This is a genomic window from Streptomyces lomondensis (assembly GCF_014651035.1).
Taxonomy (GTDB): domain Bacteria; phylum Actinomycetota; class Actinomycetes; order Streptomycetales; family Streptomycetaceae; genus Streptomyces; species Streptomyces lomondensis.
The window spans coordinates 630,913-742,725 of the sequence record NZ_BMWC01000003.1; the positions used below are offsets into that span (position 1 = coordinate 630,913).

Here is a 111,813-nt window from a genome sequence, read left to right on the forward strand (position 1 = left end):
CGGTTCGCTCCTAAAGACCTCGGTATCGGTGCTGCCGGTGCTGCCCACCAGCGTGCCCCCGTCGACCATCCTGACGTGCCGCTCCTTCGTCCGCACGCGCGGGTCGTACGACGTCGCGCAGGCAGATACGCGCCAGAGCCCCCGGGGCACTCAGCCGATGTACGCGTCCCCGCGCACGTCGCACCCGAGCACCGCCTGGCGTACGCGGTGCACCGCCGTGGCGCACGTCGCGCAACAGGGGCCTCATACCGGCCACTTGGGCAACCGGGCGGCCGATAGCCGCCTTGTCCTGGCCGGTTCGCAGCGCTTACTTTTGCCCCTCCTGACGCATGTCTAGGGGGGGCAATCGATGGCCGTACGCGGCCGGCACCGCCGGTATCAGCCGAACAGGATCAACCGGGCCTCACTCACCGTCACCGCGGGCGGCGCGGGCATGGCGCTCCCGTTCATGGGCGCCGGCACCGCCCAGGCGGCGGACGTGGCCACCTGGAACAAGGTCGCCGCCTGCGAGTCCAGCAACAACTGGAGCATCAACACCGGCAACGGGTTCTACGGCGGGCTCCAGTTCACCCAGTCCACCTGGGAGGCGTACGGCGGCCGGGCCTACGCGGCGCGCGCGGACCTGGCCACCAAGGACCAGCAGATCGCCGTCGCGGAGAAGGTGCTCGACGGGCAGGGCCCGGCCGCCTGGCCGGTCTGCTCGGTCCGGGCCGGACTGACCCGGGGCGGCGGCGAGCCCGACATCCGGCCGGCCTCCGCGAGCACGAAGCAGAAGGACGAGAAGCAGAAGGACCAGAAGAAGAAGACCTCCATCGAGGACGTCCGGCCGCAGTCCACGCCGCAGTCCCGGGCGGGCAGCGCCGAGATGTACACCGTGGTTCGCGGCGACACCCTCTCCGGCATCGCGGCCGACGAGGACGTCCGGGGCGGCTGGCGGGGTCTGTACGCCGCCAACCGCGCGACCATAGGGGGCGATCCCGACCTGATCGTGCCCGGCCAGCGGCTCGCGCTGAGCGGCGAGGGCGCCACGAAGACGCGTCCCGCTCACCAGCCGTCCCCGTCGGCCGAGCCGTCGGCGAAGAAGCCCGCGGCGAAGAAGCCGTCCACGAAGAAGCCGTCACAGGACCGCGCCGGGGAGCGCGCCAGGGAGCGGACGAAGGACCAGAAGGAGGAGCGGGCCGCACGGTCCACGACCACCCGGCAGGGCCTCGTCGCCCCGGTCAGCGCCTCCCTGGGGACGCCGTACCGCAAGGCGGGCTCCGCCTGGTCGCAGGGCTACCACACCGGCGTCGACTTCCCCGTGCCCACGGGCACGTCCGTCAAGTCGGTCGCGGGGGGCACCGTCGTCACCGCGGGGTGGGGCGGCTCGTTCGGCTACCAGGTCGTGATCCGGCACGGCGACGGCCGCTACAGCCAGTACGCCCACCTGTCGGCGATCTCCGTACGGGACGGGCAGACGGTGAGCGCCGGGCAGCGCATCGGCCGCTCCGGCTCCACCGGCAACAGCTCGGGCCCGCATCTGCACTTCGAGGTGCGGACGGGGCCCGGTTTCGGCACGGACGTCGACCCGGTGGCGTATCTGAGGGCCGGCGGCGTCAGGATCTGATGCGGGTGCGGTGCCGGTCCAGCGTGGGCATCGGGACGTACGGGATGCCGTAGAACGGCACGTAGGAGAGCGGGCGTTGGTCGTCGGCGGACACCGACGGCTCCCCGCTCTCGTACGCGACGTCCGGTACGGCTACGAGGACTTCCTCGACGAGCAGTGACCCACCACCGGGCACGGCCTCGGCCCCGGCACCCATGCTCTCGGGCAGGCCGTCCACGACCGACGTCGGACTGCCCACCGCCTCGGCGACCCCGCCCGCACGCCCGAGCAGAGCACCGACCGGCTCGGCCAGGGCACCCACGGGCTCGGCCAGACCACCCACCGGCCGGGTCGGGGCATCCACCGGCTGGGGGAGAGCACCGACCGGCCCGGGCAGCCCGGCCCCCGCGCGCTCCGGCTGGGCGTGCGTCAGCCGCTCCGTCGTCAGGAGGATCAGACCGCCCGCCGCCACCACACCGCAGCCCAGGGCGAGCACCGTGCCCGTCGTGCCGTAGCGGAAGGTTTCCTCGAACATCGTGATGCCGACCGCGGCCGCCACCACCGGGTTCACGACCGTCAGCGTGGCCAGCGGGGCCGCGAGGCCGGCGCCCCGGTAGGCGGCCTGCGACAGCAGCATGCCGGCCGTGGCCAGGACGCCGATCACGGCGAGGGACGGCACGTCCGCCGCCGTGACGCCGCCGGTCCAGTCGACCGCGACCGTCTTGGTGAACACCGAGGACATGCCGAACGCGATACCGGAGGCGGTCGCCAGCAGCGTGCTGCGGACCGCCGGGTGCCGGTGCGCGGCCCGGGCGGCGACCATCAGTGCCACGACCACACCGGCGGTGACGAGGGCGACGGCCACCCGCTCGGTCGCGTTCAGCGACTGCGCGTCGGACGCGGCGACCAGGGACAGCAGACCGGCGAGCCCCACCGTCGCCATGATCGCGCCCCGCCAGGCCGTGGCACCCGCCTTGCGGCCGACGAACAGCGCGGCCATCGGCAGGGCCACCACGATGGTCAGCGCGCCGAGCGGCTGCACCAGGCTGAGCGGTCCGTAGGCCAGCGCCACCACGTGCAGCAGACCGCCGAGGCCGTTGAGCGCGACCGCCGCCCACCAGCCCGGCCGGCGCAGCGGCGCGTACTGCTCGCCCGGCGAGGACTCCGCCACCCGCTCCTGCACGATCGCCCCGCCCGCGTAGGCGACCGCGGAGACGAGGGACAGCAGGACGGACAACGCGAGGGCGCTCATCGGCTGCTCCTCTGCGTCAGGCGGGGGCGCTCGGCCCGGCGCGGCGAAAGGTCGGCTTTCATGACCAACACCCTGCCGTGTCCAGGTCTTCCCGTCGTCGTCCCTGAGCACTCATTGGGTCCTACTGCCGATGGAGTACGAGGGGAACCCCGTCATCCCCAGGGTGGGCGGCGCCGGTCGGGGGTCACCGGGTCGCGTCCCCTAGGGGCCTTGGTACTACTGCTCTTCGTGGACCTCGACCCCGGCCTTGCCTCGCTCCGCCCGCTCGGCGGCTTCTTCGTGCTGCACACGGAAGGAGCTTCGGGAGGTGCTTCTGAAGGTGCTTCGGAAGGAGCTCCGGCCAGGCCTCTTCCCACTCTCGCACAGGCCTACACGAACCCGGCACCGGATGTATCCAGAAATCCCCTGATTTTCCGTGTCCGCAAGGTCGCGACCGCCCTGCGCGCCCCGGAGTTGCGCGTCGCCGCGTCCGTGACCCACCAGGGGCTCGCGGCCCGCCTCTGGTCGGTGGCGCTCGGCTGCGCCGCGCTCCACGGCGCCATCCCCGACCTCGACGCCGGGCTGCTGCGCTGGGACGCCGACGGCAGCGCCCCCGACGACCTGTGGCTGACGGACGTACGGCCGCTCCCCGGGGACGCGCCGACCGTCGCGGACGCCGTCCTGCACGGCCACCTCGTACCGCTGGCGACGGCCCTGCGCGCCCACTACCGCCTCGCCCCGGGCCTGCTGCGGGGCAACGCCGCCTCCGCGCTGGCGGGCGCCGCCCGGGAACTCGACCGTTGGGCGCACCGGCACGGCCGTACGGACGTCGCCGCCCGGGCCCGCTCCCTGGCCGCGGAACTCCTCGCGCATCCCCTGCTCGACGGCGCCGGGACCCTCACCGGCACGGCCTTCCGGCGCCGCAGCTGCTGCCTGTACTACCGAGTGCCCGGAGGGGGTGTCTGCGGCGACTGTTGCTTCACACGACCACCTCGCTCTTCCCCACGCGCCTCATCTGGGTGACCATGAAAGGGAACGGCCGCTGAGAGCAGGGAGTTGCGGGTGCGCGTCGGACTGCTGACCCGGGAGTACCCGCCGGATGTGTACGGCGGCGCAGGCGTCCATGTGGAATTCCTCGCCCGGGAGCTGAGACCCCTGGTCGACCTGGACGTGCACTGCTGGGGCGAGGGCCGCGCCGACGGCGTGCTGCGCCATCGCCCCTGGTCCGCGCTCGACGGCGCCAACGACGCGCTGCGCACCTTCTCCGTCGACCTGGCGATGGCCGCCGCCCTCGAAGGCCGCGAGCTGGTCCACTCCCACACCTGGTACGCCAACCTCGGCGGTCACCTCGCGAAGATGCTGTACGGCATCCCGCACGTGATGACCGCCCACTCCCTGGAGCCCCTGCGCCCCTGGAAGGCCGAGCAGCTCGGCGGCGGCTACGAGCTGTCGAGCTGGGCCGAACGCACCGCGATCGAGGCCGCCGACGCGGTGATCGCCGTCTCGGGCGCCATGCGCGAGGACATCCTCGGCTGCTACCCGGCGCTGGACCCGGAGAAGGTCCACGTCGTGCACAACGGCATCGACACCGGCCTGTACCGGCCCGACCACGGCACGGACGCCCTGGACCGGATCGGCCTCGACCGCTCCCGTCCGTACGTGCTGTTCGTCGGCCGGATCACCCGGCAGAAGGGCGTGCCGCACCTGCTGCGCGCGGTGCGGGACATCGACCCGGCCGCGCAGGTCGTGCTGTGCGCGGGCGCGCCCGACACGCCGGAGATCGACCGGGAGTTCCGGGAGCTGTTCACGGAGCTGAGCGAGGTCCGCGACGGAGTGTTCTGGATCCCGAAGATGCTGCCGCGTCCGGAGGTGATCCAGCTCCTCACGCACGCCGCCCTGTTCGTCTGCCCCTCGGTGTACGAGCCGCTCGGCATCGTGAACCTGGAGGCGATGGCCTGCGGGACGCCCGTGGTGGCCTCGGCGGTCGGCGGCATCCCCGAGGTCGTGGACGACGGCAGGACCGGCCTGCTCGTCCCGGCCGGCGACGGCTTCGAGGCGGGTCTCGCCCGGGCCATGGACACCGTCCTGGGCGATCCGGAGGCGGCCCGGCGGATGGGCGAGGCCGGGCGGGAGCGCGCGGTCGGCGAGTTCGGCTGGGACGCGGTGGCCCGCCGCACGGTCCGGCTGTACGAGGAGATCGTCAAACAGGCTTAGTGCGTGCTGCTCAGGGGCAGGCATCGGGAAATCGGCGTGAGGGGAGCGGCCATGCGTGGTGGTGGTCCTTCGGTCCTGGGGATCGTGCTGGCGGGCGGCGAGGGCAAACGGCTGATGCCCCTGACCGCGGACCGTGCCAAACCGGCGGTGACCTTCGGCGGTACATACCGCCTGGTCGACTTCGTCCTGTCCAACCTCGTCAACGGCGACATCCTGCGCATCTGCGTCCTGACGCAGTACAAGTCGCACTCGCTGGACCGGCACATCACCACCACGTGGCGGATGTCCAATCTGCTGGGCAACTACGTCACGCCGGTACCCGCCCAGCAGCGCCTCGGCCCCCGCTGGTACCTGGGCAGCGCCGACGCGATCCTGCAGTCGCTGAACCTGATCTACGACGAGCGCCCCGAGTACGTCGCCGTCTTCGGTGCCGACCACGTCTACCGCATGGACCCGCGCCAGATGCTCGCCCAGCACATCGACAGCGGCGCGGGCGTGACGGTGGCCGGGATCCGGGTGCCGCGCACCGAGTCCTCGTCCTTCGGGGTGATCACGCCGGGCTCCGACGGGCAGACGGTGGAGCGCTTCCTGGAGAAGCCGGCCGACCCGCCGGGCCTCGTGGACGACCCGAACTGCGTCTTCGCCTCGATGGGCAACTACATCTTCACCACCAAGGCCCTCATCGAGGCGCTCAAGCGGGACGCGGAGGACGAGTCCTCCGTGCACGACATGGGCGGCTCGATCCTGCCCCAGCTCACCGACCGGGGCGAGGCCGCGCTGTACGACTTCAGCGCCAACCACGTACCCGGCGAGACCACCCGCGACCAGGGCTACTGGCGGGACGTGGGGACGCTGGACGCCTACTACGACGCCCACATGGACCTGATCGCCGAGCGCCCCGCGTTCAACCTGTACAACCGCAGCTGGCCCATCTACACGCACTCGTACCAGCTCTCGCCGGCCCGCTTCAACGCCGGCGGCATCGCCAGCGAGTCCATCATCAGCGCGGGCTGCCTGGTCCGCGGGCAGGTCACGCGGTCGGTGCTGTCCCCGGGTGTCGTGGTCGACCCGGGAGCCGTGGTGCAGGGCTCGGTGCTGCACGACAACGTGCACATCGGGCGGGGCGCGGTGGTGCGCGGCGCCGTCCTGGACAAGAACGTCGAGGTGCCGCCGGGCGCGACGATCGGCGTGAACCCGGAGCGGGACGCGGAGCTGTACACGGTGTCCAAGGGCGGGGTCATCGCCCTCGGGAAGGGGCAGCTGGTCACCTGACGCGGTGCGGCCGGGCGACTTTGTCCTGAGCCTGGACGAAGACCGGGATCCGTGTTGTCATGCCAACTCCTGTACATGACAACGCCGCTACGGAGGTTCCGTGCGTACCGGACGCCTCAGAACCCGCATCGCGTTACCGCTCGCCGCGCTCCTCGCCCTCACCGGCCTGACCGCGGCACCCGCCCTCGCGGACGACCCCGCCGAGATCCACGGCCTCAAGGGCGAGTACTACACCCACTCCGCCCCCGGCGCCTTCGACTTCCACACCCTCAAGGCGACGACCTTCGACCAGGACCTCGACTTCGACAACCTGGAGCCGCGCCTGAACTTCACCACCGGGCAGTCCGACGACGTCAGCGTCCGCTGGACCGGAAAGCTCGTCCCGGAGAAGACCGGGCCGCACACCTTCTCGATCAGCGCCGACAACGGCTTCCGACTCTGGATCGACGGCCGGCTCGCCATCGACCACTGGGTGGACGACTGGGACCGCGAACAGACCGCCCAGCCCGTCGACCTGACCGCCGGCAAGCCCTACGACATCAAGGTCGAGTACTTCGAGCACTACGGCGGCTCCAACCTCCACCTGCGCTGGACCCAGCCCGGCGCCGCCAAGGAGCCCGTCCCGCAGTCGGCCTTCCGCCTCCCCGACGGCTTCGACTACGACGGCGCCCTCGCGGCCACGGTCCAGGCCACCGGCCGCACGCTCAAGCTGGATTTCGCCCAGCCCCTCAGCGCACCCCCGGCCGGCTTCACCGACCACCTGGACGCGGTGATCGGCGGCGCCGCGTGGCCCCTCGGCGCGGCCCGGCTGGACCCGGCCGACCCCACGTCCCTCCTGGTCGCCCTCGACGAGCCGGTCGTCGGCAACAAGACCGGCACGGCCCGCGGCACCGCCGACCTCCGCTACGACGGGGAAGGCGGCCTCTCTTACGCCGACGGCAACGTTGTCAAGGAGTTCTGGACCAGCGGCCCGAACCGCTCGACGTACCAGTTGCGCACCCGCTGGGCCGACGAGGTCGGACCGGACAACGCCCTCCCGGAGTACCCGCGTCCGCAGCTGACCCGGGACGCCTGGCGGAGCCTGAACGGCCGCTGGCAGTTCGCCGCCGCCGAGGAGGGCGAGCAGCCGCCCGTCGGCAGGACGCTGAAGGAGCGCATCCTCGTCCCGTACCCGGTGGAGTCCCAGCTCTCCGGCATCGAACGGCACGAGGACCGCATGTGGTACCGCCGCACCTTCACGGTCCCGGCAGACTGGCGGATCGGCTCAGGCCAGCGCCTCAAGCTCAACTTCGGGGCCGTCGACTGGCGCTCCGAGGTGTACGTCAACGGCACCAAGGTCGTCACCCACGAGGGCGGCTACGACAAGTTCAGCGCCGACATCACCGACGCGCTCAAGCCCGGCCGCACCCAGGAACTGATCGTCGGCGTCCACGACCCGACCGACGCGGCCTCCGGCGAGAACCCGCCGCTCGGCAAGCAGCGCCTGGACCCCAGCGGCATCTGGTACACCCCGTCCTCCGGCATCTGGCAGACGGTGTGGATGGAGCCGGTGGCCCGCGACCACGTGGACTCCCTGAAGCTCACCCCCGACGTGGCCGGCGGGAGGCTGACCGTGGAGGCCCGGGGCGTCCGGGACGGCGTACCGATCACGGCGACGGCGTACGAGGGCCGGCGCGAGGTGGCCACGGCCAGCGGCCGCACCGGCGGTCCGCTGACCCTGACGATCCACGACCCACACCTGTGGTCCCCGGACGACCCCTTCCTCTACGGCCTGAAGGTGAAGGTCGGCGCCGACCGGGTCGGCAGCTACTTCGGCATGCGCTCGATCGCAGTCGAGAAGGTGAACGGCGTCCCGCGCACGGTCCTCAACGGGAAGCCCGTCTTCATGATGGCCACCCTCGACCAGGGCTTCTGGCCCGACGGCCTGCACACCGCGCCCACCGACGAGGCCCTGGCCCACGACCTGAAGGCGCACAAGCGGCTCGGCTTCAACTCCGTCCGCAAGCACATCAAGGTCGAGCCGGACCGCTGGTTCTACTGGGCCGACCGGCTGGGGCTGCTGGTGTGGCAGGACATGCCCGCGATGACGGCCGGGGTCAACCCGAGCGCCGCCTCCCGCGCCCGCTACGAGCGCGAGCTGAAGGAGATGATCGACGAGCACGTCAGCAGCCCGTCGGTCGTCATGTGGGTGACCTTCAACGAGGGCTGGGGCCAGTACGACGTCGGCCGGGTCGCCGAGCAGGCCAAGGCCTGGGACCCCACCCGCCTCGTCAACGGCCAGTCCGGGCTGAACCTCGGCGCCGACGGCGGCACCGGCGACATCATGGACGAGCACGGCTACCCGAGCCCGGCCCTGCCGCCCCGCCCCGATGGGGAGCGCGCCCTGGTCAGCGGCGAGTACGGCGGCCTGGGCCTCGCGGTGCCCGGCCACGCCTGGTCGGTGCAGATGTCGTACGTCGACGTCGACCCGGCCACCTACACCGAGGACTACCTCACGAAGCTGGACGAGGTCCGGGCGCTGGTCTGCAAGGGCGGCAACGGCGCCGTGTACACCCAGATCGCGGACGTCGAGGGCGAGCTGAACGGCTTCCTCACCTACGACCGCGCGGTGCTGAAACCCGACACGGCCAAGCTGAAGGCCGCGCACGAGGCGCTGATCCGTGACGCCTCCCGGGTGACTCCCACCGGGTGCCCGGCGCCGCAACCTGTGCTGGACTGACCACACATGCACCATAAGTCCCGCCCCTCTCACGGGGCGGGACTTAATCCGCTGTTAACTGTGTGTAGCCTGATCGTACTTGACCGTAATCGGCTGGGGGCGATTGACTGCTGACCCACCCGTCGTCGACGCGAGGCAAGCCCTTGACTGCTGACCTGCTCGCTCCTCTCGACCTGGCGTTCTGGAACCTCGAGTCCGCCGACCACCCGATGCACCTCGGCGCGCTCGGGATCTTCTCCGCGCACTCGCCCGCCGCGGGCGCCCACGCGGCGGACCTGCTCGCGGCCCGCGCCGCCGGCGTGCCCGGACTGCGGATGCGGATCCGCGACGTGTGGCAGCCGCTGCCCTCGGCGCTGCGCCGCCCGCTCGCCTTCGGCGGCGCGGCCCGGGAACCGGACCCGGACTTCGACCCCCTGCAGCATGTGCGGCTGCACGCGCCGACCGCCGACTTCCACGCGCAGGCCGGCCGGCTCATGGGGCGCCCGCTGGAGCGCGGCCGGCCGCCCTGGGAGGCCCATGTGCTGCCGGGCGAGGACGGGGTCTGCTTCGCGGTGCTGTTCAAGTTCCACCATGCCCTGGCCGACGGGCTGCGGGCGCTGACCCTCGCCGCCGGCGTCATGGACCCGATGGACATGCCCGCACCCCGGCCCCGCCCCGCCCAGCCCCCGCGCGGCCTGCTGCCGGACGTGCGCGAGCTGCCCGGCCTGATGCGCGGCGCCCTGTCCGACGTCGGCCGCGCCCTGGACATCGGCACCGCCGTCGCCCGCTCCTCCCTCGACGTGCGCTCCACCCCCGCGCTCACCTGCGAGCCGAGCGGCACCCGCCGCACCGCCGGAGTGGTGCTCGACCTCGACGACGTGCACCGGATCCGCAAGACCGTCGGCGGCACCGTCAACGACGTCCTCATCGCGGTCGTCGCGGGCGCCCTGCGCCGCTGGCTCGACGAGCGCGGCGACGGCAGCGAGGGCGTCGCGCCCCGCGCCCTGATCCCCGTCTCCAAGCGCCGCCCGCGCACCGCCTACCCGCAGGGCAACCGGCTCTCCGGGTACCTGATACGGCTTCCGGTGGACGACCCGGACCCGCTGGCCCGCCTCGCCTCGGTCCGCACCGCCATGGACCGCAACAAGGACGCCGGCCCCAACCGGGGCGCGGGCGCCGTAGCCCTGCTCGCCGACCACGTCCCCGCCCTCGCCCACCGGCTCGGCGGACCCCTGGTCGGCCAGGCGGCCCGGCTCTGGTTCGACATCCTCGTGACCAGCGTGCCGCTGCCCAGCCTCGGCCTGAAGCTCGGCGGCCACCCGCTCACCGCCGTCTTCCCCCTCGCCCCGCTGGCCCCCGGCCACTCCCTGGCGGTCGCGGTCTCCACCTACCGGGGCAGCGTCCACTACGGCCTCGTCGCCGACGGCGAGGCGGTCCCCGACCTGGACCTGTTCGCCACGGCCGTCTCCAAGGAGGTGGCGGCACTGATCAAGGCCTGCCGGTCCTGATCGGCGCGAGTTTGGCGGTGCGGCCCGGCGCTGAAGTAAAATTCGCCGTTCGAAAGCGGGCGCGACCGGCGCCCGCGACGGCAGAACAGGGAACGACAGCGGCGATGACGGTGACAGAGGACGGCCCGCAGGCCATGGACGAGGCGAGCGGGCTCTCGTACGGACCCGGCATCGACCCGGAGCGGCTGGCCGTCTGCCTCAGCGTGCTCGAGGAACTCGACAAGCTGGACGTCGACCACCCGGACGCCATCGCGGTGCGCCGGGCCACCGCGGGCATCTACCGCACGGTCAAGCAGCGCCGCCGCCAGGAGCGCCGGGCCGCCAAGACCGCCCACGACAAGGCGGTCACGGAGGCCACGGCGACCGGCTCCGCCCAGCGCATCGACGACGAGACCGAGGGCCTCCTGCCCTCCTCGCGCACCGAGGAGGGCCGGATCGCGGGGATCCTCCAGCGCCCGCGCTCCTGCTACACCTGCAAGACCCGGTACGTGGAAGTCGACTACTTCTACCACCAGCTCTGTCCGGACTGCGCCCGCGTGAACCGCGAGAAGCGCGACGTCCGCGCCGACCTCAGCGGCAAGCGCGCCCTGCTCACCGGCGGCCGCGCCAAGATCGGCATGTACATCGCGCTGCGGCTGCTGCGCGACGGTGCGCACACCACGATCACCACGCGGTTCCCGAAGGACGCCATCCGCCGCTTCAAGGCCATGGACGACTCCGCGGACTGGATCCACCGCCTGGAGGTCGTCGGCATCGACCTGCGCGACCCGGCGCAGGCCGTGGCCCTCGCCGACCAGATCGCCGAGGCGGCCCCCCTCGACATCCTCGTCAACAACGCGACGCAGACCGTGCGCCGCCTGCCGTCCGCCTACGCCGCCCTGGTCGAGGGCGAGAGCGCGCCGCTGCCCGCCGGGGAACTGCCCGCCCACCACGTCATCGGCGCGTTCAACTCCGGCGCGGTCGACGGCCTGGCCGCGCTGCCCCTCGGCACCAGCGGCCTCGACGCGCAGCAGGTCGCCGACCTCGCCCTGGTCGCGGGCAACGCCAGCGTCGAGCGGCACCTCGACGGCACGGCGATCGACGCGGGCGGTCTCGTCCCCGACGTCGTCGACTCCAACACCTGGGTGCAGACCATCGAGCAGATCTCCCCGGTGGAGCTGCTGGAGACCCAGCTGTGCAACTACACGGCGCCGTTCATCCTGATCAGCAAGCTCCGCCCGGCGATGGCCGCGGCCGCGAAGAAGGCGGCGAGCGGGCGCGCCTACGTCGTGAACGTCTCGGCGATGGAGGGTGTCTTCGGGCGCGGCTACAAGGGCGCGGGGCACCCCAACACCAATGCCGCCAAGGCCGCGATGAACATGGTCACGCGGACCAGCGCGCAGGAGATGTTCCAGACCGACGGGATCCTGATGACCTCGGTCGACACGGGGTGGATCACGGACGAGCGGCCTCACTACGACAAGCTGCGGCTCGCGGAAGCCGGGTTCCACGCGCCGCTGGACCTCGTCGACGGGGCGGCGCGGGTGTACGACCCGATCGTGCGGGGCGAGGCGGGGGAGGACCTGTACGGGGTCTTCCTGAAGGATTACGCGCCGGGGAAGTGGTAGGGCCCGGTCGTCAGTCGACCGCCCCCAGGCGGGAGTTGCGTGCCGCCAGCAGTTCCAGCACCGTGCGCCAGTCCTCCAGGACCCCGGCGTCGAAGCCGGCCGTGCGTCCCTCCTCGGCCGCCTGGCGCAGGGTGAGGACGTCGTCGTCGGCCGGGGCGCCCCGGCCGGGGCAGCCGCGTACGAGGCGGTGGACCCGCTCGCCGAGCAGGGCGCGCACGGCGTCGGCCGCGTGATCCGCGCGCCCGGCCGGGTCGCCGGGCCACAGCAGCCCGCCGATGGGCTGCACCAGTCCCGCCACCTGGAGTTCCTTGTCGGCCGGGCGGCCGCGGCGCAGCAGCGCGGCGGTGCGCAGCGCGTGGTCGTGCAGGTCGACCGGCGGGCCGTCGCGGCCCGGGACGTCCCTGGTGCCCCGGCAGGCGTACAGCAGATCCATCAGCTCCTCGACGCTGCGCAGCTCCATGCGTCAGTCCTCCCGCGAGACAGCCGTTGCCGTACCGCAGCAGAGCATGGCGAGCTTGCGACTCAGCCAACGGCACTTGAACTGCGCAACCGACTCGAAAGCGCCGTCGTCGGCCTCCACCGAACGGGTGATCCGCAAAACGCCCTGACGTGGACGAATCGGTGCGTAAACCGGAGTTGAACACGGGATGACGCGCGATCGTTACCGCTTGTTTTCAGCCCCATCGAGCGGGGGCCCGCTCATTTGGTTAATCTGAAGCGGACGGACAGCAGTACCGGGGTCCCACCCACACCCATGGTCCGTCATGGGACAAGCCGGTTCACCACGGCCTGCTCTCCCGTGAGTCGACCGGCGCCACCGCGTCCGAACTGCATTGCCATCAGAGCCCGAGCGGACGTCAGGCGCAGCAGGACCGGCGCGGACGTCCCGAGGGTGACCGACACATAAGGAGTGCGCGGTGACACCGGAGAAGACGAAACGCGATCAGCGCCCCAAGGAACGCGGCGAGCGCGCCGGCCGGCGGGCCGACGAGCTCGGCAGCCTCGACGTGTGGGCCCGGTCGGCCCCGATCCGCCTCGCGGGCTACGAGGAGGACCTCGCGGAGCCCCACATCCTGCCCAGCGTCGACTGACAGCGGGCGGACACCCTCCGCGATCGCCGACCGCATGGGCGTGCCAGACTCACGTCCATGCTGATCAAGGAAGCAACGGCGGACGACTGGCCGCGCATCTGGCCGTTCTGGCACCGCATCGTCGCCGCGGGTGAGACCTACGCCTGGGACCCGGGTACCTCCGAGGAGGAGGCCCGGGTCCTGTGGATGAACCCGGCGAAACGCGTCTACGTCGTCGAGGACGACAGCGGCGCCGTCGTCGCCTCCGCCTACCTCACCCCCAACTACGGCGGGCCCGCCGCCCGCATCGCCAACGCCGGCTTCATGGTCGACCCCGCCCAGGGCGGCCGGGGCTACGGCCGCGCCCTCGCCGAACACCTCCTGGCCGAGGCCAGAGCCGCCGGCTACCGGGGCATGGTGTTCAACGCCGTCGTCGAGACCAACCCGGCGGTGAAGCTGTGGACCTCTCTCGGCTTCACGATCCTCGGCACCGTCCCGGACGCCTTCGACCACCCCCGGCACGGCCGGGTGGGGCTGCACATCATGTACCGGGCGCTGTAGACCATCGGAGGAGCCCATGACCGGCCTTCGGGTGAAACCCCTCGAAGCGGCCACCTGGCCGGACTTCGCCGGTCTGGCCGAGCGGCACAACGGCGTGTGGGGCGGCTGCTGGTGCATGGCCTTCCACCCCGAGGGCATCGGCCGCGGCAGGACCCCGGAGCAGAACCGCTCCGAGAAGGAGACCCGGGTCCGCGAGGGTCGCGCGCACGCCGCCCTCGTCTACGACGGCCGGGACTGCGTCGGGTGGTGCCAGTTCGGGCCGCCCTCCGAACTGCCCCGCATCAAGCACCGGCGCGCCTACGAGAAGGACCTCGACGCCCTGCCGGACTGGCGGATCACCTGCTTCTTCGTCGATCGCGCCCACCGCCGCCGGGGCGTGGCCGCCGTCGCCCTCGAAGGCGCCCTCCGGGAGATCGCGCGGCTCGGCGGCGGATCCGTGGAGGGCTACCCCGAGGACACCGAGGACCGGTCGGTCTCCGCGTCGTTCCTGTTCACCGGCACGGTGGCGCTGTTCGAGCGCCAGGGCTTCGACCGGGTCCGGCGCCTCGGCAAGCATCACTGGGTGGTGGCCCGGGCGGTCGTCAGGGCCGGACGTACGGCCGGGTCATGATCTCCATGTTGTGGCCGTCCGGGTCGTCGAAGTAGGCGCCGCGTCCGCCGAAGAGGCTGTTGACCCGGCCGGGCTCGGTGTGGCTCGGGTCGGCGTAGTACGTCACCCCGAGCGCCTCCAGACGGGTGATCATCGCGTCGAACCGCTCCTCGGGCACGAGGAACGCGTAGTGCTGCGACTGGATCGGCTCGTCCCTCTTCTCGTAGTAGTCGAGGGTCACGCCGTTGCCCAGGTCGACGGGCAGGAACGGCCCGAAGGGGGCGCCGACCTCCAGGCCCAGGACGGCCGCCAGGAACTCCGCCGACAGCCAGCGGTCCGAGGCGTACACGGCGGTGTGGTTGAGGTGGGCGACGGCGGTCGGCAGGTCAGGGGTGTGCTGTGCGTGGGACATGCGTGAGTTCGTCTCCGGTTCACTGGTCTGCGGGAACGCGCCGGAAAGGGCGCGGGAAGGAAGGGAACACGGAGACGGGAGGCGGGGCTCGTGCCCTCTGCGGCTCTCGGACGGGCCCGGGCGGGGTCGCCCCCGCCGCGCTCACGCCGAGGCCGGGCGCCTCACTCGTGCATGGCCTACGGCCGACCCGGCAGTCACCCGGCCCACTCTAGTTCATCGGCGCCGTACGCCGCCACGGGTTTCGTTCCTCCAACTGGGCTGCCAGATCCAGCAGTTGGGACTCCGTGCCGGGCCGGCCCACCAGCTGCACGGCGCACGGGGCGCCGGAGGGCAGGGTTCCGCAGGGGATCGCCATGGCGGGCCAGCCGGTCAGGTTCCATGCGGGCGTCAGGGGCGAGTACTGCGTGTTGGCCAGCACGTTGCTCAGCCAGCCCCGCTCGTGCCAGGGTCCGGCCTTCGGGGAGCGGCGGGCGAGCGCGGGCGTGAGCAGCACGTCGTGTTCCGTGAAGAACGGTTCCAGCCGTCGCCGCAGCTGTTCCCGGCTGCTTCCGGAGCGCACCGCGGCCATGAAGGGGCGGCCGAGGCGCGCGTGGACGCGGGTGCGTCGGGTCAGCAGACGCGGGTCCAGGTGCCGGGCGTCCGCCGCGGTGCCCGCCGTCCAGTGGGCCAGTGCCGTCGTCGCCAGCGACAACGGGTAGGGCGGGTCGGCGCGCCGGACCTGATGGCCCGCTCTCATCAGCACCCCGGCCGCCTCCCGGGCGGCCGCCGCGTACGGCCGGCTGATGGTGACGCCGGCGAGCGGACTGCGCAGCGACACGGCGACCCTGAGCGTGCCGGGCTCGGACCGGGGGACGGGCCCGGTGCCGGCGAGCACCGCGAGCATCAGCCGGGCGTCCTCGACGGTCGTGGCCAGCGGGCCGTTCTCCGACATGCCGAACCAGGTGCTGTCGCCCGCCGGGACCACTCCCCGTCCCGGCTTGAGGGTGACCAGGCCGCAGTTGGCGGCCGGTATCCGCAGGGAGCCCATGCCGTCGTTGCCGAGGGCGATCGGCACCATCCCGGCCGCGACGGCCGCGGCACTGCCGCCCGACGAACCGCCCGCCGAGCGCGCGGGGTCCCAGGGGTTGCGGGAGGTGCCCAGCACACCGTCGGTCGTGCCGAAGACACACAGCTCGGGCACGTTCGTCAGCCCCACCACCACCGCGCCCGCGGCCCGCAGCCGGGCCACCGTCACATGGTCCTGCGCGGCGGGCGTGTCCGGCGTCGCGGCCGAGCCGACGCGCCGGGACTCGCCGCGCACGGCCAGGTTGTCCTTGACGGCCACGGGCACCCCCGCCAGAGGCAGTTCGGCGAAGTCGCCGCGCGCGGACACCTCGTCGGCCTCGGCCAGTGCCGCTTCGGCACGCACCCTGCGGAAGGCCCCGACACGGCCGTCGAACCGCTCGATCCGGGCGAGGTGCTCGGCCACCACCTCCCGGGGCGTGACCCGCTTCTCGCGGACGGCGGCGGATATCTCTGCGGCGGTGCGGCCGGCCCAGGTGGTCACGGAGGCTCCTCGGAATGGAGAGGGACGGGCTTACTGGCGAGTACGTAGGGAGAACTGTGCACCGGTCGGGGGCGCACGTCGAGGTCGCCGACCGGTCCATGCGCCCCGGTCCGCCCCCGCGCGCCCCGTACCTCCGATCAATAGCTCAACTTTCGCCCGCGCAGGCCCCATTGACAGCTGTCGATGCCAGCTCAATCATCAGACGTCGGATGAATGGGGAGCCGGATGACTGAGCGCAGAAGACGGCGGGTGCGGTGGGCCGGACTCCTGTCGGTGCTGGTACTGCTCGTCGGCCCGGCACCGGCGGTCGCCGCCCGGGAGGAGCCGCGGACACCGGTCACCGTGCCCGCACTCGCCGACTGGACCCCGGAACCCGGCAGTTACGCCTACGACGGGGACACCCGCCTCGTGGCCGGCACCGGAGCCGAACGCCGGGTCGCCTCCACCCTCGCCGCCGACCTCCGCGCGGCCGGCCACGGCACGGTCCCGGTCGTACGGGGCGGAGCCCGGGCCGGTGACATCGTTATCGACATCCGGCCCGGCCGGACCTCGCTCGGCCCCGAGGGCTACGAACTCCACGCCGGGCGGCGGCTGTCGGTGACCGGCGCGACAGAGACCGGTGCCTTCTACGGCACCCGCACCCTCCTCCAGCTCCTCGCACAGGACGACCGCGTCCCCGCCGGACGCACCGTCGACGTACCCCGCTACCGGGAACGGGGCGTCGGCGTCTGCGCCTGCTACATCCACGTCTCCCTGCCCTGGCTGGAGAACCTGGTGCGCGAGATGGCGTACCACAAGCTCAACCAGCTGCTCCTCGAACTCAAGGTGAAGAGCGACGCCCACCCCGAGGCCAACACCTGGGGCTACTACACCGAGGACGAGATCCGCCGGCTGGTCGCCCTCGGCGAGGAGTACCACGTCGAGATCATCCCCGAGATCAACTCCCCGGGGCACATGGACCCGTGGATCGAGAACCGCCCCGACCTCCAGCTCACCGACCGGGACGGCACCAAGCAGCCGTCACGGCTGGACATCACGCGGCCCGAGGCCTTCGCCTACTACACGAGCCTGATGGACGAGTACGCCCGGGTCTTCCCCGCGCGGGAGTGGCACATGGGCGCCGACGAGTACATGCTCGGCTCCGACTTCGCCAAGTACCCGCAGGTCCTGGAGTACGCGCGGGGGAGATACGGCCCGGACGCCACACCCCAGGACGCGTTCGTGGACTTCGTCAACCGCGTCCACGCCTACGCGGCGGGCAAGGGCAAGCGGCTGCGGATCTGGAACGACGGGCTCACCGGCGCCAACACGGTGCCGGTGGCGGCCGGTACGACGGTCGAGCACTGGCTGGACGTGGCGGTCAAGCCGAGCCGGCTCATCGCCCAGGGCCACCCCCTGATGAACGCGGCCTACGCGCTCTATCTCGTCCGCGGCGGCTTCCACACCGACACCGAGGCGCTGTACGACCAGAGCTGGGACCCGCGCAGCTTCGAGGGCGAGCAACTCGCCTCCGCCGACGGCATCACCGGCGCGAAGATCAGCCTCTGGCCCGACAACGGCCGCGGCGAGACCGAGAACGAGGTCGCCGTCGCCCTGTGGCCCGCCCTGCGCCACATCGCCCAAGCCACCTGGGGCGAACCGCACCCCGACGCCACGTACGCCGAGTTCACCGCGCGCGGCGCCGAGGTGGGGCACGCGCCCGGACGGCGGGACCTGACCCGGGTGCCGGTGGCGGACGGGACCTACACGTTCCGCACATCCGGCAGCTCCTTCACCGCCGCCCTCCGGCGCACGCCCGACGGCTATGTGACCCTGCGGACCGCCGACGGCTGCCTGGCGGTGCGCGGCGGGAAACTCACGCTGAACGTGCCGCTCCAGCCGGGTGTCGAGGTGACGCCGCAGGCCTGCGATCCCGCCGACACCCTCCAGCGCTGGCAGCCGGTCCCGGCCGGGGGCGGCGGCCACCGGCTCGTCAACGCGATCACGCGGATGACGGTGAGCGTGACGGACGACGGCCGGCTCGCGCAGTACCCGCCCGACCAGCGCACCCCCGCCGTCTGGCATCTGACCTGAGGAGTCATCGCCATGGCCGTTCCCCGACGCGTGTTCCTCGCCTCGGCCACCGCCCTCGCCGCGACCGCCGGCGTGACGGCACCCGCGACCGCCGCTTCCGACGACCCCGGCCACCGCATCCCCGTCAGCCCCGACGACACACCGGAGGACCTGGTCCGCAAGGCCTCCCGGGTGCGCCCCACCGCACGGCAGATCGCCTGGCAGCGCCTGGAGCGCACCGCGTTCCTGCATTTCGGCGTGAACACCTTCACCGGCCTGGAATGGGGCACCGGCGACGAGGACCCGGACGTCTTCCAGCCGGCCGGACTCGACACCGACCAGTGGGCCCGTGCCCTGCGCGACGGCGGTTTCACGCTCGCCATCCTCACCGTCAAGCACCACGACGGCTTCGTCCTCTACCCCTCCCGCTACACCGCCCACACGGTGGCGTCGAGCAGCTGGCGCGACGGCCGGGGCGACGTCCTGCGCGCGTTCGCCGACTCCATGCGGCGGCACGGCCTCAAGGTCGGCGTCTACATCTCGCCCGCCGATGAGAACCAGTACCTGCACGGCGTGTACGCCAACGGCAGCGCCCGCGCCGACCGCACGATCCCCACCCTCGTCGACGGCGACGACCGCACACCGCCCCGCTCGCACACGCTCCCGGCCACCGACTACGGCGCCCACATGCTCAACCAGCTCTACGAGGTGCTCACCGAGTACGGCCCGGTCGACGAGGTGTGGTTCGACGGAGCCCAGGGCCACATCCCGCCGGACCAGGTCGAGAAGTACGACTGGGACAGCTGGTACGCCCTCGTGCGGGCGCTCGCCCCGGACGCCGTCGTCGCCGTGACCGGGCCGGACGTGCGCTGGGTCGGCAACGAGGGCGGGCTCGCCCGGGATGACGAGTGGAGCGTCGTACCCGTCCAGGAGCAGGACTACGGGCGGACCGACTACGCCCTCTCCTACGACGCCCCCGACATGGGCAGCCGGGACGCGCTGGCCGCTGCCCGGCCCGTGGCCGACTACCTGCAGTGGTGGCCCGCCGAGTGCGACGTGTCGATCCGGGACGGCTGGTTCTACCACGCCGACCAGCAGCCCAAGAGCGTCGAGCAGTTGACGGACCTCTACTTCCGGTCCGTCGGCCGGAACTCGGTGCTGCTGCTCAACGTCCCGCCGGACACGGACGGGCTGCTGCCCGCCGCCGATGTGGCGCGGCTGCGGGAGTTCCGCGAGCGGATCGACCGGGAGCTGCCCGAGGACCTGGCGCGCGGCGCCCGGACCGGCGGCGCGCCGGGCCGGGTCACCGTCGACCTCGGCCGGGAGCGGGAGGTGGACCGGGTCCGGCTGGCGGAGGACGTCCGGTACGGGCAGCAGGTGGAGGGCTTCGTCGTGGAGGCGTACCGCGACGGCCGCTGGACGGAGGCGGCCCGGGCGGGGGTGATCGGCGCGAGCCGGATCCTGCTGCTGCCCGGGGCCGTGCGGGCCCGGCGGTGGCGGCTGCGGGTGACCGGGGCGCGAGGGACCGTGCGGATCGCGGAGTTCGGGCTGTACCGGTCCCGGGTGTGACGGGCTCAGCGCAGGTGGCGCGCGAAGAAGGCCTCGGTGACGTCCATTTCGGCCGCCCACCGCGGCCCGAACGTGTGGCCTTCACCGGCGACGGCACGCAGCTCGACGTCCTTGCCCGCCTTCTCGAACGCCGCGGCGGCCTCCCGTGACCAGGCGAGGGGGCAGGTGTCGTCCGCGGTGCCGTGCTGGATCAGCAGGGGCTCGGTCACCCGGTCGGCGAAGGTGAGGGGCGAGACATCGCGCCAGAACGCCGGGTTCTCCTTCGGCGTGCCGTGCTTCTCCTCGATCTCGGCCACGAGGGGGTCGCCGTCGGGCCGCTGGAAGTGGTCGATGTTCTCCTGCGGCCGTGCGCTGACCGGCGCGTACGCGACCGCCGCGTCGAACAGGCCGGGCGCCACGACCAGCGTGTTGTACACGACCCCGCCGCCCATCGACCGGCCGAACAGCCCGATGCGGTCGCCGTCGATCTCCGGGCGCCCGGAGTCGCGCAGGGCCAGGGCGGCGCCGATGACGTCCTCGGTGTAGCCGAGGCGCAGGTCGACGTCGTTGCCCGGGTCCTTGTCCGAGCGGGCGTGGTTGCGGTAGTCGGTGTGCAGGACGACATAGCCGCTGCGGGCCAGGCGGTCCTGCTCGCGGGGCATGCCCTGGCCGCTGACGTAGACGTCCGGGTCGATGTACCCGTGCGCCAGCACCAGCGCCGGGAAGGGGCCCTCGCCCTCGGGGATGTTCATGATCCCCGAGATCGTCAGGCCGTTCGCCTCGTACGTGACGGCGTAGCGGGTGTAGGCGGAGGTGCGGTCGAGCACATCGCCGAGGCGCAGCCCGGAGCCGGTGTGCTCGCGCCGCATCAGGGCCGGGAGGGAGACGGGGTCGGCCGCGGTGGGGGTGGGGGAGGGCGTGACGCGGGGGCTTTCGCTCGTGGCCCGGGCCGGTGCCGGCGACGGCTCGGGGACGCCTTCCTCCCCGCCGCCGGTGCAGCCGAGCGCGACGGCCAGCAGCAGTCCGGCGGCGGCACAGGCGGTGCCCCGTAGGCGCATACCGTCCATTGTGGCGCACGCGCTGGTGCCGGGTGCGGGCATCGTCGGCGCGGTGCGCGAGGGCTGGTGCGGGGAGACGCAGGTCACACCCGTCCATGTCACATCGTGGTGAGCCGCTGACTCATAAGGGCGTAAGCACCGACAACGACAAGGGAGCTCACCATGAGCGCGCGTCTGGACGTCTTCGCCCTCCCGAGCGGGAGCAAGCTCGTCAAGCAGTTCTACTCCGTGGGGCGGCTGGTCGTGGAGTCACCGCTGCCGGCCGCCACGCGGGAGCTGGTCTCGCTGCGGGTGAGCCAGATCAACGGCTGCGCGGTCTGCCTCGACATGCACACCAAGGAGGCCGCGGCGGCAGGCGAGTCCTCCGTACGTCTCCATCTGGTCGCGGGATGGCGGGAGGCCACGGTCTTCACCGAGGCCGAGCGCGCCGCGCTGGAGCTGGCCGAGCAGGGCACCCGCATCGCGGACGGGGCCGGCGGCGTCCCGGACGAGGTGTGGGAGCGGGCCGCCAAGCACTACGGCGAGGAGCAGCTCGTCGCGCTGGTGACCCTGATCGCCTTCATGAACACCGCGAACCGGCTGAACGTCATCCTCCAGCAGCCGGCCGGTGATTATCAGCCGAGTCAGTTCAAGTAGCGGGACAGCGCCGGGCCCTGGGATCGACCTAGGGCCCGAGCTGTGCGCGTAGCCACATCTCCACCTCGCCCACGTGCGCGGCCGCCGCCGCGCGGGCCGCCTCCGGGTCGTGGGCGGCCAGGGCGCGGTGGATCGCCGCGTGTTCGCGCCGGGTGCGGGCGAAGGCCCCCTCCTCCTGGTAGCCGCGCCAGACCCGGGCGCGGAACGTCCGCGACGACAGGCCCTCCAGGATCGCGGCCATCGTCTCGTTGCCCGCGGCCGTCGCGATCACGCGGTGGAAGGCCAGGTCGTGGGCGAGGATCTCCTCCGGATCGTCCGTGGCGTTCATCGCCGCCAGGTGCTTCTCCACCTCGGCCAGCTGGTCCCCGGTGATCCGCGCGGCGGCCAGCGCCGTCGCCGTCGACTCCAGGATCCGCCGGATCTCCAGCAGCTCCACCAGACGCGGGCCGCGCGACAGGTCCGCCACCACACCGAAGGTCTCCAGCAGGTCGCCGGCCTCCAGCTGCGTGACGTAGATGCCCGACCCGTGCCGGGCCTCCAGCACGCCCAGCACCGTGAGCGCGCGGATCGCCTCGCGCATGGAGCTGCGGGAGATGCCGAGCTGTGCGGCCAGGTCCCGCTCGGTCGGCAGCCGCTGGCCCGGCTCCAGCCGGCCCTCGCCGATCATCGCCTTGATCCGCTCGATGGCGCGCTGTGTCACGGTGCCCTTCTGCGGGGCTGTCTCGTCGTCCACGCCACTCCTCCGATCACAGCGCTCCGGCGCAGTCTAACCAGCAGGGTGGTCGGACCACTATGCGTCCGGAGCGCGGAAATGTGCCGTCGCAGGGTGTTCTGGTGGGGGAGTGGTCTGATAAGTATGCGGGCATCTGCTGGAACACCGGTCGATGGGAGCACCCACAGATGCCCGGAAGCGCAGTGCGGAAGCGGAACACATCCCGGATCGTCGGCGCGGTGGCCCTGGCCACCGGCGCCTGTCTCGTGCTCGCCGCGTGCGGCAGCACCGAGGACACCGGCGCGCCGGGCGCCGGCGGTGGGGACGGCACGGGCAAGGTGGGGGTCGTGCTGCCCCTGCTCACCTCGCCGTTCTGGCAGTCGTACAACGACTACGTGCCCAGGATGGCGAAGGCCGAGGGCGTGGACGCGATGAAGACCGTCAACTCCAACAGCGACCCCTCGCAGCAGATCACCGACATCAACAACCAGCTCAACCAGGGCGTCGAGGGCCTGGTCGTCGCCCCGCTGGACAGCGCCGCCATCGAGGCCGGCCTCGACCAGGCCGAGCGCAAGGGCGTGCCGGTCGTCGCCGTGGACGTGGCGCCCGACCAGGGCAAGGTCGCGATGGTGGTCCGGGCGAACAACGTGGCGTACGGCGAGAAGGCCTGCCGGTACCTCGGCGAGCACATCACCTCCGGCAAGGTCGTGCAGATCATGGGCGACCTCGCCTCGGTCAACGGCCGCGACCGCTCCGAGGCGTTCCGCTCCTGCGTGCGGAAGAACTTCCCGAAGCTCAAGGTCCTGGAGATCCCCGCCAAGTGGGAGTCCGACACCGCGGCCTCCAAACTGGACACCCTCCTCAACGCCAACCCCGACATCAAGGGCATCTACATGCAGGCGGGCGGCGTCTACCTGGCGCCCACCCTCCAGACCCTCAAGTCCAAGGGCATGCTGAAGAAGGCCGGACAGCCGGGCCACATCACCATCGTCTCCAACGACGGCATCCCGCAGGAGTTCGACGCCATCCGCAAGGGCGAGATCGACGCGACGGTCTCCCAGCCCGCCGACGCCTACGCCAAGTACGGCATGTACTACATCAAGGCGGCGATGCAGGGGAAGACGTTCGAGCCCGGCCCGACCGACCACGGCTCGACGATCGTGAAACTGCCCAGCGGCATCCTGGAGGACCAGCTGCCCGCCCCGCTGGTGACCAAGGACAACGTCGACGACCCCAAGCTCTGGGGCAACACGGTCGAATGAGTACCGCACTGGCCGAAACGCGGGGCATCGTCAAGCGATACGGCCCCACCACCGCTCTCGCCGACGGGCGGCTCACCGTCCTGCCGGGCGAGTCCCACGCCCTCGTCGGCCGCAACGGAGCCGGCAAGTCGACCCTCGTCAGGATCCTCACCGGCCTGGAGGCACCCGACGAGGGCACCGTCCGCTTCGACGGCGACCCCGCGCCCCCGCTCACCGACCGCGACGCCTGGCGCCGCAAGGTCGCCTGCGTCTACCAGCACCCGACGGTCGTGCCCGAACTGACCGTCGCCGAGAACCTGTTCATCAATCGCCAGCCCCTGCACCGCGGCTTCATCAGCTGGCGCCGCCTCAAGGCCGAGGCGGCCGAACTGCTCGGCACCTGGGACGTGCGCGTCGACCCCGACGCCCGCACCGCCGACCTCAAGGTCGAGGACCGGCAGATGGTGGAGATCGCCCGCGCGCTGAGCTTCGGCGCCCGCTTCATCATCCTGGACGAACCCACCGCCCAGCTCGACAACCGGGAGATCGAGCGCCTGTTCACCCGCATGCGGGCCCTCCAGGACTCCGGCGTCACCTTCCTGTTCATCTCCCACCACCTCCAGGAGGTGTACGAGGTCTGCCAGACCGTCACGGTGCTGCGCGACGCCCGCTGGATCACCACGGCCCCGGTCGCCGACCTCCCGCGCCAGGCCCTGGTGGAGGCCATGGCGGGCGAGGCGATCGCCGAACAGGCCGAGCGGCACCGGACCGCCGAGGCCGCGGGCCCCGTCCTCCTCGACGTCCGCGGCCTCACCTCGGCCGCGTACGAGGACATCGACCTCACCGTCCGCCGCGGCGAGGTCGTCGGACTCGCCGGGTCCAGCGCCAGCGGCAAGATCGAGCTGGCCGAGACGTTCACGGGACTGCACACCCCGGCGCACGGGACGGCCCTGCTCGACGGCGCACCGCTCCCGTTCGGCGACGTCCGCAAGGCCCTGGAGGCCGGCGTCGGCTTCGTGCCCCGCGACCGGCACCAACAGGGCCTGGTCTTCGGCATGTCCATCGGCGACAACGCCACCCTCAGCGTCCTGGACCGGCTGGGCCGCCACGGCTTCGTCGGCACCGACCGCAGGCGTGCCGTCGCCACCGCGCTGATCGAACGCCTCGACATCCACGCCGAGGGCCCCGAGCAGCCCGTCTCGGACCTGTCCGGCGGTAACGCCCAGAAGGTCGTCATGGCCCGCGCCCTCGCCTCCGACCCGCGTCTCCTGGTCCTCGTCAACCCGACCGCGGGCGTCGACGTGAAGTCCAAGGAGTCCCTGCTCGCCCGCGTCGACAGCGCCCGCGAGGACGGCACCGCCGTGCTCGTCGTCTCCGACGAACTCGACGACCTCAGGCGCTGCGACCGGGTCCTCGTCCTCTTCCACGGCCGGGTCGTCGCCGAGCACCCGGCGGGCTGGCGCGACCACGAGCTCATCGCCTCCATCGAAGGAGTGGACCATGGCTGACACCAAGGCTCCGCCGGTGAAGCCGGTGGGCGCGACCGACACCGGGTCGGCGCGGACCGTGCTGTTGCGCCGGGCCCGTGAACTCGCCCTCGTACCGGCCCTGTTGCTGCTCATGGTGCTCGGCGCGATCGTCAACGACTCGTTCCTCACCGAGCGCAACCTGATCTCGATCCTCGGCGCCTCCGCCGCCCTCGCGATGGTCGTCCTCGCCGAGTCGCTCGTGCTGATCACCGGCAAGTTCGACCTGTCCCTGGAATCGGTCGTCGGCATCGCGCCCGCCGTCGGCGCGCTGCTCGTGCTGCCCGCCGCCCAGTCCGGCTGGGGCACCGAACTCCCCGCCGCTCTCGCCCTGTTGGCGATCCTGGTCGTGGGCGCGGCCGTCGGCGCGTTCAACGGCGTCCTGGTCGTGAAGTTCAAGCTCAACGCGTTCATCGTGACGCTGGCGATGCTCATCGTGCTGCGCGGCCTGCTGGTCGGCGCGACCAAGGGCAAGACGCTGTTCGGCATGCCCGACAGCTTCTCCTCGCTGGCCACCACCACCTTTCTCGCCGTCCCGCTGTCGGTGTGGCTCGCCGCGCTCGCCTTCGCGGTCGCCGGGCTGGTCCTGAAGTACCACCGGGTCGGCCGCGCCCTGTACGCCATCGGCGGCAACGCGGACGCCGCCCGGGCCGCGGGCATCCGCGTGGAGCGCGTCATGCTCGGCGTGTTCGTCGTCGCGGGCGTCCTCGCCGCGGTCGGCGGCATCATGCAGACCGGCTATGTCGGCGCGATCAGCGCCAACCAGGGCCAGAACATGATCTTCACGGTGTTCGCCGCCGCGGTGATCGGCGGCATCGCCCTCGACGGCGGCAAGGGCACCATGTTCGGCGCCCTGACCGGCGTACTCCTCCTGGGGGTCGTGCAGAACCTGCTCACCCTCGCCCAGGTGCCGTCCTTCTGGATCCAGGCCATCTACGGCGGGATCATCCTGGTCGCCCTCATGATCGCCCGCGTCACCACGGGCCGCGCCCAGGACTGACGCCCCCGCCACCTGCAACCGACCCGAAAGGCCCTCCGTGTCCCCGACGCCCGCCCGCATCACCACGGTCGACACCCACGACATCCGCTTCCCCACCTCGCGCGAGCTCGACGGCTCCGACGCGATGAACCCGGACCCCGACTACTCGGCGGCCTACGTCGTGCTGCGCACGGACGCGGCCGACGGGCACGAGGGGCACGGATTCGCCTTCACCATCGGGCGGGGCAACGAGGTGCAGGTCGCCGCGATCGACGCGCTGCGCGGACATCTGGTCGGCCGCGAGGTGGCCGACCTGTGCGCCGACCCCTCCACCCTGAACCGCGACCTGATCGGCGACAGCCAGCTGCGCTGGCTCGGGCCCGAGAAGGGCGTGATGCACATGGCGATCGGCGCGGTCGTCAACGCCGTGTGGGACCTGGCCGCCAAACGCGCCGGCCTGCCGCTGTGGCGGCTGCTCGCCGAGGCCGAGCCGGAATGGCTGGTGCGCCAGATCGACTTCCGCTACCTCACCGACGCCCTCACCCCCGAGGAGGCCCTGACCCTGCTCCGCCGCGGCCGGCAGGGCGCCGAGGAACGCACGGCCCGGCTGCTGGAACGCGGCTACCCCGCCTACACCACCTCGCCCGGCTGGCTCGGCTACGACGACGAGAAGCTCACCCGGCTCGCCGCCGAGGCCGTCGCCGACGGCTTCACGCAGATCAAGCTCAAGGTCGGCGCCGACCTCGACGACGACATCCGCCGCTGCCGCGTCGCCCGGTCCGTCATCGGCCCGGACGTCCGCATGGCCGTCGACGCCAACCAGCGCTGGGACGTCGACGAGGCGATCCGCTGGACCAAGGCCCTCGCCGAGTTCGACCCGTACTGGATCGAGGAGCCCACCAGCCCCGACGACATCCTCGGCCACGCGGCGATCCGCCGGGCCGTCGCCCCCGTGAAGGTCGCCACCGGCGAGCACGTGCACAACCGGATCGTCTTCAAGCAGCTCCTCCAGGCCGGCGCGCTCGACGTCGTCCAGATCGACGCCGCCCGCGTCGGCGGCGTCCCCGAGAACCTCGCGATCCTGCTGCTCGCGGCCAAGTTCGGCGTGCCGGTCTGCCCGCACGCGGGCGGGGTCGGCCTGTGCGAACTCGTCCAGCATCTGTCGATGTTCGACTACGTGGCCCTCTCCGGCACGACCGAGGACCGCGTCATCGAATACGTCGATCATCTGCACGACCACTTCCTCGACCCGGTCGTCATCCGACAGGGTCACTACGTGGCACCCACCGCACCGGGCTTCTCGGCCGCCATGCGGCCGGAGTCACTGGCGCGCTACACCTACCCGGGCGGCGAGTTCTGGGCCGCCGATCTGCAGAAGGGGCACGCTGTATGAGCGACTTCGAGGGCCTGAAGGCCCTGGTGACGGGCGGTGCCTCCGGCATCGGCCGGGCCACCGCCGACCTCCTGGCCGAGCGCGGCGCGCAGGTCGCCGTCCTCGACCTGGACCCGTCGCCGGTCGACAAGCCACTCCTCGGCTACCGCGCGGACGTCACCGACGACACGTCCGTGCGCCAGGCCGTCGCGGCGGCGGTCGCCGACCTCGGCGGCCTCGACGTCCTGGTCAACAACGCCGGCATCGGAGCCCAGGGCACCGTCGAGGACAACCCCGACGAGGAGTGGCACCGCGTCTACGACGTCAACGTGGTCGGCATGGTGCGCACCACCCGCGCCTGCCTGCCCCACCTGCGCGCCTCCGCGCACGCGGCGATCGTCAACACCTGCTCCATCGCGGCCACCGCGGGCCTGCCGCAGCGCGCCCTGTACAGCGCCACCAAGGGCGCCGTGTACTCCCTGACCCTCGCCATGGCCGCCGACCACGTCCGCGAGGGCATCCGCGTCACCTGCGTCAACCCGGGCACGGTCGACACCCCCTGGGTCGGCCGCCTCCTCGACGCCGCGCCCGACCCGGCCGCCGAACGCGCCGCCCTCGAGGCCCGCCAGCCCACCGGCCGGCTGGTCGCAGCCGCGGAGGTCGCGGGCGCCATCGCCTACCTGGCGAGCCCCCTGTCCGGCGCCACCACGGGCACCTCGCTCGCCGTCGACGGCGGCATGCAGGGCCTGCGGCTGCGCCCGGTGGCCCGGTGAACCGGCTCGGCGCCGGCGGCGTCCAGGTCAGCGCCCTGTCCTTCGGCGCCGCCGCCATCGGCAACCTGTACACGGAGGTCGGCGAGGAGCAGGCCCACGACGCCGTCGAGGCCGCCTGGCAGCGGGGCGTCCGCTACTTCGACACGGCCCCGCACTACGGCCTGGGCCTGTCCGAACGCCGCCTCGGCGCCGCCCTGCGCGACCGCCCCCGCGAGCAGTACACGATCTCCACCAAGGTGGGCCGCCGCCTGGAACCGTCGGACGCCGGCGGCGACGACCTCGCCCACGGCTTCGCCGTGCCCGCCGCCCACCGCCGCGTGTGGGACTTCAGCGCCGACGGCATCCGCCGCACCCTGGACTCCAGCCTGGAACGCCTCGGCCTCGACCGGGTCGACATCGTCTACCTCCACGACCCGGACGAACACGCCGAAGCGGCCTTCCGCGAGGGCTACCCGGCCCTGGAGAAGCTCCGCTCCGAGGGCGTGGTCGGCGCGATCGGCGCCGGCATGAACCAGGCCGGGATGCTCACCCGCTTCGTCCGCGACACCGACGTCGACGTGGTGCTGTGCGCCGGCCGCTACACCCTGCTCGACCAGAGCGCCCTCACCGGCCTGCTGCCCGCGGCCCACGAACGCGGCACGTCCGTCGTCATCGGCGGCGCCTTCAACTCCGGCCTGCTGGCCAACCCCGAGCCGGGCGCGCGGTACAACTACAGCATCGCCCCCTCCGAGCTGGTCCAGCGGGCCCTGCGCCTGAAGTCCGTCGCCGACCGCCACGGCACCACGCTGCGCGCCGCCGCCCTGGCCTTCTGCGCAGCCCACCCGGCCGTCGCGAGCGTCCTCGTCGGAGCCCGCTCGGCACACGAGGTCCGTGACTGCGCCCACCAGTTCGCCGCCCGGGTGCCGGACGCCTTCTGGCAGGACCTGCGCGCCCAGGGCCTGCTGCCCCCCGACGCCCCCGTCCCCGCCGAGGCCTCCTCGAAGGAACTCTCATGAGAGTCGCCCTGCACACCAAGGTCCGCGCCGACCGCGTCGCCGCGTACGAGGCCGCCCACCGCGAGGTCCCCGAGGAACTCACCGACGCCATCCGCGCCGCCGGCGCCACCTCCTGGACGATCTGGCGCAGCGGCACCGACCTGTTCCACGTCCTGGAGTGCGAGGACTACGCCCGCCTCCTCGCCGAGCTGGAGAACCTGCCGGTCAACGTCGCCTGGCAGGCCCGGATGGCCGAACTGCTGGACGTCGTCCACGACTACTCCGGCGAGGGCGCGGACGCCGGCCTGCCCGTCGTGTGGGAGCTGCCCTCATGACCGTCGTCGACGCCCACCACCACGTGTGGGACCTGTCCGTCCGGGACCAGGACTGGATCATCGGCCCCGAACTCGCCCCGCTCCGGCGCGACTTCACCATGAAGGACCTCGAACCCGAGGCGAGAGCCGCCGGAGTGGGCCGCACGGTCCTCGTCCAGACGGTCACCGTGCCCGAGGAGACCCCCGAGTTCCTGGCCCTCGCCGACGAGCACGACCTCGTCGCGGGCGTCGTCGGCTGGACCGACCTCACCCGCCCCGACGTCGCCGACGAACTCGCCCGGCTGCGGGAACTCCCCGGCGGCAGCCACCTCAAGGGCATCCGCCACCAGGTCCAGGGCGAGCCCGACCCCGAGTGGCTGCTGCGCCCGGACGTACGCCGGGGGCTGGCCGCCGTCGCCGACGCCGGGCTGGTCTACGACCTGGTGGTGCTCCCGCACCAACTGCCCGCCTGCGTCCGGGCCGCCGCCGCCCTGCCCGGCCTCACCTTCGTCCTCGACCACCTGGGCAAGCCGCCCATCGCCTCCGGCGCGCTCGAACCCTGGGCGTCCGGCCTGCGCGCCCTCGCCGCCCTGCCCAACACGGTCGCCAAGCTGTCCGGCCTGGCCACCGAGGCCGACCCCGCCTCCTGGACCGTCGAGGACCTGCGCCCCTACGCCGACGTGGCACTGGAGGCCTTCGGGCCCGGCCGTCTGATGTACGGCTCGGACTGGCCGGTGTCCACCCTGGCGACGACGTACGGCGACATCCTGGACGCCACGCGCCGGCTGACCGACCCGGACGACCACACACAGATCCTGCAGACCACCGCCACCCGCGTCTACGACCTCTGAGCGGCCTCCGCCAGCCGCGTCGGCGGCAGGTACTCCCGCACATACGTCCGCTCCCAGCACGCGCCCGTCTCCCGCAGCTCGCGCCACGTCGTGTAGCGGTAGCGGAACAGGCGGGCGCGCACGTACCGCGGCGGCTCGTCCGGCGGGAACGGCGAGCGGCGCAGCAGCTTCAGTGTGTCCCGGTCGTTCTCCAGCAACCGCTCCACCAGCGCGCCGAACCAGGACCCGGCGTACGCCGGGGAGAGGGCCGCGAACCACATCAGCCAGTCCAGGCGCAGATGGTAGGGCGCGAACTGGCGCGGCCAGCGCCGGGGATCGCCCGGCTTGCCCTTGAACTCGTACTCCCGCCAGTCGGAGTCCTCCCGTGGCACCTCGTCCGAGGTGCCCTCGACCACCACCTCGTACCGCACCCGGCTCACGCTGCCGAACGCCCCGTAGGTGTTGACCAGGTGCAGCGGGTCGAAGGAGCGGTTCATCACCTGTCGGCGGGAGAGCATGTTGCGCACCGGCCGGTAGCTGAGGCCCACGAGCAGCGCCGCCACCGCGAGCACCACGACGACGTACCACAGCGGGGCGTCCGGCACGTCCGGCGCATCGGCCGGGAACCGCACGGCCGACAGGGCGAGCACGATCGTGATCCAGTTCAGCCAGGAGAAGTTGCCCGACAGCACCAGCCACAGCTGGGTGACGATCATCAGCGACGCGGCGGCCGTGGCGACCGGCTGCGGGGCGAACAGCAGGAACGGCACCACGAGTTGCGTGAAGTGGTTCGCGGCCACCTCGACGCGGTGCAGGGGCCTGGGCAGATGGTGGAAGAACCAGCTCAGCGGGCCCGGCATCGGCTGGGTCTCGTGATGGTGGTCCAGACACGTCAGTTTCCGCCAGCACTCGTCGCCGCGCATCTTGATCAGCCCCGCGCCGAACTCCACCCGGAACAGGATCCACCGCAGCAGGAACAGCACCACGACCGGCGGCGCCACCTCGTCGTTGCCGAGGAACACGGCGAGGAACCCGACCTCCAGCAGCAGCGACTCCCAGCCGAACGAGTACCAGGTCTGCCCGACGTTGACGATCGACAGGTAGAGCGCCCACGGCACCAGCCACAGCAGCATGCCGCCCCACAGCGGCAGCAGCGAGTCCAGCCCGGCCAGCAGCGCCGCCGACACCGCGCACCCCGCCCAGGCGCAGAGCGCGAAGAAGCGGTCCGAGTAGTACAGCTGGAACAGGCTCGGCGCCCGTTTGAACGGCACCCGCTCGACGAACCGCGGCACCGGCAGCATGCCGCGCTGCCCGATCAGCGCGCGGAACTGGAGGGCCGCCGTCAGGAACGCGACCAGGTACACGGCGGCCAGCGCCCGCTGGAAGACCAGCCGGGTCAGCCAGTAGTCGGATGCGGTGAACCAGTCCACGGCCGATGCGCTCCTTCCACCTAGCCCGTCACGCTCCGCGTACCACCGCTCCGGTTGCGTAACCCGAGTGAGCGAAGCAAACAATAGTGACGCATTGCCTGAACAGTGACGAAGCGGGCGGGAGGATCAGGTGCGGACACCCACGGGGGCCTCCGTCACGGCCTGCGCGCTCGCGGCGGCACTCCTCCTCGCGGGCTGCGGTCGCGGCGACGGCGACCGCGACGGCGACGCGGGCACCGGCGGAGCGCTCTTCCTCCTGCCGGCCGCGGCCCCGGGGCCGGACCCCTTCACGGACTCCACGGCCACCACGACGGCCACCCCACCCCCCGCCCCGCGAACGCCGCAGACGGCGGGCGGAGCCGCCCGCGTCTCCGCCGCCCTGAGCGGACTGCGCTCACTCTCCGGCGGGACGCCCGGCCTGTACGGCGGCACCGAGCGGACCGGCAGTTGCGACATCGGCCGCCAGATCGGCCACCTCACTCGCGACCGGGCCAAGGCCCGCGCCTTCGCCCGGGTCGCGGGCGTCTCCCCGGCGGACCTCGGCGACCACGTGCGCGGACTGACCCCGGTCGTGCTGCGCGCCGACACCCGCGTCACCAGCCACGGCTACCGCGCCGGACGGGCAGGCGGCTACCAGTCCGTCCTCCAGGCGGGCACCGCCGTCCTGGTCGACGACAGGGGCGTGCCCCGCGTCCGCTGCGCCTGCGGCAACCCGCTGCTCCCGCCGGAGGCGATGCGCGGCACGCCGGTCAGCCAAGGCACCCCCTGGCCCGGCTACCGGCCCGGCGAGGTGATCGTCGTGACCCCCGCCCCGCGCGCCGTCACCTCCTTCACGCTCGTCGACGCCGCCGCCCGGACCTGGATCGAACGGCGCCCGGGACACGACGTACGCCACGACCGGGCTCTACCGCCGCCGGTGTGGACGACGGCATCCCCGGCGGCATCCCCGGCGGTGTCCCGGCCGCCGTCCGCGGCCCCGGGCGAGTCGGGCGCGATCCCGCGTGAGCCGGGCGCGCCCCCGGACGCGGACCCGATCGGCGACTCCGCCCCGCCCCCGCCGTACGAGACCGAGCCTCCCCCGGAGGATCCGGCCCCGGAGGACCCCGGCGAACCGGACCCTGAAGACCCCGAGGACCCTGAAGACCCCGAAGTCCCGGAAGACCCCGACGAGGTCGGCCCCGACGCCGTGCCGGACACCCCCGACCTGCCCGACGGAGCCGGACTGATTCCCGACGACCGGGCCGCCGACAGCATCCTCGGCAGCCCCACGGACGTCTTCAGTAACTGAGGGCCGACGCGGACGGGTGGCCCGTAGACTCGGCACATCCGGTCGAAGAATCGGACGAATCCTGGCAAGGTGGGCCCATGGCTGATCGGGGAGCGAGCGCCCTGTCACTCCCGGACGACTGGCCCGCCCACCCGGACCCGATCCTCGCGCTCAACCGGATGGGCAGCTTCGACTGGGATCTGGACACCGGCCTGATGCAGATGGACGCCCAGGCCCACGAGGTCTTCGACGTGCGCCCCGACGAGTACGACGACCACCCCGAGACCCTCGCCAAGCGGGTCCCGCCCGGCGAGGCGCGACGCCTGGACACCGTCGTCTCCCAGGCCCTGAAGGACGGCAGCGAGAACTACGGCGCCTACTTCCGCATCCGCCGCCGCGACGGCACCCTGCGCTGGACCCACACCCAGGGCTACATCCGGCGCGACGAGACCGGACGGCCCCGCCGCATCATCGGCATCGTCCGGGACGCCACCCAGGAACTGGTGGAGAGCGACGCACGCCGCGACCAGGCCGCCCAGGACGAGGCCCGCCGGGAGCAGACCAACGTCGTCGAACTCACCACGGCCGCCCTCGCCCACGCCCGCACCGTCCAGGACGTCATTGACGTCCTCAAGGACACCCACGGCCTCACCCACCTGGGCGCCACCAGCCTCGTCATGGGCCTGGTCGAGGCCGGCCGCATCCGCCTGGTCGCCGAGGGCCCCGCGGGCAGCTTCGTCCCCGGCACGGACGTCACCCGGATCGACGAGCCCTACCCGATGAGCGAGGCCGTCCGGACCCTGAGCCCGTGCTTCATCGAGTCGCCGGAGGAGTTCGCCGAGCGCTACCCGATCCTGTGGCCGCACATCACCGGCCTGAACATCACCTCGGCCGCCTATCTGCCGCTCATCGTCCAGGCCCGGCCGATCGGCGCGATGGGCCTGCTCTACAGCGACCGGCGCGGCTTCACCTCCGAGGAGCGCAACATCCTCGTCGCCCTCGGCAGCAGCATCGCGCAGAGCCTCCAGCGGGCCATGTTCTACGAGCAGGAGATGGACCTCGCGCAGGGCCTCCAGCAGGCCATGCTGCCCCGGACCATCCCCAGCGTGCCCGGCGCCGACATCGCCGTCCGCTACCGCGCCGCCACCATCGGCGGCTCCGTCGGCCGGGACATCGGCGGCGACTGGTACGACCTGATCCCGCTGCCCGGCGGCCGGGTCGGCGCCGTCATCGGCGACGTCCAGGGCCACGACACGCACGCGGCGGCCGTCATGGGCCAGTTGCGCATCGTGCTGCGCGCCTACGCCGCCGAGGGACACACCCCGGCCACCGTCATGGCCCGGGCCTCCGTCTTCCTGCACGAACTCGACACCGACCGCTCCGCCACCTGCCTCTACGCCGAGGCCGACCTGTCCACGGGCGTGCTCCAGGTGGTCCGGGCCGGGCACATCGATCCGCTCGTGCGGCACACCGACGGCTCCTGCCGCCGCGTCACCGTCCCGGGCGGTCTGCCGCTCGGACTGTCCGCCGAGTTCGGCCGCCTCGACTACCCCGTGGGCACCATAGAACTCGACCCCGGCGACACCCTGCTGCTGTGCACCGACGGCCTCGTCGAGCAGCCCGGCGCCGACCTCGACGACGGCATGCGCACCCTGACCGCCCTCGTCGACACCGGCCCCGACGACGTACGGGACCTCGCCGACCGGCTCATCGACGTGGCCGCCGAACGCGGCGGCGACGACGACGTGGCGCTGCTCCTGCTGCGCCGGCGCGGCCCGGACGGCCCGCAGTCCGGCCACCGGCTCCAGCGGCACGTGGCCCCCGGCGACGCCGCCGCCCTGGCCGAGGCCCGGCACATGATCCGCACCGCGGTCTCCGCCTGGGGAGCCCCCGACCGGGCCGACGAGATCGAACTCGTCGCCGACGAGCTGATCACCAACGCCCTGATGCACACCGAGGGCTCCGCGATCGTCACCCTGCGGGCCCTCACCGGCTCCGAGCGCCGGCTGCGCGTCGAGGTCGAGGACTCCTCCAGCGCCCTGCCGCGCCGCCGCGAGGCGGGCGACTCGGGCGTCTCCGGGCGCGGCCTGCTGCTGGTCGAGCTGCTCACCGACGTGTGGGGCGTGGAGGCCCGGGGCGGTGGCAAGGCCGTGTGGTGCGAGTTCGTGGTGCCGGACCACGACTGACCCCGCGTGGCACTCTGGACCTATGCCGGAACTCCCCGAGGTCGAGGCGCTCAAGGACTTCCTCACCGAGCACCTCGTCGGCCACGAGATCGTGCGGGTGCTGCCCGTGGCGATCAGCGTCCTGAAGACGTACGACCCGCCCCTGTCCGCGCTGGAGGGCCACGAGGTGGCCGCCGTACGCCGGTACGGCAAGTTCCTCGACCTCGAGACCGCGGACGGCCCGCATCTCGTGACGCATCTGGCCCGCGCGGGCTGGCTGCACTGGAAGGACCGCCTCCCCGACGGCCCGCCCCGCCCCGGCAAGGGCCCCCTCGCCCTGCGCGTCGCCCTGGAGACCGGCGCCGGCTTCGACCTGACCGAGGCCGGCACCCAGAAGCGGCTCGCGGCGTACGTCGTGGGGGACCCGCAGCAGGTCCCGGGCATCGCCCGGCTCGGCCCCGACCCGCTGGCCGAGGACTTCGACGCAGCGCGCCTCGCGGAACTGCTGGCCGGTGAACGGCGCCAGCTCAAGGGCGCGTTGCGTGACCAGAGCCTGATCGCGGGCGTGGGCAACGCCTACAGCGACGAGATCCTGCACGCGGCGCGGATGTCGCCCTTCAAGCTGGCGGCGTCCCTGACCGAGGAGGAGACCGGGCGGCTGTACGCGGCCCTGCGCGACACGCTCACCGAGGCGGTCGAACGCTCCCGGGGCGTGGCGGCCGGGCGGCTGAAGGCCGAGAAGAAGAGCGGCCTGCGCGTGCACGGCCGCACCGGCGAGCCCTGCCCGGTGTGCGGCGACACCATCCGCGAGGTGTCCTTCAGCGACTCCTCGCTCCAGTACTGCCCGACCTGCCAGACCGGCGGGAAGCCGCTGGCGGACCGCAGGATGTCCCGGCTGCTGAAGTGACCCGGGGGCCGCTCACCGGGACGGCGGCGTCCACTCGAACATCAGGAGGGTCGCGTCGTCCCGCAGCCGGCTGGTGGGCGAGTCGAGGATGGAGTGGATGAGCCGCCGCAGCGTCTCGGGCGCCAGCTCGCCCGCGGCCGTCGCCCGGATGATGTAGTCGGCGAACTGCTCCAGGCCGAACTCGCCGCCGTCGCTCGCCCGGGCCTCGGTCACCCCGTCGGTGTACATCAGCACCCGGTCGCCGGGCTTCAGCGTGATCTCGTGCGTCTGCCGCCGCCGCTCGGCGAGCAGGGACGGCAGCCCCATCGGCGGATCCGGCTCGCGCCGCATGGCGTCCACGTGCAGCCGCTGGTCGCGGATGAGCAGCGGCGGGGGATGCCCGCAGTTGCACCACCGCAGCGTCCCGGAGGCCAGGTCCAGCTCGGCCAGGACGCCCGTGCAGAACTGGTCGGGGAGCCAGTGCGCCAGCGCGTCGTCGACGCACTCCACCAGTTCGGGCAGGTCCGCGCCGGTCCGCCGGGCGTTGCGGCACGCGGCCAGCGACACGGCCGTGGTGAGCCCGGAGGCCAGGTCGTGCCCCATGGCGTCGAGCACCGCGGCGTGCAGGGTCGTCTCGGTCAGGGAGTGGTCGAAGGCGTCGCCGCCGATCTCGTAGGCCGGTTCCAGCACGGCCGTCGACACGACGTGCCCGGTGCCGATCGTGCGGGGCGGCAGGAAGGCCCGCAGCATCTCGGCGGGCAGCCGCATCGGTTCCGTGCGCGTCCGCCGGACGAAGGAGTCCTTGTACGCCCGCTTCGACGTGATCATCATCGCGAGCAGGGTGGCGAGGGCCCGGCCGCGGCGCAGCACGGCAGGTGTCAGCGCCGGGCAGAGCACGGAGAGGACGCCGAGCCGTTCGGCGCCGTCCAGGAGGGGGATCCAGGCCGTCATGCCGCCCGACTCGGACTCCTCCACGCGCAGCGACTGCGTGCGGTAGGCCCACCCGGCGAGCGAGTCGTCGACGGACAGGGGCGAGGCCACGTCGGTGAGCGGCACGAGCCGGCGCTGCTGGATGTCGGCCAGGTACACCACGGAGTGCTGGAGCCCCAGGGCCCTGGTGCAGCGGGCCACCGCGGGGGCCAGGTCCAGCGCCGAGTTCGCCGGGTCGGCGAGGAACTCCTCCAGGCGACCCTCGCCGGTCTCCGCCGTCGTCACCTCGTCTCCCCTCGCCGCGCAGCCCTGGTGTGTCGTCCAGCAGTCTCACACCGGGGCGCCCAGGGCGCCCGGCGACAGGGGCGGACGGATGGTCAGCGGGGCTCCAGCCGAATCAGGACCTCCCCGCTCCCCGAGCGGATCTCGTAGCGGGCGATCTGGTCCGGATGCATGGACGAGCTGGCCATCATCGTGTTCGGGTGGGCGTCGTGACCGGGGCCGTGCCAGCTGGTGGCGGTCTCCTCGGTGCCGTCGTGGCCGATGATCACCAGATGGCAGGCGCGGGGTCCGGCCGCGTCCTTCACCTTCAGCTCGACCTGGCTGCCCGAGGCCTCGTCCTCCGTCGTGACCTGCGCCCACACCCCCGTCGTGGCGTCGGTCGCCGCGACCGTCAGGGGCCCCTCGCCGCTGCCCTCGGCCATCATCGCGATCCCGGGCACCGACACCGCGAACACCACCGAGGCCGCCAGGGCGAACAGGGTGCGTCTGCGTCCGGCCCGGCGCCGGGTCGCCACCTCGGCCAGCAGCCGGTCCAGCATGCGCGGCCCGGGCTGCGCCATCGGGTGCACCAACCGCGGCGTCGCCCGCCGGTACAGCATCAACTGCCGTGTCGTCGGGCCGAATTCCGTCACCTCTGCGGCGCACCGAGGGCACTCCATGAGGTGGTCCTCGAAGCGGAAGGCCTCCGCCTCGTCCAGCACGCCGAGCGCGTAGGCGCCGACGTCGCGATGCCTTTCCAGGGACCTCATGCCGAATCCTCGTGCCGTTGGGTGCGGGTTGGGTTACTCGTTGCTCCCACCGGTACGGACCAGGCGGCGGAATCACTCAAGCCGGTGACACAATCGCAACCAAAGGATTCGGAGCCCTCCGGCCCCCGGATTGGTCCGGGGCCGCGAAATCTAAAAAAGATGGATCGCGAGGTGTCCCAGCGGCAGCCCGAGCTGCCAGGCGGGCGTCCAGACCTTCGGCCCCTCGTCCTCCCCGACCACCGGAGCGCCGCCCGGCACCGCGTTCAGGTCCGGCGCGAGCAGCTCCGTCTCCTGGAGCCAGCGCCAGGCCTCCTGCGCCAGCTCCAGGTCGGGTGCCGGCCCGCCCGACTCCGCGGCCGCGGCGGCGACCTCGGCCAGCCGCTCGCGCACCCACTCCTGCCACGGCTGGTCGTACGCGGTCAGGGACAGCCACGTCTCCAGCTGGGTGACGACCCTGATGCCGGACAGCTCCCCGTCGGTGTCGGAGAGGAAGATGGTGAGCGCCAGGGCATCGCGCCCGGCGCGGAACTCGAAGGACGTCGGCGGCATCAGATCGCCGGTCCGCAGCAGCTCGTCGGCGATGTACTCGGCGTACAACCACGCCATGGGGACGGTCAGTTCACCGCCGGCGCCGTCCGTGCTCTCCTGCCCTCTGTGCAGCATCCCTTCCTGCCTTCCTCCGGTACGTGCGCGTCGCCCGACACCGGATCCCCGGGGCGTTGTCGGCCCCACCCGGAACACGGATGGGAACAGCCGATTACTCAACCGGGGTCCTCAGCAAGGCGCTTTACGGAGGCTTGACTCAGTCATTGGTTTCACCGCAGGTCGGCGGCGTATCCCGGAAGCACCCGGCGCAGGGCGCGCAGCGCGTAGTACGCGCGGGACTTCACGGTACCGGGCGGAATCCCGAGGGTCTCCGCGGCTTCCGCCACACTCGCCCCCTGGAAGTACACGAGCACCAGGACTTCACGGTGCTCCGGAGTGAGTGTCTTCACAGCCTGGCGGACGTCGAGCATCGCCGCGGCCCGCTCGGCGTGGTCGGAGATGACCCGCGCGTTCTCCAGCACCGCGTCGCCGACCTCGGCGGGGCGGGCCTGCCGGGCCCGCCGGGCGTCGATCGCGAGGCGCCGCCCGACGGTCATCAGCCAGGGCCGTACGGAGTCGAAGTCGTCGGCCCGCAGGGCCTCGGGGTGCTGCCAGGCACGCACCAGCGTCTCCTGGACCAGGTCCTCCGCGCGCTGCCGGTCGCCGTCGCAGAGCCGGAGCAGGAGCGCGAAGAGGGGCCGGCCGTGCTCGCGCTGCAGTGCGGCGAGCTCGTGCTCGGCGGTCGTCCCGTTCGTGAGAGTGGATCCGGCCGTCATGGCCGTATGCCACCGCAGGGCGCGGCTGTGGCACAGGGCACGTACCCGGCTGTGCGGCGGACGGTCGATCGCGTCGACGAACGGTTCGACGAACGGTCGGGACGCTCCACCGGGCGGGTGCCGGTCGGGCTGATGAGCGTGTCGGAGCCGCGTGGGGCGGTATGTGCCTTCTTTCCTGTTTGTGTGTAAATACGACCACAACGCCCACAGTGGGGTGAATGGATGATCGCACGCAGTCGACAGGTGGCCCTGGCCCTGACCGCCGTCCTCGCCGCAGGCGCCGCCTGCCAGGCCCGTGACCACGAACCGCCCGGCCCCGGGCGCCCGGCACCGTCCGTAGCCGAGCCCCGCGGCTTCACCCTGGTCGCCTCCGGCGACGTCCTCCCGCACGACACGATCATCGACCGGGCCCGCTTCGACGCCGGCGGCACCGGCTACGACTTCCGGCCGATGCTCGCCGGGATCCGCTCCGTCGTCGACCGCGCCGACGTGGCCCTGTGCCACATGGAGACCGTCTACGGCGCGGACGGCGACTACACCGGCTACCCCACCTTCAAATCCCCGCCCGAGGTGGCCCCGGCCCTCGCCGCCACCGGCTACGACGGCTGCTCCACCGCCTCCAACCACACCCTGGACGACGGCGCCGCCGGCATCCGCCGCACCCTCGACGCCCTCGACCGGGCGGGCGTACGGCACGCCGGCTCGGCACGCGCCGAGGAGGAGGCGCGCACGGCGACGGTCCTCCAGGCGGGCCCGGCCAAGGTCGCCCACCTCGCCTACACCTACGACACCAACGGCCTCCCGCTCCCCGACGGGCAGCCCTGGGCCGTCAACCTCATCGACGAGGGCAGGATCCTCGCGGACGCCCGGGCCGCGCGGGAGGCGGGCGCCGACGTGGTGGTCGTCTCGATGCACTGGGGCACCGAGTGGCAGGACGCCCCCGACGACCGGCAGCTGACCCTGGCCCACACCCTCACCGCCGCGCGCACCGGCGGGCGCCCCGACATCGACCTGATCCTCGGCACCCACGCGCACGTCCCGCAGGCCTACGAGAAGGTCAACGGCACCTGGGTGATCTACGGCATGGGCGACCAGATCGCCGGTGAGATGACCAACCACCAGGGCGCCAAGGACCCGCGCGGCAACCAGTCCACCCTCGGCCGCTTCACCTTCGCCCCTCCTGCCCGGCCGGGCGGCCGCTGGGAGGTGACGAAGGCGGAGTTCGTCCCGCAGCTGTTCGACGTCGACGCGGGCCGGGTCGTGAACCTCAACCGGGCCCTCGCCCAGGGCGCCGGCGTCCAGGCCGTGCGCGACCGCATCCGGGACGTCGTCCTCAGCCGGGGCGCGGCCGAGGACGGACTGGTGATGGGGGAGTAGGCCCGCAGAGCCGGCCGGTCAGCGCCGCGCCGGCTCCTCCTCGCCGTCGGCAAACGGCCGGCGGCGGATCATGACGGCCCGGGCGCCGGGCCGACGGAAGACACCACGCAGGGACCGGCCGGCTCAGGGAGCCGCGGCGTAACTCAGGTCGTGCGCGACGAGGGACGCGGGTTCCAGACGCAGCCACACCGTGCCGCGCTGCGCCGGATCGTCGTACAGGTAGTGCACGAACCGCTCGTCCCACCGCTCCTCGTCCGCCCCCAGGTAGCGGACGAGCTTGCGCCGCCCCCGCTCGACGTCGAACGGCACGAGTTCGGCCCGGCCCCGGGCGATCACCTGCCGGACCAGCCCGGTCGCCAGCTCGCACTCGTCCACGACCAGCGCGACCTCCGGATCGGCCCGCACCCGGCCGAAGAGGCGGGCCCAGGGCCCGGTCAGCACCCAGAAGGCGCCGTCCTCCCAGAGGAACCAGACGGGACGCACGGTCGGGCCGTTCGTCGCGAGGCGCGCGGTCAAGGGCCGGCGCAGAAAAGTGTCCAGGTCGAACGGGTGCGAAGTCACCACCGCATGATCGGACCCCCGCCGGCCGCGTGTACACCGACCGGAGACCTAGGACAGGCCCGAGCCTGTCCTAGGTCTCGCTACGGCACCACCGTCACCGGCCACCGCCCCGCCTTCACCAGCCGCAGCGCCACCGACCCGACGATCCGGTGCCCCGCCTGCTCCGACGCGCCCACGACCACCGCGTCCGCCTTGAGTTCGTCGGCCGCCTTCACCAGGCCGCTGTACGGGTCGCCGCGGAACGTGTGGAACTCCCAGCGGACCTCGAATATCCCCTTGAGCCGCTCCGCCGCGTCCCGGATCTGCGCCACCAGGTCCTCGGCGATCTCGTCGGTCGTCTCCGCCACCGGTGCCCCGAGCGCCGCGCCCGCCGCCGGCACCGGCTGCACGTACACCACGGCCAGCAGCGCGTGCTGCCGCCGGGCCAGGCCACCGGCGTAGGCCGCGGCCCGCAGGGAGGAGTCGGAGCCGTCCACCCCGACCAGGATCACCTTCGGCCCGTCCGCGGCATGGCCGTCGGCGAGTTCACCGAGTCAAGTGGTGGCAGCCGGAGGCCGTTTCCGTACCGTCGATGCTCAAGTTGTGCGGAAACGGGCACCCGAAGGGCGGACAGCGGCCCGCACCACGGAGGGGCTGCCGTCACTGGCGGCGCTCGGCCTCGCCGGAGGGGACGGGACCGAGCCCGCCGACCCCCTCGCCGGCCTGCCCGACTGGCCCGGCGACCACCAACTCGCCCTCACCCGCGACCGCTCCGGCCCCGCCCTTCCCCCTGGTGCGTCGCCACTGACCCGACTGCGTAGGCCGTGCGGGTGAAAGCGTGCCGCCACACCGGTGTTGCTCAAGTGCGTCGGCCCGCCAACGGGCGACTGATGAGTCATGAAGAAGGATCAGTTGCTCACCCGACGCGCGGCGTTGCTCGCGGGCGCCGGCGCCGTGGGAGCGGCCGCCACGGCCGGTGTGCTCACGGCGGTCACCGGGCACGGCCCCGCCGGCTCCACCCCGGCCGCGGGCGCCCAGGCCCGCCGTCCGCGCAGCGCCTCCGCGTACCGCCTCCAGCCCCTGACCGGCTACGGCCCGCCGCACGCAGCGCCCCGCAGGACCCTGGTACGCCGCGAACCCCTGCTGCGCGTGTCCGGACGCGGCCGCACCATGGTGCTGACCTTCGACGACGGCCCCGATCCCCGCTACACCCCGGACATCCTGGACACCCTGGCCGAGTACGACGTCCGCGCGATGTTCTTCGTGTGCGGCGAGATGGCCGCCGGCAGCAAGGAGCTGCTGGCCCGGATGGCCGACGAGGGCCATGTCGTCGGGAACCACACCTGGTCCCACCCTCTGCTCACCCGCCTCACCCGCCGCCAGATCCGCAGCCAGTTGGAACGCACCAGCGACGTCATCGAGGACGCCTGCGGGGAGCGCCCCGAGTGGTTCCGCGCGCCCTACGGCGCCTGGAACCGCGCCACGTTCCAGATCGGCGCCGAACTCGGCATGGAACCGCTCGCCTGGACGCTCGACACCCTCGACTGGACCACCCCGGGCACCCGGTCGATCGTGCAGCGCGTCGAGAACGGCGCCGCCCCCGGCGTCGTGGTGCTCTCTCACGACGCCGGGGGCGACCGCACGCAGAGTGTCCGGGCCCTGCGGCGCTACCTTCCCGAACTGCTGGACTCCGGCTACCACGTCACCGTGCCCCGGCGGGACTACGCGTAAGAGGACACCCCGGGCTTTCGCCCGCCGGGCAGGCGGCGCTCAGCGCACCTCGACCAGGCGGGCGAAGGCCACGACATTGCCCGCGTAGCCGTCCTGCTCGGAGAAACCACCGCCGCAGGTGATGACCCGCAGCTCGGCCGCGCCCTTGGACGCGTAGACACGGTCGCCGGGGAAGTTGTTCTTCTCGAACACCTCGATGCCGTAGATCTCGAACACGGCGGTCTTTCCGTCCTGCCGGGCGACCTCGACGAGGTTCCCCTTCTTCAGCGCCCCGAGGCCGTAGAACACGGCGGGGCCCTGCTGGTTGTCGACATGGCCGACGACGACCGCGGTGCCCTTCTCGCCGGGGGTGACGGCGCCGGTGAACCAGCCGGCCAGGTTCGGGTCCTCCGGCGGCGGCGCTCCCACCCAGCCGTCCGCGTCCAGGCCCACGGGGATGATCGGCGCGTCGACCTGGATCGCCGGGATCCGGACCCGGTCCGGAAGGGCGTAGGGCAGGGGCCGCACGGTCCCGGCGAAGGCGGCGCCGGGCACCCTGCTGTCCGCCGCGGCGGCCGTGGCCGGCTGCGGCGGGCCCTCGTCGAACTCCCCCGAACCATTCCGGATGAGCGCGAGGCCGGTCAGCAGAACCAGCGCTATCACGCCCCACGGGGCGCGCTTCTTCCGCCGCGCCTCCTCTTCCGCCTCGGCCAGCTCGGACGCAGACATTCGCCTTCCCCTCTCGACCCGGCCGTCGCCGTGTCATTCGCGCATATCAGAACGCTAAGTGCCGCGCGAGAAACCGGCGACGGGGCAGGAGCGAACGGGTGGCCCAGGGCCATGAGGGGTGGTCCAGGACCATGAGGTGCGCCATCCGAGTTGCCGCAGCTTGGAAATTTCTGACGGTCCGTGACCTGCGGCGATATCCCATTGTGCGGTTTTCCCGCGGTGCCCTCTCTCACTAGGACGGACCATTCCCGACATGCGGGTCCGGACAAGTCAACTGACTGTCTTTCTGGGAGGCGCTTTCTCGCCGATCGACCGGGGACGGGTCCCGGGGCGTCTTCCGCGGAGGTTCACATGCGTAACACTCGTGCCCTGGCGGTCGCCGGCGCGGCGGTCGCCGCCCTCGGCCTCTCCGCCCCCGCGGCCGTCGCGTGGGACACACCCAGCAACATCGTCGCCCTGCCCAGCGTGATCGCCCGCGGCGGCCAGCTGACCATCACGGTCGACGGCTGCCGCCACGGCGGCACGGCGACCTCCAACGCGTTCACGATGCCGGCGACGCTCTCGCCCGTCTCCGGCGCCCAGGAGACGGCGAGGGGCACCGCCACCATCAGGAACAACGCCCGCCCCGGGCCGTACGACATCACCGTCACCTGCGACGGCAAGAGGCTGACCAAGCCGCACGCCTTCACCGTCATCGGCGGTGTCCGCGGCGGTATCGGCGGCAGCAGCACCACCGGCGCGACCCCGACCGACATGGCCATCGGCGGCGGCCTCGTGGCCGCGGCGGTTGTCGGCGGCGGTGTGTTCTGGATGCGCCGCCGGGCCGAACGGCGCGTCTGACGCCTCGTTCCCTGCCCTCCCTTACGAGCGGTCGCCTCGCACGTGAACGGTCTTCGCCCCGGATCCCCCTCGGCAGGGGGATCCGGGGCGAAGACCTGCGGGCGCGGGATGCGGGGTGTGTCAGCCGGCGTCCTCGTCGGTGCGGCGGCGCGCGAAGTGGTAGGCGGCGCCGAGCGAACCGGCGATGAGCGCCGCGCCGAGGCCGATCTCCTTGAGGTCGAAGCCGGCGAGGGTGCCGCCCTCACCGGCGTACACACCCTTCGGGTGGCGGGGGTGGTGCGTGGGGTGATGGGTGGGGTGGTGCGTCGGACGGCCGCCGGCGATGGTCAGGCGCGCGGTGCCGCTCGACTCGTCACAGACGAACTCCACGTCGTACACGGCGCCGGGCTTGGCGTCCCAGTCGACCACGGCCGTCGCCGACGACTCCTCCGGCGGGATGGCGACCACGTCGAAGACCGGTGAGGAGACCGCCGCCTCCCCCTGACACGCCTCGTTGCGCTCCACCCGCAGTGTGACCCGGCCGCCCGCCGCCACGGTGGACGGCTCGACGCTGAAGCCGAAGTCGGTCGGGATCGCCGCGTCGGCGGCGGGCACGCAGGAGGTGAGGGCGCCGGCGCCCAGCAGTACGGCCGAAGCGACGCATATCGCGCGCATGGTGAATCCTCCGGGTCCCGAGGAGCAGCCGCGGACCTGTTCCGCTCACGTCGGAGGTGCACCTCGATGCCCGAAACGCTAAGAACGTGTCCGCGGGAGCGCGATCGCAGTAGTGCGAATGGGGCATGGGTGTGGTCCGCCCGGGGGAACGCCGGTACCGCGACCGGGGGACGGCGACGGTGTGTCGCGCGCCCCCCGGCCCGGCTCCATGATGCGGACGCCTCAGTCCTTGACGCCCGGGAAGAGGTTGAGGAACGGGTCGGCCGACGCGGTCACGCCCCGGCTGTAGGGCGCGTCGAAGTCCCAGATCAGGAACAGCAGGAAGGCGATCAGCGCCGAGAACAGCCCGGCGAGGACCAGTTCACGCGTCGTTCTGCGGATCTGCAGGGCGAAGATCATCCCGATCGTGACGACGGCCCCGGTGATCAGCCCGAACCACACCACGCCCGGCATGGTCTCCCCGGTCGCCTCCGCCCGGGCGATCCGGGCCTGGCTCGCCGCGGTCACCTGGTCGAGGAGCGGCTGGTAGGCCTGGGCCTCGAAGTCCGTCTTCGGCCGGTAGTCGGTGACGTCGGCGCGGAGCCGCTCGAAGAGCTCCCTGCCGCGCTCGGTGACCTCGCCCTGCTCCGCCATGGTGTCCCACTCGGTGGTGACCACGTGGCTGACGTACGTGTGGATGTCGTCCCGGATGCGGTCGCGCGCGTCGGCCGGGTAGACCCGGACCCGCTCCGAGATCTCGTGCAGCGCGGTGGCCTCGGCCTGCACATGGTCCTGAGCGGCGCTGCGCCCCTCCCAGACACCGGCGATCGCCAGGCCCAGGACGATGGCGTACACCACGCCGATCCACATCGTCATGTACTCGATGACGTCCGGGGTCTCGCTGGGGTCCTCGTCGTCGGACGCCGTGCGGTGCCGTACGAGGGTGATGACGACCACCACGACGCAGGCGGCCAGCATCGCGAGGGTGAGAACAAGCCATTCCGGCAAGAGGTGCCTCCAGAGCTTCAGGGATCAGCGCGCACGCAGCGCGGCGACGGCGACCACCGCGGGCACGGTGACGAGCAGGACGAAGGTGAGCGGCGACAGGGTGTTGGTCGTCGGCCGTGGCCGCGGCGCGGCGCGGTACCGCGGGTAGTGCACGGGCGTCGCGGACGGGCGCGGCGTGGGTGTGGCCGACGGCGTCGGGGCCGGTGCGGGGGGTGGGGGAGGTGCGGGCCGGGGAGCCGGCCGGGGTGGCGGCGGGGCCGGGCGTGCGGCGGGTGGCGGCGGCTCCGGCTCGGCGGTGGGTGGCGGTGGTGGCGGCGGTTTCGGGGGCGGGGGCTTGGGAGAGGGCGGTGGGGGTGGCGGGTCCGGACTGGGAGTCGGCGTCGGAGTGGGAGTCGGGGTCGGGGTCGGCTTCGGCGGCGTGGGCGTGGGGGTCGGTGTGGGTGTCGGGCACGGCGGCTTGGTCGGCCACGTCCTGCTTCCGGCGACCGCCACCGCCTCGGTGCCGTCCGGCCCCGTCGAGGCGTACGCGCAGGAGTCGGCCACCGCCACTCCGGCCGGTGCGCCGACGAGCGCCCAGGTCAGCGTCGCCGCCGCCAAGGCCCTTGCGGCGAGGGCGGGTTGAGTCGAGAGGCGTCCATACACGACGAAGATCATGAGCCCTGTGCCGCCGGAGCGTGCCGCAGTGCAAGGGGATTGGCTCGAAGGAGGGATATTCGGGTGGTGCCGGTTTGGCCGCGGTCGTCCGTGAGGCCGCAGGTCCGCACGGGCCTGTGGCCGTGGGCGGCTGTCACGGGTTCCGGAAAGAAATTTGGCCGGACGTTGAACACAAGCGCCGCTCCCGTGCGTACTCATGGCCGTGCGGCGGCGCAGCAGGGCGCTGCAACACCCTTGCGATTATGGGGAGTTGACGATGAAGACCTCCTGGCGGAGCGCCTCACTCGTGGCGAGCGCCGCGGCGGTCCTGGCGCTGACGACGGCGTGCGGTCAGGACAGCCCACCGGCGGCCAGCCAGAACGTGGGCGCGACGGCCGTGCCCGGCTACGGAGACATCGGTTCCGGCACTGGCACCGGCACCGGGACCGGAGTCGGCGGCACCGCGACCGGCCAGCCGGCCGCGCCGAGCCCGTCCAGCCCGTCCAACCCCGCGGGCAAGCTGTCCGTCTCCACCGCCGAGGAGGTCGGCAAGGTGGTGACCGACAGTCTCGGCCTCACGCTGTACCGGTTCGACCAGGACAGCGACCAGCCGCCCAAGTCGAACTGCGACGGCGACTGCGCCAAGACCTGGCCGCCGGTGCCCGCGGACGACGCCGAGGCCGGCGAGGGCATCGACAAGTCGCTGCTCGGCTCGGTCACCCGGGCCGACGGCACCAAGCAGCTGACCGTGGGCGGCTGGCCGGCCTACCGCTACGCCAAGGACGTCAACGCCGGTGACGTCAAGGGCCAGGGCGTGGGCGGCAAGTGGTACGCGCTGGCCCCCGACGGCAAGAAGGCCCAGGGCGGCGCGGCCGCCGAAGGCGGGGCCGGGGAACTGGCCGGGCTGTCCACCCGCAACGACCCCAAGCTGGGCGAGATCGTCGTCGACAAGAACGGGATGACGGTCTACCGCTTCATGAAGGACGAGGCCTGGCCGAAACCCGTCTCCAACTGCTCCGGCGAATGCCTGGAGAAGTGGCCGCTCGTGGAGCCCGTCGACTTCAACGACACCAAGGGCATCCAGAAGAAGGGCTACATGATCTTCGAGCGGACCGACGGCACGGGCAAGCAGCAGACGATCAACTGCTCGCCCATCTACACCTTCGCCGGCGACAAGGCTCCCGGCGACACCAACGGCCAGGGCGTCGGCGGCACCTGGTACGCCGTGCGGCCCGACGGAAAGCCGGTCGGCGTGTCGGAGAAGTAGGGAGACCTCCCCAGGGTTGATCATCTGGTTCACCCGGCAGCCGGCCCGGTCCGCCCCTCCGTGAGACACGGAGGGGCGGACCGTTTTGCCGTGCTTCAGGAATGCCCCGGACACTGTTCGTCATGTGTTCGAAGGGCATGCGGACGGGTATCAATTCGGCACGTGCCGCAGGCAGTGACCGGGAACGGACGGTCAATTTCCGTTTCAGGTCGCTCCATTGGCGGGCGATCAGTAGCCTCTGCTCGAACACCGGATCGCCTACGCCTTGGAGAGATAGATGGAGCGTCCCGCCTGGGCCCCACGGAGCATCGACATCTCGGTGCCCAGCGTCTCCCGGATGTACGACTTCTACCTGGGCGGATCGCACAACTTCGAGGTCGACCGGGAAGCGGCCCGCCGGGCCATGGAGTTCATGCCGGGACTCCCCAAGATCATGCAGGCGAACCGGGCGTTCATGCGCCGCGCCGTGCGCTACGCGGCCGACGAGGGCATCACCCAGTTCCTGGACATCGGCTCCGGCATCCCCACCTTCGGCAACGTGCACGAGGTCGCCCAGGCCGCCCGCCCCGGCGCGCGCGTGGTCTACGTCGACCACGACCCGGTGGCCGTGGCCCACAGCCAGGCGGTCCTCGAGGGCAACGACGACGCGGCCATCCTCGCCGCGGACCTGCGCAAGCCCCAGGAGATCCTGCACAGCCCGGAGGTGGAGCGGCTGATCGACCTGAATCAGCCAGTGGCGCTGCTCCTCGTTGCCATACTGCACTTCGTGGAAGACGAGGATGACCCCTACGGGGCGGTGGCCGAGCTGCGCGAGGCGCTCGCGCCCGGCAGCCTGCTCGTGCTCAGCCACGCCTCCTACGAGGGGATCCCGCTGCCGCCGGAGCGGGCCGGGGGTGCGGTGGACGTGTACGAGGACATTCGCAACCCGCTGATCATGCGCTCGCGCGAGGAGATCGCGCGGTTCTTCGAGGGGTACGACATGGTGGAACCCGGACTGGTGGCGATGCCGCGCTGGCGGCCCGACACCGCACCGGAGGACGAGGATCCGTATGCGTTCTCCGGTTTCGCGGGCGTGGGGCGTACGGCGTGACCGCGGAACCGGACGGGCCGGAGGACAGACTGCGCCGGTTCGCCACGATCTGGAGCCGGGCGGTCTTCCCGGTGACCTCCACGTCGTCGACCCGCCCGGAGTTCGAGGCGCACCTGCTGCCGCTGGCGCGGCGGTTGAGCGAGGCACTGCGGGCCCGGGCCTTCGACGCCGACGCGGGCAAGGCCGTCGGCGCCGCCCTCGTGGACGCGCACTGCACCGACCCCGAGGCCCTCAGCCGCACGCTGGACTGCGTGGACGCCTACCTCGTCCTGTACTGCGGAGACGACGGCGACCAGGAGGACCTGCGGGCCCGGTGCGCACGCCTCCAGCACGCGATGGCCGCCGGCTTCGCACGGGCGCTGCGCGAGCGGACCCTGGCCGAGCAGGAGGCCATCGCGCAGGCCGCGCTGCAGGCGCAGGGCGTGGTCGCGCAGGCCCTGCACGCGAGCGAGGCCCGCTTCCGCGCCGTCTTCGAGGGCGCGGCCATAGGCATCGGCATGGCCGACCTGGAGGGCAACATCCTCCAGGTCAACGGCGCGCTGCTGCGCATGTTCGGGGTCTCCGAGCAGACGATGCGCAGTCGCAACGTCAAGGAGTGGACCCACCCCGACGACGCGCCCCAGACCTGGCGGCTCTACGACGAACTGGTGCGCGGCGAGCGGGAGCACTACCACCTGGAGAAGGCGTTCTACCGCCCCGACGGAACGGTCCTGTGGACCAACCTGACGGTCTCCCTGCTGCGCGACGCCGACGGCGATCCGCAGTACCAGCTCGCCCTCATGGAGGACACCACCGAGCGGCGGCTGCTCAACCTGCGCCTGCGCTACGAGGCCACGCACGACGCGCTGACGGGCCTGCCCAACCGTACGTTCTTCTTCGAGCGCCTGGAGAAGGCACTGGGCGCCGGGAAGGGCCAGCGGTTCGGACTGTGCTACCTGGACCTCGACGGCTTCAAGACCATCAACGACAGCCTCGGCCACGCGGCCGGCGACCGGCTGCTGGTGGAGGTCGCCGACCGGCTCCAGTCCTGCGCCACCGCCCCCGGCGAGATGGTCGCCCGGCTCGGCGGCGACGAGTTCGTGGCCCTGACCACCGGCCCCGACACCCAGCGCGAGGTCGACGAACTCGCCACCCGCATCATGAACGCGCTGCTCGCGCCGATCAGCGTCGACGGCCGGGAGCTGACCGTGCGCGGCAGCATCGGCATCGTCGAGGGCCCGGCCGGGGAGCGCAGCCCGGCGGAGGTGCTGCGCAGCGCCGACATCACCATGTACCGGGCCAAGTCGGCGGGCGGCAACCGCTTCGAGCTGGCCGACCCGGAGGCCGACGCCCGCGCCATCACCCGGCACGGGCTCACCACTGCGCTGCCGACGGCGCTGGAGCGGGGCGAGTTCTTCATCGAGTACCAGCCGCTGGTGCATCTCGGCGACGGCAGCGTCCGGGGCGCCGAGGCCCTGGTGCGCTGGCTGCATCCGCAGCACGGTGTGCTCGGCCCGGACCGGTTCATCCCGCTCGCCGAGCACACCGGGCTGATCGTGCCGCTCGGCCGCTGGGTGCTGGAGCAGTCGGTGCGGCAGGCCCGCGAGTGGCGGGAACTGCACGGCGGTGCGGAGGCGGTGGGCCCGCTGCGCATCAACGTCAACCTCTCGCCCTGCCAGCTGACCCACCCCGGCCTGGTCCAGGACACCGTCGACATCCTGGAACGCACCGGCATCGAGCCGGACGCCCTCTGCCTGGAGGTCACGGAGTCGGCGCTGATCGGCGCGGACGACGACCTGCTGAAGCCGCTGCGCCGGCTGGCCGAGATGGGCGTCGACATCGCCCTGGACGACTTCGGCACGGGCTACTCCAACCTCGCCAACCTGCGTCGTCTGCCGGTCAGCATCCTGAAGCTGGACCGCTCCTTCACCCAGAGCATGCAGCAGTTCCCGGCCGACCCCGTCGACCTCAAGATCGTCGAGGGGATCGTCTCGCTGGCCCACAGCCTGGATCTCGCGGTGACGGTGGAGGGCGTGGAGACCGGGGCGCAGGCCGAGCAGCTGCGGATACTGGGCTGCGACACGGCACAGGGCTGGTACTACGCCCGCCCCGGCCCGCCGGAGCGGCTGCACGAGCTGGCGCTGGTGGACGCGACGGGCTGAGCGGCGGGGCGGGCCGTCCCGGTGGTCGGCCTCGGGTCCCCTTCCTACGATCGAGGAAGAGGACCCGACCGGGCCCCGGCCGAGGGAGCACGGGCATGGACACCACCGAGATGCGCCGCCTCTTCGAGACCCACCGCGAGGCGGAGGCGGCCCGGGACATCGATGGCATCCTCAGGACGTTCGTGCCGGACTGCTTCCTGGAGACCAAGGCGCTCGGGCTGCGCAGCCAGGGCGGGGACGCGGTGCGCGCCGCCTACCAGCAGCAGTACTTCACGGCGTTCCCCGACCTCAGCCCCGAGGACGAGGGCATCGGCTACGGCGAGGACGTCATCGCCGTATGGGGAACGCTGCGCGGCACCAGCCGGGGGGAGTGGCTCGGTGTCCCGCCCGGTGGCGGGGCCTTCGAGGTGCCCTTCGCGAACATCGTCCCCTTCCGGGACGGCCTGATGGCGGGCGAGGCGATCTACTTCGACCTGGCCACGCTGTGCGAGCAGGCCCGTATCCCGCTGGAGCGGATACGGGCCGCCGCTGCCGCGCGCCGGGCGGGCGCGGGCGCCACCACTACCGGGTGAGGCGCGGCGCCGGCCCATCAGCGCGCGGCGCGCACGGCCGCGCCCGCGGCTGCGACATCCAGGTCCACGGCGACCTCCTCGCCCTCCCAGCGGCCGCGTTCCGTGATCGCGAGACCGATCAGCGCCAGCTCGGCGGCACCGTCACGCAGCGCGTACTGCTCCGGCGTCTCCGTGCCGGGCGCGCCGTCCTCCGTGCGCTCCCAGGCGGCCACGGCCGCCTCGGCCAGTTCCCGCGGCAGCCGCACCGCGATCCGGCCGGTCTGCCGGTCGACGCAGGCCCCGACGGCCGCCAGCACCTTCGTGTCGTCCCGATAGCGGATGTACTGCTCATCACACACAGGTCGAGGGTAGGCACGGGCGGCTCGCGGGCGCAGTGAATTTCCGCAGGCGCGCCCCAGGGCGGCGGATCACCGCTCCAGCAGCATCCGCTGCAACTCCCTCGCCGCCCGCGGCGGTGCCACGTCGCTGCGGTGGGCCAGCGCGATCGTGCGGTGCAGGCCGGGCCGGGCCAGGGGAGTCACGCGCAAGCCGCGCCCCGACCGCGCGGCCACCATCCGGGGGACGACGGCGACGCCCAGCCTCGCCCGGACGAAGCCCAGCACCGCGTCCATCTCGCCGCCCTCCACCGCGAAGTCGGGCTCGAAGCCCTCGGCGCGGCAGGCGGCCACCGTCAGCTCCCGCAGGTCGTAGCCGTGCCGGAACATCACCAGCCGCTCGCCCTCCAGGTCGGCGACGCGCACGGTCCGCCGCCCCTGCCCGGGCCGGGGCGCGTCCGGGGAGGAGACCACGACCAGGTCCTCCCGCAGCAGCTCCACCGTGGTCAGGGCCGGGGAGGGGGACGGCAGGGGCAGGACCACCAGCGCCAGGTCCAGCGCGCCACGCGCCAGCTCCCGCACCAGGTCGTGCGACCCGCCCTCCTCGATCAGCAGCCGGATCCCGGGGTAGCGGTCGTGGAAGGCCCGCAGCACGTCCGGCAGCAGACCCGTGCACAGACTCGGCGTCGCCCCCAGCCGCACCCGCCCCCGCCGCAGCTGCACCAGCTCCTGCACCTCGTGCCGGGCCGTGTCCGCGTCGGCCAGGATGCGCCGGGCCAGGGGCAGCAGCGCCTCCCCGGCGTCCGTGAGCGTGATGTTGCCGCGCGCCCGCAGGAACAGGTCGGCGCCCAACTCCCGCTCCAGCGCCTTGATCTGCTGCGACAGCGACGGCTGCGCGACATGGACCAGATCGGCGGCCCGGGTGAAGTGCCGGGTCTCGGCCACGGCCACGAAGTACTGGAGCTGCTGGAACTGCATACTCCTACGATAGCCCTAGCCTATGGAATCAAGCCGGACCATGTCTTGGACCGATCGGCCCCGGGGTCCGTAGCGTGCTGTGCCATGGCTCTGGCAACGCGGACGGACCGACGGCCGTCCATGGCACGCACCGTGTGGGACTCCACCGTCGGCAAGAAGACCGTGATGGCGGTCAGCGGACTGATCATGCTGCTGTACCTGGTCGTCCACATGATCGGGAACCTGAAGATCTTCTTCGGGGCCGGCGAGTTCGACCACTACGCCCACTGGCTGCGCACCGTCGGCGAGCCGTTCATGCACTACGAGTGGACGCTCTGGCTGGTCCGCGTCGTGCTCGTGGCCGCGGTCGTCGCCCACGCGGTGTCCGCGTACCAGCTCAGCCGCCGCGACATCAGGGCACGGCCCAGCAAGTACGTGCACAAGAAGCCACGCGCCAGCTACGCGACGCGGACCATGCGCTGGGGCGGGATCATTCTCGGGCTGTTCATCGTCTGGCACATCCTGGACCTGACGACCGGCACCGTGCACCCCGGCTTCCGGCCCGGCCACCCGTACCAGAACGTCGTGGACACCTTCTCCACCTGGTACGGCAACGTCATCTACATCGTCGCGATGCTCGCGCTGGGCCTGCACGTCCGGCACGGCTTCTGGAGCGCCGCCCAGACCCTCGGCGTCGGCAGCCGGCGGCGCGACCGCGCCCTGAAGACCGTCGCCGACGTCCTCGCGCTGCTGCTCACGGCCGGTTTCATCGCCGTACCCGTGGGCGTCATGACCGGAGTGGTGAGCTGAAGATGACTTCCTACGCCGACTACGCGACCGGTGAGCCGGTCGCCGACACCAAAGCCCCGTCCGGGCCGATCGACGAGCGCTGGGACAAGCGCCGCTTCGAGGCCAAGCTCGTCAACCCCGCCAACCGGCGCAAGCACACCGTCATCGTCGTCGGCACGGGGCTGGCCGGCGGATCCGCCGGGGCCACCCTCGCCGAACAGGGCTACCACGTCGTCCAGTTCTGCTACCAGGACTCCCCGCGCCGGGCCCACTCCATCGCCGCGCAAGGCGGCATCAACGCCGCGAAGAACTACCGCAACGACGGCGACTCCATCCACCGGCTGTTCTACGACACCGTCAAGGGCGGCGACTTCCGGGCCCGCGAGTCCAACGTCCACCGGCTCGCGCAGATCTCCGTCGAGATCATCGACCAGTGCGTGGCCCAGGGCGTGCCGTTCGCCCGCGAGTACGGCGGGCTGCTGGACACCCGGTCGTTCGGCGGCGTGCAGGTGTCGCGGACGTTCTACGCCCGCGGCCAGACGGGGCAGCAGCTGCTGCTCGGCGCCTACCAGGCCCTCAGCCGGCAGATCGCCGCCGGGAACGTCGAGATGCACCCGCGTACCGAGATGCTCGACCTGATCGTCGTGGACGGGCGGGCGCGCGGGATCGTGGCCAGGGACCTCGTCACCGGCAGGATCGACACGTACTTCGCGGACGCCGTCGTGCTCGCCTCCGGCGGCTACGGCAACGTCTTCTACCTGTCGACGAACGCCATGAACTCCAACGCCACCGCCGTCTGGCGGGCCCACCGGCGCGGCGCGTACTTCGCCAACCCCTGCTTCACGCAGATCCACCCCACCTGCATCCCGCGCACCGGCGACCACCAGTCCAAGCTGACGCTGATGAGCGAGTCGCTGCGCAACGACGGGCGGATCTGGGTGCCCAGGGCCAAGGGCGACACCCGGCCGCCGAACGAGATCCCCGAGGACGAGCGCGACTACTACCTGGAGCGCATCTACCCGTCCTTCGGCAACCTCGTGCCGCGCGACATCGCCTCCCGGGCCGCGAAGAACGTCTGCGACGAGGGCAGGGGAGTGGGCCCCGGCGGCCAGGGCGTCTACCTCGACTTCGCGGACGCGATCCGGCGGATGAGCCGCAAGGCCGTCGAGGCCAAGTACGGCAACCTCTTCGACATGTACCAGCGGATCACCGACGAGGATCCGTACGAGGTGCCGATGCGGATCTATCCCGCGGTGCACTACACGATGGGCGGACTGTGGGTCGACTACGACCTCCAGACCACCGTCCCCGGCCTGTTCGCGATCGGCGAGGCCAACTTCTCCGACCACGGCGCCAACCGGCTCGGCGCCTCCGCGCTGATGCAGGGCCTGGCCGACGGCTACTTCGTCCTCCCCGCGACCATCAACGACTACCTGGCCCGCAACCCGCACCACGACGAGGTGAGCGACGAGCACCCCGTCGTGCAGGAGGTGCTGGCCGAGACGCAGGACCGGCTCAACCTGCTGCTGTCCGTCGACGGCGACCGCACGCCCGACTCCTTCCACCGCGAGGTCGGCGAACTCATGTGGGAGTTCTGCGGCATGGCCCGCACCGACTCGGGGCTGCGCAAGGCGCTGGAGCGCATCCCGCAGATCCGTGAGGAGTTCTGGCGGCGCATCAAGGTGCCCGGCTCCGGCGAGGAGTTCAACCAGTCGCTGGAGAAGGCCAACCGCGTCGTCGACTACCTGGAGCTGGCCGAGCTGATGTGCCTCGACGCGCTGCACCGCTCCGAGTCCTGCGGCGGCCACTTCCGGGAGGAGTCTCAGACGCCCGACGGCGAGGCCGCCCGCAAGGACGAGGAGTTCGGGTACGCGGCCGCCTGGGAGTTCACCGGCACCGGCGAGGCTCCGGTCCTGCACAAGGAAGACCTGGTCTTCGAGTACGTCCACCCCACCCAGCGGAGCTACGCATGAAGCTCACCCTGCGCGTCTGGCGGCAGAAGAACGCCGACGCCGACGGCACGATGTCCACGTACGAGGTGGACGGCATCTCGCCCGACATGTCGTTTCTGGAGATGCTCGACACGCTCAACGAGGAGCTCATCCTGCGCGGTGAGGACCCGGTGGCCTTCGACCACGACTGCCGCGAGGGCATCTGCGGTGCGTGCTCGCTGGTGATCAACGGAGATGCGCACGGGCCCGAGCGGACGACCACGTGTCAGCTGCACATGAGGTCCTTCAAGGACGGCGACACGATCGATGTGGAGCCGTGGCGGGCGTCCGCGTTCCCGGTGATCAAGGATCTGGTCGTGGACCGGTCGGCCTTCGACCGGATCATCCAGGCCGGCGGATACATCACCGCGCCGACGGGGGCGGCGCCCGAGGCGCATGCCACGCCGGTGCCGAAGCCGGACGCCGACTTCGCGTTCGAGCACGCGGAGTGCATCGGGTGCGGGGCGTGTGTGGCGGCCTGTCCGAACGGGGCGGCGATGCTGTTCACGTCGGCGAAGATCAACCATCTGAATGTGCTGCCGCAGGGGGCGCCCGAGCGGGAGACGCGGGTGCTGGACATGGTGGAGCGGATGGATGAGGAGGGGTTCGGGGGGTGCACGCTCGCGGGGGAGTGTGCCACGGCTTGTCCCAAGGGGATTCCCTTGATGTCGATCACCCAGATGAACAAGGAGTGGCTGCGGGCTACTCGGAGGGTGGGCAAGCGGTAGTTGCCGGGTGCGGGTTGTGGGTGGCTTGTCGCGCAGTTCCCCGCGCCCCCAAGAGAGGGGCGTTGCAGCTTCTGGCATTCAATCTCCTGGCATCCGCGCTCCTGGCACTCGTCACGCGAAGGTCAGGCGGCATGGGCACAACAGGGGGCGGCGGCACCGCTCGCCGCCTCCGGCCCGCGACCAGGAGAAGCCATGACCGGCGTACTGACCGTCGACCGCCCCGCACAGCCCACGGCCCCCACCCGCTACACCGTCACCCTCGCCCGGAACGAGGAGGACGTGCGTGCCGCCCAGCGGCTGCGGCACGACGTCTTCGCCGGGGAGCTGGGCGCCCTGCTGACCGGCTCGCAGCCGGGCCTCGACGTCGACCCGTTCGACGCGTACTGCGACCACCTGCTCGTGCGCGAGGAGACGACCGGCCAGGTCGTCGGCACGTACCGGCTGCTGCCGCCGGAGCGCGCGGCGGTCGCCGGGCGACTGTACTCCGAGGGCGAGTTCGACCTGACCGCGCTGGACGGCATCCGGCCGGAGCTCGTCGAGGTCGGCCGCTCCTGCGTGCACCCGGACCACCGGGACGGCGCGGTCATCAGCCTCATCTGGGCCGGTATCGCCCGCTACATGGTCGAACGCGGCCACGAGTGGCTCGCCGGCTGCTGCTCCATCCCGCTCGCCGACGGCGGTGCCCTCGCCTCGGCCACCTGGGACCGGGTGAGCGCCAAGCACCTGTCGCCCGAGGAGTACCGCGTCCGGCCCCTGCTGCCGTGGATCCCGGGCCCCGCGCCCGCCGCCCGCGTCGAACTGCCCGCCCTGCTGCGCGGCTACCTGCGTCTCGGCGCCTGGGTGTGCGGCGAACCGGCCCACGACCCGGACTTCGGCGTCGCCGACCTGTACGTGCTGCTGCCGATGAGCCGGGTCAACCCGCGCTACCTGCGGCACTTCCTCTCCCTCGTGCCGGCCTGATGAGCGCCTGGCTGCCCACTGCCCCCTGCACGCCGCGGGCCTGCGTCGAGGCACCGGCCGCGGTGCCCGCGCGGGCCGTGCCGCGTGCCGTGCTGCGGCTCACGGGAGTCGTGCTGCTGCTCCTCGCCGGGATCGCGCTGACGCCGCTCGGCGGGCGGATACCGGCGTCCCTTGTCCGGCGGTGGTGCCGGTGGATCGTGCGGGCCGCAGGGGTCCAGGTCCGCATCACCGGCACCGCCGCCCCCACCGGCGGACTGCTGCTGGTCGCCAACCACATCTCCTGGCTGGACATCCCGCTGCTCGCCGCCGTCCGTCCCGCCCGGATGCTGGCCAAGACCGAGGTACGGCGGTGGCCCGTCGCCGGGGCGCTGGCCGCGCGGGGCGGCACCCTGTTCATCGACCGGGACCGGCTGCGGGCCCTCCCGGACACCGTCGCCCGGATCGCCCGGGCCCTGCGCGAGGGCGCCGCGGTCGCGGCCTTCCCCGAGGGCAGCACCTGGTGCGGCCGGGCCCAGGGCACCTACCGCCGGGCCGTCTTCCAGGCCGCCCTGGACGCCGGCGTGCCGGTCCAGCCGGTGCGCCTCCGCTACCGGCTGGACGGCGGACCGGCCACCACGGCTCCCGCGTACGTCGGCGAGGACACGCTGCTCGCCTCCCTGTGGCGGGTGGCGACCGCCCGCGGCCTGGTCGCGGAGGTCGAGGTCCGGGAGGCGATCCCGCCGGGCGGCAACCCCGACCGCCGCTCCCTCGCCCGTGCCGCACAGTCGCCGGAGACGGCCGCGCCGCCGGCCTGGACGCACACGGTGCTCGTGGCGTAGGGCGCCTCAGCGGGTCCCGGATGGTGTGCGCGGGATAGGACGCCTCGGCGGGCCCCGGACGGTGCGCACGGGATAGGGCGCCTCAGCGGGCCCTGCACAGCGTGCGCGCGGGACAGGCCGCCTCAGCGGGTCCCGGACAGGGTGCGCGCGAGATACGGCGCCGTCCGGCTCTCCACCGAGCGCGCCACGTCCGCCGGCCGGCCCGCCGCCACGATCCGGCCGCCCGCGTCGCCGCCGCCCGGGCCGAGGTCGATCACCCAGTCCGCGCGCGCGACGACGGACATGTCGTGCTCGACGACGATCACGGTGTGCCCGGCGTCGACGAGGCCGTGCAGCTGCCGCATCAGGACGTCCACGTCCGCCGGGTGCAGGCCGGTCGTCGGCTCGTCGAGGAGGTAGAGCGTGTGGCCGCGCCGGCCGCGCTGGAGTTCGCTCGCCAGCTTGATGCGCTGGGCCTCGCCGCCGGACAGCTCGGTCGCCGGCTGGCCGAGGCGCAGATAGCCCAGGCCCACGTCGAGCAGCGTGGCCAGACTGCGGGCCACGGCCGGGGTGTCCGCGAAGAACTCCGCCGCGCTCTCCACCGTCAGGTCCAGCACCTGCGCGATGGTCCGCCCCCGGTACGTCACCTCCAGCGTCTCCGGGTTGTACCGGGCCCCGCCGCAGTCCGGGCAGGGCGCGTACGTGCTCGGCAGGAACAGCAGCTCCACGCTGACGAACCCCTCGCCCTGGCAGGTCTCGCACCGCCCACCGGCCACGTTGAAGGAGAACCGGCCGACGCCGAAGCCCCGTTCGCGCGCCCCGTCGGTCGCCGCGAACACCTTGCGCACGACGTCGAAGAGGCCGGTGTAGGTGGCGAGGTTCGAGCGCGGGGTGCGGCCGATCGGCTTCTGGTCGACCGAGACCAGCCGGCCCACCCCCGCCGTGTCCGCCGTGATCTCGCCGATGAGCGTGGACTTGCCGGAGCCGGACACCCCGGTGACCGCGGTGAACGCGCCGAGCGGGAACTCGGCGGTCACCCCGCGCAGATTGTGCCGGGTGACCGGGCCGCTCTTCAGCCAGCCGCCCGGCTCGCGGACCTCCCGCACGGGGGCGGGGGAGCGGTCGAACAGGTAGCGGGCCGTCGCCGACTCCTCGACGGCGGCCAGGTCGGCCACCGGGCCGCTGTGCAGCACCCGGCCGCCGTGCTCGCCCGCCCGCGGGCCCACGTCCACCAGCCAGTCGGCGCCGCGTACGACATCGAGGTGGTGCTCCACGACGAACACCGAGTTCCCGGCCGCCTTCAGCCGCTCCAGGACCGTGAGCAGCGCCTCGGTGTCCGCCGGGTGCAGCCCGGCCGACGGCTCGTCGAGGACGTAGACGACACCGAACAGGCCGGAGCGCAGCTGGGTGGCGAGGCGCAGGCGTTGCAGCTCGCCCGCGGAGAGGGTGGGGGTGGGCCGGTCGAGGCTGAGGTAGCCGAGGCCCAGCTCGACGACCGGGGCGATACGGGACGTGAGGTCGTCGGTCAGGACCCGGGCGGTCTCCGACCGGGCGTCGAGAGCGGCGGCCAGCTCCGCCAGCGGCAGCGAGGCCAGCTCGGCGATGGTCCGGCCGCCGAACGTCACCGCCAGCGCCTCCGGTCGCAGCCGGCTGCCGCCGCACGCCGGGCAGGACGCGCTGGTGAGGAACCGTTCGGCCCTCGCCCGCAGCGTCGGGCTCCTGGAGTCCGAGAACGTCTTCATCACATACCGGCGGGCGCTCATGTACGTGCCCTGGTACGGCCGTTGGATGCGGTCCGCGTCCCGCACCGGGTGCACCGTGACGACCGGCTGCTCGTCGGTGAACAGGATCCACGCGCGGTGTTCGGCGGGCAGCTCCCGCCAGGGCCGGTCCACGTCGTACCCGAGCGCGTCGAGGATGTCCCGCAGGTTCTTGCCCTGCCACGCGCCCGGCCACGCGGCGATCGCGCCCTCGCGGATCGACAGCGACGGGTCGGGGACCAGCGACTCCTCGGTCGTACGGTGCACCAGCCCGAGCCCGTGGCACTCCGGGCAGGCCCCGGCCGCCGTGTTGGGCGAGAAGGCGTCGGAGTCGAGCCGCTCGGCGCCGGGCGGGTAGGTGCCGGCCCGGGAGAACAGCATGCGCAGCGAGTTGGAGAGGTTGGTGACCGTGCCGACGGAAGAGCGCGAGGTGGGCGCCGCGCGGCGCTGCTGGAGCGAGACGGCCGGTGGCAGACCGGTGATCTCCCCGACCTTCGGCGCGCCGACCTGGTGGATCAGCCGGCGCGCGTACGGCGCGACCGACTCGAAGTAGCGGCGCTGCGCCTCCGCGTAGATCGTGCCGAACGCCAGCGACGACTTCCCCGAGCCGGACACGCCGGTGAACACGGCCAGCACGTCCCGCGGAATGTCGACGTCCACGCCCTGGAGATTGTGCTCGCGGGCCCCTCGGACGCGGACGTACGGGTCGTGGGGGCCGTGGGGGTCGTGCATGGGGAACGACTCTAACCGGAGGCGATCGCGGCCAGCCGCCGGTAGGAGTCCAGCAGGGCCTCGCGGTCGTAGGTGCTGGTGGTGACCAGGACCTCCTGCGCCCCGGTCTCCTTCAGCACCGTCTCCAGCTCGTGCGCGACCTGCTCCTCGGTGCCGGCGATGTGGCCGGTGAGGCCGGACTCGTAGAGGCCGCGCTCCTTGGCGGTCATGGTGAGCGCCTCGACGCGCTCGGCGGGCGGCAGGGGCGGGAAGGTGCCGTGGGTGCGGGAGTGCGCCATGGACCAGGCCTCGGGGACCAGCAGCCGCCGGGCCTCGTCGGGTGTGGCGGCCACGGCGATCGTGCCCGAGACGACGACGTACGGTTCCGGCGCCCAGGGGGAGGGGCGGAAGCGGTCGCGGTAGTGGTCGATGCCGCGGCGCATCTTCTCCCGGTTCCTGAGGTCGCCGATGACCATGGGCAGGCCCGCGCGGGCCGCGATGCCGGCGCCCTGGCCCATGGCCAGGACGAACGGCGGCACGGTCAGGCCCTCGGCGGGCCGCGCGTGCACCCCGGTGGGGGAGGTGCCCCGGAACCAGCCGAGCAGCTCCCGCAGCTGGGCCTCGAAGTCCTCCGCGTCGCCCTTGTCACGGCCCAGGGCCTTGCGCACCCCGTCCGTGAAGCCGACGGAGCGGCCGAGGCCCATGTCGATCCGCCCGGGGAACAGCGACTCCAGCACCCCGAACTGCTCGGCCACCACCAGCGGCCGGTGGTTGGGCAGCATCACGCCGCCGGTCCCGACCCGGATCGTCCGGGTCGCGGCCGCGACCGCGGCGGCCAGCACAGTCGGCGCGGAACCGGCGACCCCGGGGACGCCGTGATGCTCCGAGACCCAGAGCCGGTGGAAGCCGAGCCGCTCCAGCTCCTGCGCGAGCCGCACGGTGTCGCGCAGCGCCTCGGGGTGCGTGTGGCCCTCGCGGGTGCGGGAGCGGTCGAGGACGGAGAAGCGGGCCGAGGCGATCAGGGAACTCACACGGGGTTCAACACCTGAGAGGCCGCGGCATTCCCGGCGCCGCCCCGGCCGCTACGCCGCGTGCTCGTGGTCGCACGCCTCGTCGATGCCGTACGTGTCCCAGGCGGGGAACGGGTCGTCGCCGGGAAGGCTCTCGCCCGGGCCCATCAGGCAGTCGGCCAGGGCGGCGTGCAGGGCCTGGGTGTCCAGCCCCGTCCCGATGAACACCAGCTCCTGGGCGTGCGGCACGTCGGTGTCCCGCGCGGCGGAGGGTTCGAAGCGGGCGACGGCCCCGGCCTGCGACCACAGGCCCGTCACCCGCGGGCGGCTCGCCAGGGTGAAGAAGCCCTTGGAGCGCAGGATCCGCCCGTACGTGCCGCCGTCCAGCTCCTTCGTCACGAACGTCCACAACCGCCCGGGGTGGAAGGGGAGTCCGGAGCGGAACACCGTGGAGGAGATGCCGTACTCCTCGGTCTCGGGGACGTGGTCGCCGTTGAGCTCGCGGACCCAGCCCGGCGCCTGCTGGGCGCGCTCCAGGTCGAACAGGCGGGTGCCGAGCACCTGGCGCGGGTCCACCCGGCCGTGTGTCGCGGGGACCAGCCGGGCGAGCGGGTTGAGCCGGGTCAGGGCCGCCCGCAGCCGGGCCGCCGTCTCCTCGTCGACGAGGTCGAGCTTGTTGAGCACCAGCACGTCGGCGAACTCGATCTGGTCGACGAGCAGATCGCTGACCGTGCGCTCGTCGTCCTCGTACGGGGCGAGGCCCCGCTCCGCCAGGTCGTCGCCGGTCTCCAGCTCGGCGAGGAAGTTGGCCGCGTCCACGACCGTGACCATGGTGTCGAGCAGGGCCACGTCGTCGAGGGTGGCGCCGTCGTCGCGGGCGAAGGCGAAGGTGGCCGCGACGGGCAGCGGTTCGGAGATGCCGGACGATTCGATGAGGAGATGGTCGAAGCGGCCCTCGCGGGCCAGCCGGTCGACCTCCTCCAGCAGGTCGTCGCGCAGGGTGCAGCAGATGCAGCCGTTGGTCATCTCGACGAGGCGCTCCTCGGTCCGCGACAGGGCGGCCTCGCCGCCGCGCACCAGGGTCGCGTCGATGTTGACCTCGCTCATGTCGTTGACGATGACCGCGACGCGCAGGCCCTCGCGGTTGGCCAGGACGTGGTTGAGCAGGGTGGTCTTGCCCGCCCCCAGGAATCCGGAGAGCACGGTGACGGGCAGCCGTTCGCGCGGCATCGGCTCAGCCCTCGGGGCGCAGCAGCCCGCGCTCGTAGGCCTTGACCAGGTTCTGCGGGACGAGGTGACGGACGCCGTCGATCGTGACCGGTACCAGCGTCGGGGTGGCGGCCTTCCACTGGGCGCGGCGGTGACGGGTGTTGCTGCGGGACATCTTCCGCTTCGGGACAGCCATGGGGCTCCTCCTCGATGGACAACGACGGACGGGCACCGAGGACGCTACATGAAAATGGATCCCATTAACAATTCGCGTCCCCGGTGCCCGGACCGGTGCCCCGGAGGGCGTGTCAGTCGTCGGCGCCCACGAGCATCCGTACCTCGAACTCCTCGTGGGTGCCCGGCTCCTCGGCCGGTCCCTTGTCCAGCACCGTGCCGAGCCAGCCCAGGAAGAAGCCCACCGGGATGGAGACGATGCCGGGGTTCTGGAGCGGGAACCAGGCGAAGTCGGCCTCGGGGTAGAACGAGGCCGGGGCGGAGGAGACCACGGGGGAGAACGCGGCGAGCAGCACGGAGCAGAGCAGGCCGCCGTAGAGGCTGAGCAGGGCGCCCTTCGCCGAGAAGCGCCGCCAGAAGAGGGTGTAGATGATCGTCGGCAGGATCGCGGAGGCCGCGATGGCGAAGGCGAGGAAGGCGAGCGTCGCGGTGTTCGCCCCCCAGGCGACGAGGGCGAGCAGCATGCCGAGGATGCCGATCACCGCGCCGGACAGCCGGGCGACGGTCAGCTCCTCCGTCTCGCTGGCCCGGCCCTTGCGGATCACCTCGCTGTACAGGTCGTGCGCGAGGGACGAGGCCGCGGCCAGGGTGAGGCCGACCGCCACGGCGAGCAGCGTCAGATACGCCAGGCAGGTCAGCAGCGCGGTGAGGACGCTGCCGCCCAGCTCGTGGGCGAGGAGGAGGACGGAGGCGTTGCCGGTGCGGTCCGTGTCCAGGATGGTGTCCCGGCCGACGAGCGCGGTGGCGCCGAGGCCGAGGATGCCGGCCCCGAAGCAGACCGCGCCGACCAGGCCGATGGCCCACAGGACCGAGGAGCGCAGCACGCCGCTGCTGCGCGGGGCGAGCAGCCGCATCAGCACGTGCGGGAGGGCGGCCAGGCCCAGGACGATGGCCAGTTCGAGGCTGAGGAAGTCCAGCTTGTTGCTGACGGTGCCGCCGTAGCGCAGTCCCGGTTCGAGGAAGGTCAGGCCGGTTCCGCTGCGCTGGGCCGCCCGTTCGAGCAGGGCGTTGGGGTTCCAGTCGAAGCGGTGCAGCACCCAGCCCGCGGTGAACAGGACGCCCGCGATCAGCATCACGGCCTTGATGATCTGGATGACGGTGGCTCCGGGCATGCCGCCGAGGGAGGCGTACAGGATCACGAAGGTACCGATCACGACCACGCACAGGGTGCGGGTGGTGCCGCTCGGCACACCGGTGAACTGCGTCAGGAGGGCCACGCTGCCCACGAGTTGCGCCACCAGGTAGAGCGTCGCGATCGCCAGGATGCACACGGCCAGGGCGACCCGCACCGGCCGCTGCTGCCGGGGCAGGCGCAGCGCCACCGTGTCGCCGAGCGTGAACTTCCCCGTGCGGTGCAGGGGTTCGGCGATCAGCAGCAGCACCATCATCCAGGCGACGGTGGTACCGCCGAGGTACATCAGCCCGTCGTAGCCGGTCAGGGCGACCAGCCCGGTGCTGCCCAGCAGGGTGGCGGCGGACAGGTAGTCGCCGCACATGGCGAGGCCGTTGCGCAACGGCGACATGGCGCGGTTGCCGAGGTAGAACTCGCTGATCTCGTCGCGCTGAGGGGCCGTCAGCAGGGCCGTGAACAGGGTGATCACGACCACGGTCAGGAACAGCACGAACGTCAGCTGGAGGCTGCTGTCGTCGATGGCGGCCGCGGTCACCACGTGCGGAACCCCCTCGTCCCGTGCTGGAGGGGCTGCCCGTTCCCCTGGGGCGGCGCCGCCGAGCGGGCGCGCCGGTTCTCGTGCTCGTGCAGCCGGGAGCGCAGGCCGCGGGCGAGCGGATCGACCCGGGTGCGCATGTGCCGGACGTAGCACCAGGCGGTCACGCCCATGATGACGAACTGCCCGAGACCGAGGGTGAGTCCGATCGTGAGGTGGCCGAACAGCGGCTGGTTCATCACCGCGGGGACGAAACTCGACAGCAGCACATACAGCAGGAATCCGCCGACGGACAAGATCGTCGCCCGGGTGCCGAACCGGCGCTGCGCGCGACGCAGAGAGTGAAATTCCGGATGGTCGGATATGCGAGACGGTGGAGTATGTTCGATGTGCGGGAGCGGGAATGTGGGAGTGTCATCCCGTCGCGGTGGAAATTCGGGCACAGGCGCACCTTCTTCGCTGCTTCGTGCCCCGCACTCGACCCCGTCGAGTCAGTGGCGTGTCCGGCTTTCGCGCAGGGTGGAGGGGTGCCGGACGCGCCGAGGGGGTGCGGGCTCTGTGGGGGGCTCGTGAAACCGGGAAAACTTCCTGTCCGGAATCACGCGGACGGCCTCGGGGTTCTGTGTGGAGACCCCCGATCAGCCCCGGCCAGGGGTAGTGGCGAGGCTGAAAGCGGAGTATGTCAGTGCTGTGCTTGAGCCATCAACTGTGATGGTCAATTGACTTGTGTCCATGGCTCGTTCACACCCTCGCCGAAGGGTCGGCGGCACTGCGGCGGCCTGCGGAAAAGGCCCCGCCGGAGAATAGTCCGGACCATTTCTCCGGCCAGGCTGTCTCAAACGCGTTGCGCCCCGAACGGCCGGTTCAGAAACGCGCTCCGACCGCCGTGCCGGATCGTGGCACGAGGAACGCCGGTGCCTTCGGCAGCGAGCCGTCCGCCGCCCGGGGCCCGGTGAGCGGACCCGGGTCGGTGCTCAGCACCGAGGCGGCGTCCCAGGTGCCGCCGATGTTCCAGGAGTTGCCGCTGGCGACGGTCTTCGCGCCGACGGCTGCCGCGCGCCGGTCCGCGACGGACAGGTTGCCGGTGAGCCTGGCCGTCCCGCCGGAGACGTCGGCGTCGAAGCCCGTACCGCCGTTGCCGTACGTGGAGGTGCGGCTCAGGGCGAGGGAGCCCGGGTTGCCGTTGTCGGTGAGGCCGTGCTTCGCGTTCTTGAAGGAGACGCTGTTGCGTACGGTGTGGGCCACCGCCGGGGCGGGGCTGCCGCCGCCGAGCTTGAAGCCGTTGCCGTCGCCCGCGAAGTCCGGGAAGTTCCAGCGGTTGAAGCCGTTGCCGTACGCCACCGTGTTCTCGATCGTCACCGGCGAGGCGAACTCCCAGGCGTCGAAGCCGTCGTCGACGTTGTTCCACAGCCGGGCGCCGCGCACCACGTTGCCCGTGCCGCTGCCCTCCTTGATCGCCAGGCCGTCGGCGCTCTCGCCGTTCTTGCGCGGGTCGCGGTTGCCGTGGCTGTCCAGGTCCAGGATCTGGTTGTTGCTCGAATCGCCCTGGAGCTGGAAGCCGGACTCGTAGTTGTCGTGCGTGCGCAGCCGCGCGAAGACGTTGCCGTCGCAGCCGTCGCAGTACACCCCGTACGGGCCGTTGACGATCTCCAGATCCGAGATCCGCCAGTACGACGCCTCCATGTGGACCGCCCCGCGCTCGGCGCGCGGGATGCTGCCGCCGACCGGGGTGTGGCTCGCGGGCAGCTTCTCGCCGTCGACGACCACGCGCTCGCCCGGGTGGGCGGCGAGGCTGATGGGCTGGGAGGCGGTCCCGGAGGTGGTGATGGTGATGTTGTCGGTCAGGGCGTACGTCCCGCCGCGCACGGTGATGGTGTCCCCGGGCCTGGCCAGGTCCACCGCCCGCTGGATGGTCTTCAGCGGGCGGGCGAGCGTGCCGGGGGCGGCGTCGTCCCCGTTCGGCGCCACGACCAGGGCCGTGCCCGCGGCGGCCGCCGGCCCCGTCAGTGCCATGGCCAGCGCGGCCCCCGCCAGCGCCGCCGACCAGATCCGTGCGTTGTGCATACGGCCTCCTGTCTCTCCCGCGTGGGTGTCGCACAGGAGTGGCCGCCGGGGAAGGGAAGGTTGCCGGGCGGACACCTCTAGGCTGGGCACCGTGAGTGACGACCGCAGCAAGACCCCGCTGGCCGTGTTCGATCTGGACAACACCCTCGCCGACACCGCGCACCGGCAGCGGTTCCTGGAGCGCAGGCCGAAGGACTGGGACGGGTTCTTCTCGGCGGCGCCGCAGGACGGGCCGCTCCCGGAGGGCATCGCGCTGGTGAAGGAGAGCGCGCGGGAGTGCGAGATCGTCTACCTCACCGGGCGCCCCGAGCGCTGCCGGCGCGACACGCTCGACTGGCTGGCGGCCCAGGGGCTGCCCGAGGGGCGTGTCTACATGCGGCGGGACGCCGACCGCCGGCCCGCCCGGTTCACCAAGCTGGACATCCTGAAGCGGCTCGCCCGCACGCGCGAGATCCGCGTCCTCGTGGACGACGACGAGTTGGTCTGCGACGACGCCCGGCGCGCGGGCTTCACCGTCGTACGGGCCGACTGGGCGGCGCGGTCCGCCGAGATGAGGGTGGCGCAGGAGCGGGAAGGGCGGACTTGAGACCCTGGGGTGACGGAATGTTCACCTCCGCCGGGTATCCCTGAGCCACCAGCACCGGCGCACATGTGCGCGTACATACGGGGGATGCCATGAAGGGACGCCGCAAGGGCGCGCTCGCGGGAGCGGCGCTGCTCGGCGCCGCACTGCTGCTCACCGGCTGTGCGAAGCCCGACCGCAGCGAGATCGTCACCTGGACCGACGAACACGGCCGGGCCTGCACCGGCGTGGCGGTGGTCGACTCCGAGGACGGCGACCGCGAGGTGACCAGCATCGACTGCGACTACCCGCCGGAGGGCAGGCAGCCGGGCCGCGCGACCTCGGAACCGCTGCCGGACTGATCCCGGAGGCCTTTACTCGGTCTCCTCCAGCCGGAAGCCCACCTTGAGCCCCACCTGCCAGTGCGCGATCTCCCCGTTGTCGAGCTGTCCGCGGACCTGCGTCACCTCGAACCAGTCCAGGTTGCGCAGGGTCTGCGAGGCCCGGCCGATGCCGTTGCGGATGGCCTGGTCGACGCCCTCGGGCGAGGTGCCGACGATCTCCGTGACCCGGTAGGTGTGGTTCGACATGCCGCTGCTCCTGTTCTGGCGAGTGTGTCGCGCGTCACTCCACCGTGCCCCACGCGGCGGCGAAGCGCGAGACGTCGTCTCCCGCCCCGCCGCCGTCCAGGGGCTCCCGGCGTCAGCGCGCCACGCTCAGCGACAGCGCGAACCGGCCCGCGCCGTCCGTCCACCAGTGGGCCAGGTCCAGCCCCGCCGCGAACAGTTCGGCGCGCACCCCCTCCTGCCGGAACTTCGCCGACACCTCCGTGCGCAGCTCCTCTCCCGCCGCGAAGTCGACCGCGAGGTCGAGCGCCGGCACCTTCACCGTCTGCGCCGTACGGGACCGCAGCCGCATCTCGATCCACTCGTGCCCGTCGTCCCACAGCGCCACGTGGTCGAACGCGGCGGGCTCGAAGTCGGCGCCGAGCTCACGGTTGATCACGGTCAGGACGTTCTTGTTGAACGCGGCCGTCACTCCGGCCGCGTCGTCGTACGCCCGGACCAGCACCTCCTCGTCCTTGACCAGGTCCGTGCCGAGCAGCAGGGCGTCGCCCGGGGCGAGCAGGGCCCGCACCGAGGCCAGGAACGCGGCGCGCTCGGCGGGCAGCAGGTTGCCGATCGTGCCGCCGAGGAACGCCACCAGCCGGGGCCCCGGCGTGTCCGGCAGCGTCAGCTCGGCGGTGAAGTCGGCGATCAGCGCGTGCACGTCGAGCCCCGGCCGCTCGGCGGCGAGCGCCTGCCCGGCCTGGGTGAGGGCGCTCTCGGAGACGTCGACGGGGACGTAGGTGTGCAGGCCGGTGAGGGCGTCGATCAGGTGCCGCGTCTTCTCGGAGGAGCCGGAGCCCAGCTCGACCAGGGTGCGGGCCCGGGTCGCCGCGGCGATGTCGCCCGAGCGGTCGACGAGGATCTCCCGTTCGGCGCGCGTCGGGTAGTACTCGGGCAGTTCGGTGATCTGCTCGAACAGGTCGCTGCCGTGGGCGTCGTAGAACCACTTCGGCGGCAGCGTCTTCGGGTGGCCTGTCAGGCCCCGGTGGACGTCGGCGCGCAGCGCGGCGTCCGTGGCGTCCTCGGGCAGGGTGCGGGTGAGGTGGAACGGGCTCACGTACGGGGCTCCTTGGGAGTTGCGTCCGGGAGGTCCTTGAGCGGCGTCAGCAGCACGTCCGTGCGGCTCGCCGCGAGCAGGGTGCGGTCGGGGACCGCCTGCCAGTGCGGATCGTCGTCGTAGGGCTCGGAGGCCACGACGGTGCCGCCGCCGGGCCGGGTGAGGTACCAGAGGGTGTCGCCCCAGGCGGTCGCGGTGATGGTGTCGCCGTTGGTGAGGAGGAGGTTGAGCCGGGAACCGGGGGCCGCGGCGGCGACCTCCAGGACCGTTTCGGCCAGCGCCTGGCCCTCCTCGTCGCCCCCGCGCAGCCGGGCCAGCACCAGCGCCCAGACGAGCGCCGAGTCGTTGCGGGCCTCCAGCGACAGCAGGTCCTCGGGCGGCAGGCTCCGGGACACCGGCGCGAGCGAACCGGGCCAGCCCCTGACCGCCCCGTTGTGGCTGAACAGCCAGGTCCCCGCGGCGAACGGTGCCGCCGCGGCCTCGGCGTCCGCGCCCGACAGGGTCGCGTCCCGCACTGCGGCGAGCAGCGCGGTGGTCCGTACGACCCGGGCGAGATCGGCGAACGACAGGTCCGCCCAGACGGGCCCGGCCCGGCGGTAGCGGGCCGGCACCGGGTCGCCCTCGGCGTACCAGCCCACGCCGAAACCGTCCGCGTTGACCGTCCCGTACCGCTGGTGCCGGGGCGCCCACGACTGCCGGTACAGGCCGTGCGGGGGCTCCACCAGGAGCCGGCCGAGCGGCTCCGCCGGTCCTACGTACGCCACATGACGGCACATCAGACGTCCTCCGAGCGGGCCGTGCGGAACCCGGAGAAGATCTGCCGCCGGATCGGGTAGTCCCAGTTGCGGAACGTGCCCCGGCAGGCCACCGCGTCCACCGCGAACGAACCGCCGCGCAGCACCTTGTACTCGGGCCCGAAGAACACCTCCGAGTACTCCTTGTACGGGAACGCCCGGAACCCCGGGTACGGCAGGAAGTCGCTCGCCGTCCACTCCCACACGTCACCGATCAGCTGCCGTATGCCGAGCGGCGACTCACCGGCCGGATAGCTCCCGGCGGGCGCCGGACGCAGATGCCGCTGGCCGAGGTTGGCGTGCTCGGGCCCCGGGTCGGCGTCGCCCCACGGGTAGCGCGTCGAGCGGTCACCGGCCGGGTCGTACCGCGCCGCCTTCTCCCACTCGGCCTCGGTCGGCAGCCGGCGGCCGTCCCAGCGGGCGTAGGCGTCGGCCTCGTACCAGCACACGTGCAGCACGGGCTCGTCGGGCGGGACGACCTCGGTGACGCCGAAGCGGCGCCTGAGCCACTGCCTGCCGTCGCGCCGCCAGAACAGCGGGGCGGTGATGCCGTGCTTGCGGATGTGCGCCCAGCCCTCCGGCGCCCACCAGCGCGGATTCGCGTAGCCGCCGTCCTCGATGAACGCCTGGTACGCGGCGTTCGTCACCGGGGTGGTGTCGATATAGAACGGCGGCACCTCGCGCCGGTGCGCGGGGCGCTCGTTGTCCAGGGCCCAGGGCTCGGTGGAGGTGCCCATCGTGAACGGGCCCCCGGGCACGAGGACTTCGGACCGTCCGGTGAACAGCGGCACCGGCTCCGGGTCCGGGGCGGTCAGGGCCTGCGGGCCCTTGCGGAGCTGATGGGTGATCAGCATGGTTTCGTCGTGCTGCTGTTCGTGCTGCGCGATCATGCCGAAGGCGAACCCGGCCTCTGTCAGCCGCGTCCCGTGGAACGCGGCCTTCTCCAGCACGTCCAGCGCCCGGCCCCGCACGTCGGCCGCGTAGCGACGGGCCTCTTCCGGGGGCAGCAGCGGCAGCTTGGGCCGGTCGGCCCGGGGGTGCTCGAAGGCGTCGTAAAGGCTGTCGATCTCGGGCCGTATCGCCTCCCGCCCGGCGACGGCCCGCAGGAGCCACTGCTCCTCCTGGTTGCCGATGTGCGCGAGGTCCCACACCAGCGGCGACATCAGCGGCGAGTGCTGCGCGGTCAGGTCGGGGTCCTCGACGCAGCTCGTCAGCAGGGTCGTGCGGTCGCGGGCGACGACCAGCGAGGCGACCGCCCGCTCGCGGAGCGCCTCGGGGTCCACGGTCCCGGTGTCGGCAGCGGGCTCGGTGTGGGTCATGGGCGGAAGTCCTTCCCGTGGGCGCGACCGTCCCTGCCGCGCTGTCGGTCGAGCAGGTCGTCGGCGGGGCAGCGGCCCAGGACGACATAGCGGTCCAGAAAGGCGGTGACGGCGTCCGTGACCTCGGGCCCGGCGCCGAGCCGGGGCAGGGCGTCCAGCGCGGTCGTGAAGCACGTGACGGCCACCTCGCGCAGTTCGGCGTCGGCCAGGCCGCGCCGGGCCGCGTCGAGCCACAGCGGGTTGTGCGGCGCGGGCATCCCCAGCGTCCGTTCGGCCAGCGGCTTCACGGCCCGGTAGGCGGTCTCGGCGGCCTCCGGGTCGTCGAACAGCGCCGCCGTCACGGCCAGCGGCACGATCCAGCCGTCGTCCCCGGGCTGCGCGTCGATCATGCGCAGTTCGAGATGGCCGCGCGGCCTGACCGGCGGGAACAGCGTCGTGACGTGGTAGTCCAGGTCCTCCCGCGTGGGCGGCCTCGGCACCCCCGTACGGATCCACTCCCGGAACGTCAGCCCCTCCGGGACGTCCCAGGGCGCGCCGTCCCGCCGGACGCACATCACGGGGGAGTCCAGCACGTGCCCGGCCCAGGCGCCGCGCGGGTCGGCGTCCAGCGGCGGTCCGCCCGCCCGGCCGGCGCCGATCCGGGTCCACAGCAGCTGCCGGGTGGACAGCCAGCCGGTCGGCCGGTGCCCGGCGAGCGGGGAGTTGGCGAACGCGGCCACCAGGACCGGCCCCAGATGATGGGCCAGCCACCAGCGCCGCACCAGGCCCTGGGGCCCGGGCTCCTCGTGGCCGGCGTCCAGGCACACCTGCACGGAGGCGGAGGTGCACATCATGGCGCGGCCGGCGGGGCCCGTGCGGTCCAGGCACGCCTCCATGGCGTCGTAGCGCGGTTCGCGCAGGAACCGGCGGGGTTCGTGCCAGGGATCCTGGCCGATGCCGACGAGGGCGAGGGCGTCCTCGCGCAGAACCGCGCGGACGGCGTCGAGGTCGGCGGAGACGGTGCGGACGCATTCCGTCAGCGAGGCGGCGGGGGGCGAGCTCAGCTCCAGCTGGCCGCCGGGCTCCACGGTGAGCGCCGACCTCAGGGGCAGGGTCCGCAGTGCGGCGTAGGCCGCTTCGAGTCGTTCGGGTGCGACGGGGAGCTGCGGTGCGCGCAGCTCGTGGACGAGCCATTCCACCTCGACCCCGAGGCGGCGCGGCGGGCCGGTCTTGAAGCAGATGCCGCGCACCAGGGCCTCGACGTCCGCTTCGGACAGTGCGGCGCGTGGCTGGGTACAGCCGCCCGCCGCTGCAGTGGGCGAATCAGGCATATAGGGATCCTCCTGAGATTCCACCATGCCACCGGTCCGGGCTCTCCGACGGCCCGAACCGGGATCACTCATCCCACCCAAGCCCCTCCTGTCGCTCGGCACAAGGGTGCGAACCGGGGCGTTCCGGGTCGGTCATCCGGTCCATCCGGGCGTTTCCCGGCGCTTTCCCCGGTGTTCTCCGGCCACGAAAACTCCGTTGCGCCGGGGTTCCGGCATCACCCACGATGCCTGCGTGAGCACGACAAGCAGGACCGCGCGGCACGCGGTCGCGGCGCGTACGGGGGTCGCGCCGTGAGCGCGCGCCTGCGCGAGGTCGCCCGGCAGACCGAGCAGATCGTGGCGGCGGGGGCCTACCGGGCTCCGGACGGGCGCGAGGTGTCGATCGCGGCGGCGCTCCGGGCCGCGCGGGAGGGCACGCGCGTGTACGGACCGGAACCGGTGCCGGTGCCCTCCGTCCGGGTGACAGGGACGCTGGTCGAGGTCACGGGCGAGAGCAGCCTGGAGGCCGCGCGAAGGCTCGGCGGCGACGTGGCGGTCCTGAACTTCGCCTCGGCCCGCAATCCCGGCGGCGGCTACCTGAACGGCGCCCAGGCCCGGGAGGAGGCCCTGTGCCGGGCCTCGGCGCTCTACACCTGCCTGCTGGAGGCCCGCGCCTTTTACGACCACCACCGCGCCCACCGCGACCCGTTCTACACGGACCGTGTCATCCACTCACCCGCCGTGCCCGTCTTCCGCGACGACCGGGGCGCCCTGCTGGACAGGCCGCACACCGCCGGCTTCCTCACCTCGGCCGCGCCCAACGCGGGCGTGGTGCTCCGTACGGCCCCCGAGCGGGCGGCCGAGCTGCCGAGGGCCCTCGCCGTCCGGGCCGAACGCGTCCTGGAGACGGCAGCGGCCCACGGCTACCGCAGGCTGGTGCTGGGCGCCTGGGGATGCGGGGTGTTCCGCAACGACCCGGCCCAGGTGGCGGGGGCGTTCCGGGGACTGCTGGGGTCCGGCGGACGGTTCTCGGAGACCTTCGAGCACGTGGTGTTCGGGGTGCTGGACCGCACGCCCGGCCAGGTGGTGCGGGCCGCCTTCGAGAAGACCTTTCAGGTCCAGCCGTAGCGCTCCCGCAGCCGGTGCCTGACCAGGTTGAACCGCATGCGGTCCAGCGCGCAGGCCTCCCGGCGCATGCCGTCCTCGTGCAGGCGCAGGACCCGGTCGATGTCGACCCAGGAGTCCCGGCCGGACCGGTCCCAGGGACCGCTGCCGATCGGCACCCACTCCCGGTCGCCGTCGTGCCGCTTGCTGGACAGCTGCACGGCGAGGAACGTGCCGCCGGCCTCGCGGGCGACCACGAGCACCGGGCGGTCCTTGCCCCGGCCGTCGTTCTCCTCGAAGGGGACCCACGTCCAGACGATCTCGCCGGGGTCGGGGTCGCCGTCGTGCGCGGGCGAGTACTCCGTGCGCACCCGGCCCACCTCGCGCGGGTCGGCCTGGACGGTGGCGGACGGGCCGTGGCGGCCGGGGACGTTCTCGTCGGTAAACGCGGTCACGGGGGCACCCTAAGGGCTGCCCCCGGGTGCGTGTCCGCAGGGTCACTTGTCGTCCATCGGCACCTTCTGGGCCAGCCCGTTGAGCGGCGAGGCCTCCGTCGGCTCCTGCCCGTTCCGGTCCATCGACGCGAGCAGCTGACGGGCCAGGCCGAGCCCCGTGCCGCCCATGGTGAGGGCCTTGGCGAACAGGTCCGCCATGCCGTCGGCGCCGTTCAGCACCACCATGTTGTCGACGTTGCCGAAGGCGGACGCGCCGGCCTGCACGATCTCCGGCCAGTTCTCGGCGAGTTGCTGGGCGACGACGGCCTCCTGGTTCTCGGCGAGGGCGGCGGCGCGGGCCTTGATGGCCTCTGCCTCCGCGAGGCCCTTGGCCTTGGCCGCCTCGGCCTCGGCCAGGCCCCTGGCCTGCGCGGCAGCCGCATCGGCCTCACCGGTCGCCCGGGTCGCCTGCGCGGCCGCGGCACCCCGCGCCTTCGTCGCCTCGGCCTCGGCGCCCGCGGCCGTCTTGACCCGGGTCGCCTCGGCCGCGGCGGCGAGTTCCGTCTCCTTCGCCCGGGCCTCGGCCGCCGAGATCCGCGCGTCGCGCTCGGCCTCGGCCAGCGTGCGCGTCTCGTAGGCCGCCGCGTCGGCGGGTTTGCGGACGTCCGCCTGGAGCTGCTGCTCGCGCCGGTGTGCCTCCAGCTCCGCCACCCGCGTCTCCTGGACGACGACCTCCTGCCGGGCGCCGGCCTCGGCGAGCGGTCCGGCCTGCCGGGCCTTGGCGGCCGCCTTGTCGCGCTCGGCCTGGTAGGGCCTGTCGTTTGGATCAGGTCGCAGGGAAGTGACGGTGCTGTTCAGTGCCGGTGAGCGGGGTCATGGGGGTACCTCCCTGCTCGAGCGCAGCCGAGAGCTTGGGGGAGCGTGCAGCTGCAAGGCGGAGGAGGGAGTCGACGCGGAGCGTCGGGGACCGACGACAACGCGGCAGATGCGCGTGCCAGACCCCGCGTCTGCGGCGTGATCCAAACGACAGGCCCTAGCCGGCCTGGAGGATCTCGCTGTCCCGGGTGGCCTCCGCCATCCGCGCGAACGACTGCTGCTCCGCCTCGGTGGCCAGCCGGTTCGCCTCCGCCTGGGCGATCCGCGCGTCCCGCTGCACGGCCGCCGCGTGCGGCATCGCCAGGTTCTGGATGTACCCGGTCGGGTCCTCGATCTCGTGGATCTGGAGCGAGTCCACGATCAGGCCCAGCTTCTCCATCTCCGTGCCGCACGCGGCACGCGTCTGCCCGGTGAGCTTCTCCCGGTCCCGGATCATGTCCTCGACCGTCAACCCGCCCACGATGGACCGCAGATGACCGGCGAAGACGTTGTGCACCCGCTCCGACATCAGCTTCTGCTGGTCGAGGAACCGGCGGGCGGCGTTCGCGATCGACACGAAGTCGTCGCCCACCTTGAAGATGACCACGCCCCGCACCTTCAGCGGGATGCCCTGGTGGGTCACGCAGTCGACTTGGAGTTCCGTCTCGTTCAGATCGAGCGAGAGCCTGCGCACCGCCTGCACACCGGGCATCACGAGGGTGCCGCGCCCGGTGACGATGCGGAATCCCATGCCCTCCTCCAGGCCCTCGGTGCGGTGCTTGGAACCGGAGATGATCAGTGCCTCGTTGGGTTCGGCGACCCGCCACATCAGCTTGAACAGACCGATCAGAACGAGGACGGCGGCAACCGCCGCCCCCGCCACGACGCCGACGACCATCGGCATTCGCCCCCTCTGCATGGTGCCCTCTCGGCACCGAACGAAGGGGAGTGTGCTCCTGCGCGGGGCCCGGGTACAGACACCCGCGCATCCTTGCCCAAACCTTGACGCGTACAGCTCTCACCTGCGTCGCAGCGGTCTCAACTGTCGTACGCCGCCGTGACGTAGACGGTTCTCGGGGGCAGGTACTCGACCACCATCACGACCGTGCCCGGCTCGATGCGGTCCGCCGCGGAGGCGGGGTGGGCGAGGAAGTGCTCGGCGCCGCCGCGCACGCGGACGATCACCTCGCCGACCAGCCCGGGCCCCACCGTTCCGGTGACCCGCCCCATGAGCCCGACCATCGACGCGTCCGCCATGGGGACAGCGTACGGTCGCTCAGGCGGCAGCGGAACGTGCCGTGACCGGGGGCGCCGGCCACTTCTCGGCCCAGCGCAGCTCCGCCTCCAGTTGCGCGGCCACCTGCACCAGGAGCGGCTCGCTGTTCGCCGGGCCGAGCAGCTGGGCTCCCACGGGCAGGCCGTCCGGCGTGAAACCGGCGGGCACGTTGATCCCCGGCCAGCCCAGCACGTTCCACGGCCAGGCGTACGGGCAGGCCGCGATCATCGCCCGGTCGGTGGCGAAGCCGCTGAGTTCGAGCAGGGCGCCGATGCGGGGCGGGGGAGCGGCGGTCGTGGGCGCGAGAACGACGTCGTACGAGGTGAAGAACGCGCCGATACGGCGGTGCAGCACGGCCTCCGCCCGCCGGGCCGCCCGCAGCGGGGCCCCGGCGAGCAGCCGGCCCAGCCGGGCCGCCTCCCGGGTACGCCGGTCGAGCAGCGCCGGGAAGGGCGCCTCGCCCACCCGCTCGGCGATCCCGGCCGTGGCGCGCGGCACGAACGTCAGCCCGATCTGCCCGTACGGCGGGTCCGCCTCCTCGACCGTGTGCCCCAACGCGGCGAGCCGCTCGGCGAGTTCGACGACCCGGACGCGGACCTCCGGCAGGAGGCGGGCGGGCACGGCGGTGAACGGCGGCTTGAGGGAGAGCGCGATGCGCAGCCGCCCGGGGTCGCGGCCGACGGCCGCCGACACGTCGACGGCGGGGGGTTGGTGCGGGTCCTGCGCGTGGTTGCCGCTCGCCGCGTCCAGCAGCAGGGCCGCGTCGGCGACCGTGCGGGCGAGGGTGCCGTTGACGGTGATGCCCTGGAAGGACTCGCCGCGCGGCCAGGTGGAGATCCGGCCGCGCTGCGGCTTGATGCCGACCAGATGGGTCCACGCGGCCGGGATCCGCACCGACCCGGCACCGTCCGAGCCGAGCGCGGCGGGCACCAGACCGGCGGCGACCGCGGCGGCCGAACCGCCCGAGGACCCACCGGGCGTGTGGTCCGTGCTCCACGGGTTGCGGGTCGCGCCGAAGGCGGGCCCCTCGGTGAAGGGCCACTGCCCGAACTCGCAGGTGTTGGTCTTGCCGACGATCACGGCCCCGGCCGCGCGCAGCCGCCGCACCGCCTCGCCGTCCTCGGCGACCGGCGGGAACTCCCCGCAGCAGCCGAAGGCGGTCGGCTCCCCGGCCACGTCCATGTCGTCCTTCACGGCCACGGGCACGCCGAGCAGCGGCTTGCGACTGCCTGTGTTCAGCTCCCGGTCCGCCGCGTCGGCCTCGGCGAGTGCCGCCTCCGCCCGGACGATCCGGAAGGCGTTGACAGTGCCCTGCGCCGCCTCGATCCGCGCCAGCGTCCGCTCGACCAGCGCCCGGGACGTTACGTCCCCGGCGGCCAGCGCGCGAGCGGTCTCCACCAGGCCTGCGGCACGGTCCAGCGTCATACGGACACCTCCGGAAGCAGCTTCTCTACCGAACGGTAACGTCCGGTGGCCGGTGGGGGAACGCCGACGGCTGGAGTGGAAATTCACCCACAGGCCACATCTCCTCACTTGGCTCATCCGCTCCTGTTCAAACCATTGACGGCCCTCCGCCTCGCCCTTACTTTCTGAGCGCCTAGTTCTGATCGAGTTGCCGAACCTTGTTCGGTATTTCGAATCCCGGTGCTCAAGGGAGAGCCGCCCGTGACCCCACACCCCGCCGCCCCGTCCCGCCGTTCGCTGCTGCGCGCCCTCGCCGCCCTGCCGGCCTCGGCGCTGCTGCTGGGTGAAGCGCCGGGACTGCTCGGCAGCGCGCTGGCCGCCGCGCCCCCGAACGGCTCCGCCACCCGCTACACGATCGTCCCGTTCCTCAACAGCAACGACGGCACGGTCAACGTCTACCAGTCGGACGACGCCACCGACTTCCGCCTGCTGCGCGCCTCCGCGTACACCCCGCCCGCGGGCCGCATCCGCGACGCGAGCGTCATCCGGCACACCGACGGCTACTACTACGTCACCTACACCACCCGCACCTGGCAGGACACCAGCCGGACCATCGGCTTCGCCCGCAGCTCCGACCGCGTCAACTGGACGTTCCTCTACGACTACACCGTCCCCGTGGCGAACCTGTCCCGCGCCTGGGCGCCCGAGTGGTTCGTCGACAGCGACGGCAGCGTGAACATCATCGTGTCCTGCTCCACCACGAACGACGAGTGGATCTTCACGCCGTATCTGCTGCGGGCCACGAACTCGGCGCTCACGGCGTGGAGTTCACCGGTGGCGCTCTCCGGCATCGGGGCCAACCACATCGACACGTTCATCGTGAAGATCGGCTCGACGTACCACGCCTTCCCGAAGAACGAGACGACGAAGTACATCGAGTACGCCACCGCCTCGAACCTCGCCGGCCCGTACACGATCCGCAGGACGGGCGACTGGGCGGGCTGGGGCAGCTACCGCGAGGGCCCGGCCCTGGTGCGGCTCGACAACGGCGGCTGGCGGATCTTCTTCGACGGCTACGGCGACGGGAACTACTACTACAGCGACAGCCACGACACCTTCGCCACCTGGTCGGCACCGGCCGCGCTGCCCGGGATCTCCGGCACGGCACGGCACTTCACGGTGGTCAAGGAGACGGTCGCGGGCGGCCCGAGCCTGGCGAAGAACGTCACGCGGTCCTTCCGCTCGGCCAACTACTCCACCCGCTACTGGCAGCAGCAGTCCGCGCTCCTCAACCTGCCCGTCGTCAGCGGCTCCAGCACCACCGCCGAGAAGCAGGCCGCCACCTTCACGGTCGTCGCCGGGCTGGCCGACGGCAGCGGCTACTCCTTCCGCGACGCGGCCGGCAACTACCTGCGCCACTGGGACTTCCGGGCCCGTTTCGACGCGAACGACGGCACGAGCACGTTCGCCAAGGACGCCACGTTCGTCCTCCGGGCCGGTACGGCGTCGGGCTCCGTCCGCTTCGAGTCGTACAACTACCCCGGGCACTACCTGCGCCACTACGCCTACCAGCTCCGCGTGGAACGCTCGAACGGAACGGACCTGTTCCGCCAGGACAGTTCCTTCGTGCCGGTGACGGCCTGGGCCTGACCCGCACACCGGTCCACGGGTCCGCCGTCCGACCCTCGACCTGCGATGCGCGGATGCAGCGGCGCCGTCCTGTCGTTCTTCTCCGTCCTGGGCATGGAGTCGATGGTGCCCGGGTCGAAGGCCGAAGCCCGCATGCCCCGCGCGCCGGACTCGGCGCGCTGGGGTCCCGGGTGTCAGGGGTTGGTCCAGGCTCCCGGGGCGTCGGTCAGCGCGGAGACGTCGGGGGGCAGTCGGGCCGACGCGACGTCGGCGAGCGACACGCCCTCCAGGATCTCGCGCACGTTGGACCGCAGTGCGATCCACAGGGGGAGCAGCGACTGGGCGGGGCCGGTGTAGGACAGGTCCGGCGGGCGGACCCCGCGCACGGAGACCAGCGGTCCGTCCACGACGCGGATGACGTCGGCGATGCTGATGGACTCCGCGGGCCCGGCCAGCCGGTAGCCGCCGTTGCCGCCGCGCTGGCTGAGAATGAGACCGCCCCGGCGCATGTCGTTCAGGATGCTTTCCAGGAACTTGTGAGGGATGTCCTGGGCGTCGGCGATGGCCTCGGCCTTCAGTGGCAGGTCGTCCCGTGACGCGGCGAGCTCCAGCGCGGCCCGTACCGCGTAGTCCGCCCTGGCTGAGATCCGCATGCGTGCATTATCGCGTGGCCGGGCGTGCGGGGCGGCCGGTTCAGGCGGGCAGGGCGAACGGAGGGTGGGCGCCGTTGAGGAAGTGGTCGCCGACGTCGCGGAGCCGGTGGGCGACGGGCTCGTACAGGGTGTGGGTCCGGGCATTGCGCCAGAAGCGGTCGAAGCCCAGCCGCGCGGAGGTGCAGCGGGTGCCGACGATGTCGAGCGCACGGGTGGTGCACTCCTGCGCGGCCCTGGAGGCGGCGGCCTCGGCCATGGCCACGAGGACGGAGATGTCCGCGTACTCGTCGTACGTGAGGTCCTCGCCGCGGGTCAGGCCGCCGTGCACGGCGTGCAGCGCCTGGTCGGTGAGCGCGGACGCGGAGCGGGTGAGGACGGTGAGTTCTCCGTAGGCGGCCAGCACCTGGGGGTCGTGGGGCGTGCCGGCCGGCCGGGCGGGATGCCCGGGCGCCTGACCCGCCCTGCTGTACTCCCGGGCTTCGGCGAGCACCCCCTCGGCCATGCCGAGAAGGAGCTGGACGGAGACGAGACGCCCGACCGGAGAGGCCAGGGCGGCCAGGGGAGACAGCGTGTCCTCGTCCGCCGGCAGAGGCCCGAGTACGTCGTCGGCCGCGACCGGTACCGCGTCGAACTCCACGCTTCCGCCCGCCGCGAGCCGCTGGCCGAACGGGTCGGCGTCGCCGTCGATCCGCACACCGGGACGGGCGGGATCGACGACGACGGCGAGCGGTTCGCCGGTGTCGGCCCGCACGGCCCGCACGGCGAGGCGGTCGGCGACCAGGACGCCGGTGGCGTAGCTCTGCCGGCCGTCGAGCACCTGGCCGTCAGCGGTTCCGGCGAGCGTCAGAGGCGGTTCCTTGGGGGCGAGACCGGCACCCCAGCACCACTGCTCCGCCGCGGACCGCTGCTCGACCCGCGCGGCGCGAGCCGGCTCGGCGAAGAACCGGGCGCTCCACGACGTGACGTAGTGACAGCCGAGCAGTTGCCCGATCGCGCCGTCGGCCGCGCCGATCTCCCGTACGACGGCGTAGGCCGTGGGCCAGTCCGCGCCGCCTCCCCCGTGTGCCGCCGGTATGAGGAGCGTCAGCAGCCCCGCCTCGCGCAGCCGGGACACCTCGTCGAACGGGGCCTTGCCCGCCTGCTCCCTGGCCACCGCGTCCGTGGCCAGGTCCTCCGCCGCCTCGCGGGCCACGCGCAGCCAGTGCGTACGGCCGGGCCCGGTCCGGTCGGGTTCCGCGGCGGGGCCGGACGGCGCGGTGGCAACGCCCATGGCGGGGGCTCCTCGAGGTCGGGGGCAGGGTGGGGGGTTGTCGGGGCTGTCCTGCTGGGGGAAAGGAGGAGCGGGGCGGCACGGGCGAACGCGGGCGCGGCGTGCCTTACGCGCGGCAGCAGGCGGCGCTGACGACGCGACAGAAGTCGACATGCCGACGACGAACGAGTCGCTGCTGCGTACGGGCCATGTCCTTCATCCTGCGCAACCCTGCTGGACGGCGTCAAGATATTCCTAGTAATTCGATGGGAAACATAGGGAAGTTCGTTCGCGCAGGGAGGTGAGAGGTCGTGGCGGCGGGCGAACCCGGCGTGGGCGCGATGCCGGGCGTCCGGTGCGGAGCCGACGTGGCCCTGGGCGAGCACCGTCAGGTCGTGCGAGGGAGGGCCCGGCCGTACCAGCCCAGGATCAACAGGTAACCGAGGCCCGGCGCCCGCCGAGCGCCCCGGACAACGGAGACCGGGCCACCACATCCCCCGCCGCGCGGCGGAGGAGTGTGGTGGCCCGGCTGGAGGGGGTCAGCGGGTGAAGGTGACCCGGTGTTCCTTCAGGGCGCCGCAGTTGGAGCCGTACACCTGGACGTAGGTGTTGGCGATGCTGCCGCCCCAGTCCACGCAGTGGCCCTTGCCGTAGACGTACGTCGGTCCGGCGTACGACGTGAAGACGCCCTCGTCGTAGTCGCTCTCCTCGGTGTCCGGGACGTAGATCCAGGCGGACATGTTCACGGCCGTGCCCGGGTTGTTGCGGATGGTCGCGACGCAGTTCTGGCCGTTGGAGGCGTTGTAGGTCAGGTAGACGGTCCCCAGCGAGCCGACGGCCGCGGAGTTGACCGTCTTGTAGGCGCTTCCGCAGACCTTCTGCGGAGTCGTGTTGGGCGCGGCGGAGGCCGGCGACGCCACAGCGGTCATGGTCCCCACCGACAGCGCCGCCACGGCGGACGCGGCCAGGGCAGAACGGGCGAATCTCATATTTCCCCCTTGCAACTCTTCGAGGTGGTTGCTCCTGCATGGTGTGACCCGCGGCGCGTCCAAAGGGTTGTGCGTCGATTCCCGGGAGAATCAGGCGAGTTGGCGACGAGAACCGGTGCCGGGCGCGGGCGCCGCCCGTCCGTCCCGGGGCGGCGGACGAGCTTGCCCGGACCCCGCCGCTTTTACTCACGAGTCACATATGGCTCACGTGAGATCCAGAGGATCTGTGCAGGGGTGTCACACAGACTGCACACCACCCTTCCAAAGTCTCGTTAGCGTTACGGCTCGATCCCACGTGCGAACGTGACCAGGCCGCGGCCGGCAAGCCGCCGGCACAGCCAGATCGGGAAGACCACACATGGACTACTGCTCCTCGTGCCGTCGGCACCTCAACGGCGCCTTGGTCTGCCCGGGGTGCGGCGCCTACGCCCCGGACATCGACCCCTCCGCCGACGACGGCCGTACCGGCCCGGCCCCCGCGACCGCCCCGGCCGCTTGGGAGTACCCGGCCGCCACCGGTACGTGGCACGACGGGACCGTGTGGGACGAGCCCGGCACCGGCACGCAGGGCCAGGACACCGGCTCGTCCGACGGGCCCGGCTCCCCGGACACCGACACCCCCGAGGGCTACGAGGCCCGGCCCCAGGGGCGGGCGGCCCGGCGCCGTCAGATGGCCCGCTGGAAGAAGAACCAGCGCCGGGCCGTGGTGGCGACCGCCGTCGCGCTCGTCGGCGGCGGGCTGACCGTCGCCTCGATGGACGGCAACGCGTCGCCCGGCGTGCGGGCGGCCACCGTGCCGGAGGACACGACCATGGGCGGCGCCGAGGGAGAGGCCCCGGCCCACACGGAGCCGACGTCGAAGCAGTACGACACCCCGCGCTCCTCGCCCACCACCCCGCCGCACGCCGGCCGCGCCTCGCGCCACCAGCAGCCCCGGGCGGCGGACCCCCGCACCACGCCGGCGGACACGCGGACGGAGGCGGCCACCACGCCGCGCGAGCTGCCGCTGACGACCCCGAAGCGGCGAACCACTGCCCCGAGCACCGTCGACACGGTCACCGGCAACGCCGGTTCGTCCGCCTCGAAGGTCACCGAGCCGACGACACCGCCGGCCAGTGAGACCCAGTCGGACGCGCAGCAGCCCGAGTCCCCCACGACACCCCCGCCCGCGCCGAGCACCACTCCGCCCGCCGCGTCTCCCTCCGACCCGCAGTCCAAGGAACTCTGCCTGCTCGTCATCTGCCTCGGCTGACCCGGAATCCGGTGGCCGCACGGGGCCGCCCTTCGTACCGTCGGGTGCATGGCTGACGAGTGCTTCCGGCATCCGCGGCTCGCCGCGGTCTACGACCCGCTCGACCCCGACCGCGGCGACCTCGACCCGTATCTGCGCATGGCGGAGGAGTTCGGGGCGCGTCAGGTGCTCGACATCGGCTGCGGAACAGGCGTGTTCGCGCTGCTGCTCGCCGCACGCGGTGTCCAGGTCGTCGGCGTCGACCCCGCCCGGGCGTCCCTGGACGTGGCGCGTGGCAAGCCGGGCGGCGAGCGGGTGCGGTGGATCCACGGCGACGCGACCACCCTCCCGCCGCTCGCCGCCGACCTCGCGACGATGACGGGCAACGCCGCCCAGGCGATCGTCGGCGCCGAGGACTGGCGGCGCACCCTGCGCGGGGCGCGTGCGGCGCTGCGGCCCGGCGGGCGCCTGGTGTTCGAGACCCGGATCCCGGCCCGCCGCGCCTGGGAGGAGTGGAACCGCGACGCCACGTACACCGTGACGGACGTCCCCGGCGCCGGCGCCGTCGAGTCCTGGGTCGAACTGCTCGACGTGAGCGGGCCGCTGGTGACGTTCCGGTGGACCTACGTGTTCGCCGCAGACGGCCAGGTGCTGACGTCGGACTCGACGCTGCGCTTCCGTGAGCGGCCGGAGGTCGAGGCGGAACTCACCGCCCAGGGCTACACGGTCGAGGACGTGCGCGACGCGCCCGACCGGCCGGGCCGGGAGTTCGTGTTCGTCGCACGGCGTCCGGAAAACGGCCGCTGATCCGGGCCCCGCCGGCTCCGCGGCAAGCGGAATCCGACCGTACAATCCTGGCGACCAAATCGGGGGCGTCATCAGCGGGGGAGTCCGCGTGGAAACCATCATCGTGCAGTTGCCCGGTCCGGCGCAGTGGGGCGCGGACGAGCCGGGCAGTCCCGAACTGATCCACCTGGGGCCGGGGGACATCGCGGACTTCGGTCGCGGCGGGACAGGGGTGCGCATCGTCCTGACCGACCCCGGCATCTCCCGCCGGGCCGGGCAACTGGAAGCGGCCGGGGACTACTGGCGGCTGTCCAACTTCAGCCGCAGCGTGTCGTACGTGGTGGAGAACCTGGAGGGGGCCGGCGAGTACCTCACCGTCGCCCCCGGGCGGCTCGGCGCGCCCGTGCCCTTCGAGTTCTCCCGCGTGGTGCTCCCCGCCCTGTCCGGCACCGCCACCTTCAAGGTGTTCGCACCCCAGCACGCCTACCTCGGCGAGCAGTCCGCGCCCGGCGGCGGCGAACAGACCGTCCATCCCTTCGCCCTGGACCCCACGTCGAAGTACTTCCTCGTCCTGGTGGCCCTGTGCGAACCGCGGCTGCGCGACCCCTCCGACTCGGCGCTGCCCGGCGTCGGGCAGATCGTGGAGCGGCTGCGCCCGCTGGAGTCCTGCCGGGACCTGACCCGCTCCGCGGTCAACTACCACATCGACTACCTGGCCTTCGCCAAACTCCGCCTGGACCTCGGCGAGGAGACCGCGACCGGGACCGACGGCGGCCGCACCGGCGCCAAGCGCGCCCGGCTCGCCTCCGTCGCCCTGCGCTTCGGCCTGGTGCGCGAGGAGCACCTCGGCCTGCTGCCGCCCCGCGGCGCCGGCCGCCTCACCGCGCAGGAGGCCGGAGCATGACGACCACGCCCGACGCCCGGGACGACGACCAGGACGACGACCTGGAGGCACCCCGGCCGCCCCGTCTCCCGGAAGGCTTCCGGATCGAGGACTGGGAGGTGGGCGAGGTCATCGGCTCCGGCGGCTGGGGCACCGTGTACGAGGCCCGTATGGTCGCCGACGGCACGCCCGCGGCGGTCAAGGTGCTCCCGACCGGTGCCCTGGGCCCCGGCCAGCGCGCCGCGCTCGGCGAACTCGTGGCCCGCGAGGTCCGGTTCAGCGCGGAGGCCGACCACCCGAACCTCGTGCGCACCCACGCCGTGTGCACCGTCGAGGCGCCGGAGCTGCCCGCCCTGGACGGGGCGATCGCGCTGGTGATGGACCGGGCCGAGGCCAGCCTGAAGGACGTACTGGACGCCGCCGGGACCGGCCGGTCGATCGACGGCGCCGATCGCGTCCTGCGCGGAGTCGCCGCCGGACTCGCCCATATGCACGCCGCCGGCTGGGTGCACGGCGACCTCAAGCCCGCCAACGTCCTGCTGGGCCCGGACGGGCAGGTGTGGCTCGCGGACTTCGGGCTGGCCGCCGAACTCGACGGCACCCACGCCCATCTGCCGCCGCTCGGCACCCTCGACCACCTGCCGCCCGAGTGGTGGTCCCAGCGCACCGGCACCGAGGGCGCCGTCGTCCGCCCCACGGCCGACATCTGGGCCTTCGGCGTCCTCGCCCACCAGGTCCTCACCGGCGGCCTCCACCCCTTCCCGGGCGCGACGGCCCGGGCCCGCTCGCTGGCCGCCCAGGCCTACGCCCGCGGCACCGCACCCCTGCGGCTCGACGCCGGCCTCGACGACGACCTGAGGCGGCTGATCGCCGACTGCCTGGCACCCGACCACGCCACGCGGCTCCCGCACACGGCGGCCGGTGTCGCCGCCCGGGTCGAGGCCCTGACCGGCGGTGCGCGCCGCGGCCGGCGGCGCCTGGTGCCGGCCGCCGCGGCCGGGCTCGCCGTCCTGACGGCCGCCGCGCTCGCCGGGGCGGCCCTGCTCGGCCAGGGCGGCGACGCCGGGGACGACGACCGCGACCGGGACGCCCCCGCCGCCGTCACCGGCGCGCGCAGCCCGGCCCCCGGCGAGATCCCGGAGGACTCCGACGTGCCCGAGGCGCTGCGGCCCGTCATCACCCGCGCCGCCCACCGCTGCACCGACGAGGAGATCACGCCCGCCCTGCTCGCCGCGCTGCTCAAGGCCGAGAGCGGCTTCGACGCGAACGCCGCCCGCACGGAGAGCGACGAGTACGGCATCGCCATGTGGACGCCGTCGGTGTTCCGCGCCTGGGCGGTCGACGGGGACGGCGACGGCGACAAGGACCACATGTCACCGCCGGACGCGATCGCCACCATGAGCGGGTACGTGTGCTGGCTCGACCAGCGCTTCAAGGAGGCCGGGCTGCCGAAGAAGGACCTGCCCGCACTGGTCGCGGCCGGCTACCGCACCAGCGACCGCACGGTCATCGAGGAGGGCGGCGTCCCGGCACGGGTGCGGCCGCACGTCGACAAGGTGCTGCGCTATCTCGCCGAGTACCAGCGCTGAGGCACGCGAACGCGAGCGGGGGGCGGAGCCTCGGCCCCGCCCCCCGCTCGTCCCCCGTTCCCGTCACGGCTGCGGCGAGCCGCACTCCGGGACGTTCGGCAGCCGGTTGTCCGGCGAGCTGATGTAGATGTTGGAGATGTAGCCGCCGTACTGGGGCAGATAGGCCCACCACTCGTTGGTGTAGGGCGGCACGTTGACCACCTGGCCGCGGATCTGGCAGCCCACCAGCACCTCGACCCCGGCCGGCAGCTGCGTGATCCGGTCGTCGCCGGTGGTCGGGCCCTTGCGGACGTTCACGGACTCGCCCCAGGTGCCGAACCACGTCCCGGCGGGCCGCACCGCGCCCGGCACGTTCAGGGAGCGGGTCAGCCGTTCGAGGTCGGTGTACGCCTTCCCGTACGACGTGCCCACCGGGTGCAGCGTGAGCACGGCCACGATCGTCCGGTCGTCGGCGCCCACCGTGCCGGTGGTGTGCAGCGCGGGCCGGGTGAGGTCCACGCCCGCGGCGGCACGGGTGGCCGTCCCGGCCGGTGCCGCCGAGGCGGCTGCTCCCTGCGGGCCGCAGGTTCCCTTCCCGTACTTCCCGGACCAGCCCTGCTTCACCGCCCATGGGCGGTCGAAGGCCCCCGCGATGCCGAAGTGCTGGTCGAAGTGGTCGGTGGAGGAGCAGCGGGTGGAGCGGCGCAGGTTGTCCATGACGAAGTCGCGGACGGGCGCGGGCGCCTTCTCCAGGACGTACCGGTAGATCGTCACCGTGTCCCGGGCGGAGAGGGCGGTGTAGCCCCAGAAGCCCGGGTATCCGGCGGGCGGCGGCGCGGTGTCGCGCAGGCCGAGCCGGGCCGACATCCGGTCGATGATCGCCGAACCGCCGTACGTCGACCAGTAGTGGTCCGCGGCGTCGTCGTCACTGCTGCGCAGCATCGGCTCCAGCAGGGCCCGGTCGGCCGCGGGAACGGTGTAGCCGGGCCCGCGGTTCCACAGGAAGTCCAGCGTCAGCAGCAGCTTCACGACCGAGGCGGACCGGAACTGCGCGCTCGCGTCGATCTGTTCGGTGAAGGTGCCGGTCCGGCGGTCGAAGACGGCGACGCCGGCGGTGACGCCGTCCGGGACCTGGGCGGCCCGGGCCGCGTGGGCGGTCGCCTCGGGCCGGGGGGCCGCCGCCGCGCCGCCCGGCAGCGACGCGACCGTGAGGACGGTCGCGAGCGCGGCGGCGCCGCGCAGGAGCATGCGCATGGTTGGCCTTCCTGGTCACCCGGTGGTCCGGCGGGGCCGCTGCCCCGTGCCGCCACTGTAGGAGCCCGGGCGGTGCGGGTGGTCCTGACGGATGTCAGGGTGCCCACCCTGATAAGTGTCAGGTGTCGGGGGCCTGGTGACGGCCCGTACGGTCACCACGGAAACACCCGCCGACACACGAAAGAGGGCTCATGAGCCGCCGATCGCTCAGGACACTGCTGGCCGCCGGGGGAGCCGCCGCGGTGATGGCGCTCCTCCCGACCTCCGCCCAGGCCGCGCCGTACTCGGGCGGCAACTACGGGGCCTACGGGAACGAGGGGCAGTACCCCACCACTTCCTACTGCTCGGGCACGTTCCGGCAGGTCGGTCCCACCAAGTACGCCGAGGGCATGGCCCTGAAGTACTTCTACTCCGACAAGTGCGGCTCGTTCGCCCGGATCGAGAACTCCCGGACCAACTGCGCCGCCGTACTGCAGCGTTCCAACGACGGCGTGGGGCGGGTCGACGGATGGGTCTCCGAGACCGTCGACCCGGGCATCAACTACGCCTACACGCAGATGGGCAACAACCTCCACGGCCGCGTCTCGCGCGCCGTGCTCTCCTGCGACGGCCACGACCTGACCGCAACCGGCTGGTACTGAGCCGCACACATGCCACAGGGGGCGGACCGGTGCTCCGGTCCGCCCCCTGTGGCGTACGTCAGCAGTCCGGAACGCCGGCGATCTTCTCGCCGCCCCGGATGTACAGGTTGTTCACCCAGGCGACGTCGCTGCCCGAGAGCTCCATGACGGCGGTCCACCAGTTGTTGGTGCCGACGGCCGGGTCGTGCACGGTCTGGCCCTGCTTCTGGCAGATGGCGTCCGCCCACCACTGCGAACGGACCGCCAGACGCGGCGAGTTGGTGGTCGGCTCCTGACGCAGGTTGACGTCGGTGGCCCAGATGTAGACGTCGGTGAGGGTCGGGTCGCCGCCGTTCGCGACGGCCGGGGCGGCCTGGGCCGTGGTGGCGAGGCCGCCGACGGCGAGCGCGGTCACGGCGAGGCCCAGGGCGGTGCGGCTGATCAGTCGCTTCATGTGTCTGTCCCCCGTAGGACGAAAGTGCGGATGGTGGGGTCGGAGGTGGTCATGGTCCGGGTCAGCAGCGCGCCGAGGCGGGCAGGTCGCCGTACTCGTCGCCCTTGAGGTACACGGCGCTGACGTAGCCCTCCAGGAGCTTCACCCAGACGTCGTTGGAGTAGCCGTTGTCGGTGATGCGCTCGCCGCGGGTCCAGCAGTAGGCGCCGAGCGGCTGGCCCGCCGGGGCGGTGGTGATGATGCCGTAGCCGGTGCCCGGCCCCCTGCGGACGTTGACGTTCTCGTACGGCACGACCGCGTACGGCGCGGCCAGGACGCGGGCGCCGCCCTGCTCGCCGGCGGCGGCCGCGGTCGCGGTACCGGCGGTGAGCGGGCCGAGCAGCGCGAGCGCCCCGGCACCGACGAGCGCGGCCCTGGCGAAGATGCGAGTGGACATGTCGTGTTCCCCCTGACGGTGTGTCCGACGCTCAGCACTGTAGGGAGACCTGGGGCGACACGGTCCCTGACAACTGTCAGGATCGCCTGGGGCGGCAGGGACGGGGGACTTCCGCGCCAGAGCCCTCGATACGGCCGAAAACCGCTCGACGGCCCCGACCGCCTCTGTCTACGATCCACGGCGCGGTATCGCGTGTCGGTCACCGGCAGGGTGAGGCATGGAGGTGCCGCGGAGATGCCCGTGGAGGCATTCAACCGTGTCAGTCGAGTTCAATCACACCATCGTCCTGTCCCGTGACCGGGAGAAGTCCGCTCACTTCCTCGCCGAGATCCTGGGGCTCGAGGTCGGGGCGCCGGTCGGCGTTTTCCTGCCGGTGACGACCGCCAACGGCGTCACGCTGGACTTCCTCACCATCGACGCCGACATCCCCATGCAGCACTACGCGTTCCTCGTCTCCGAGGACGAGTTCGACGAGGCCCTCGCCCGCCTCATCAAGGCCCGGATCCCCCTCCAGGCCGATCCGCACGGCAACCACCCGCGCCGGATCAACCGCAACGACGGCGGCCGGGGGGTCTACTTCCTCGACCCGGCGGGCCACGGCATGGAGATCATCACCCGCCCGTACGGCGCCGACCCGTCCTCCCCGCTGAACGGGGTCACGGAGGACGTGCCCGGGGCCGTCTGAGCCGGCGTCCCTCCCGCACCGCGCGGCGGCTGAACGGCCGTTCAGCCGCCGTCCGGCTTCAGCGCCAGGGGAGCCGGCTCCGCGTCGGTGTCCGGCGCGTGGTCCCGGCGGGGGAGCAGCAGCGGGGTGGCGAGCAGCAGGGCACCGGCGAGGGCCAGCGCCGTACGGGGGCCGGTCCAGGCGGCCAGCAGGCCCCACAGGGCGGTCACGGCCGCGGTGACGGCCTTGCCGGTCGCCGACCAGGCGGCCAGCGTGCGGGTGACCCGGTCGGCGGGGGTCCGCTCGAGGCGGTACGTGGCGAACACCGGGTTGAACACGCCACAGCAGGCGATCAGCCCGAACTCGACCACCATCACCAGCACCAGCCCGGCCGCGCCGGGGCCGACGAAGGCCAGTCCGAGCGACCAGCACGCCCGCAGCACCCCGGACGTGAGCAGCACCCGGTGCCGCCCGAACCGCGTGACGAGCCGTGGCGCCAGCCGTGAGCCGAGCAGGCCGCCCGTGCAGGGCACCGCGAAGGCCAGGGCGTACTGCCAGGGCGCGAACCGCAGGTCGTCGACCATCAGGACGAGCAGCGGCGGCGAGGCCGCCATGATCAGGGCGTTGACCAGGACCGTGTTGAGGAACAGCGGGCGCAGCGCCGGATCGGCCAGGATGTACCGCCAGCCGTCGAGCAGATCGCCCGCCCGGGGCCGGGGCACGGCGGGTTCCGGCCGGGCGGGCTCCTTCTCGCCGCCCCCGATCGCCCGGAGCCCGGCCGCCGAGAGCAGATAGCTCACCGCGTCGGCCACCACGGTCGTCACCGGACCGAACAGCCCGATCGCGGCCCCGCCCAGCGGCGGGCCGGCCATGCTGGCGGTCCACATCGTCGCCTCGAACCGCCCGTTCGCGACCAGCAGGTCCCGCCGCGGCACCAGCTCCTTCAGGAACGCCCCGGCCGCCGCGTTGAAGGTGATGTCGGCCGCCGCGACCACCACCGACACCAGCAGCAGCTGACCGAAGCTCAGCCGCCCCAGGACGAACGCCACGGGGACGCTCAGCAGGACCGCGCACCGGACCAGGTCCGTCGCGATCATCACCGGCCGTTTACGGCGGACCTCCACCCACGGCCCGAGCGGCACCGACACCACCGCGCCGACGGCCGGCCCCACCGCCGCCAGCAGCGACACCTGCGTCGGCCCGGCGTCCAGCACCAGGACCGCGATCAGGGCGAACGCGTCGAACGCCAGCCACGTACCGGCCGTGCTGACCGCGTACGCGCCCCACAGCCACCCGAACCGCCGCCCCAGCGACCGCCTGCCCGCCATACCCGGCGCACACTCCCAGCTCCCGCGGACAACACGGTGTTGACCGGGAGCCATCCAAGCGAGGACCGGGCCGGCCGGGCAAACAACCGCCCCTCACCCGTGCCACAACCAACCGTTGTGTCACGAGGACACGGCGGCGCCGCTCAGGGCCTCAGCGCTGGTAGAGCCCCACCAGCGTCCCGTCGGCGATCCGGCGTTTCTCCACCTCCTCGTGCACCTGGTCCGCGCGCGGCGCGTCGGGCAGCACGCACGGTTCGGACAGGGCGTAGAGCCGGAAGAAGTAGTGGTGGGCGTCGTCACCCGGCGGGGGATGGGGGCCGCCCCAGCCCGGCTGCCCGTAGCCGTTGACGAGTTCCGTGCCGCCCGGTGGGCAGTGCCCGGCCTCGACGCCGTCGCTGTGCGGGTCGATGCCCACCACCACCCAGTGCGCGAAGGTGCCCGACGGGGCGTCGGGATCCTCGCAGAGCAGGACCAGTTCGGCCGCGTCGTCCGGTACGCCGCTCCAGGTCAGCGGCGGAGAGACGTTCGGTCCCTCGTACGCGTACCGGCGCGCGATGAAGGAGTGGTCGTTGAACGCGTCGCTGCGCAGTTCGATGCCGGTCATGTGCCCCGGGGTACCCCCATGGGACCCGGACATGCGGTTCGGGACAGATCGTCCCGGGTACCCGGAGATTTTTCCGGAGCGAGAAACCGGAGCCGGAACCGGAGCGAGCCCGACCGAGGCAGGAGACGGAGGAACACGAGGATGTCTCCCCTGGCAGAAGACCCCGCCACGGACACCCGAGAGGACCGCCGCGCCCCCGCTCGCACCGCACGGCTGCGCAGCCGCATCCCCGAACCCGACGAGGAACCGGACCTCCTCGGCCAGTACCTCGCGCAGATCGCGGCGACGCCGCTGCTCACCGCGGAGGACGAGGTACGGCTCACCCGGCGGATGCGGACCGGCGAGCGGGCGCTGGCGGAACTGGACCGGGCCGACGCCGGTGAGAGCGACCTCGCACCCGAGCGGCGCGGGGAACTGGAGGAGGCCGCCCGCGACGGGCAGGAAGCCAAGGACCACATGGTCCGGGCCAACCTCCGGCTCGTGGTGTCGATGGCCAAACGGCACGCCCACCGCGGCCTGCCCCTGCTGGACGTGATCCAGGAGGGCAACCTGGGCCTGATCCGGGCCGTGGAGAAGTTCGACCACACCAAGGGCTTCAAGTTCTCCACGTACGCGACCTGGTGGATCCGCCAGGCGATCGAACGGGGCCTGGCCGCGCACGCCCGCACCGTACGGCTGCCGATGCACGTCGTCGAGCAGCTCCAGAAGGTCGCCAAGGTCGAGCGGCGGCTGCGGCTCGACCTGGACCGGGAGCCGAGCGTCGAGGAGGTGGCCCGGGAGAGCGGCCTCGCCGTGGACCGGATCGGCTGGCTGCGCCGCGTCGGCAGGCAGGCCGTCAGCCTGGACACGCCCGTGGACGAGACCGGCCAGACCGTGGTCGGCGACCTCATCCCCGACACCGAGGTGCTCCAGGCCCCCGAAGTCGCCGAGTACCAGGCACTCGCCGAGGAGCTGCGCGAGGCCGTCGGCACGCTCGCGCCCCGCGAGGCCATGATCCTCACCCTGCGCTACGGCCTCCACGACGGCCACACCCGCTCCCGGGAAGAGGTCGCCAAGCGGGTGGGGCTGACCCGGGAGCGGGTGCGCCAGCTGGAGAAGGAGTCCCTCGCCCGGTTGCGGGAGCCCGGGAACCGGGAGCGCCTGGTGGCCTGGGCGAGCTGACCCGCGGCCCCGGCGCCGCTCACACCAGCGCCGTCGAACCGTCGGCCTCCAGCCCTGCTACACCAGCGCCAGGGAACCGTCGGCCTCCAGCCCTGCTACACCAGCGCCAGGGAACCGTCGGCCTCCAGCGTCACACCCACCCCGCGGCTGATCCGGTCCAGCGTCGCCCGCAGCCACGCACGGTCCGCCCAGGACGCCGGCTCCAGCCGCATCCGCCGCGCCCGCAGCGGCACCATGCGCAGCCCCGCCAGCCGTCCGCTGTCCGCCTCGACCGAGACCAGGAACGCGAGCCGCAGGTCGTCGCGGTACTCCTCGTACCCGCGTATCCCCTCGTAGTCGTCGATGAAGTCGCCGCAGCCGTACAGGATCAGCCGGTCCCGGTACACCTCCAGCGGGCGGGGATGGTGCGAGGAGTGCCCGTGGACGAGGTCGACGCCGCCGTCCACCAGGGCGTGCGCGAAGCGCACCTGCTCCCGGGGCACGTGATACCCCCAGTTGGAACCCCAGTGCACCGACACGACGGTGAGGTCACCGGCACGCCCGGCCCGGTGGACGTGCCCTACGACGGTGTCGGCCGCGGCGGGCGAGAGGTCGGGCAGATACGCGACGCCCGGCCGGTCCGCCGTCGCGGCCCAACTGGACGGAATGCCGCTGGAACGCGCCCCGAGGGCGAACACCAGCAGCCGCCGGCCACCGGGGAGCGGGACCGTCGTCGGCGCGTACGCCTGTTCGGCGTCCCGTCCCGCGCCCGCCGTCCGCAGCCCCGCCCGGCCCAGCGTGTCCAGGGTCTCCAGCAGGCCCGGGCGGCCGAAGTCCAGGACGTGGTTGTTGGCGAGGACCGTCACGTCGGGCCGGGCCACGGACAGTGCGGTCAGGCCGGCCGGGTGCAGCCGGTAGTGGACCTCCTTGTCCGGGGCGAACGTGCCCCCGCGCGTCACCGACGTCTCCAGGTTCACGATCCGGGCGTCCGGGGCGGCCTCGTCCAGCACCCGCAGCGCCTCGCCCCACGGCCAGGACGGAGGGACGGGCGCGGGCACCGGCCCGTGCGCCGCCTCCGCCAGCCGGACGTAGGACCGCGCGTCCTCGACGTACGCCTCCCGCAGTGCCGGATCACCGGGGTGCGCCAGGATCTGGTCGACGCCGCGCCCGAGCATCACGTCACCGCACAGGAACAGCGTCACGACGCCGTCGCCCACACCTCCACCGTAGGCGCACCGGGCCCGGCGGGGTCACGCGTCGACCGTCACCGCGCACGACCAGCCGTACGGGTCCGGCCCGATCCGCAGCTCGTTCCACGCCACGGCCCTCGGGACCGCCCCGGTGATCTGTACGTCGTCGAGGCGGGTCACCGCGAGCCGCACGTCCAGGCCGCCGTCGGCCTCGTCCGCCTCCACGTCCACGGGCACCTCGCCGTACGCCTCCAGCCGGAAGATGACCTCGTCCAGCAGCGTGACGAGCAGGTCGTCGTCGCTGGCCTCGGCCAGCCGCACCCGGTCCACGGCGGTGGGCCGTACCCCGGACACGTCCGCGAAGCACTCCACCATCGCCAGGACCGCCTCCGCCAGGCAGTGCTCCCGGCACGCCGCCCACGCCTCGATCCGGATGTCGCCCGGGTGCGGCACCGCCCGGTGCCCGCAGTCGCCCGGTTGCCGTCCCTGTCCGCCGTCGTCCGTGTCACCGCCCATGAACATCGGCTGCCCGGGGCTCGCCCACCCATGCAGTCCCCGGCACCGGCATGTGCGTCAGACGGGCTCGTCCGCCAGATACGGCGGCGCCGGGTCGTACTGGATGTAGCGGCGCACGGCCCGCGCGTGCTCCCGGCCGTGCAGCCGGCCGACCAGCCACAGCGCGCTGTCGATGCCGGCCGAGACGCCCTGGCTGGTGACCAGGTTGCCGTCCACGACATAGCGGACGTCCCGGACCACCGTCACATCGCCCCGTGCCTGGAGGGTGTCCTCCTGGCTCCAGTGGGTGGCCACCCGGCGCCCGCGGGCGGGCCCCGCGGCATGCAGCAGGAACGTGCCCGTGCACACCCCGTGCACCCACGCGGCCTGCTCCGCCGTCTTCCCGATCCAGTCGGTGACCACCCGGTTGTGCAGCTGGGCCTCCCGGGCTCCCCGCCCGCCCGGCACGTGCAGCACGTCCAGCGGCGGATGGTCGTCCAGGGTGTGGTCGGGCAGGACCCGCAGGCCCTTGTTGCAGCGCACCGGGCCGGGGTGCTCGGCGACGAGCACGGCCCGGTCGGCGCCGTCGCGGAGCATGGCGGAGACGGTGAACACCTCCCAGGGCCCCACGAAGTCGAGCTCCTCGGCTTCCTCGAAGACCAGCAGGCCGTAGGTCGTCATACGGGTTCACCTTCCTGTGCGATGTGGTGATCGGGGAGCGCCCCGGCGAGTGCCGTGGCGGAGCGGAACCTCGCGCGGTACTCCGACGGGGCGACACCGAGCCGGCGGTGGAACGTACGGCGCAGCGTCTCGGCCGTGGCGAAGCCGTGGCGGCGGGCGACGGCCTCGACCGGCTCGTCCCCCTCGGTGAGGGCACGCCGGGCCGCCTCGACGCGCACCCGCTCCACGTACGCGGCCGGCGGCACGCCCAGTTCGGCGGTGAAGCGGCGCTGGAGGTGGCGCGGGCTCAGCCCGGCGTGCGCGGCGAGCGAGGCGATGTCGTGCCGGGCGCCCGGATCGGCGTGGATCGCGGTCACGGCGGCCCGCACCGGGTCCGTCGCCGGCTGCCGCGACCACAGCGCCACGCTGAACTGCGACTGGCCGCCCGGACGGCGCAGGAAGAGCACGAGCCGGCGGGCCACCGCGTGGGCGACCTCCCGGCCCAGGTCGTCCTCCACCAGGGCGAGCGCCAGATCCATGCCCGCCGTCACCCCGGCCGACGTCCACACTCGCCCGTCCCGGACGAAGATCGGGTCGCAGTCCACGCGCACCTCGGGATGCTCCCGGGCCAACTGCTCCTCACGGGCCCAGTGCGTGGTGACCCGCCGTCCGTCCAGCAGGCCCGCCGCCGCCAGCAGGAACACCCCGCTGCACACCGAGGCGACGCGCCGGGCACCGGCCGCCGCGGCGGCGATCCAGGAGACCAGCGCCTCGTCCTGCCGGGCCCGGTCGACGCCCTCGCCGCCGACCACCACGAGGGTGTCCGTACCGGCCGGGTCGAGGTCCGCCACGCCGTGCGCGGCGTGCACGAGCAGCCCGCTGCCCGCACCGACCGGCCCGGGCCGGGGCGCCACGACCTCGCAGGCGTAGCCGCCCGCGCTGTGGAACACCTCGTGCGGGCCGGTGAGGTCGAGCGGCTGGAAGCCGTCGAAGACCACGAAGACGATACGGCGCTCTGTCACCCCTCCACGCTCCACCGCCCCGGATCATGGCGTCAACGACACGCACCCCACAGATCGCGCCATGGGACGTCCGCCGCAGCGGGGGTACCACGGAACCCGGGGCAGAGGAGGGGAGAGGAGGTTCCCGATGATCTCCCAGACGGTCACCGTGCCCGCCGGCGGCGCCGCCCTCACCGGCGATCTGGACGTGCCGCCGGACGCCCGCGCGGTCGTGCTGTTCGCCCACGGCAGCGGCAGCTCCCGGCACAGTCCCCGCAACCGCGAGGTCGCCGCCGGCCTGCGCACCGCCGGCCTCGGCACCCTGCTGATCGACCTGCTCACCGAGGAGGAGGAACGCCAGGACGCCCTGACAGCCGAACTCCGCTTCGACATCCCGCTGCTCGGCCGCCGGCTGGTCGCCGCGATCGACTGGCTGGCGCGGTGGCCCGGCACGCACGGCCTGCCCGTCGTCCTGTTCGGCGCCAGCACCGGCGCGGGCGCGGCCCTGGTCGCCGCCGCCCGCCGCCCCGACCGGGTGCGGGCGGTCGTCTCGCGCGGCGGACGGCCCGACCTGGCGGGCGACGCCCTGGACGCCGTACGGGCCCCGGTGCTGCTGATCGTGGGCGGCCGGGACCAGCACGTGCTGCGCCTCAACGAGGAGGCGGCCGGGCGGCTGCACGCCCCGCACACCCTCCACGTGGTGCCCGGCGCCACCCACCTGTTCGAGGAGCCGGGCGCGCTCGACCAGGTCACCGAGGCGGCCCGGCGGTGGTGCGACGAGCAGCTGAGGACCGCGGCGGGCTGACGGCGGCCGGGCGCTCAGCCGCTCACCGGTATGTCGATGCGCAACCGGGCGCCCTGCCGCAGCAGTTCCCGCTGCACGAGCCGGTACGGCACGCCCCGCGGACCGTGCCCGAGCCGGACGGTCAGCGCCGCGCACACGCCCGCCGCCTGTCCGGTCGCCATCGCGATCGGCATGACCCGGTACGACGAGTGCGCCACGTGCGTCCCCGAGATGCAGCGGCCCGCCACCAGCAGCCGTTCGGTGCCCTGCGGCACGAGACAGCGCAGCGGGATGTCGTAGAAGCTGCCCGCGGGCACCCGCTTCAGGACCGTGCCGGAGCCGCGCGGGTTGTGGATGTCGACGGGGTAGGCGCCGTGCGCGACGACGTCCGGGAAGGGGCGGGCGGCCAGGATGTCGTGGCCGGTGAGCTGGTAGTCGCCCACCACGCGCCGGGTCTCCCGGACGCCGATGTGGGTGCCGCTCTGCACCACGTACGACTCCTCGAAGCCGGGCACGCGGGTGCGCAGGAAGCGGTCGATCTGCGCGAGCTGGCGCCGCGCGGTGTACTCGGCCCGGGTCAGGTCCCACACGCTGGTGCCGAGCACCCTGGTCACCCGGGTGCTGTTGACGCTCAGCTCGCGCGGATGCGGGGTCGCGAAGAACAGGATGTCCTCGCGCGGCAGCCGCAGATCGCCGTCCGCCCGGGCCTCCTCCACGAGGTCCCACAGACCGTGCACCCCGCGCCACTGGTCGGGATGCTCGCGCACGTACGCGGCGAAGTCCGGCCGCGCGAAGTCCGCGACGCGGAACATCAGCGTCATCGGCTGCACCAGCCCGTCCTCCGGCCGGCCGATCTCGTACGGCGCCCCGCAGGCCGCCGCCACGTCACCGTCGCCCGTGCCGTCCACGACCACGTCGGCGTCGATCACCACCGGCCCCGACTTGGTCTCGAACACCACCCGCCAGCCGTCCTCCAGGCGCAGCGCGGTGGAGGCGAAGGCGTGGAAGAGCATCCGCACGCCCGCCTCGTCCATCATGTCGAGCAGGACCAGCTTGAACAGCTCCGGGTCGAAGGGGACCGTATATCCGGTCTTCGGCGACGGCTTCAGGCAGCCGCCGCGCCCCATGAGCTGGTCCAGCAGCCGCCACAGCACGCCCTGGACGACCGGTTCGCCCTCGCCGTGGTCGGTGGGCAGCAGCCGTGAGTCCTCGCCGTCCTCGGTGAACGTGGCCTGCTTGTGCTCGTTGTGGAACGACATCAGCGGCATGACCAGCGCCGCGGTCGCGTTGCCCCCGAGGAACCCGTAGCGCTCCACCAGGACGACATCGGCCCCGGCGTCGGCCGCCGCGACGGCGGCGGCGAACCCGGCCGGGCCGCCGCCGACCACCAGCACCTCGGTCCGTCCGCCGTGCCGGGCCGGCCGTGCGGGCAGGGTGACCGTGCGGGGCTTGCGCGGTTCTTGCAGGATCGGCATGGGTGTCCTCCCGCGGGCGGGGCCTCGGCTTCGGCGCCGGCGTCACACGCCCAGCGGGCGGGGTTCGGCGGTGGGCGGACGCGGCGGCTGCGCTTCCGCATCCGAGGCCGGGTCCGGGCCCGCGCTCACCGCCGGGTCCGCCCCGGCGGCCGCCTCCGCGGGCACGTCCGGCTCCGCGGACGCGCCGGCCCGGCCGTCGATCTCGTCGAGCAGCACACCGCAGCGCACGCAGGTCTCCCGGGCCTGCGTGGACAGCTCCCGGACGCGGGAGTGCAGGTCCTCCCGGCGCTGCGGGTACTCGTCCCACAGCCGGTCCACCTCCGCCAGCAGCAGCCCGGCCTGCTCCCGCGCCACGCCCACCAGGGCCGGGGCGCCCATCCGGCGGGCGAAGTCGAAGACCTTGCCGGAGTACGGCAGCGGCAGCACCGGCAGCCCGGAGAGCGCCGCGAAGATCACGAAGTGCAGGCGCATCCCGACCGCCAGGTCCAGATGGCGCATGAAGCCGAGGACCTGCCCCGGGCTGTACGAGCCGTGCAGGATCCGCCCCTTGTCGGGAGCGGTCATGTGGGACAGCACCGCGTGCGCGTGCCGTACGTCGTGCCGCTCCATCGGCAGGAACACCACGTGCGCGTCCAGCCGGCGGACCAGGAAGTCGGCGACGTCGGCGAGCAGCGCGTGGTAGTCGCCCTCGTCCAGCTTCTCGGCCGCCCGGCCCGGTTCCCGCACCGACATCCCCACCAGACGGGAGTCGGTGGGCACGCCCTCGTGGCGCATCATCTCGTCGGTGAACGGCTCCGGCTCCAGCAGCAGCGCCGGATCGGCCGTGACCACGACGTCGCGTTCGACACCGACCTCCTCCAGCACCAGCTTGGACTCCTCGTCGCGCACCACGACGTCGTCCATCTCGGCGAGCACCGTGCGCACGGCCTCCCGGTCGTCGGGCTCCCGCAGCGGCCCCGCGCCGACGGCGTAGGAGAACGTGCGGATCCCGCGTTCCTGGGCGGCCCGCACCAGGCGCAGATAGCGGCGCGCCTCGCCGTCGTAGAGGATCCCGCCGCCGCCCAGGACCAGCAGGTCCAGCGAGGCCAGGGTGTCCACGACCCGGTTGCGGCTGACGCCCTCCCAGTCCACCACCTCGTCGGCGCCCGGGTGATGGGCGCGGGTGTGCTCGGCGTTCCGGCTGAAGACGACCAGGCGGGCGTCGGGCCGCTGGGCGCGCAGGCAGCGCAGGACACAGGTCAGGATCGACTCGTCGCCGATGTTGAAGCCGCCGTACGAACCCAGCACGCCGATGCGCGGGCCCGACCGGGCGAGCTGCGGATGGGAAGGGGCAGTGGTCATCCGGGTGCTCCCGTCGCGTCGGAGTCTGCTCAGTGGCCCGGGGCGCCGCCGGCCCGGACAGGGCCGTGCCGTGCGTACGGTGCGTGCCGCGCGCACGGTCCCGGGTTGCCTGTACCGCCCGACCGGAAACACCCCGCGTTCCGAGTGTGACGGAGGTCCGGAAGGTGTGCATTGTCCGGTGGGCTGGGGGTACGCGGGTGCCGGACCGAGGCGCCGTCGGTGTGCGGAAGCAGAGGTGACCGTCATGCGGTTCCGTGATCGCCGGCAGGCCGGTGGGGAACTGGCCGAAAAGCTGCGTAGCCGGCAGAGCGAGGGGGCCCTGCCCGATCCCGTGGTCCTGGCCCTGCCGCGCGGCGGGGTCGCCGTGGGGCGCGAGGTCGCCCGGGCCCTGGGCGCCCCGCTGGACGTCCTCGTCGTACGGAAGATCGGGGCGCCCTTCCAGGAGGAACTCGGGGTCGGCGCGATGGCCGGGGACGAGGTGCCGCTCCTCGACGAGCACACGCTGCGCCACCTCGGCCTCAGCGAGGCGGCCCTCGCCCCCGTCATCGAGCGGGAACGCGCGGAGCTGCGCCGCCGCGAGCGGCTGTACCGGCAGGGCCGGCCCGCGCCCGACCTGCGCGGACGGACCGCCATCGTGGTCGACGACGGACTGGCGACCGGATCCACCGCCCGGGCCGCGCTGCGATACGTACGCCGGCAGGCGCCCGAACGGGTGGTGCTGGCCGCGCCGGTGTGCTCTCCGGAGGCGGCCGAGCTGATGCGCGCCGAGGCCGACGAGGTGATCTGCCTGCACCAGCCGGCCGCGTTCATGGCCGTCGGCCTGTGGTACGAGAACTTCGACCAGCTGACGGACCAGGACGTCCTGGAAGCGCTCCACGTGCAGCTTTGACCATTTGTTCACCTGTCAGGAGTGGCGAAAACCAGCCACACGGACGACGATGTCCCATTCCCACCCCTGCATCAGGAGTAACAAGTGAACGTCTCGCTGTCCGTGTGGCTGCTGACCGTGGCAGTCCTGTGCGTGCTCGTCGCCGTCGACTTCTTCGTCGGCCGCAAGCCCCACGATGTGTCCATCAAGGAAGCCGGGACCTGGACGGTGGTGTGGATCGTCCTGGCCGTGCTCTTCGGGCTGGGGCTCTGGTACTACGGTGGGAGCGGGCCCACGGGCGAGTTCTTCGCCGGTTACATCACCGAGAAGTCGCTCAGCGTCGACAACCTCTTCGTCTTCGTACTGATCATGGCGAAGTTCGCGGTGCCCTCGCAGTACCAGCAGAGAGTGCTGATGATCGGGGTCCTGATGGCCCTGGTGCTGCGGGCCGTGTTCATCGCGGCCGGCGCGGCGATCATCGCCGCCTTCTCCTGGGTGTTCTACATCTTCGGCGCCTTCCTGATCTGGACCGCCTGGAAGCTGGTCCAGGACGCCCGCAAGGAGGAGCACGAGGAGGAGTACCAGGAGAACAAGCTGCTGAAGATGGCGGAGCAGCGCTTCGGCGTGGCCGACCGCTACCACGGCACCAAGCTGTTCATCACCGAGAACGGCAAGCGGATCATGACCCCGATGCTGGTCGTGATGCTCGCGATCGGCTCCACCGACGTGCTGTTCGCCCTCGACTCCATCCCCGCGATCTACGGCCTGACGCAGGACCCGTACATCGTCTTCACCGCGAACGCCTTCGCCCTGATGGGCCTGCGCCAGCTGTACTTCCTCATCGGCGGCCTGCTGAAGAAGCTGGTCCACCTCTCCTACGGCCTGTCGATCATCCTCGGCTTCATCGGCGTCAAGCTGGTGCTGCACGCCCTGCACGAGTCGGGCGTGCACGTCCCCGAGATCAGCATCCCCTTCTCGCTCGGCTTCATCGTGCTGGTGCTGACCGTCACCACGATCACCAGCCTGCGGGCCTCGAAGAAGCAGCAGCAGGCCGAGGAGGAGGCGCGCCGCGAGGCCGGGTCCCGGTAGGTCCTGTCCCGGCCGGGGGTAGGTCCTGTCCCGTCCCGGCCGGGGCTCAGACGACGCCGTCCGCGCGCAGCGCCGCCACCTCCTCGCCGGTCCGGCCCAGTTCGGTGAGGATCGCCTCGGTGTGCTCGCCCACCGCCGGTACGGGGTCCATGCGCGCGGGCAGGCCCGCGAGGTCGGCCGGCGGGAGCAGGGCCTCCACCGTGCCGCCCGGCACCCCGACCTCGGTCCAGCGGCCCCGGGCGGCCAGCACCGGGTGGTCCAGGAACGCGGCGACGTCGTTGACGCCGGCGCAGGCGATGCCGATGCGCTCCAGGTCCTTGAGGATCTCGTCGGAGCCGGAGCGGGCGAAGCGGCCGGCGACGACGGTGTTGAGCTCCTCGCGGTGGGCGACCCGGTCGGAGGCGGTGGCGAAGCGCGGGTCGTCGACCAGCTCCGGCCGGCCGAGGAACTCCGCGCACAGGGCCGCCCACTCCCGCTCGTTCTGGATGGAGAACAGCACCTCCCTGCCGTCGGCGGCGGTGTACGTCCCGTACGGCGCGATGGTGGCGTGCTGGGTGCCGAGGCGCGGGGGCTGGGTGCCGCCGTGCCGGGTGTAGTAGGCGGGCTGGCCCATCCACTCCGCGAGCGCCTCGAACAGGGACACCTCCACCGGGTGGGCCTCGCCGGTGACCGCGCGGGTGTACAGGGCGGTGAGGATGCCGCTGTAGGCGTACATCCCGGCGGCGATGTCGGCGACGGAGATGCCGGTCCGGGCGGTCCCCTCCGGGGTTCCCGTCAGGGAGACCAGCCCCGTCTGGCACTGCACCAGCAGGTCGTAGGCCTTGCGGTCGGACCAGGGGCCGGTCGTGCCCCAGCCGGATATCGTGCACGCGATCAGGTTGGGGCGGCGGCCGGTGACGCCGGCGGTGTCCAGGCCGAGCCGGGCGGCGGCGCCCGGGGCGAGGTTCTGCACGAACACGTCGGCGCCGTCGAGGAGGTCGTGCAGGATCTCGCGGCCGCGCGGGTCCTTCAGGTCCAGCGTGAGGGACTCCTTGGAGCGGTTGAGCCACACGAAATAGCTGGAGTGGCCGTGCACGGTCGTGTCGTACCGGCGGGCGAAGTCACCGCCGCCCGGCCGCTCCACCTTGATGACCCGCGCACCGAGGTCGGCGAGCTGCCGGGTGGCGTAGGGCGCGGCCACGGCCTGCTCCAGGCTGACCACCGTGACCCCGGCCAGGGGATACCGCTGCACACTCATGCGTCATGCTCCTGAACCTCGGGCGGGAGGGCGCCCGGACAGTCTCCCCCAGGAGGCGGGCGGCGGCGCGGGCCCCGGACGCGATCCGGATCACGACGGCCGGGCCAGGTGCCGCATGGCCAGCGCCAGTTGCAGCCGGAGCCGGCCCTGCGGGGTGCGCAGCGGCCAGCCGAGCAGGTGCTCGGCGTGGGTCAGCCGGTCCTGGAGCGTGGAGTGGTGGACGTTGATCCCGGCGGCGGCCGCCCGCAGGCTCGCCGTGGACGCGACCGCGTGCAGGGTCGACAGCAGCCAGGGCGTGTGGGCCGCGGCCGTCTCCAGGACACGGACGTCGGGCGGCGGTTCGGCGCCCGGCGCGACGAGGCCGGCGAGGAGGGCGATGCCGCCCAGCTCGTCGGCGTACACGACCCGGGGCCCGGGGTCCTGCGGGGTCCCCTCGGCGGTGAACCGCAGGGCGGTACGGGCCGCCTCCCAGGACCGGGGCAGTTCGAGCACGGGAACGGCGGGCCCGACCCCGAGCCGCCCGGCGGGGCAGCGGACGTCCGGGGGACGGGTGACGGCGACGGCCACGGTTGGGGCGGTGCTGGTGCTGGTGCTGATCTGGGGACGGGGGGTGGCCTGCGCGGCCGCCGGGGGACGGGGTCTGACCTGCGCGGCCGCCGGGTGTGCCGAGTCGCTCCCCCGGGAGGGCGCCGCCCAGTCCGCGACGGCCGGCACGGACACGGTGTCGGCCCGTACGACCCGGGGCCGGTCGTGCAGCGGGGCGAGTGCCCGGACCGGGACGGCGGGGTCCAGCCCGAGGCGGCGGGCGGCGTGCAGCCGGGCCCGCTCAGGCGCCGTGCCGTCGAGCAGCGTCTCGACCAGCGCCGGGTCGTCGGCGGGGGCCCGGCCGCGCGTACGGTCGAGCACGAGCCGCAGGGCACCGGCGGCCCGTTCGAGGAGCACGGCGTCGACGACGCTGGGCGTGGGTGCGGCGGGGGCTGTGCCGCGCCGGCCGGGTGCGGTCCTGGTGAAGGCGGGAACGCCTTCCGCCCGCTCCGCGTCGCCCGCGCCGGCCGGCGTCGCCCCGCCGCGCTCCAGCCACAGGACCGCGGCACCGTCCGGGGCCAGCCGGGCGGAGGGCCAGGCGGGATCCGGTGGCAGCTCGGCGTCCCGTCGTGTGCCGTCGGACTCGACCCGGACGTGCACGCGGCGCTCGGGATCCACCAGCCGGGCGGGGCAGCCGGCCAGTACGGCGGCACCGCGCACGAGTGCCTCCACACCGGCCCTGGACTCGGCCAGTCGGTCGAAGTAGGCGATGACCCGGACCGCCGCCCCGGCATCCGGATCGAGCGCGGTCAGGCGCCCGGCCAGCTCTTTCATGTGCCCATGGTGCGGCATGCGGCCGGTGTGCGAGCCGCTCGTGCCCGGCGAGGTCCCCGGCGAGGGTCCCGGCGAGGTCCCCGGCGGGGGCACGCGGTGGGGGTCCGCGCGGGGCGCTCCGGGACGCCGCTGAGCGATCCATTCGCCCCCTGCCGCGCGCCGGCCCGGGCCGCCCCCGGCCTCACACGGCCAACAGCCTGCGCAGCCATCCCAGCTGTGCCGCCCGCGCCGTCTGGGAGAGCGCCGCCTGAGGGGCGAAGCCGTCGAAGCCGTGGAACCCGCCGGGCCACACGTGCAGTTCGGCCACGCCGCCGGCCTGCCAGATGCGCGAGGCGTAGGCGACGACCTCGTCGCGGAAGGTCTCCGCGGAACCGACGTCCAGGAAGGCCGGGGGCAGCCCCGTCAGGTCCTCGGCCCGGGCCGGTGCCGCGTACGCCGGCACGTCGGGCCCGCCGCGCCGCTCGCCCAGCAGCGCGGTCCAGCCGGTCTCGTTGGCGGTGCGGTCCCACACCCCAGGCCCGCCATCTGGTACGTCGACGGCGAGTCGTTGCGGTCGTCGAGCATTGGGCACAACAGCATCTGCCCGATCGGCTGCGGCCCTTTGCGGTCCCGGGCGAGCAGCGCCAGGGCCGCGCACAGCCCGCCACCGGCACTGGCGCCCGCGACGACGATCCGCTCCGGGTCGCCGCCGAGCTCGGCGGCGTGGTCCGCCGTCCACAGCAGCCCGGCGTACACGTCCTCGATCGGCGCGGGGTGCGGATGCTCCGGCGCCAGCCGGTACTCCACGGACACCACCACCGCGTCCAGCGTCCGCGCCCATTCCAGGGGGCCGTCGATGCCGACCCGGTTGTTCCCGATGATCATGCCGCCGCCGTGCACGTGGTAGATCACGGGCAGCGGCCCGGGGACCGCCGGAGCGGCCGGGCGGCAGATCAGCACGGAGATGTCCGGCTCGCCCTCCGGCCCGGGCACCTGCCGGTCCTCCACCTCGAACACGCCGCCCAACGTCAGGTCCAGGTCGGCCAGCATCTGGATGCCCGGGCCCTGGCGCACCTCGCCGATCTCGTCGGGCGTGAGCCCCGGGCGGATCATGTCCTTGATCAGCTCCAGGGCCCCGGCGAGTTCGGGGTCGAACGGGGGCGGTACGTGCGTCATGGCGTCTCCTCACGCGAGGTCGCGGCGGCTCGGGCAGCCATGGTCCGTCCACCGCCCCCGGCAGCGGACGCCGCCGAGCGGCGGAACCTGCCCGCCGTTCGGCGGGTGGCGCTGCGGTGGCGGGCGAGGGCCATGGCGGTGAGTACGGCGACCGGCGCCCACACCCGGGACCGTCCGAACCATACGAACCGTCGGAACCATCCGAACCGTCCGAACCGGCGGTACGCGCGCGTGCCCGTCCACGAGCCGTCGGCGCCCCCAAGATACGCGCAGGTCATGGACGCGGTCGCGAGCAGGCTCCGGACCTCGGCGCGCGGCGCCTGAGCGGTCAGTGGCGCACCGCGCCTGACCGATCCGCCGGCCCGCTCCGGGAGACCACGCGCGTCCCGCCCCCGTCGACGACCCGGACCTGAAGCGAGCCGCACCCGCAGCGCGTCCACTCCGTGCGGCCCGTCGCGGTGGTGTGCCGGGACAGCACCTGGAACGGCTCGCCCCCGTCCGGCCAGCCGCAGTGCGGGCAGGCCGTGGCGCTGGTGCTGTTCATGACTGACTCCTCGTACGTCGTGGCTGTGTTGACCGTCGCGACACAGCCAGGGTGCGTCGAGGTCTCCGTACACGTCCAGGTTGACTTTATGGATGTCATTGTGAAGCCTGACCTTCATGATTGACCTGCGCCGACTGCACGTCCTCAGGGCGGTCGCCCACTACGGCACGGTCACCGCGGCCGCCCGGGCCCTGCACTTCACCCCGTCCGCCGCCTCCCAGCAGATCCGGCAGCTCGCCCGGGACCTGGACGTCGACCTGCTGGAGCCGCAGGGCCGCGGGGTCCGTCTCACCCCGGCCGCCGAGAGCCTGCTCGCGCACGCCGACGCCATCCAGGCCCGCTGGGACCAGGCCGAACTCGACCTGCGGGCCGACCACGGGGCGCCCTCCGGGGTGCTGCGGGTGACCGGCTTCCCGGTGGCCGTCTCGGTGCTGCTGGCGCCGATGGCGGCCCGGCTGGGGGAGCGGCATCCGCGGCTGTCCGTACGGATCACCGAGGCGGGTGTCCCGGAGAGCTTCGACCTTCTCTTCGAGGGCGTCACCGACCTGGCGGTCGTGGAGTCCACTCCGCGCAACCCGCCGTTGAGCGACGAGCGGTTCGACCAGCGGCCGCTGCTGGACGACCCGTTCGACCTGGTCGTGCACGAGGAGCACGGGCTCGCCGGGCGGGCCCGGATCGACCTCGCGGAGGCCGCGCGCGAGCCGTGGATCGCGCCGGTGGAGGAGAGCCCCTGCCGTCCGCACGTGCTGTCCGCCTGCGGCGCGGCCGGGTTCACCCCCGACGTCGTCCACCACGCCCTGGACTGGAACGTCGCCGCGCACCTCGTCGCGCACCGGCTCGGCGTCGCCCTCGTCCCGCGCCTGGCCCATCTGACCCCGCATCTGCCGATCGTCCGGGTCCGCTGCACCGGCAACCCCCACCGCAAGCTCCTGACCTGCACCCGGGGCGCCGGCCACGCCCGCCCGGCGGTGGCGGCGGCCCTTGCGGAACTGCGGGAACTGGCGCCGACGGCGGTCGCCTGAGGACCGGACGGTTTCCCCGCCGGGACGCCCAGACCACCGATCGCCGGCTCCCGGCCCGGGCGCCCCGCGCGCGGATCGGCAGCTCACTGTTCAGGGGCCGGTGGGGGGATGGGCGGTTCACTGTCCAGGGGCCCGGCGCGGGGATGGGCGGTTGACCGTCCAGGCGTCCCACGCGCGGATCGGCGGTTCACCGTCCAGCGCCCCGCGCGCCGACCCGGCGGTTCCTGTCGGGGGGCCCGGTGCGCGAATCGGTGGCTCACTGTCGAGGGGTCCGGCGCGGGGATGGGCGGTTCACCGTTCAGGCGCCCGGCGCGCCGACCCGGCGGTTCCTGTCGGGGGGCCCGGTGCGCGAATCGGTGGCTCACTGTCGAGGGGTCCGGCGCGGGGATCGGCGGTTCACCGTTCAGGCGCCCGGCGCCCCGGGCGGCCGTTCACCGCCCGGGCGCCCCCGCCCGCAGTGCGTCCATGACGAGGTCCAGCAGCCAGGTGGCGCGTGGCTGCCAGTCGTCGTGGGGGTCGATCGTCCAGAGGCCGCCGATGGCGAGGAAGAGATCGTCCGCGGTGATCCCCGGGCGGATGGCGCCGGCCTGCTCGGCGGCGCGGAGCAGGAGTTCGGCCGCCTCGGTCACCGGGGCGTGTCCCGGTTTCGCCGGCTTTCCGGGGGCGCTGGTGGCCTGGCGTATGGCGTCGGCCAGGCCGGCCTTGGTCATGGCGAACCGCGCGAGCCGGTCCATCCACTCGCGCAGCGCCCGGTCGGGTTCCCGGCTCTCCAGCAGAGGAGCCGCGGAATCGGCCACCTGCTGCATCTCGTGGCGGTAGATCTCCAGGACGAGTGCCTCACGGCTGGGGAAGTGGCGGTAGAAGGTCCCCTGCCCCACACCCGCCTTCTTGGCGATCGCGCTCAGCGGGGCGTCCGCCGATCGCGTCAGTTCGACCACCGCCACCTCCAGGATGCGCTCGCGGTTGCGCTGCGCGTCCGAGCGCAGGGGAGCGTCCTTCTTCGGCCGCACTCGCCCTCCTGGTGGTCGTGGCCGAAACTCGGCCCTTGTTAAGCGGACAGTTGTCCCTTACGTTTTCCGGGTAACGGACAACTGTCCGATTGTTCCATCGTATCGGCGTGCCGTCCGCGCGGACAGCCCACGTCGGCCCTGCCACGGCCGGCCCCGCCTTGCGCACGGCTACGGACCGGCACCGCACCCGCACGCCCTCCCGACCTCGCGATGTGAGAGAGAAGGCTTCCATGCCCCCATCGACGTCCAGCGACCTCACCCTGTCCGTCAACGGCGAGAAGTACACGCTGACCGTCGACCACCGCACGACCCTGCTCGACGCCCTGCGCGAGCGGCTGGACCTGACCGGCACCAAGAAGGGCTGTGACCAGGGGCAGTGCGGCGCCTGCACGGTCCTGGTCGACGGCCGCCGGAGCGTGGCCTGCCTGCAACTGGCGGTGGCGGCCGAAGGCCGCGAGATCACCACCATCGAGGGCGTGGCCGAGGGCGAGCGACTGCACCCGGTGCAGCAGGCGTTCCTCGACCTGGACGGCTACCAGTGCGGCTACTGCACGCCGGGACAGATCTGTTCGGCCATCGCGGTGATCGAGGAGCACGCGGCCGGCTGGCCGAGCGCGGCCACCGCCGACGTACGCCCCGAGGCCGGACCACCACCGCTGACCCCCGAGGAGATACGCGAGCGGATGAGCGGAAACCTGTGCCGCTGCGGCGCCTATGTGTCGATCGTCCAGGCCGTGGCCCGCGCCGCCGAGGAGGCCGTGGCATGAGGGAGTTCGGCTACCGGCGGGCGTACGACGTCTCCGGCGCCGTGGCGCTGCTCGACGGCGACCCGGACGCACGCTTCCTGGGCGGCGGCACCAACCTGGTCGACCTGATGAAGACCGGCGTCGAACGGCCCGCCCTCCTCGTCGACGTGCGCGAACTGCCCCTGGACGGCATCGAGTCCACCGAGGACGGCGGTATGCGCATCGGCGCGACCGTCACCAACAGCGACCTGGCCGCCCACCCGGAGATCCGGCGCCGCTACCCGGCACTCGCCCAGGCGGTGCTGGCCGGGGCCTCCGGGCAGCTGCGCAACATGGCCACCGTCGGCGGCAACCTGCTCCAGCGCACCCGCTGCGGCTACTTCGCCGATGTCACCTCGGACTGCAACAAACGCAGCCCGGGCAGCGGTTGCCCCGCGATCGCCGGCGAGCACCACAACCACGCCGTCCTCGGCGCCTCCGACCACTGCGTGGCCACCCACCCTTCCGACATGGGCGTGGCCCTGACCGCCTTCGACGCGGTCGTGTCGTACGAAACGGCGGACGGACCGGGCGAGCTGCCGCTCGCCGACTTCTACCTGCCGGTGGGGGAGACCCCGCACCTGGAGACCGCCCTGCCGCCGGGCGCGCTGATCACCGGCGTCACCCTGCCGCCCGCCCCCGTGGCCGCCGTCTCCCGCTACCGCAAGGTCCGCGAGCGGGCCTCGTACGCCTTCGCCATCGGCTCCGTCGCCGCCGCGCTCGACGTGCGGGACGGCCGCGTGCGCGAGGTGCGCCTGGCCTTGGGCGCGGTCGCCTCCCGCCCCTGGCGGGCCCGCGCGGCCGAGCGCGTCCTGACCGGCGCGCCCGCCGACGCCGAGAACTTCGCGGCCGCCGCGGACGCCGAACTCGCGGCCGCCAGGCCCCTGCCCCACAACGGATACAAGGTGACGCTGATGCGCAATCTCGTCGTGGCCGTGCTGAGCGAACTCGCCGAGGAGGCCGCCCGATGACCACCGCCACCAGGGGAGCCGTCGGCACCGCGCACACCCGCGTCGAGGGGCGCGACAAGGTCACCGGAGCGGCTCGCTACGCCGCCGAGATCCCCTTCGCGGACCTCGCCCACGGCTGGCTCGTGCTGTCCACCGTCGCCCGCGGACGCGTCCGGGCCGTCGACACCGACGCCGTCCTCGGGATGCCCGGCGTCCTCACCGTGCTGCACCACGGCAACGCCCCGCGCGTCGACAGCGACTTCATCGGCATGTTGGGCGTCCCGCCGGACCCGAGCGCCGCCCTCTTCCAGCACGACCGGGTGGCCCACCTGGGCTGGCCGGTGGCGCTGGTCGTCGCCGAGACGTCCGAACAGGCCAGGGAGGCCGCCGAGAGCCTCGTGGTGCACTACGAGACGGAGCCGCACGACGTCGCGTTCTCCGCCGGGCGCGAGTCCGAGGGGTATCCGCTCGACGGGCACCTGCCGGCCGTGGCCGAGAAGGGGGACCTGGCGGACCGGCTCGCGGCGTCGGCCGTCGTGGTGGACGCGGAGTACACCACTCCGGAGGAGTACCACAACCCGATGGAGCCGCACGCGGCGACGGCCCGGTGGGAGGGCGGCAGGCTCGATGTCGTCGACTCCAACCAGGGCACCAGCTGGGTCGCCGGCGAGCTGGCGAACCTCTTCTCCCTCGACCCGGCCGCCGTGCGGGTGCGGTCCGAGCACGTCGGCGGCGGCTTCGGCAGCAAGGGTGTCCGCGCGCACCAGGTGGGCGCCGTGATGGCCGCGACCGTCCTCCAGCGCCCGGTCAGGGTCGTCATGACCCGCCGGCAGATGTTCTCGCTCGCCGGCTACCGCAGCCCCACCGCCCAGCGGGTCAGGCTCGGCGCCGACGCGGACGGGCGGCTGCGCGTGCTGGAGCACCGGTCCCTGAACCAGACCTCGACCGTGCACGAGTTCGTCGAGCCGAGTGCCGCGGCGGGACGGTCGATGTACGCCGCCGACGCCCACCACACGGCCAGCCGGATCGTGCGCCTCGACGTACCGACCCCGACGTGGATGCGCGCCCCGGGCGAGGCACCCGGCTCGTTCGCGCTGGAGTCGGCGCTCGACGAACTCGCCGAGCGGTGCGGCGTCGACCCGATCGAGCTGCGCGTCCGCAACGAGCCCGCCGTGGGCCCCGTGTCCGGACTGCCGTTCGGCAGCCGCAACCTGATCGCCTGCTTCCGGGAGGGTGCCCGCAGGTTCGGCTGGGCGGAGCGGGACCCGCGGCCGGGGGTACGCCGGGAGGGGCGGTGGCTGCTCGGCACGGGCACCGCCGCGGCCTCCTTCCCCGCCGGAGTCGGGCCCTCCACGGCCGCCGTCACCGCCGAGGCGGACGGCACCTTCACGGTCCGGATCAACGCCGCCGACATCGGCACCGGCGCCCGGACGGCGCTCACCCTGGTCGCCGCCGACGCGCTGGAGGTCCCGACGGACCGTGTCCGGGTGCGGATCGGGGACAGCGACCTCGGCCCCGCGATGATCGCCGGCGGCTCGACCGGCACCCG

The 111,813-nt window shown here is 73.0% G+C and carries 107 protein-coding genes and 3 pseudogenes (1 of these 110 only partly in view); 55 read left to right on the forward strand and 55 right to left on the reverse strand.

Translation table 11 applies throughout. The annotated features are described in order from the left end of the window. The first annotated feature begins 349 nt into the window (after positions 1 to 349). Positions 350 to 1,606: a transglycosylase family protein gene (locus IE255_RS14325; protein WP_190050601.1), complete on the forward strand. Its 1,257-nt coding sequence runs from the start codon at positions 350 to 352 to the stop codon at positions 1,604 to 1,606. Here IE255_RS14325 and IE255_RS14330 read toward each other — a convergent pair. After that, on the reverse strand, positions 1,596 to 2,837 hold the full coding sequence (locus IE255_RS14330) for a DMT family transporter (RefSeq protein ID WP_190050602.1): 1,242 nt from the start codon (positions 2,835 to 2,837) through the stop codon (positions 1,596 to 1,598). The two genes, IE255_RS14325 and IE255_RS14330, sit on opposite strands and share 11 nt — an antisense overlap. A gap of 228 nt (positions 2,838 to 3,065) precedes the next feature. Here IE255_RS14330 and IE255_RS14335 point away from each other — a divergent pair, with 228 nt between their 5' ends. From IE255_RS14335 to IE255_RS14360, 6 genes are all read left to right on the forward strand, one after another. After that, positions 3,066 to 3,839, forward strand: a complete 774-nt coding sequence (locus tag IE255_RS14335) for a (2Fe-2S)-binding protein (protein ID WP_190050769.1) — start codon at positions 3,066 to 3,068, stop codon at positions 3,837 to 3,839. A 39-nt stretch (positions 3,840 to 3,878) separates the two neighbouring features. Next, positions 3,879 to 5,030: a glycogen synthase gene (gene glgA / locus IE255_RS14340; protein WP_190050603.1), complete on the forward strand. Its 1,152-nt coding sequence runs from the start codon at positions 3,879 to 3,881 to the stop codon at positions 5,028 to 5,030. 51 nt (positions 5,031 to 5,081) lie between these two features. After that, positions 5,082 to 6,302: a glucose-1-phosphate adenylyltransferase gene (gene glgC / locus IE255_RS14345; RefSeq protein WP_190050604.1), complete on the forward strand. Its 1,221-nt coding sequence runs from the start codon at positions 5,082 to 5,084 to the stop codon at positions 6,300 to 6,302. Between the two features lie 100 nt (positions 6,303 to 6,402). Next, positions 6,403 to 9,021: a PA14 domain-containing protein gene (locus IE255_RS14350; RefSeq protein ID WP_190050605.1), complete on the forward strand. Its 2,619-nt coding sequence runs from the start codon at positions 6,403 to 6,405 to the stop codon at positions 9,019 to 9,021. A 143-nt stretch (positions 9,022 to 9,164) separates the two neighbouring features. Continuing rightward, a complete protein-coding gene (locus IE255_RS14355; protein ID WP_190050606.1) occupies positions 9,165 to 10,508 on the forward strand; it encodes a wax ester/triacylglycerol synthase family O-acyltransferase in 1,344 nt (447 codons plus the stop codon). Between the two features lie 104 nt (positions 10,509 to 10,612). Next, complete coding sequence (locus tag IE255_RS14360; RefSeq protein WP_190050607.1) at positions 10,613 to 12,115, forward strand: SDR family NAD(P)-dependent oxidoreductase; 1,503 nt, start codon at positions 10,613 to 10,615, stop codon at positions 12,113 to 12,115. A gap of 10 nt (positions 12,116 to 12,125) precedes the next feature. Here IE255_RS14360 and IE255_RS14365 read toward each other — a convergent pair whose 3' ends face one another. Further along, entirely contained in the window at positions 12,126 to 12,575 is a 450-nt protein-coding gene (locus tag IE255_RS14365; RefSeq protein ID WP_190050608.1) for a hypothetical protein, read from the reverse strand. Between the two features lie 457 nt (positions 12,576 to 13,032). On the opposite strand from IE255_RS14365, the gene IE255_RS14370 reads away from it, so the two are divergent. The 3 genes from IE255_RS14370 to IE255_RS14380 are packed head-to-tail and all read left to right on the forward strand — an operon-like array spanning position 13,033 to position 14,356. Continuing rightward, positions 13,033 to 13,206 carry a hypothetical protein gene (locus tag IE255_RS14370; protein ID WP_190050609.1) on the forward strand — a complete coding sequence of 58 codons (174 nt, stop codon included), beginning with the start codon at positions 13,033 to 13,035 and terminating at the stop codon, positions 13,204 to 13,206. A 57-nt stretch (positions 13,207 to 13,263) separates the two neighbouring features. After that, positions 13,264 to 13,746: a GNAT family N-acetyltransferase gene (locus IE255_RS14375; protein ID WP_190050610.1), complete on the forward strand. Its 483-nt coding sequence runs from the start codon at positions 13,264 to 13,266 to the stop codon at positions 13,744 to 13,746. Positions 13,747 to 13,762: 16 nt separating this feature from the next. Further along, entirely contained in the window at positions 13,763 to 14,356 is a 594-nt protein-coding gene (locus tag IE255_RS14380; protein WP_190050611.1) for a GNAT family N-acetyltransferase, read from the forward strand. Here IE255_RS14380 and IE255_RS14385 read toward each other — a convergent pair. Together IE255_RS14385 and IE255_RS14390 are read right to left on the reverse strand one after the other, a co-directional pair. Next, entirely contained in the window at positions 14,328 to 14,747 is a 420-nt protein-coding gene (locus IE255_RS14385; protein ID WP_190050612.1) for a VOC family protein, read from the reverse strand. The two genes, IE255_RS14380 and IE255_RS14385, sit on opposite strands and share 29 nt — an antisense overlap. Positions 14,748 to 14,955: 208 nt before the next feature. Then, a complete protein-coding gene (locus tag IE255_RS14390; RefSeq protein ID WP_190050613.1) occupies positions 14,956 to 16,293 on the reverse strand; it encodes an amidase in 1,338 nt (445 codons plus the stop codon). Between the two features lie 225 nt (positions 16,294 to 16,518). Between IE255_RS14390 and IE255_RS14395 the strand changes: the two genes are divergently transcribed. Continuing rightward, on the forward strand, positions 16,519 to 18,366 hold the full coding sequence (locus tag IE255_RS14395) for a glycoside hydrolase family 20 protein (protein ID WP_190050614.1): 1,848 nt from the start codon (positions 16,519 to 16,521) through the stop codon (positions 18,364 to 18,366). A 12-nt stretch (positions 18,367 to 18,378) separates the two neighbouring features. Further along, a complete protein-coding gene (locus tag IE255_RS14400) occupies positions 18,379 to 19,914 on the forward strand; it encodes an alpha-L-fucosidase (protein WP_190050615.1) in 1,536 nt (511 codons plus the stop codon). A 5-nt stretch (positions 19,915 to 19,919) separates the two neighbouring features. Here IE255_RS14400 and IE255_RS14405 read toward each other — a convergent pair whose 3' ends face one another. Then, complete coding sequence (locus IE255_RS14405) at positions 19,920 to 20,951, reverse strand: alpha/beta hydrolase family protein (RefSeq protein ID WP_190050616.1); 1,032 nt, start codon at positions 20,949 to 20,951, stop codon at positions 19,920 to 19,922. 162 nt (positions 20,952 to 21,113) lie between these two features. On the opposite strand from IE255_RS14405, the gene IE255_RS14410 reads away from it, so the two are divergent. Then, positions 21,114 to 21,587, forward strand: coding sequence for a carboxymuconolactone decarboxylase family protein (locus IE255_RS14410; protein ID WP_190050617.1), 474 nt, complete (start codon positions 21,114 to 21,116; stop codon positions 21,585 to 21,587). Positions 21,588 to 21,615: 28 nt separating this feature from the next. Here IE255_RS14410 and IE255_RS14415 read toward each other — a convergent pair whose 3' ends face one another. After that, complete coding sequence (locus tag IE255_RS14415; RefSeq protein ID WP_190050618.1) at positions 21,616 to 22,320, reverse strand: FadR/GntR family transcriptional regulator; 705 nt, start codon at positions 22,318 to 22,320, stop codon at positions 21,616 to 21,618. A 167-nt stretch (positions 22,321 to 22,487) separates the two neighbouring features. Between IE255_RS14415 and IE255_RS14420 the strand changes: the two genes are divergently transcribed. Genes IE255_RS14420 through IE255_RS14455 form a run of 8 tightly spaced genes read left to right on the forward strand, consistent with a single transcriptional unit; the run spans position 22,488 to position 30,329 of the window. Next, a complete protein-coding gene (locus IE255_RS14420) occupies positions 22,488 to 23,561 on the forward strand; it encodes a sugar ABC transporter substrate-binding protein (RefSeq protein WP_190050619.1) in 1,074 nt (357 codons plus the stop codon). Then, on the forward strand, positions 23,558 to 25,048 hold the full coding sequence (locus tag IE255_RS14425) for a sugar ABC transporter ATP-binding protein (protein ID WP_190050620.1): 1,491 nt from the start codon (positions 23,558 to 23,560) through the stop codon (positions 25,046 to 25,048). The genes IE255_RS14420 and IE255_RS14425 overlap by 4 nt, the downstream gene beginning before the upstream one ends. Next, positions 25,041 to 26,066, forward strand: coding sequence for an ABC transporter permease (locus IE255_RS14430; RefSeq protein WP_190050621.1), 1,026 nt, complete (start codon positions 25,041 to 25,043; stop codon positions 26,064 to 26,066). The genes IE255_RS14425 and IE255_RS14430 overlap by 8 nt, the downstream gene beginning before the upstream one ends. Positions 26,067 to 26,103: 37 nt before the next feature. Next, positions 26,104 to 27,438 (forward strand): L-fuconate dehydratase, encoded by a 1,335-nt coding sequence (locus IE255_RS14435; protein ID WP_190050622.1) that lies wholly within the window; start codon positions 26,104 to 26,106, stop codon positions 27,436 to 27,438. Then, complete coding sequence (locus IE255_RS14440) at positions 27,435 to 28,190, forward strand: SDR family NAD(P)-dependent oxidoreductase (RefSeq protein ID WP_190050623.1); 756 nt, start codon at positions 27,435 to 27,437, stop codon at positions 28,188 to 28,190. Before IE255_RS14435 ends, IE255_RS14440 begins: the two co-directional genes overlap by 4 nt. Next, the gene (locus IE255_RS14445; protein ID WP_190050624.1) at positions 28,187 to 29,185 is read left to right on the forward strand and encodes an aldo/keto reductase; all 999 of its coding nucleotides are present in this window, start codon (positions 28,187 to 28,189) and stop codon (positions 29,183 to 29,185) included. The genes IE255_RS14440 and IE255_RS14445 overlap by 4 nt, the downstream gene beginning before the upstream one ends. Continuing rightward, positions 29,182 to 29,499, forward strand: coding sequence for an L-rhamnose mutarotase (locus IE255_RS14450; RefSeq protein ID WP_190050625.1), 318 nt, complete (start codon positions 29,182 to 29,184; stop codon positions 29,497 to 29,499). Before IE255_RS14445 ends, IE255_RS14450 begins: the two co-directional genes overlap by 4 nt. After that, entirely contained in the window at positions 29,496 to 30,329 is an 834-nt protein-coding gene (locus IE255_RS14455; protein WP_190050626.1) for an amidohydrolase family protein, read from the forward strand. Before IE255_RS14450 ends, IE255_RS14455 begins: the two co-directional genes overlap by 4 nt. Here the strand turns inward: IE255_RS14455 and IE255_RS14460 are convergent. Further along, a complete protein-coding gene (locus IE255_RS14460) occupies positions 30,317 to 31,738 on the reverse strand; it encodes a lipase maturation factor family protein (protein ID WP_190050627.1) in 1,422 nt (473 codons plus the stop codon). The two genes, IE255_RS14455 and IE255_RS14460, sit on opposite strands and share 13 nt — an antisense overlap. A 130-nt stretch (positions 31,739 to 31,868) precedes the next feature. Here IE255_RS14460 and IE255_RS14465 point away from each other — a divergent pair, with 130 nt between their 5' ends. From IE255_RS14465 to IE255_RS14475, 3 genes are all read left to right on the forward strand, one after another. After that, on the forward strand, positions 31,869 to 33,026 hold the full coding sequence (locus tag IE255_RS14465) for a DUF6777 domain-containing protein (RefSeq protein WP_190050628.1): 1,158 nt from the start codon (positions 31,869 to 31,871) through the stop codon (positions 33,024 to 33,026). A 77-nt stretch (positions 33,027 to 33,103) separates the two neighbouring features. Next, the gene (locus IE255_RS14470) at positions 33,104 to 35,191 is read left to right on the forward strand and encodes a SpoIIE family protein phosphatase (protein WP_190050629.1); all 2,088 of its coding nucleotides are present in this window, start codon (positions 33,104 to 33,106) and stop codon (positions 35,189 to 35,191) included. A gap of 22 nt (positions 35,192 to 35,213) precedes the next feature. Beyond that, a complete protein-coding gene (locus IE255_RS14475; protein WP_190050630.1) occupies positions 35,214 to 36,077 on the forward strand; it encodes an Fpg/Nei family DNA glycosylase in 864 nt (287 codons plus the stop codon). Positions 36,078 to 36,089: 12 nt separating this feature from the next. On the opposite strand, the gene IE255_RS14480 is transcribed toward IE255_RS14475, so the two are convergent. The 4 genes from IE255_RS14480 to IE255_RS14495 form a co-directional block, all read right to left on the reverse strand. After that, positions 36,090 to 37,271 (reverse strand): PP2C family protein-serine/threonine phosphatase, encoded by a 1,182-nt coding sequence (locus IE255_RS14480; protein WP_190050631.1) that lies wholly within the window; start codon positions 37,269 to 37,271, stop codon positions 36,090 to 36,092. A 92-nt stretch (positions 37,272 to 37,363) separates the two neighbouring features. Next, positions 37,364 to 38,017, reverse strand: coding sequence for a zf-HC2 domain-containing protein (locus tag IE255_RS14485; RefSeq protein WP_190050632.1), 654 nt, complete (start codon positions 38,015 to 38,017; stop codon positions 37,364 to 37,366). 150 nt (positions 38,018 to 38,167) lie between these two features. Next, complete coding sequence (locus IE255_RS14490) at positions 38,168 to 38,680, reverse strand: hypothetical protein (protein WP_190050633.1); 513 nt, start codon at positions 38,678 to 38,680, stop codon at positions 38,168 to 38,170. 152 nt (positions 38,681 to 38,832) lie between these two features. Beyond that, the gene (locus IE255_RS14495; protein WP_010037282.1) at positions 38,833 to 39,378 is read right to left on the reverse strand and encodes a sigma-70 family RNA polymerase sigma factor; all 546 of its coding nucleotides are present in this window, start codon (positions 39,376 to 39,378) and stop codon (positions 38,833 to 38,835) included. 222 nt (positions 39,379 to 39,600) lie between these two features. On the opposite strand from IE255_RS14495, the gene IE255_RS14500 reads away from it, so the two are divergent. After that, the gene (locus IE255_RS14500) at positions 39,601 to 40,755 is read left to right on the forward strand and encodes a CapA family protein (protein ID WP_190050634.1); all 1,155 of its coding nucleotides are present in this window, start codon (positions 39,601 to 39,603) and stop codon (positions 40,753 to 40,755) included. A gap of 123 nt (positions 40,756 to 40,878) precedes the next feature. Here the strand turns inward: IE255_RS14500 and IE255_RS14505 are convergent, their stop codons facing one another. Next, complete coding sequence (locus tag IE255_RS14505; protein ID WP_190050635.1) at positions 40,879 to 41,316, reverse strand: pyridoxamine 5'-phosphate oxidase family protein; 438 nt, start codon at positions 41,314 to 41,316, stop codon at positions 40,879 to 40,881. Between the two features lie 80 nt (positions 41,317 to 41,396). Next, positions 41,397 to 41,807, reverse strand: coding sequence for a universal stress protein (locus IE255_RS14510; RefSeq protein WP_190050636.1), 411 nt, complete (start codon positions 41,805 to 41,807; stop codon positions 41,397 to 41,399). 385 nt (positions 41,808 to 42,192) lie between these two features. Here IE255_RS14510 and IE255_RS14515 point away from each other — a divergent pair, with 385 nt between their 5' ends. Then, positions 42,193 to 43,026 carry a polysaccharide deacetylase family protein gene (locus tag IE255_RS14515; protein ID WP_190050637.1) on the forward strand — a complete coding sequence of 278 codons (834 nt, stop codon included), beginning with the start codon at positions 42,193 to 42,195 and terminating at the stop codon, positions 43,024 to 43,026. 39 nt (positions 43,027 to 43,065) lie between these two features. Here IE255_RS14515 and IE255_RS14520 read toward each other — a convergent pair whose 3' ends face one another. Beyond that, positions 43,066 to 43,734 (reverse strand): class F sortase, encoded by a 669-nt coding sequence (locus tag IE255_RS14520; protein ID WP_190050638.1) that lies wholly within the window; start codon positions 43,732 to 43,734, stop codon positions 43,066 to 43,068. Positions 43,735 to 44,085: 351 nt separating this feature from the next. Here IE255_RS14520 and IE255_RS14525 point away from each other — a divergent pair, with 351 nt between their 5' ends. Then, the gene (locus IE255_RS14525; protein WP_190050639.1) at positions 44,086 to 44,574 is read left to right on the forward strand and encodes a hypothetical protein; all 489 of its coding nucleotides are present in this window, start codon (positions 44,086 to 44,088) and stop codon (positions 44,572 to 44,574) included. A 120-nt stretch (positions 44,575 to 44,694) separates the two neighbouring features. On the opposite strand, the gene IE255_RS14530 is transcribed toward IE255_RS14525, so the two are convergent. The 3 genes from IE255_RS14530 to IE255_RS39895 form a co-directional block, all read right to left on the reverse strand. After that, on the reverse strand, positions 44,695 to 45,228 hold the full coding sequence (locus tag IE255_RS14530; RefSeq protein WP_190050640.1) for a hypothetical protein: 534 nt from the start codon (positions 45,226 to 45,228) through the stop codon (positions 44,695 to 44,697). A 222-nt stretch (positions 45,229 to 45,450) separates the two neighbouring features. Then, positions 45,451 to 46,185 carry a bestrophin-like domain gene (locus IE255_RS14535; protein ID WP_190050770.1) on the reverse strand — a complete coding sequence of 245 codons (735 nt, stop codon included), beginning with the start codon at positions 46,183 to 46,185 and terminating at the stop codon, positions 45,451 to 45,453. 54 nt (positions 46,186 to 46,239) lie between these two features. Further along, a complete protein-coding gene (locus IE255_RS39895; protein ID WP_267974924.1) occupies positions 46,240 to 46,368 on the reverse strand; it encodes a hypothetical protein in 129 nt (42 codons plus the stop codon). A gap of 232 nt (positions 46,369 to 46,600) precedes the next feature. On the opposite strand from IE255_RS39895, the gene IE255_RS14540 reads away from it, so the two are divergent. The 5 genes from IE255_RS14540 (at position 46,601) to IE255_RS14560 (ending at position 51,918) form a co-directional block, all read left to right on the forward strand. Next, entirely contained in the window at positions 46,601 to 46,837 is a 237-nt protein-coding gene (locus IE255_RS14540) for a hypothetical protein (RefSeq protein WP_190050641.1), read from the forward strand. A gap of 288 nt (positions 46,838 to 47,125) precedes the next feature. Further along, positions 47,126 to 48,115 carry an SCO0930 family lipoprotein gene (locus IE255_RS14545; RefSeq protein WP_190050642.1) on the forward strand — a complete coding sequence of 330 codons (990 nt, stop codon included), beginning with the start codon at positions 47,126 to 47,128 and terminating at the stop codon, positions 48,113 to 48,115. Positions 48,116 to 48,392: 277 nt separating this feature from the next. Beyond that, positions 48,393 to 49,205, forward strand: a complete 813-nt coding sequence (locus tag IE255_RS14550; protein ID WP_190050643.1) for an SAM-dependent methyltransferase — start codon at positions 48,393 to 48,395, stop codon at positions 49,203 to 49,205. Continuing rightward, complete coding sequence (locus IE255_RS14555) at positions 49,202 to 51,346, forward strand: putative bifunctional diguanylate cyclase/phosphodiesterase (protein ID WP_190050644.1); 2,145 nt, start codon at positions 49,202 to 49,204, stop codon at positions 51,344 to 51,346. The genes IE255_RS14550 and IE255_RS14555 overlap by 4 nt, the downstream gene beginning before the upstream one ends. A gap of 95 nt (positions 51,347 to 51,441) precedes the next feature. Continuing rightward, entirely contained in the window at positions 51,442 to 51,918 is a 477-nt protein-coding gene (locus IE255_RS14560; RefSeq protein WP_190050645.1) for an ester cyclase, read from the forward strand. 17 nt (positions 51,919 to 51,935) lie between these two features. Here the strand turns inward: IE255_RS14560 and IE255_RS14565 are convergent, their stop codons facing one another. Both IE255_RS14565 and IE255_RS14570 read right to left on the reverse strand, forming a co-directional pair. Then, complete coding sequence (locus IE255_RS14565) at positions 51,936 to 52,256, reverse strand: hypothetical protein (protein ID WP_229906399.1); 321 nt, start codon at positions 52,254 to 52,256, stop codon at positions 51,936 to 51,938. Positions 52,257 to 52,325: 69 nt separating this feature from the next. Beyond that, positions 52,326 to 53,210, reverse strand: a complete 885-nt coding sequence (locus IE255_RS14570) for a LysR family transcriptional regulator (protein ID WP_190050646.1) — start codon at positions 53,208 to 53,210, stop codon at positions 52,326 to 52,328. 120 nt (positions 53,211 to 53,330) lie between these two features. On the opposite strand from IE255_RS14570, the gene IE255_RS14575 reads away from it, so the two are divergent. The 5 genes from IE255_RS14575 (at position 53,331) to IE255_RS14595 (ending at position 58,475) form a co-directional block, all read left to right on the forward strand. Further along, complete coding sequence (locus tag IE255_RS14575; protein ID WP_190050647.1) at positions 53,331 to 53,999, forward strand: succinate dehydrogenase; 669 nt, start codon at positions 53,331 to 53,333, stop codon at positions 53,997 to 53,999. 2 nt (positions 54,000 to 54,001) lie between these two features. After that, positions 54,002 to 55,951 carry a fumarate reductase/succinate dehydrogenase flavoprotein subunit gene (locus IE255_RS14580; protein WP_190050648.1) on the forward strand — a complete coding sequence of 650 codons (1,950 nt, stop codon included), beginning with the start codon at positions 54,002 to 54,004 and terminating at the stop codon, positions 55,949 to 55,951. Next, complete coding sequence (locus tag IE255_RS14585; RefSeq protein WP_190050649.1) at positions 55,948 to 56,697, forward strand: succinate dehydrogenase/fumarate reductase iron-sulfur subunit; 750 nt, start codon at positions 55,948 to 55,950, stop codon at positions 56,695 to 56,697. The genes IE255_RS14580 and IE255_RS14585 overlap by 4 nt, the downstream gene beginning before the upstream one ends. Positions 56,698 to 56,889: 192 nt before the next feature. After that, positions 56,890 to 57,657, forward strand: a complete 768-nt coding sequence (locus tag IE255_RS14590; protein ID WP_190050650.1) for a GNAT family N-acetyltransferase — start codon at positions 56,890 to 56,892, stop codon at positions 57,655 to 57,657. Next, positions 57,657 to 58,475 (forward strand): lysophospholipid acyltransferase family protein, encoded by an 819-nt coding sequence (locus tag IE255_RS14595; RefSeq protein WP_190050651.1) that lies wholly within the window; start codon positions 57,657 to 57,659, stop codon positions 58,473 to 58,475. Before IE255_RS14590 ends, IE255_RS14595 begins: the two co-directional genes overlap by 1 nt. Before the next feature lie 122 nt (positions 58,476 to 58,597). Here IE255_RS14595 and IE255_RS14600 read toward each other — a convergent pair whose 3' ends face one another. From IE255_RS14600 to IE255_RS14630, 7 genes are all read right to left on the reverse strand, one after another. Further along, entirely contained in the window at positions 58,598 to 60,946 is a 2,349-nt protein-coding gene (locus IE255_RS14600; RefSeq protein ID WP_190050652.1) for an ATP-binding cassette domain-containing protein, read from the reverse strand. An 11-nt stretch (positions 60,947 to 60,957) separates the two neighbouring features. After that, the gene (locus IE255_RS14605; protein ID WP_190050653.1) at positions 60,958 to 61,956 is read right to left on the reverse strand and encodes an LLM class flavin-dependent oxidoreductase; all 999 of its coding nucleotides are present in this window, start codon (positions 61,954 to 61,956) and stop codon (positions 60,958 to 60,960) included. Between the two features lie 51 nt (positions 61,957 to 62,007). Beyond that, positions 62,008 to 63,165, reverse strand: coding sequence for a GTP-binding protein (locus IE255_RS14610; RefSeq protein WP_190050654.1), 1,158 nt, complete (start codon positions 63,163 to 63,165; stop codon positions 62,008 to 62,010). A gap of 4 nt (positions 63,166 to 63,169) precedes the next feature. Beyond that, the gene (gene rpmF / locus IE255_RS14615; protein WP_095750490.1) at positions 63,170 to 63,340 is read right to left on the reverse strand and encodes a 50S ribosomal protein L32; all 171 of its coding nucleotides are present in this window, start codon (positions 63,338 to 63,340) and stop codon (positions 63,170 to 63,172) included. Between the two features lie 112 nt (positions 63,341 to 63,452). Further along, complete coding sequence (locus tag IE255_RS14620; RefSeq protein ID WP_190050655.1) at positions 63,453 to 65,048, reverse strand: sodium/solute symporter; 1,596 nt, start codon at positions 65,046 to 65,048, stop codon at positions 63,453 to 63,455. Further along, positions 65,042 to 65,434, reverse strand: coding sequence for a DUF485 domain-containing protein (locus IE255_RS14625; RefSeq protein ID WP_373309607.1), 393 nt, complete (start codon positions 65,432 to 65,434; stop codon positions 65,042 to 65,044). The genes IE255_RS14620 and IE255_RS14625 overlap by 7 nt, the downstream gene beginning before the upstream one ends. 475 nt (positions 65,435 to 65,909) lie before the next feature. Next, complete coding sequence (locus IE255_RS14630) at positions 65,910 to 67,109, reverse strand: right-handed parallel beta-helix repeat-containing protein (protein WP_190050657.1); 1,200 nt, start codon at positions 67,107 to 67,109, stop codon at positions 65,910 to 65,912. Between the two features lie 91 nt (positions 67,110 to 67,200). Between IE255_RS14630 and IE255_RS14635 the strand changes: the two genes are divergently transcribed. Beyond that, on the forward strand, positions 67,201 to 67,695 hold the full coding sequence (locus IE255_RS14635) for a phosphatase domain-containing protein (protein WP_190050658.1): 495 nt from the start codon (positions 67,201 to 67,203) through the stop codon (positions 67,693 to 67,695). 89 nt (positions 67,696 to 67,784) lie between these two features. Then, complete coding sequence (locus IE255_RS14640) at positions 67,785 to 68,033, forward strand: hypothetical protein (RefSeq protein ID WP_190050659.1); 249 nt, start codon at positions 67,785 to 67,787, stop codon at positions 68,031 to 68,033. Between the two features lie 12 nt (positions 68,034 to 68,045). On the opposite strand, the gene IE255_RS14645 is transcribed toward IE255_RS14640, so the two are convergent. The 5 genes from IE255_RS14645 to egtA all read right to left on the reverse strand — a co-directional run bounded on the left by IE255_RS14645 (position 68,046) and on the right by egtA (position 72,759). Next, positions 68,046 to 68,261, reverse strand: coding sequence for a dodecin (locus IE255_RS14645; protein ID WP_190050660.1), 216 nt, complete (start codon positions 68,259 to 68,261; stop codon positions 68,046 to 68,048). 112 nt (positions 68,262 to 68,373) lie between these two features. Then, positions 68,374 to 69,336 (reverse strand): L-histidine N(alpha)-methyltransferase, encoded by a 963-nt coding sequence (gene egtD / locus IE255_RS14650; protein WP_190050661.1) that lies wholly within the window; start codon positions 69,334 to 69,336, stop codon positions 68,374 to 68,376. Further along, positions 69,333 to 70,112, reverse strand: coding sequence for an ergothioneine biosynthesis protein EgtC (gene egtC, locus IE255_RS14655; RefSeq protein ID WP_190050662.1), 780 nt, complete (start codon positions 70,110 to 70,112; stop codon positions 69,333 to 69,335). Before egtC ends, egtD begins: the two co-directional genes overlap by 4 nt. Further along, positions 70,112 to 71,449 (reverse strand): ergothioneine biosynthesis protein EgtB, encoded by a 1,338-nt coding sequence (gene egtB, locus IE255_RS14660; protein WP_190050663.1) that lies wholly within the window; start codon positions 71,447 to 71,449, stop codon positions 70,112 to 70,114. Before egtB ends, egtC begins: the two co-directional genes overlap by 1 nt. Then, entirely contained in the window at positions 71,446 to 72,759 is a 1,314-nt protein-coding gene (egtA, locus tag IE255_RS14665; RefSeq protein WP_190050664.1) for an ergothioneine biosynthesis glutamate--cysteine ligase EgtA, read from the reverse strand. The genes egtB and egtA overlap by 4 nt, the downstream gene beginning before the upstream one ends. A 291-nt stretch (positions 72,760 to 73,050) precedes the next feature. Here egtA and IE255_RS14670 point away from each other — a divergent pair, with 291 nt between their 5' ends. Further along, a complete protein-coding gene (locus tag IE255_RS14670; protein ID WP_190050665.1) occupies positions 73,051 to 73,866 on the forward strand; it encodes a TIGR02452 family protein in 816 nt (271 codons plus the stop codon). On the opposite strand, the gene IE255_RS14675 is transcribed toward IE255_RS14670, so the two are convergent. The 5 genes and pseudogenes from IE255_RS14675 to IE255_RS14695 form a co-directional block, all read right to left on the reverse strand. Continuing rightward, complete coding sequence (locus IE255_RS14675) at positions 73,851 to 74,297, reverse strand: type II toxin-antitoxin system PemK/MazF family toxin (RefSeq protein ID WP_190050666.1); 447 nt, start codon at positions 74,295 to 74,297, stop codon at positions 73,851 to 73,853. The two genes, IE255_RS14670 and IE255_RS14675, sit on opposite strands and share 16 nt — an antisense overlap. Before the next feature lie 42 nt (positions 74,298 to 74,339). Further along, positions 74,340 to 75,086 (reverse strand): annotated as a pseudogene (locus tag IE255_RS14680) (flotillin domain-containing protein); the annotation flags it as partial. A 226-nt stretch (positions 75,087 to 75,312) separates the two neighbouring features. Continuing rightward, a pseudogene (locus IE255_RS14685) lies at positions 75,313 to 76,035 on the reverse strand (flotillin family protein); the annotation flags it as partial. A gap of 134 nt (positions 76,036 to 76,169) precedes the next feature. Next, on the reverse strand, positions 76,170 to 76,388 hold the full coding sequence (locus tag IE255_RS14690) for an NfeD C-terminal domain-containing protein (RefSeq protein ID WP_190050667.1): 219 nt from the start codon (positions 76,386 to 76,388) through the stop codon (positions 76,170 to 76,172). 19 nt (positions 76,389 to 76,407) lie between these two features. Continuing rightward, positions 76,408 to 77,832: an amidase gene (locus tag IE255_RS14695; RefSeq protein ID WP_190050668.1), complete on the reverse strand. Its 1,425-nt coding sequence runs from the start codon at positions 77,830 to 77,832 to the stop codon at positions 76,408 to 76,410. A gap of 240 nt (positions 77,833 to 78,072) precedes the next feature. Here IE255_RS14695 and IE255_RS14700 point away from each other — a divergent pair, with 240 nt between their 5' ends. After that, the gene (locus IE255_RS14700; RefSeq protein ID WP_190050669.1) at positions 78,073 to 79,461 is read left to right on the forward strand and encodes a glycoside hydrolase family 43 protein; all 1,389 of its coding nucleotides are present in this window, start codon (positions 78,073 to 78,075) and stop codon (positions 79,459 to 79,461) included. Positions 79,462 to 79,634: 173 nt separating this feature from the next. Here IE255_RS14700 and IE255_RS14705 read toward each other — a convergent pair whose 3' ends face one another. The 3 genes from IE255_RS14705 to IE255_RS14715 form a co-directional block, all read right to left on the reverse strand. Beyond that, positions 79,635 to 80,093, reverse strand: coding sequence for an RrF2 family transcriptional regulator (locus IE255_RS14705; protein WP_190050670.1), 459 nt, complete (start codon positions 80,091 to 80,093; stop codon positions 79,635 to 79,637). A gap of 40 nt (positions 80,094 to 80,133) precedes the next feature. Then, the gene (locus IE255_RS14710) at positions 80,134 to 81,363 is read right to left on the reverse strand and encodes an acyl-CoA dehydrogenase family protein (RefSeq protein WP_190050671.1); all 1,230 of its coding nucleotides are present in this window, start codon (positions 81,361 to 81,363) and stop codon (positions 80,134 to 80,136) included. A gap of 518 nt (positions 81,364 to 81,881) precedes the next feature. Then, positions 81,882 to 82,331, reverse strand: coding sequence for a spore-associated protein (locus IE255_RS14715; RefSeq protein ID WP_190050672.1), 450 nt, complete (start codon positions 82,329 to 82,331; stop codon positions 81,882 to 81,884). A gap of 358 nt (positions 82,332 to 82,689) precedes the next feature. Between IE255_RS14715 and IE255_RS14720 the strand changes: the two genes are divergently transcribed. The 4 genes from IE255_RS14720 (at position 82,690) to IE255_RS14735 (ending at position 86,820) form a co-directional block, all read left to right on the forward strand. Next, positions 82,690 to 83,583 carry an SCO2400 family protein gene (locus IE255_RS14720; protein WP_190050673.1) on the forward strand — a complete coding sequence of 298 codons (894 nt, stop codon included), beginning with the start codon at positions 82,690 to 82,692 and terminating at the stop codon, positions 83,581 to 83,583. 48 nt (positions 83,584 to 83,631) lie between these two features. Continuing rightward, positions 83,632 to 84,369: a class I SAM-dependent methyltransferase gene (locus tag IE255_RS14725; protein ID WP_190050674.1), complete on the forward strand. Its 738-nt coding sequence runs from the start codon at positions 83,632 to 83,634 to the stop codon at positions 84,367 to 84,369. A gap of 88 nt (positions 84,370 to 84,457) precedes the next feature. Then, positions 84,458 to 85,252, forward strand: coding sequence for an FHA domain-containing protein (locus IE255_RS14730; protein WP_190050675.1), 795 nt, complete (start codon positions 84,458 to 84,460; stop codon positions 85,250 to 85,252). Beyond that, on the forward strand, positions 85,249 to 86,820 hold the full coding sequence (locus IE255_RS14735; RefSeq protein WP_190050676.1) for a serine/threonine-protein kinase: 1,572 nt from the start codon (positions 85,249 to 85,251) through the stop codon (positions 86,818 to 86,820). The genes IE255_RS14730 and IE255_RS14735 overlap by 4 nt, the downstream gene beginning before the upstream one ends. Before the next feature lie 63 nt (positions 86,821 to 86,883). Here the strand turns inward: IE255_RS14735 and IE255_RS14740 are convergent, their stop codons facing one another. Continuing rightward, positions 86,884 to 88,053: a hypothetical protein gene (locus tag IE255_RS14740; RefSeq protein ID WP_190050677.1), complete on the reverse strand. Its 1,170-nt coding sequence runs from the start codon at positions 88,051 to 88,053 to the stop codon at positions 86,884 to 86,886. 191 nt (positions 88,054 to 88,244) lie between these two features. Here IE255_RS14740 and IE255_RS14745 point away from each other — a divergent pair, with 191 nt between their 5' ends. Beyond that, the gene (locus IE255_RS14745; RefSeq protein ID WP_190050678.1) at positions 88,245 to 88,694 is read left to right on the forward strand and encodes a hypothetical protein; all 450 of its coding nucleotides are present in this window, start codon (positions 88,245 to 88,247) and stop codon (positions 88,692 to 88,694) included. Positions 88,695 to 88,752: 58 nt separating this feature from the next. Here the strand turns inward: IE255_RS14745 and IE255_RS14750 are convergent, their stop codons facing one another. Next, complete coding sequence (locus IE255_RS14750; protein ID WP_190050679.1) at positions 88,753 to 89,127, reverse strand: peptidase M23; 375 nt, start codon at positions 89,125 to 89,127, stop codon at positions 88,753 to 88,755. A 61-nt stretch (positions 89,128 to 89,188) separates the two neighbouring features. Next, entirely contained in the window at positions 89,189 to 89,563 is a 375-nt protein-coding gene (locus tag IE255_RS14755) for an SH3 domain-containing protein (RefSeq protein WP_190050680.1), read from the reverse strand. Positions 89,564 to 89,819: 256 nt separating this feature from the next. On the opposite strand from IE255_RS14755, the gene IE255_RS14760 reads away from it, so the two are divergent. Further along, positions 89,820 to 90,248 carry a VOC family protein gene (locus tag IE255_RS14760; RefSeq protein ID WP_190050681.1) on the forward strand — a complete coding sequence of 143 codons (429 nt, stop codon included), beginning with the start codon at positions 89,820 to 89,822 and terminating at the stop codon, positions 90,246 to 90,248. 41 nt (positions 90,249 to 90,289) lie between these two features. Here the strand turns inward: IE255_RS14760 and IE255_RS14765 are convergent, their stop codons facing one another. Both IE255_RS14765 and IE255_RS14770 read right to left on the reverse strand, forming a co-directional pair. Further along, the gene (locus tag IE255_RS14765) at positions 90,290 to 91,555 is read right to left on the reverse strand and encodes an MFS transporter (protein ID WP_190050682.1); all 1,266 of its coding nucleotides are present in this window, start codon (positions 91,553 to 91,555) and stop codon (positions 90,290 to 90,292) included. Between the two features lie 151 nt (positions 91,556 to 91,706). After that, positions 91,707 to 92,159: a YbhB/YbcL family Raf kinase inhibitor-like protein gene (locus tag IE255_RS14770; RefSeq protein ID WP_190050683.1), complete on the reverse strand. Its 453-nt coding sequence runs from the start codon at positions 92,157 to 92,159 to the stop codon at positions 91,707 to 91,709. Between the two features lie 141 nt (positions 92,160 to 92,300). Between IE255_RS14770 and IE255_RS14775 the strand changes: the two genes are divergently transcribed. Beyond that, on the forward strand, positions 92,301 to 93,320 hold the full coding sequence (locus tag IE255_RS14775; protein WP_190050684.1) for a sigma-70 family RNA polymerase sigma factor: 1,020 nt from the start codon (positions 92,301 to 92,303) through the stop codon (positions 93,318 to 93,320). A gap of 95 nt (positions 93,321 to 93,415) precedes the next feature. Here IE255_RS14775 and IE255_RS14780 read toward each other — a convergent pair whose 3' ends face one another. Genes IE255_RS14780 through IE255_RS14795 form a run of 4 tightly spaced genes read right to left on the reverse strand, consistent with a single transcriptional unit; the run spans position 93,416 to position 96,666 of the window. After that, positions 93,416 to 94,516 carry a CapA family protein gene (locus IE255_RS14780; protein WP_190050685.1) on the reverse strand — a complete coding sequence of 367 codons (1,101 nt, stop codon included), beginning with the start codon at positions 94,514 to 94,516 and terminating at the stop codon, positions 93,416 to 93,418. A 33-nt stretch (positions 94,517 to 94,549) separates the two neighbouring features. Next, the gene (locus IE255_RS14785) at positions 94,550 to 95,005 is read right to left on the reverse strand and encodes an archease (protein ID WP_190050686.1); all 456 of its coding nucleotides are present in this window, start codon (positions 95,003 to 95,005) and stop codon (positions 94,550 to 94,552) included. Between the two features lie 57 nt (positions 95,006 to 95,062). Beyond that, positions 95,063 to 95,665: a DJ-1/PfpI family protein gene (locus tag IE255_RS14790; RefSeq protein WP_190050687.1), complete on the reverse strand. Its 603-nt coding sequence runs from the start codon at positions 95,663 to 95,665 to the stop codon at positions 95,063 to 95,065. Next, positions 95,662 to 96,666 (reverse strand): GlxA family transcriptional regulator, encoded by a 1,005-nt coding sequence (locus IE255_RS14795; protein ID WP_190050688.1) that lies wholly within the window; start codon positions 96,664 to 96,666, stop codon positions 95,662 to 95,664. Before IE255_RS14795 ends, IE255_RS14790 begins: the two co-directional genes overlap by 4 nt. A 127-nt stretch (positions 96,667 to 96,793) precedes the next feature. On the opposite strand from IE255_RS14795, the gene IE255_RS14800 reads away from it, so the two are divergent. After that, positions 96,794 to 97,450: a dienelactone hydrolase family protein gene (locus tag IE255_RS14800; protein ID WP_190050689.1), complete on the forward strand. Its 657-nt coding sequence runs from the start codon at positions 96,794 to 96,796 to the stop codon at positions 97,448 to 97,450. Positions 97,451 to 97,464: 14 nt separating this feature from the next. Here IE255_RS14800 and IE255_RS14805 read toward each other — a convergent pair whose 3' ends face one another. Together IE255_RS14805 and IE255_RS14810 are read right to left on the reverse strand one after the other, a co-directional pair. After that, the gene (locus IE255_RS14805; RefSeq protein ID WP_190050690.1) at positions 97,465 to 98,904 is read right to left on the reverse strand and encodes an FAD-dependent oxidoreductase; all 1,440 of its coding nucleotides are present in this window, start codon (positions 98,902 to 98,904) and stop codon (positions 97,465 to 97,467) included. Positions 98,905 to 98,946: 42 nt separating this feature from the next. Next, the gene (locus IE255_RS14810; protein WP_190050691.1) at positions 98,947 to 100,245 is read right to left on the reverse strand and encodes a polysaccharide pyruvyl transferase family protein; all 1,299 of its coding nucleotides are present in this window, start codon (positions 100,243 to 100,245) and stop codon (positions 98,947 to 98,949) included. A gap of 244 nt (positions 100,246 to 100,489) precedes the next feature. Between IE255_RS14810 and IE255_RS14815 the strand changes: the two genes are divergently transcribed. Together IE255_RS14815 and IE255_RS14820 are read left to right on the forward strand one after the other, a co-directional pair. Continuing rightward, a complete protein-coding gene (locus IE255_RS14815) occupies positions 100,490 to 101,134 on the forward strand; it encodes a phosphoribosyltransferase (RefSeq protein ID WP_190050692.1) in 645 nt (214 codons plus the stop codon). 84 nt (positions 101,135 to 101,218) lie between these two features. After that, positions 101,219 to 102,202, forward strand: a complete 984-nt coding sequence (locus IE255_RS14820; RefSeq protein ID WP_190050693.1) for a TerC family protein — start codon at positions 101,219 to 101,221, stop codon at positions 102,200 to 102,202. Between the two features lie 46 nt (positions 102,203 to 102,248). Here the strand turns inward: IE255_RS14820 and IE255_RS14825 are convergent, their stop codons facing one another. The 4 genes and pseudogenes from IE255_RS14825 to IE255_RS14840 all read right to left on the reverse strand — a co-directional run bounded on the left by IE255_RS14825 (position 102,249) and on the right by IE255_RS14840 (position 106,497). Next, the gene (locus IE255_RS14825) at positions 102,249 to 103,439 is read right to left on the reverse strand and encodes a CaiB/BaiF CoA transferase family protein (protein ID WP_190050694.1); all 1,191 of its coding nucleotides are present in this window, start codon (positions 103,437 to 103,439) and stop codon (positions 102,249 to 102,251) included. A 90-nt stretch (positions 103,440 to 103,529) separates the two neighbouring features. Then, a complete protein-coding gene (locus IE255_RS14830) occupies positions 103,530 to 104,798 on the reverse strand; it encodes a helix-turn-helix domain-containing protein (protein ID WP_190050695.1) in 1,269 nt (422 codons plus the stop codon). Positions 104,799 to 104,979: 181 nt separating this feature from the next. Further along, positions 104,980 to 105,953, reverse strand: a pseudogene (locus IE255_RS14835) (alpha/beta hydrolase). A gap of 328 nt (positions 105,954 to 106,281) precedes the next feature. Further along, positions 106,282 to 106,497, reverse strand: a complete 216-nt coding sequence (locus IE255_RS14840) for a hypothetical protein (RefSeq protein WP_190050696.1) — start codon at positions 106,495 to 106,497, stop codon at positions 106,282 to 106,284. Positions 106,498 to 106,613: 116 nt separating this feature from the next. On the opposite strand from IE255_RS14840, the gene IE255_RS14845 reads away from it, so the two are divergent. Beyond that, positions 106,614 to 107,519, forward strand: a complete 906-nt coding sequence (locus IE255_RS14845) for a LysR family transcriptional regulator (protein ID WP_190050697.1) — start codon at positions 106,614 to 106,616, stop codon at positions 107,517 to 107,519. 431 nt (positions 107,520 to 107,950) lie between these two features. Here IE255_RS14845 and IE255_RS14850 read toward each other — a convergent pair whose 3' ends face one another. Beyond that, positions 107,951 to 108,529, reverse strand: coding sequence for a TetR/AcrR family transcriptional regulator (locus IE255_RS14850; RefSeq protein WP_190050698.1), 579 nt, complete (start codon positions 108,527 to 108,529; stop codon positions 107,951 to 107,953). 230 nt (positions 108,530 to 108,759) lie between these two features. Here IE255_RS14850 and IE255_RS14855 point away from each other — a divergent pair, with 230 nt between their 5' ends. The 3 genes in view from IE255_RS14855 to IE255_RS14865 are tightly spaced (each overlapping or abutting the next) and all read left to right on the forward strand, a layout consistent with a single transcriptional unit that may run on beyond the window. Further along, positions 108,760 to 109,296 carry a 2Fe-2S iron-sulfur cluster-binding protein gene (locus tag IE255_RS14855; protein ID WP_190050699.1) on the forward strand — a complete coding sequence of 179 codons (537 nt, stop codon included), beginning with the start codon at positions 108,760 to 108,762 and terminating at the stop codon, positions 109,294 to 109,296. Continuing rightward, positions 109,293 to 110,285, forward strand: a complete 993-nt coding sequence (locus IE255_RS14860; RefSeq protein WP_190050700.1) for an FAD binding domain-containing protein — start codon at positions 109,293 to 109,295, stop codon at positions 110,283 to 110,285. Before IE255_RS14855 ends, IE255_RS14860 begins: the two co-directional genes overlap by 4 nt. Further along, positions 110,282 to 111,813 carry the 5' portion of a xanthine dehydrogenase family protein molybdopterin-binding subunit gene (locus IE255_RS14865; protein ID WP_190050701.1) on the forward strand. It continues 583 nt past the right edge of the window, so 1,532 of the gene's 2,115 nt are visible here — the first part of the coding sequence; it begins with the start codon at positions 110,282 to 110,284; its stop codon lies beyond the right edge, outside the window. The genes IE255_RS14860 and IE255_RS14865 overlap by 4 nt, the downstream gene beginning before the upstream one ends.

What these genes read in the sequence shown, in the direction of transcription:
- IE255_RS14325 (WP_190050601.1), top strand. Translation starts at nt 350, where the DNA reads ATGGCCGTACGCGGCCGGCACCGCCGGTATCAGCCGAACAGGATCAAC.
- IE255_RS14330 (WP_190050602.1), bottom strand. Translation starts at nt 2,837, where the DNA reads ATGAGCGCCCTCGCGTTGTCCGTCCTGCTGTCCCTCGTCTCCGCGGTC.
- glgC (WP_190050604.1), top strand. Translation starts at nt 5,082, where the DNA reads ATGCGTGGTGGTGGTCCTTCGGTCCTGGGGATCGTGCTGGCGGGCGGC.
- IE255_RS14360 (WP_190050607.1), top strand. Translation starts at nt 10,613, where the DNA reads ATGACGGTGACAGAGGACGGCCCGCAGGCCATGGACGAGGCGAGCGGG.
- IE255_RS14365 (WP_190050608.1), bottom strand. Translation starts at nt 12,575, where the DNA reads ATGGAGCTGCGCAGCGTCGAGGAGCTGATGGATCTGCTGTACGCCTGC.
- IE255_RS14375 (WP_190050610.1), top strand. Translation starts at nt 13,264, where the DNA reads ATGCTGATCAAGGAAGCAACGGCGGACGACTGGCCGCGCATCTGGCCG.
- IE255_RS14380 (WP_190050611.1), top strand. Translation starts at nt 13,763, where the DNA reads ATGACCGGCCTTCGGGTGAAACCCCTCGAAGCGGCCACCTGGCCGGAC.
- IE255_RS14385 (WP_190050612.1), bottom strand. Translation starts at nt 14,747, where the DNA reads ATGTCCCACGCACAGCACACCCCTGACCTGCCGACCGCCGTCGCCCAC.
- IE255_RS14395 (WP_190050614.1), top strand. Translation starts at nt 16,519, where the DNA reads ATGACTGAGCGCAGAAGACGGCGGGTGCGGTGGGCCGGACTCCTGTCG.
- IE255_RS14400 (WP_190050615.1), top strand. Translation starts at nt 18,379, where the DNA reads ATGGCCGTTCCCCGACGCGTGTTCCTCGCCTCGGCCACCGCCCTCGCC.
- IE255_RS14405 (WP_190050616.1), bottom strand. Translation starts at nt 20,951, where the DNA reads ATGCGCCTACGGGGCACCGCCTGTGCCGCCGCCGGACTGCTGCTGGCC.
- IE255_RS14410 (WP_190050617.1), top strand. Translation starts at nt 21,114, where the DNA reads ATGAGCGCGCGTCTGGACGTCTTCGCCCTCCCGAGCGGGAGCAAGCTC.
- IE255_RS14420 (WP_190050619.1), top strand. Translation starts at nt 22,488, where the DNA reads ATGCCCGGAAGCGCAGTGCGGAAGCGGAACACATCCCGGATCGTCGGC.
- IE255_RS14425 (WP_190050620.1), top strand. Translation starts at nt 23,558, where the DNA reads ATGAGTACCGCACTGGCCGAAACGCGGGGCATCGTCAAGCGATACGGC.
- IE255_RS14430 (WP_190050621.1), top strand. Translation starts at nt 25,041, where the DNA reads ATGGCTGACACCAAGGCTCCGCCGGTGAAGCCGGTGGGCGCGACCGAC.
- IE255_RS14440 (WP_190050623.1), top strand. Translation starts at nt 27,435, where the DNA reads ATGAGCGACTTCGAGGGCCTGAAGGCCCTGGTGACGGGCGGTGCCTCC.
- IE255_RS14450 (WP_190050625.1), top strand. Translation starts at nt 29,182, where the DNA reads ATGAGAGTCGCCCTGCACACCAAGGTCCGCGCCGACCGCGTCGCCGCG.
- IE255_RS14455 (WP_190050626.1), top strand. Translation starts at nt 29,496, where the DNA reads ATGACCGTCGTCGACGCCCACCACCACGTGTGGGACCTGTCCGTCCGG.
- IE255_RS14470 (WP_190050629.1), top strand. Translation starts at nt 33,104, where the DNA reads ATGGCTGATCGGGGAGCGAGCGCCCTGTCACTCCCGGACGACTGGCCC.
- IE255_RS14475 (WP_190050630.1), top strand. Translation starts at nt 35,214, where the DNA reads ATGCCGGAACTCCCCGAGGTCGAGGCGCTCAAGGACTTCCTCACCGAG.
- IE255_RS14485 (WP_190050632.1), bottom strand. Translation starts at nt 38,017, where the DNA reads ATGAGGTCCCTGGAAAGGCATCGCGACGTCGGCGCCTACGCGCTCGGC.
- IE255_RS14490 (WP_190050633.1), bottom strand. Translation starts at nt 38,680, where the DNA reads ATGCTGCACAGAGGGCAGGAGAGCACGGACGGCGCCGGCGGTGAACTG.
- IE255_RS14495 (WP_010037282.1), bottom strand. Translation starts at nt 39,378, where the DNA reads ATGACGGCCGGATCCACTCTCACGAACGGGACGACCGCCGAGCACGAG.
- IE255_RS14500 (WP_190050634.1), top strand. Translation starts at nt 39,601, where the DNA reads ATGATCGCACGCAGTCGACAGGTGGCCCTGGCCCTGACCGCCGTCCTC.
- IE255_RS14515 (WP_190050637.1), top strand. Translation starts at nt 42,193, where the DNA reads ATGAAGAAGGATCAGTTGCTCACCCGACGCGCGGCGTTGCTCGCGGGC.
- IE255_RS14520 (WP_190050638.1), bottom strand. Translation starts at nt 43,734, where the DNA reads ATGTCTGCGTCCGAGCTGGCCGAGGCGGAAGAGGAGGCGCGGCGGAAG.
- IE255_RS14525 (WP_190050639.1), top strand. Translation starts at nt 44,086, where the DNA reads ATGCGTAACACTCGTGCCCTGGCGGTCGCCGGCGCGGCGGTCGCCGCC.
- IE255_RS14530 (WP_190050640.1), bottom strand. Translation starts at nt 45,228, where the DNA reads ATGCGCGCGATATGCGTCGCTTCGGCCGTACTGCTGGGCGCCGGCGCC.
- IE255_RS14535 (WP_190050770.1), bottom strand. Translation starts at nt 46,185, where the DNA reads ATGCTGGCCGCCTGCGTCGTGGTGGTCGTCATCACCCTCGTACGGCAC.
- IE255_RS14545 (WP_190050642.1), top strand. Translation starts at nt 47,126, where the DNA reads ATGAAGACCTCCTGGCGGAGCGCCTCACTCGTGGCGAGCGCCGCGGCG.
- IE255_RS14550 (WP_190050643.1), top strand. Translation starts at nt 48,393, where the DNA reads ATGGAGCGTCCCGCCTGGGCCCCACGGAGCATCGACATCTCGGTGCCC.
- IE255_RS14560 (WP_190050645.1), top strand. Translation starts at nt 51,442, where the DNA reads ATGGACACCACCGAGATGCGCCGCCTCTTCGAGACCCACCGCGAGGCG.
- IE255_RS14570 (WP_190050646.1), bottom strand. Translation starts at nt 53,210, where the DNA reads ATGCAGTTCCAGCAGCTCCAGTACTTCGTGGCCGTGGCCGAGACCCGG.
- IE255_RS14575 (WP_190050647.1), top strand. Translation starts at nt 53,331, where the DNA reads ATGGCACGCACCGTGTGGGACTCCACCGTCGGCAAGAAGACCGTGATG.
- IE255_RS14580 (WP_190050648.1), top strand. Translation starts at nt 54,002, where the DNA reads ATGACTTCCTACGCCGACTACGCGACCGGTGAGCCGGTCGCCGACACC.
- IE255_RS14585 (WP_190050649.1), top strand. Translation starts at nt 55,948, where the DNA reads ATGAAGCTCACCCTGCGCGTCTGGCGGCAGAAGAACGCCGACGCCGAC.
- IE255_RS14590 (WP_190050650.1), top strand. Translation starts at nt 56,890, where the DNA reads ATGACCGGCGTACTGACCGTCGACCGCCCCGCACAGCCCACGGCCCCC.
- IE255_RS14595 (WP_190050651.1), top strand. Translation starts at nt 57,657, where the DNA reads ATGAGCGCCTGGCTGCCCACTGCCCCCTGCACGCCGCGGGCCTGCGTC.
- IE255_RS14600 (WP_190050652.1), bottom strand. Translation starts at nt 60,946, where the DNA reads ATGCACGACCCCCACGGCCCCCACGACCCGTACGTCCGCGTCCGAGGG.
- IE255_RS14610 (WP_190050654.1), bottom strand. Translation starts at nt 63,165, where the DNA reads ATGCCGCGCGAACGGCTGCCCGTCACCGTGCTCTCCGGATTCCTGGGG.
- rpmF (WP_095750490.1), bottom strand. Translation starts at nt 63,340, where the DNA reads ATGGCTGTCCCGAAGCGGAAGATGTCCCGCAGCAACACCCGTCACCGC.
- IE255_RS14630 (WP_190050657.1), bottom strand. Translation starts at nt 67,109, where the DNA reads ATGCACAACGCACGGATCTGGTCGGCGGCGCTGGCGGGGGCCGCGCTG.
- IE255_RS14640 (WP_190050659.1), top strand. Translation starts at nt 67,785, where the DNA reads ATGAAGGGACGCCGCAAGGGCGCGCTCGCGGGAGCGGCGCTGCTCGGC.
- IE255_RS14645 (WP_190050660.1), bottom strand. Translation starts at nt 68,261, where the DNA reads ATGTCGAACCACACCTACCGGGTCACGGAGATCGTCGGCACCTCGCCC.
- egtC (WP_190050662.1), bottom strand. Translation starts at nt 70,112, where the DNA reads ATGTGCCGTCATGTGGCGTACGTAGGACCGGCGGAGCCGCTCGGCCGG.
- egtB (WP_190050663.1), bottom strand. Translation starts at nt 71,449, where the DNA reads ATGACCCACACCGAGCCCGCTGCCGACACCGGGACCGTGGACCCCGAG.
- egtA (WP_190050664.1), bottom strand. Translation starts at nt 72,759, where the DNA reads ATGCCTGATTCGCCCACTGCAGCGGCGGGCGGCTGTACCCAGCCACGC.
- IE255_RS14690 (WP_190050667.1), bottom strand. Translation starts at nt 76,388, where the DNA reads ATGGCGGACGCGTCGATGGTCGGGCTCATGGGGCGGGTCACCGGAACG.
- IE255_RS14695 (WP_190050668.1), bottom strand. Translation starts at nt 77,832, where the DNA reads ATGACGCTGGACCGTGCCGCAGGCCTGGTGGAGACCGCTCGCGCGCTG.
- IE255_RS14705 (WP_190050670.1), bottom strand. Translation starts at nt 80,093, where the DNA reads ATGCGGATCTCAGCCAGGGCGGACTACGCGGTACGGGCCGCGCTGGAG.
- IE255_RS14710 (WP_190050671.1), bottom strand. Translation starts at nt 81,363, where the DNA reads ATGGGCGTTGCCACCGCGCCGTCCGGCCCCGCCGCGGAACCCGACCGG.
- IE255_RS14715 (WP_190050672.1), bottom strand. Translation starts at nt 82,331, where the DNA reads ATGAGATTCGCCCGTTCTGCCCTGGCCGCGTCCGCCGTGGCGGCGCTG.
- IE255_RS14720 (WP_190050673.1), top strand. Translation starts at nt 82,690, where the DNA reads ATGGACTACTGCTCCTCGTGCCGTCGGCACCTCAACGGCGCCTTGGTC.
- IE255_RS14725 (WP_190050674.1), top strand. Translation starts at nt 83,632, where the DNA reads ATGGCTGACGAGTGCTTCCGGCATCCGCGGCTCGCCGCGGTCTACGAC.
- IE255_RS14735 (WP_190050676.1), top strand. Translation starts at nt 85,249, where the DNA reads ATGACGACCACGCCCGACGCCCGGGACGACGACCAGGACGACGACCTG.
- IE255_RS14740 (WP_190050677.1), bottom strand. Translation starts at nt 88,053, where the DNA reads ATGCGCATGCTCCTGCGCGGCGCCGCCGCGCTCGCGACCGTCCTCACG.
- IE255_RS14745 (WP_190050678.1), top strand. Translation starts at nt 88,245, where the DNA reads ATGAGCCGCCGATCGCTCAGGACACTGCTGGCCGCCGGGGGAGCCGCC.
- IE255_RS14750 (WP_190050679.1), bottom strand. Translation starts at nt 89,127, where the DNA reads ATGAAGCGACTGATCAGCCGCACCGCCCTGGGCCTCGCCGTGACCGCG.
- IE255_RS14755 (WP_190050680.1), bottom strand. Translation starts at nt 89,563, where the DNA reads ATGTCCACTCGCATCTTCGCCAGGGCCGCGCTCGTCGGTGCCGGGGCG.
- IE255_RS14765 (WP_190050682.1), bottom strand. Translation starts at nt 91,555, where the DNA reads ATGGCGGGCAGGCGGTCGCTGGGGCGGCGGTTCGGGTGGCTGTGGGGC.
- IE255_RS14770 (WP_190050683.1), bottom strand. Translation starts at nt 92,159, where the DNA reads ATGACCGGCATCGAACTGCGCAGCGACGCGTTCAACGACCACTCCTTC.
- IE255_RS14775 (WP_190050684.1), top strand. Translation starts at nt 92,301, where the DNA reads ATGTCTCCCCTGGCAGAAGACCCCGCCACGGACACCCGAGAGGACCGC.
- IE255_RS14785 (WP_190050686.1), bottom strand. Translation starts at nt 95,005, where the DNA reads ATGGGCGGTGACACGGACGACGGCGGACAGGGACGGCAACCGGGCGAC.
- IE255_RS14790 (WP_190050687.1), bottom strand. Translation starts at nt 95,665, where the DNA reads ATGACGACCTACGGCCTGCTGGTCTTCGAGGAAGCCGAGGAGCTCGAC.
- IE255_RS14800 (WP_190050689.1), top strand. Translation starts at nt 96,794, where the DNA reads ATGATCTCCCAGACGGTCACCGTGCCCGCCGGCGGCGCCGCCCTCACC.
- IE255_RS14805 (WP_190050690.1), bottom strand. Translation starts at nt 98,904, where the DNA reads ATGCCGATCCTGCAAGAACCGCGCAAGCCCCGCACGGTCACCCTGCCC.
- IE255_RS14810 (WP_190050691.1), bottom strand. Translation starts at nt 100,245, where the DNA reads ATGACCACTGCCCCTTCCCATCCGCAGCTCGCCCGGTCGGGCCCGCGC.
- IE255_RS14815 (WP_190050692.1), top strand. Translation starts at nt 100,490, where the DNA reads ATGCGGTTCCGTGATCGCCGGCAGGCCGGTGGGGAACTGGCCGAAAAG.
- IE255_RS14825 (WP_190050694.1), bottom strand. Translation starts at nt 103,439, where the DNA reads ATGAGTGTGCAGCGGTATCCCCTGGCCGGGGTCACGGTGGTCAGCCTG.
- IE255_RS14830 (WP_190050695.1), bottom strand. Translation starts at nt 104,798, where the DNA reads ATGAAAGAGCTGGCCGGGCGCCTGACCGCGCTCGATCCGGATGCCGGG.
- IE255_RS14840 (WP_190050696.1), bottom strand. Translation starts at nt 106,497, where the DNA reads ATGAACAGCACCAGCGCCACGGCCTGCCCGCACTGCGGCTGGCCGGAC.
- IE255_RS14845 (WP_190050697.1), top strand. Translation starts at nt 106,614, where the DNA reads ATGATTGACCTGCGCCGACTGCACGTCCTCAGGGCGGTCGCCCACTAC.
- IE255_RS14855 (WP_190050699.1), top strand. Translation starts at nt 108,760, where the DNA reads ATGCCCCCATCGACGTCCAGCGACCTCACCCTGTCCGTCAACGGCGAG.
- IE255_RS14860 (WP_190050700.1), top strand. Translation starts at nt 109,293, where the DNA reads ATGAGGGAGTTCGGCTACCGGCGGGCGTACGACGTCTCCGGCGCCGTG.